Source organism: Dysgonomonas gadei ATCC BAA-286 (assembly GCF_000213555.1).
Lineage (GTDB): Bacteria > Bacteroidota > Bacteroidia > Bacteroidales > Dysgonomonadaceae > Dysgonomonas > Dysgonomonas gadei.
Genome location: NZ_GL891981.1, coordinates 283835 through 399177 on the forward strand (window position 1 = coordinate 283835; position 115343 = coordinate 399177).

The 115343-nt window shown below is 37.7% G+C and carries 87 protein-coding genes and 6 pseudogenes (1 of these 93 cut by a window edge); 72 read left to right on the forward strand and 21 right to left on the reverse strand.

Annotated elements, in window-relative coordinates; genetic code table 11:
• Window positions 1-509, forward strand: the 3' portion of a protein-coding gene (locus HMPREF9455_RS07770) for a transposase (protein WP_006799091.1). 220 nt of this gene lie to the left of the window's left edge; the window shows 509 of its 729 coding nt (coding positions 221-729); its start codon lies off the left edge, out of view; it ends in the stop codon at window positions 507-509.
• A gap of 120 nt (window positions 510-629) precedes the next feature.
• On the opposite strand, the gene HMPREF9455_RS07775 is transcribed toward HMPREF9455_RS07770, so the two are convergent.
• Window positions 630-1628, reverse strand: coding sequence for a LacI family DNA-binding transcriptional regulator (locus tag HMPREF9455_RS07775; protein ID WP_006799092.1), 999 nt, complete (start codon window positions 1626-1628; stop codon window positions 630-632).
• Window positions 1629-2013: 385 nt separating this feature from the next.
• Here HMPREF9455_RS07775 and HMPREF9455_RS07780 point away from each other — a divergent pair, with 385 nt between their 5' ends.
• The 19 genes and pseudogenes from HMPREF9455_RS07780 to HMPREF9455_RS20665 all read left to right on the forward strand — a co-directional run bounded on the left by HMPREF9455_RS07780 (window position 2014) and on the right by HMPREF9455_RS20665 (window position 34467).
• Window positions 2014-4512: a glycoside hydrolase family 2 TIM barrel-domain containing protein gene (locus tag HMPREF9455_RS07780; protein ID WP_006799093.1), complete on the forward strand. Its 2499-nt coding sequence runs from the start codon at window positions 2014-2016 to the stop codon at window positions 4510-4512.
• A 17-nt stretch (window positions 4513-4529) separates the two neighbouring features.
• Entirely contained in the window at window positions 4530-7625 is a 3096-nt protein-coding gene (gene lacZ, locus HMPREF9455_RS07785) for a beta-galactosidase, LacZ type (protein WP_006799094.1), read from the forward strand.
• Window positions 7626-7652: 27 nt separating this feature from the next.
• The gene (locus HMPREF9455_RS07790; protein ID WP_006799095.1) at window positions 7653-8591 is read left to right on the forward strand and encodes a glycoside hydrolase family 43 protein; all 939 of its coding nucleotides are present in this window, start codon (window positions 7653-7655) and stop codon (window positions 8589-8591) included.
• A gap of 1 nt (window position 8592) precedes the next feature.
• Entirely contained in the window at window positions 8593-10920 is a 2328-nt protein-coding gene (locus HMPREF9455_RS07795) for a glycoside hydrolase family 127 protein (RefSeq protein WP_006799096.1), read from the forward strand.
• Between the two features lie 3 nt (window positions 10921-10923).
• Window positions 10924-11991, forward strand: a pseudogene (locus HMPREF9455_RS21940) (glycoside hydrolase family 2 TIM barrel-domain containing protein); the annotation flags it as partial.
• Between the two features lie 1097 nt (window positions 11992-13088).
• Window positions 13089-13466 (forward strand): hypothetical protein, encoded by a 378-nt coding sequence (locus HMPREF9455_RS20650; protein WP_006799098.1) that lies wholly within the window; start codon window positions 13089-13091, stop codon window positions 13464-13466.
• On the forward strand, window positions 13412-13987 hold the full coding sequence (locus tag HMPREF9455_RS20655) for a sialate O-acetylesterase (RefSeq protein WP_006799099.1): 576 nt from the start codon (window positions 13412-13414) through the stop codon (window positions 13985-13987). The genes HMPREF9455_RS20650 and HMPREF9455_RS20655 overlap by 55 nt, the downstream gene beginning before the upstream one ends.
• A 115-nt stretch (window positions 13988-14102) precedes the next feature.
• Window positions 14103-17237 carry a SusC/RagA family TonB-linked outer membrane protein gene (locus HMPREF9455_RS07815; protein WP_006799100.1) on the forward strand — a complete coding sequence of 1045 codons (3135 nt, stop codon included), beginning with the start codon at window positions 14103-14105 and terminating at the stop codon, window positions 17235-17237.
• Window positions 17238-17250: 13 nt separating this feature from the next.
• Window positions 17251-19032, forward strand: a complete 1782-nt coding sequence (locus HMPREF9455_RS07820) for a RagB/SusD family nutrient uptake outer membrane protein (protein WP_006799101.1) — start codon at window positions 17251-17253, stop codon at window positions 19030-19032.
• A 20-nt stretch (window positions 19033-19052) separates the two neighbouring features.
• Entirely contained in the window at window positions 19053-22085 is a 3033-nt protein-coding gene (locus HMPREF9455_RS07825) for a SusC/RagA family TonB-linked outer membrane protein (protein WP_006799102.1), read from the forward strand.
• Between the two features lie 12 nt (window positions 22086-22097).
• Entirely contained in the window at window positions 22098-23774 is a 1677-nt protein-coding gene (locus HMPREF9455_RS07830; RefSeq protein WP_006799103.1) for a RagB/SusD family nutrient uptake outer membrane protein, read from the forward strand.
• A 32-nt stretch (window positions 23775-23806) separates the two neighbouring features.
• Window positions 23807-24355, forward strand: a complete 549-nt coding sequence (locus HMPREF9455_RS07835) for a DUF1735 domain-containing protein (protein ID WP_006799104.1) — start codon at window positions 23807-23809, stop codon at window positions 24353-24355.
• 130 nt (window positions 24356-24485) lie between these two features.
• Window positions 24486-25385, forward strand: a complete 900-nt coding sequence (locus HMPREF9455_RS07840) for a dihydrodipicolinate synthase family protein (protein ID WP_006799105.1) — start codon at window positions 24486-24488, stop codon at window positions 25383-25385.
• Between the two features lie 34 nt (window positions 25386-25419).
• Window positions 25420-26994 carry an MGH1-like glycoside hydrolase domain-containing protein gene (locus tag HMPREF9455_RS07845; protein WP_245532170.1) on the forward strand — a complete coding sequence of 525 codons (1575 nt, stop codon included), beginning with the start codon at window positions 25420-25422 and terminating at the stop codon, window positions 26992-26994.
• Complete coding sequence (locus HMPREF9455_RS07850; RefSeq protein ID WP_006799107.1) at window positions 26995-28779, forward strand: L-fucose isomerase; 1785 nt, start codon at window positions 26995-26997, stop codon at window positions 28777-28779.
• 123 nt (window positions 28780-28902) lie between these two features.
• Window positions 28903-29505: a NanQ anomerase/TabA/YiaL family protein gene (locus HMPREF9455_RS20660; protein ID WP_052303065.1), complete on the forward strand. Its 603-nt coding sequence runs from the start codon at window positions 28903-28905 to the stop codon at window positions 29503-29505.
• 6 nt (window positions 29506-29511) lie between these two features.
• Window positions 29512-30768: an MFS transporter gene (locus HMPREF9455_RS07860; protein WP_006799109.1), complete on the forward strand. Its 1257-nt coding sequence runs from the start codon at window positions 29512-29514 to the stop codon at window positions 30766-30768.
• Window positions 30769-30780: 12 nt separating this feature from the next.
• Window positions 30781-32445 carry a ribulokinase gene (locus HMPREF9455_RS07865; RefSeq protein ID WP_006799110.1) on the forward strand — a complete coding sequence of 555 codons (1665 nt, stop codon included), beginning with the start codon at window positions 30781-30783 and terminating at the stop codon, window positions 32443-32445.
• 54 nt (window positions 32446-32499) lie between these two features.
• A complete protein-coding gene (locus HMPREF9455_RS20665; RefSeq protein WP_006799111.1) occupies window positions 32500-34467 on the forward strand; it encodes an FG-GAP repeat domain-containing protein in 1968 nt (655 codons plus the stop codon).
• Between the two features lie 547 nt (window positions 34468-35014).
• Here the strand turns inward: HMPREF9455_RS20665 and HMPREF9455_RS07875 are convergent.
• The 8 genes and pseudogenes from HMPREF9455_RS07875 to HMPREF9455_RS21575 form a co-directional block, all read right to left on the reverse strand.
• A pseudogene (locus tag HMPREF9455_RS07875) lies at window positions 35015-35904 on the reverse strand (IS256 family transposase); the annotation flags it as partial.
• 169 nt (window positions 35905-36073) lie between these two features.
• On the reverse strand, window positions 36074-36412 hold the full coding sequence (locus HMPREF9455_RS07880; RefSeq protein ID WP_006799113.1) for a hypothetical protein: 339 nt from the start codon (window positions 36410-36412) through the stop codon (window positions 36074-36076).
• 137 nt (window positions 36413-36549) lie between these two features.
• Window positions 36550-37296: an IS21-like element helper ATPase IstB gene (gene istB, locus HMPREF9455_RS07885; protein ID WP_006799114.1), complete on the reverse strand. Its 747-nt coding sequence runs from the start codon at window positions 37294-37296 to the stop codon at window positions 36550-36552.
• A gap of 22 nt (window positions 37297-37318) precedes the next feature.
• A complete protein-coding gene (locus HMPREF9455_RS21750) occupies window positions 37319-37603 on the reverse strand; it encodes a hypothetical protein (RefSeq protein ID WP_245532171.1) in 285 nt (94 codons plus the stop codon).
• Window positions 37604-37638: 35 nt separating this feature from the next.
• Window positions 37639-38424, reverse strand: a complete 786-nt coding sequence (locus HMPREF9455_RS21755; protein WP_006799115.1) for a DDE-type integrase/transposase/recombinase — start codon at window positions 38422-38424, stop codon at window positions 37639-37641.
• 20 nt (window positions 38425-38444) lie between these two features.
• Window positions 38445-38642: a hypothetical protein gene (locus HMPREF9455_RS21760; RefSeq protein ID WP_006799116.1), complete on the reverse strand. Its 198-nt coding sequence runs from the start codon at window positions 38640-38642 to the stop codon at window positions 38445-38447.
• A 75-nt stretch (window positions 38643-38717) separates the two neighbouring features.
• Window positions 38718-38771: pseudogene (locus tag HMPREF9455_RS21900) on the reverse strand (hypothetical protein); the annotation flags it as partial.
• A gap of 170 nt (window positions 38772-38941) precedes the next feature.
• Window positions 38942-39832 carry a site-specific integrase gene (locus HMPREF9455_RS21575; protein ID WP_006799117.1) on the reverse strand — a complete coding sequence of 297 codons (891 nt, stop codon included), beginning with the start codon at window positions 39830-39832 and terminating at the stop codon, window positions 38942-38944.
• Between the two features lie 325 nt (window positions 39833-40157).
• Between HMPREF9455_RS21575 and HMPREF9455_RS07900 the strand changes: the two genes are divergently transcribed.
• The 20 genes and pseudogenes from HMPREF9455_RS07900 (at window position 40158) to HMPREF9455_RS07995 (ending at window position 73174) form a co-directional block, all read left to right on the forward strand.
• On the forward strand, window positions 40158-41477 hold the full coding sequence (locus tag HMPREF9455_RS07900) for a site-specific integrase (RefSeq protein WP_006799118.1): 1320 nt from the start codon (window positions 40158-40160) through the stop codon (window positions 41475-41477).
• Between the two features lie 31 nt (window positions 41478-41508).
• Window positions 41509-42567 (forward strand): site-specific integrase, encoded by a 1059-nt coding sequence (locus HMPREF9455_RS07905; RefSeq protein WP_006799119.1) that lies wholly within the window; start codon window positions 41509-41511, stop codon window positions 42565-42567.
• A 417-nt stretch (window positions 42568-42984) separates the two neighbouring features.
• The gene (locus HMPREF9455_RS07910) at window positions 42985-47040 is read left to right on the forward strand and encodes a hybrid sensor histidine kinase/response regulator transcription factor (protein WP_006799120.1); all 4056 of its coding nucleotides are present in this window, start codon (window positions 42985-42987) and stop codon (window positions 47038-47040) included.
• Window positions 47041-47159: 119 nt separating this feature from the next.
• Window positions 47160-48059, forward strand: a complete 900-nt coding sequence (locus tag HMPREF9455_RS07915; RefSeq protein ID WP_006799121.1) for an AraC family transcriptional regulator — start codon at window positions 47160-47162, stop codon at window positions 48057-48059.
• Window positions 48060-48290: 231 nt separating this feature from the next.
• A complete protein-coding gene (locus HMPREF9455_RS07920) occupies window positions 48291-51326 on the forward strand; it encodes a SusC/RagA family TonB-linked outer membrane protein (protein ID WP_006799122.1) in 3036 nt (1011 codons plus the stop codon).
• A 20-nt stretch (window positions 51327-51346) separates the two neighbouring features.
• Entirely contained in the window at window positions 51347-53011 is a 1665-nt protein-coding gene (locus HMPREF9455_RS07925; protein WP_006799123.1) for a RagB/SusD family nutrient uptake outer membrane protein, read from the forward strand.
• A 22-nt stretch (window positions 53012-53033) separates the two neighbouring features.
• The gene (locus HMPREF9455_RS07930) at window positions 53034-54743 is read left to right on the forward strand and encodes an IPT/TIG domain-containing protein (protein ID WP_006799124.1); all 1710 of its coding nucleotides are present in this window, start codon (window positions 53034-53036) and stop codon (window positions 54741-54743) included.
• 71 nt (window positions 54744-54814) lie between these two features.
• Window positions 54815-57388, forward strand: coding sequence for a beta-mannosidase (locus tag HMPREF9455_RS07935; RefSeq protein ID WP_006799125.1), 2574 nt, complete (start codon window positions 54815-54817; stop codon window positions 57386-57388).
• Window positions 57389-57421: 33 nt separating this feature from the next.
• Window positions 57422-58927, forward strand: a complete 1506-nt coding sequence (locus tag HMPREF9455_RS07940) for a calcineurin-like phosphoesterase C-terminal domain-containing protein (protein WP_245532172.1) — start codon at window positions 57422-57424, stop codon at window positions 58925-58927.
• Window positions 58924-60039 (forward strand): glycoside hydrolase family 26 protein, encoded by a 1116-nt coding sequence (locus tag HMPREF9455_RS07945; RefSeq protein WP_006799127.1) that lies wholly within the window; start codon window positions 58924-58926, stop codon window positions 60037-60039. Before HMPREF9455_RS07940 ends, HMPREF9455_RS07945 begins: the two co-directional genes overlap by 4 nt.
• Before the next feature lie 10 nt (window positions 60040-60049).
• Window positions 60050-61348 (forward strand): family 43 glycosylhydrolase, encoded by a 1299-nt coding sequence (locus tag HMPREF9455_RS07950; RefSeq protein ID WP_006799128.1) that lies wholly within the window; start codon window positions 60050-60052, stop codon window positions 61346-61348.
• A gap of 18 nt (window positions 61349-61366) precedes the next feature.
• Window positions 61367-63064, forward strand: a complete 1698-nt coding sequence (locus HMPREF9455_RS07955) for a glycosyl hydrolase (RefSeq protein WP_006799129.1) — start codon at window positions 61367-61369, stop codon at window positions 63062-63064.
• Between the two features lie 9 nt (window positions 63065-63073).
• On the forward strand, window positions 63074-64867 hold the full coding sequence (locus HMPREF9455_RS07960; RefSeq protein WP_006799130.1) for a glycosyl hydrolase: 1794 nt from the start codon (window positions 63074-63076) through the stop codon (window positions 64865-64867).
• A gap of 126 nt (window positions 64868-64993) precedes the next feature.
• Window positions 64994-66166 (forward strand): glycoside hydrolase family 130 protein, encoded by a 1173-nt coding sequence (locus tag HMPREF9455_RS07965; RefSeq protein ID WP_006799131.1) that lies wholly within the window; start codon window positions 64994-64996, stop codon window positions 66164-66166.
• Between the two features lie 20 nt (window positions 66167-66186).
• Window positions 66187-67590: an MFS transporter gene (locus HMPREF9455_RS07970; protein WP_006799132.1), complete on the forward strand. Its 1404-nt coding sequence runs from the start codon at window positions 66187-66189 to the stop codon at window positions 67588-67590.
• Window positions 67591-67602: 12 nt separating this feature from the next.
• Window positions 67603-68769 (forward strand): AGE family epimerase/isomerase, encoded by a 1167-nt coding sequence (locus HMPREF9455_RS07975; RefSeq protein ID WP_006799133.1) that lies wholly within the window; start codon window positions 67603-67605, stop codon window positions 68767-68769.
• Window positions 68770-68786: 17 nt separating this feature from the next.
• Window positions 68787-69935 (forward strand): sialidase family protein, encoded by a 1149-nt coding sequence (locus HMPREF9455_RS07980; RefSeq protein ID WP_006799134.1) that lies wholly within the window; start codon window positions 68787-68789, stop codon window positions 69933-69935.
• A gap of 45 nt (window positions 69936-69980) precedes the next feature.
• Window positions 69981-70778 (forward strand): annotated as a pseudogene (locus tag HMPREF9455_RS21240) (glycoside hydrolase family 26 protein); the annotation flags it as partial.
• 315 nt (window positions 70779-71093) lie between these two features.
• Complete coding sequence (locus HMPREF9455_RS21580) at window positions 71094-72026, forward strand: glycoside hydrolase family 43 protein (RefSeq protein WP_044215799.1); 933 nt, start codon at window positions 71094-71096, stop codon at window positions 72024-72026.
• Window positions 72027-72034: 8 nt separating this feature from the next.
• Complete coding sequence (locus HMPREF9455_RS07995) at window positions 72035-73174, forward strand: aldose epimerase family protein (protein WP_006799136.1); 1140 nt, start codon at window positions 72035-72037, stop codon at window positions 73172-73174.
• Window positions 73175-73244: 70 nt separating this feature from the next.
• Here HMPREF9455_RS07995 and HMPREF9455_RS20670 read toward each other — a convergent pair whose 3' ends face one another.
• Genes HMPREF9455_RS20670 through HMPREF9455_RS08010 form a run of 3 tightly spaced genes read right to left on the reverse strand, consistent with a single transcriptional unit; the run spans window position 73245 to window position 75337 of the window.
• Window positions 73245-74489: a relaxase/mobilization nuclease domain-containing protein gene (locus HMPREF9455_RS20670; protein ID WP_006799137.1), complete on the reverse strand. Its 1245-nt coding sequence runs from the start codon at window positions 74487-74489 to the stop codon at window positions 73245-73247.
• The gene (locus HMPREF9455_RS08005; protein WP_006799138.1) at window positions 74479-74835 is read right to left on the reverse strand and encodes a MobC family plasmid mobilization relaxosome protein; all 357 of its coding nucleotides are present in this window, start codon (window positions 74833-74835) and stop codon (window positions 74479-74481) included. Before HMPREF9455_RS08005 ends, HMPREF9455_RS20670 begins: the two co-directional genes overlap by 11 nt.
• A gap of 7 nt (window positions 74836-74842) precedes the next feature.
• Complete coding sequence (locus HMPREF9455_RS08010; RefSeq protein ID WP_006799139.1) at window positions 74843-75337, reverse strand: hypothetical protein; 495 nt, start codon at window positions 75335-75337, stop codon at window positions 74843-74845.
• A gap of 688 nt (window positions 75338-76025) precedes the next feature.
• On the opposite strand from HMPREF9455_RS08010, the gene HMPREF9455_RS08015 reads away from it, so the two are divergent.
• The 11 genes from HMPREF9455_RS08015 (at window position 76026) to HMPREF9455_RS08065 (ending at window position 85886) form a co-directional block, all read left to right on the forward strand.
• Window positions 76026-76802 (forward strand): ParA family protein, encoded by a 777-nt coding sequence (locus HMPREF9455_RS08015; protein WP_006799141.1) that lies wholly within the window; start codon window positions 76026-76028, stop codon window positions 76800-76802.
• Window positions 76802-77302 carry a DUF3408 domain-containing protein gene (locus HMPREF9455_RS20675; RefSeq protein WP_006799142.1) on the forward strand — a complete coding sequence of 167 codons (501 nt, stop codon included), beginning with the start codon at window positions 76802-76804 and terminating at the stop codon, window positions 77300-77302. Before HMPREF9455_RS08015 ends, HMPREF9455_RS20675 begins: the two co-directional genes overlap by 1 nt.
• Window positions 77302-77892 carry a hypothetical protein gene (locus tag HMPREF9455_RS08025; RefSeq protein ID WP_006799143.1) on the forward strand — a complete coding sequence of 197 codons (591 nt, stop codon included), beginning with the start codon at window positions 77302-77304 and terminating at the stop codon, window positions 77890-77892. The genes HMPREF9455_RS20675 and HMPREF9455_RS08025 overlap by 1 nt, the downstream gene beginning before the upstream one ends.
• Before the next feature lie 409 nt (window positions 77893-78301).
• Complete coding sequence (locus tag HMPREF9455_RS08030; protein ID WP_006799144.1) at window positions 78302-78580, forward strand: helix-turn-helix domain-containing protein; 279 nt, start codon at window positions 78302-78304, stop codon at window positions 78578-78580.
• A 1-nt stretch (window position 78581) separates the two neighbouring features.
• Window positions 78582-78878, forward strand: a complete 297-nt coding sequence (locus tag HMPREF9455_RS08035) for a helix-turn-helix domain-containing protein (protein ID WP_006799145.1) — start codon at window positions 78582-78584, stop codon at window positions 78876-78878.
• Window positions 78879-79188: 310 nt separating this feature from the next.
• A complete protein-coding gene (locus tag HMPREF9455_RS08040) occupies window positions 79189-79515 on the forward strand; it encodes a DUF6922 domain-containing protein (RefSeq protein WP_006799146.1) in 327 nt (108 codons plus the stop codon).
• 8 nt (window positions 79516-79523) lie between these two features.
• Complete coding sequence (locus HMPREF9455_RS08045; RefSeq protein WP_052303067.1) at window positions 79524-80165, forward strand: nucleotidyl transferase AbiEii/AbiGii toxin family protein; 642 nt, start codon at window positions 79524-79526, stop codon at window positions 80163-80165.
• A 75-nt stretch (window positions 80166-80240) separates the two neighbouring features.
• Window positions 80241-80438 (forward strand): hypothetical protein, encoded by a 198-nt coding sequence (locus HMPREF9455_RS08050; RefSeq protein WP_006799148.1) that lies wholly within the window; start codon window positions 80241-80243, stop codon window positions 80436-80438.
• Window positions 80435-83200, forward strand: a complete 2766-nt coding sequence (locus HMPREF9455_RS08055; RefSeq protein ID WP_006799149.1) for a type I restriction endonuclease subunit R — start codon at window positions 80435-80437, stop codon at window positions 83198-83200. The genes HMPREF9455_RS08050 and HMPREF9455_RS08055 overlap by 4 nt, the downstream gene beginning before the upstream one ends.
• 8 nt (window positions 83201-83208) lie before the next feature.
• Entirely contained in the window at window positions 83209-84750 is a 1542-nt protein-coding gene (locus tag HMPREF9455_RS08060; protein WP_006799150.1) for a type I restriction-modification system subunit M, read from the forward strand.
• Between the two features lie 44 nt (window positions 84751-84794).
• On the forward strand, window positions 84795-85886 hold the full coding sequence (locus HMPREF9455_RS08065) for a restriction endonuclease subunit S (RefSeq protein WP_006799151.1): 1092 nt from the start codon (window positions 84795-84797) through the stop codon (window positions 85884-85886).
• Here HMPREF9455_RS08065 and HMPREF9455_RS08070 read toward each other — a convergent pair.
• A complete protein-coding gene (locus HMPREF9455_RS08070; RefSeq protein WP_044215721.1) occupies window positions 85879-86463 on the reverse strand; it encodes a restriction endonuclease subunit S in 585 nt (194 codons plus the stop codon). The two genes, HMPREF9455_RS08065 and HMPREF9455_RS08070, sit on opposite strands and share 8 nt — an antisense overlap.
• Window positions 86464-86587: 124 nt before the next feature.
• Between HMPREF9455_RS08070 and HMPREF9455_RS08075 the strand changes: the two genes are divergently transcribed.
• On the forward strand, window positions 86588-87142 hold the full coding sequence (locus HMPREF9455_RS08075) for a restriction endonuclease subunit S (RefSeq protein ID WP_052303068.1): 555 nt from the start codon (window positions 86588-86590) through the stop codon (window positions 87140-87142).
• Here the strand turns inward: HMPREF9455_RS08075 and HMPREF9455_RS08080 are convergent.
• The gene (locus HMPREF9455_RS08080) at window positions 87135-88331 is read right to left on the reverse strand and encodes a restriction endonuclease subunit S (protein WP_044215723.1); all 1197 of its coding nucleotides are present in this window, start codon (window positions 88329-88331) and stop codon (window positions 87135-87137) included. The two genes, HMPREF9455_RS08075 and HMPREF9455_RS08080, sit on opposite strands and share 8 nt — an antisense overlap.
• A gap of 83 nt (window positions 88332-88414) precedes the next feature.
• Between HMPREF9455_RS08080 and HMPREF9455_RS08085 the strand changes: the two genes are divergently transcribed.
• Complete coding sequence (locus HMPREF9455_RS08085; RefSeq protein WP_006799155.1) at window positions 88415-89338, forward strand: tyrosine-type recombinase/integrase; 924 nt, start codon at window positions 88415-88417, stop codon at window positions 89336-89338.
• A 558-nt stretch (window positions 89339-89896) separates the two neighbouring features.
• On the opposite strand, the gene HMPREF9455_RS08090 is transcribed toward HMPREF9455_RS08085, so the two are convergent.
• The 3 genes from HMPREF9455_RS08090 to HMPREF9455_RS08100 form a co-directional block, all read right to left on the reverse strand.
• A complete protein-coding gene (locus HMPREF9455_RS08090) occupies window positions 89897-90262 on the reverse strand; it encodes a virulence RhuM family protein (RefSeq protein ID WP_006799156.1) in 366 nt (121 codons plus the stop codon).
• 2 nt (window positions 90263-90264) lie between these two features.
• On the reverse strand, window positions 90265-91488 hold the full coding sequence (locus HMPREF9455_RS08095; RefSeq protein WP_006799157.1) for a site-specific integrase: 1224 nt from the start codon (window positions 91486-91488) through the stop codon (window positions 90265-90267).
• Between the two features lie 123 nt (window positions 91489-91611).
• Window positions 91612-92841, reverse strand: a complete 1230-nt coding sequence (locus HMPREF9455_RS08100; RefSeq protein WP_006799158.1) for a site-specific integrase — start codon at window positions 92839-92841, stop codon at window positions 91612-91614.
• A 298-nt stretch (window positions 92842-93139) separates the two neighbouring features.
• Here HMPREF9455_RS08100 and HMPREF9455_RS21245 point away from each other — a divergent pair.
• From HMPREF9455_RS21245 to HMPREF9455_RS21635, 18 genes and pseudogenes are all read left to right on the forward strand, one after another.
• Window positions 93140-93319, forward strand: a pseudogene (locus HMPREF9455_RS21245) (tyrosine-type recombinase/integrase); the annotation flags it as partial.
• A gap of 298 nt (window positions 93320-93617) precedes the next feature.
• The gene (locus tag HMPREF9455_RS20680) at window positions 93618-94643 is read left to right on the forward strand and encodes a sensor histidine kinase (protein ID WP_006799159.1); all 1026 of its coding nucleotides are present in this window, start codon (window positions 93618-93620) and stop codon (window positions 94641-94643) included.
• Window positions 94640-95332 carry a LytR/AlgR family response regulator transcription factor gene (locus HMPREF9455_RS08110; RefSeq protein ID WP_006799160.1) on the forward strand — a complete coding sequence of 231 codons (693 nt, stop codon included), beginning with the start codon at window positions 94640-94642 and terminating at the stop codon, window positions 95330-95332. The genes HMPREF9455_RS20680 and HMPREF9455_RS08110 overlap by 4 nt, the downstream gene beginning before the upstream one ends.
• Window positions 95333-95742: 410 nt before the next feature.
• Window positions 95743-96618 carry a phospholipase A gene (locus HMPREF9455_RS08115; protein WP_044215808.1) on the forward strand — a complete coding sequence of 292 codons (876 nt, stop codon included), beginning with the start codon at window positions 95743-95745 and terminating at the stop codon, window positions 96616-96618.
• Between the two features lie 69 nt (window positions 96619-96687).
• Window positions 96688-99063: a TonB-dependent receptor gene (locus tag HMPREF9455_RS08120; protein WP_006799163.1), complete on the forward strand. Its 2376-nt coding sequence runs from the start codon at window positions 96688-96690 to the stop codon at window positions 99061-99063.
• 24 nt (window positions 99064-99087) lie between these two features.
• Window positions 99088-99918, forward strand: coding sequence for a DUF4249 domain-containing protein (locus HMPREF9455_RS08125; protein WP_006799164.1), 831 nt, complete (start codon window positions 99088-99090; stop codon window positions 99916-99918).
• Window positions 99919-99921: 3 nt separating this feature from the next.
• Window positions 99922-100263, forward strand: a complete 342-nt coding sequence (locus tag HMPREF9455_RS08130; protein ID WP_006799165.1) for a DUF4405 domain-containing protein — start codon at window positions 99922-99924, stop codon at window positions 100261-100263.
• Window positions 100264-100447: 184 nt separating this feature from the next.
• On the forward strand, window positions 100448-100711 hold the full coding sequence (locus HMPREF9455_RS08135; RefSeq protein ID WP_006799166.1) for a hypothetical protein: 264 nt from the start codon (window positions 100448-100450) through the stop codon (window positions 100709-100711).
• Window positions 100686-101060: a hypothetical protein gene (locus HMPREF9455_RS08140; RefSeq protein ID WP_006799167.1), complete on the forward strand. Its 375-nt coding sequence runs from the start codon at window positions 100686-100688 to the stop codon at window positions 101058-101060. The genes HMPREF9455_RS08135 and HMPREF9455_RS08140 overlap by 26 nt, the downstream gene beginning before the upstream one ends.
• A 158-nt stretch (window positions 101061-101218) precedes the next feature.
• Complete coding sequence (locus HMPREF9455_RS08145; RefSeq protein WP_006799168.1) at window positions 101219-101554, forward strand: helix-turn-helix domain-containing protein; 336 nt, start codon at window positions 101219-101221, stop codon at window positions 101552-101554.
• 304 nt (window positions 101555-101858) lie between these two features.
• The gene (locus tag HMPREF9455_RS08150) at window positions 101859-102443 is read left to right on the forward strand and encodes a BfmA/BtgA family mobilization protein (RefSeq protein WP_006799169.1); all 585 of its coding nucleotides are present in this window, start codon (window positions 101859-101861) and stop codon (window positions 102441-102443) included.
• 31 nt (window positions 102444-102474) lie between these two features.
• Entirely contained in the window at window positions 102475-103362 is an 888-nt protein-coding gene (locus tag HMPREF9455_RS08155; RefSeq protein ID WP_006799170.1) for a DUF5712 family protein, read from the forward strand.
• 231 nt (window positions 103363-103593) lie between these two features.
• Window positions 103594-106251, forward strand: coding sequence for an N-6 DNA methylase (locus tag HMPREF9455_RS08160; RefSeq protein WP_006799171.1), 2658 nt, complete (start codon window positions 103594-103596; stop codon window positions 106249-106251).
• On the forward strand, window positions 106235-106759 hold the full coding sequence (locus HMPREF9455_RS08165; protein ID WP_006799172.1) for a hypothetical protein: 525 nt from the start codon (window positions 106235-106237) through the stop codon (window positions 106757-106759). The genes HMPREF9455_RS08160 and HMPREF9455_RS08165 overlap by 17 nt, the downstream gene beginning before the upstream one ends.
• A 21-nt stretch (window positions 106760-106780) precedes the next feature.
• Complete coding sequence (locus tag HMPREF9455_RS08170) at window positions 106781-107887, forward strand: protein NO VEIN domain-containing protein (RefSeq protein WP_006799173.1); 1107 nt, start codon at window positions 106781-106783, stop codon at window positions 107885-107887.
• 493 nt (window positions 107888-108380) lie between these two features.
• Entirely contained in the window at window positions 108381-109400 is a 1020-nt protein-coding gene (locus HMPREF9455_RS08175) for a site-specific integrase (protein WP_006799174.1), read from the forward strand.
• Window positions 109401-109643: 243 nt separating this feature from the next.
• Window positions 109644-111005, forward strand: coding sequence for a site-specific integrase (locus HMPREF9455_RS08180; protein ID WP_006799175.1), 1362 nt, complete (start codon window positions 109644-109646; stop codon window positions 111003-111005).
• 114 nt (window positions 111006-111119) lie between these two features.
• Window positions 111120-111305 (forward strand): hypothetical protein, encoded by a 186-nt coding sequence (locus tag HMPREF9455_RS21635; RefSeq protein ID WP_148401858.1) that lies wholly within the window; start codon window positions 111120-111122, stop codon window positions 111303-111305.
• 29 nt (window positions 111306-111334) lie between these two features.
• On the opposite strand, the gene HMPREF9455_RS08185 is transcribed toward HMPREF9455_RS21635, so the two are convergent.
• From HMPREF9455_RS08185 to HMPREF9455_RS08200, 4 genes and pseudogenes are all read right to left on the reverse strand, one after another.
• Window positions 111335-111634: a helix-turn-helix domain-containing protein gene (locus tag HMPREF9455_RS08185; RefSeq protein WP_006799176.1), complete on the reverse strand. Its 300-nt coding sequence runs from the start codon at window positions 111632-111634 to the stop codon at window positions 111335-111337.
• 2 nt (window positions 111635-111636) lie between these two features.
• Window positions 111637-111804, reverse strand: coding sequence for a helix-turn-helix domain-containing protein (locus tag HMPREF9455_RS21005; protein ID WP_083820955.1), 168 nt, complete (start codon window positions 111802-111804; stop codon window positions 111637-111639).
• 153 nt (window positions 111805-111957) lie between these two features.
• Window positions 111958-112221 (reverse strand): annotated as a pseudogene (locus HMPREF9455_RS21010) (DUF3408 domain-containing protein); the annotation flags it as partial.
• Between the two features lie 518 nt (window positions 112222-112739).
• Window positions 112740-113675: a hypothetical protein gene (locus tag HMPREF9455_RS08200; RefSeq protein WP_006799179.1), complete on the reverse strand. Its 936-nt coding sequence runs from the start codon at window positions 113673-113675 to the stop codon at window positions 112740-112742.
• A 474-nt stretch (window positions 113676-114149) separates the two neighbouring features.
• Here HMPREF9455_RS08200 and HMPREF9455_RS08205 point away from each other — a divergent pair, with 474 nt between their 5' ends.
• Window positions 114150-115274, forward strand: coding sequence for an IS110 family RNA-guided transposase (locus tag HMPREF9455_RS08205; RefSeq protein ID WP_006799180.1), 1125 nt, complete (start codon window positions 114150-114152; stop codon window positions 115272-115274).
• The last annotated feature ends 69 nt before the right edge of the window (window positions 115275-115343 follow it).

A 115343-nucleotide genomic window follows, 5' to 3' on the forward strand; every position in this document is an offset into this window, starting at 1 on the left:
CCCGATTTATTTATGAAAAAAACATACAGGACGTTCGCCGACTAGAGAAAGAGATAAAGTATGTTGAGCATAAAATGCTTGAATGCATTGAGCAAGGCTTAGCTTTGGCTGAAAGTTACAAGTTATTGACAAGTATAATTGGTATTGCCTTTGTAAATGCTTCGGTAATGATCATTTATACAGGGAATCTCACCCGATTCATAAACACCAGACAATATGCTTGTTATACAGACATGGCTCCTTTTGGGAAGAGTTCAGGCTCTTCTAAAAACTTTCAACCCCAGGTTAGTAAGATAGCAAATAAAGAATTAAAATCATTATTGACTCAAGCTGCAAAATGTGCAGCCAGACATGATCCTGATCTCCGAGAATACTATAACCGAAAAAAGGAAGAGGGAAAACAAGGATGGTTGATTATTAATAATATCAGAAATAAATTAATTCATAGAACTTTCGCCGTCATAGAACGACGAGAACCATATTGCAAAGATTTTTCATTTCTGAACTAAAAAACATAGACTTAATGTTTGGATTTTAACATAGAAATCAATTACTAAGTGGACTACTTTTCGATTATTATTTGCAGCATAGTACTTCATAAGATTTTCTCGAGGTTACTTATAGTGTTCTTAATCCAGCTTTTTTATTTGGGGAGGGTATAGTATGATCCTTTCTATTGTCTGATACTTAGGATCATCAATTTGTTTGAATAAAATCGTCAGGGCTTTTTCACACATAATATCCAACGGCTGTTCAATGGAAAATAAAGTGATGTCGGACAGTTCACATTCCTCGAAGAGGTCTATACTTGCATATTTCAGTTTCTTGAGGTATGATCGCTTTTTGAGGACAAACAGTGATTTTCGTCCCGATTTACTTGTGGTAAATAAGACGGAGTCTATTTTATTCTTCAATAATACATCTACTGCTTTTTCAATATTCTCTTCAAAGTTATCCAAATCTACAAATTGCACGAGCTCAGAGTAAAATTCTAAGTTGTTATCTTCCAAAGCTTTTTTGTAACCTTCTAATCGCGCAATTACATTCGTGAAGTTTTTGTTGTGTCCAATTAATCCTATTTTTTTACAACCATTTTTAATCAGTTGGGAAGTTAATATGTGTGCAGCCTTCGAATTGTCCATTATTACTGTATTTATAGGCGTATTTTCTGCTTCTCTGTCAATAACCACCAGCGGCATTTTGTTTTCTAATAATTTGCTCAACGTTTCGTATCCCCCTAAAGGCGGCACAACTATCATTCCATCTACACCTTTGCCTAGAAACAGATTACAAAGATTTTGAAAATTTACATTAGACTCATCTGAACTGCCGAATATTACTTGATATTTATTTTTAGTAGCTATATTTTCTACAAATCTAGCTAATTTCGAAAAGAACGGATTTGAAATGTCTGCGACAATCAACCCAATCGTTTTAGTCTTTCGGGTTCGCAGACTTCGGGCTGCCATATTTGGCATATAGTTTAATTCTTTTGCTGCCTGTCTTACTTTGCTTGCAAGTTCCTGACTTATACCAACTTCTTTCTCTTTTCCGTTCAATACGAAAGAAACTGTTGATGGAGAAACTTTTAATAGCTCGGCAATATGCTTTATGGAAACCCTGGTCATCTTATTTCTTTATATTTAAAATGATTTTCAGTATATAACAAACAAATGTACACAAAAAAGTTACTCATGAAAACTCTATCAATATAAATTATTTAAATGTTTTTTTATTATATAAAAACTTTGTCTATTTTCTGAGTATATTTTAACTTGGAATTTCTCTTACTTAGCTCTAGATAAGACTTGTCTTGTAAATGCCTGAAAAGCCCCGATCAATACTATATGTTTAAAATTGTTAAATAAATCGAAAGTGTTTACTAAAACGATTTAGTTAATTATATTTGCAATAATTAAATCTGACATTGAAATATTTTTTTGTTAATATTATGCTGTAATAAGTTGTATTTCAATTTTGATAAAGCAATAAATATAATACCATATAAAAATAATGAAGACCTGTAAATTTATCCTGCTCTGTTTAATTAGTTTCGTTTCAACTCATACGTTTGCTCAATTGTCATTCGGATATTCATTAAAATTAAATGACGGATGGAAATTTGTGTTAAAAGATGAAGCTAAAGCCAATGAGTTTACGTATAACGACAGTCGGTGGAGATCGGTTGATCTACCTCATGATTGGAGCGTAAAGGAGCAGTTAAGTCCTACTTTGGCCAGTTGTACAGGATATCTTCCCGGAGGGATAGGTTGGTATCGTAAAACCTTAAATATTCCGGCAGAAAGAAAAGGAGAGAAGGTTTATATATATATTGAGGGTATTTATAATCGTAGCGAAGTATACATCAATGGCTATTTGTTGGGTAAGCGTCCAAACGGATATGTCTCATTTGCTTATGATGCAACTCCTTATATAAAATACGGAGAAGATAATGTTCTTGCAGTACGGGTCGATCACAGCAGGTCTGCCGATTCGCGCTGGTATACAGGATCAGGTATTTATCGTGATGTGTGGTTGGTATATGCTAATTCGGTACATACATCTCAGTGGGGAGTGTATGCGTATCCGACAGTAGAAAAAAATAAAGGATTACTCCATCTGGAATCGGAAATACTGAACGAGAGTACGTCCGATGCGGATATTCAGGTTCAGAGCGAATTATTGGATTTGAACGGAAAAATTGTAGCTAAGACTAACAATAAAATACGAATACAGGCAAATAAAAAAGAGAAATCCCGAATGATATTAAAATTGAACGGCCCTCATTTGTGGAGTATAGATAATCCTTATTTATATACATTGAAAACATCTCTTGTGCAGAACGGAAAAGTTATCGATATATCTTCGACAAAAACAGGTTTTAGAACATATACATTTAGTCCCGATAAGGGATTCGCACTCAACGGGGAATGGCTCAAGGTTAAGGGTGTTTGTTTACATCATGATGCAGGGGTATTAGGTTCTGCTGTTCCTCGTGAGGTGTGGAAAAGAAGATTACAGACGCTTAAGGAAGTAGGTGTTAATGCCATTCGAACCAGCCATAATCCTCAAGCTTCGGATTTGTATGATTTGTGTGATGAGTTGGGGTTGTTAGTTATGAATGAGGCTTTTGACGAATGGGAGTTTCCTAAACGTAAATGGATAGAAGGCTGGAATGTAGGAGCGCCTCAGTTTGATGGGAATTTTGATTTTTTTGAACAGTGGAGAGAGAAAGATTTAGCCGATATGGTTCGTCGCGATCGTAATCATATTTCTATATTTGCATGGAGTATTGGTAATGAGGTTGATTATCCTAACGATCCATATTCTCATCCCGTTTTGGATGGAGATAAAGCAACCGGGTTTACGCAGGCCATGTTCGGAGGATACAAAAAAGATGCACCCGATGCCATGCGTTTAGGTGATATTGCCAAACGCTTGGTGAAAGTTGTAAAGGAGTATGATTCGTCTCGTCCAGTAACAGCCGGACTTGCGGGGGTGGCTATGTCAAACGAAACAGATTATCCTGGTGCTTTGGATATTGCCGGATACAATTATACTGAGGGGATGTATGATTCCGATCACAGAAGATATCCTGAGCGAGTAATATACGGCAGTGAAAATCGTCATGAACTATCGGCGTGGAAAGCCGTGACGGACAGAGAGTTTATTTTTGGACAATTTCTTTGGACAGGAATTGATTACTTGGGAGAGTCGGGACGATGGCCCTCTCGCGGGTTTTATTCAGGTCTGCTCGATTTCGGAGGCTTTATTAAACCCAGAGGTTATTTTCGTCAATCATTATGGTCAGACAAACCGATGGCTTATTTAGGAACGTATCCCACTCCGGGTAAAGGCAGTAAAAGTCAGATGAAAGACGTCTGGTCTCAGTTGGATGCCGAAAACGAAAAGGGAGATTATGAAGAAAAAACACCGTCAATGGACGCTTGGCCTGTTTGGAATTATGAAGAAGGACAAAGTGTTCGTGTTGTTTGCTATACCAATGCGGCTAAAGCAAAACTGATGCTGAACGGGCAGGAAGTGGGTATAACAAAGGATTATGATAATAATACAGGGATTATTTATTGGGATATACCCTATCAAAGCGGTCGCTTAGAGGTAATAGGTCTGGATAAGGAAGGTAAGCAGTTGTCTTCTTATACACTTCGGTCATCCCAACAGCCTTATGCCCTAGAAATAATATCGGGAGAGACGGTGATTTCTAAGGATCGGGGATTGGCTCAAATTGTGGTCCAAGTTGTAGATAAAGACGGAATACCTGTGATGTTGTCCGACAATGAAGTGACCTGCCGATTGCAAGGTCAAGCGAAGTTATTAGGATTAGAAGCGGGTAACAACGAAGATATGAGCGATTATACAGACAATAAACAGCGTGTGTTTCATGGACGTATAATTGCATATATACAAGCAACGGGGAAAGCCGGCAGTTTGAGTATTCAATTTTCTTCCCCATGGCTAAAATCAGTGACTAAAACAATAGAAATAAAATAGATAAATAAAACCTTGTTATGAAAAACATCTTAAGCGTAATGTTATTGTTAACAACACTGGGATTAACAGCACAAAACCGTAAACCTAACTGGGAAAATCCGGAAGTGTTTGCCGTAAATAAAGAAAATACTCGGGCAACATCCATCCCCTATGCTGACGAGCAGTCTGCCGCCAAGGATAGTTATGCCGCGTCTCCTTATTATTCTCTTCTTGACGGACAATGGAAATTCTATTGGGTTCCCAAAGTGTCTGAAATTCCGAATGGATTTTATAACGAAAATTATGATATCAGTAAGTGGACTACAATGCCGGTTCCCGGAAATTGGGAGTTTAATGGCTTTGGTATCCCTATGTACATAAATATTGGATTTGGATTTGAGAAAAATCCGCCTTTTATAAATAAAGAAGATTCTCCTGTGGGCGCGTATCGCCATCAGTTTGATATTCCTGAAAATTGGAACGGCAGACGTGTTTTTCTACATTTTGACGGAGGTACAAATGCCATGTATGTATGGGTTAACGGCAAGGAAGTAGGCTATACCGAAAATACTAAAAGTCCGGCAGAATTTGATATTACACCGTATATTCGAGCAGGTAAAAATACTTTGGCCTGTCAGGTTCATAAATTCAGTGACGGCTCATATCTCGAAGATCAGGATATGTGGCGTCTGGGCGGGATAAACAGGAGTGTGTATCTGTACAGTACAGCTCCGACTCGTATCGAAGATTTTTTTGCTCACCCTGACTTAGATAAAAATTACAAGGACGGGTTATTCTCAATTAACGTAAAATTGAGGAATTATACTTCTTCTTCCGTAAATAGAAAAGTAGAAGTCAGTATTCTGGGTGCTGACAATAAAAAAGTTTTCTCACAAACTAAAAATACAGGAATAGAGGGTAATAACACGATAGACTTGTCTTTGAGCGGAACAGTAAAATCTTCGTTAAAATGGACTGCTGAAACACCTAATCTTTATACGCTTCTTATAACATTAAAAGATGAAAAAAATGCAACAATAGAATCCACTTCACATAAAATCGGGTTCAGAAAAGTGGAGATAAAAGACGGTCAGATATTTATAAATGGTAAAAAGATATATTTCAAAGGGGTAAATCTGCATGAATTTAATACCAATACAGGACAGGTTGTCAACCGTGAAGTGATGATGCGCAATCTGCAACTGATGAAAGAGCTGAATATTAATGCCGTGCGTACATCTCACTATCCACAGCCTCCGCTTTGGTACAAGTTGTGTGATGAATATGGTATTTATCTTGTAGATGAGGCCAACCTTGAATCGCATGGTCTGGGATATGGGCCAGACAATGTATCTAATTTTCCTGAATGGCACGGCGCTCACATGGATCGCATTATTCGTTTGGTAGAACGGGATAAGAATCATCCGTCGGTTATTTTCTGGTCGCTGGGAAATGAAGCCAGTAACGGCAAAGCTTTTTACGATATGTATGATTGGGCTAAAGTCAGAGATAATAGTCGTCCCGTACAGTATGAACAAGCAGGTAGCAACCGAAATACAGATGTGATTTGTCCAATGTATCCGTCGTGGGAAAGGATGAAACGAGAGGCGGCAACAGATCTGGGACGTCCTTACATTATGTGCGAGTATGCTCATGCGATGGGTAACAGTATGGGTAACTTTCAGGAATATTGGGATTTGATACGCTCCAGTAAAAATATGCAGGGCGGATTTATCTGGGAGTGGTACAACCACGGGTTTAAAACCCAGGACGAACAAGAACGCAAATATTGGGCTTACGGCGGTGATCTCAAAGGTTATAATAAGCAAAATGACGGAAATTTCTGTATGGACGGTCTTATTACGCCCGATCAGCAATATATGCCTCATGCACATATTGTAAAAAAGGTGTATCAAAACATTCTGTTTAAAGCCAAAGACCTGGATAAAGGAATTATAACCGTTATAAATGACTATAAGTTCACCGACCTTACCGACAAGAATTACTCTTATAAATGGGTCTTGTTGAAAAACGGGCAAGAGGCAGCACAAGGACAATTCAATGCCTTGGTTCCTGCCGACAGCCGTAAAGACATCACCTTGAATTTACCGAAAACAGAAGCCCGGAAGGGTACTGAATATTTCTTGCAGGTATATGCTTACAATAAGGAAAAAACACCATTCTTAGAAGCCGGATTTGAAGTTGCCAAAGAAGAATTTGCATATGCTTCGAATGATTATTTCACGGATGCAACACACTCGGGTAACCTTATCGTAGACAAGCTTGACGATAAAGTAACGGTGAAGAGCGGGGATATAAGTTATGAGTTTTCCACAAGAGACGGACGCACCCTTATAAACATGACCAATAAAGGAAAAAGAGTCTTTAACGAACTGCCTAGCCTGAATTTCTGGCGGGCACTGACCGATAATGATTTTGGCTCATGGTCCCAATACAGTCTCCGCTTGTGGGAGAGTGCCGGTCATAATGTAATGTACAAATATGTGGGTACACAAGAGATTAACGATGTGCATGCCTTCAATTATGAAGCTAAGTTGAGAGGTATAGAGGCAAAAGTTGATCTGACATATACGGTGAATACCGATGGCAGCTTAAATGTAACGGCTAAATATAAAGCACTGTCTGATGATTTGCCTGAACTGCCGAGATTTGGTATGACCATGATTTTACCGAAAGAATACAATGACTTTACCTGGTATGGCCGCGGCCCATGGGAAAACTATGTCGACCGTAATGCAGATACATTTATAGGAGTCTGGAACGGTAAAGTTGAAGATCAGGCATATCCATACTATCGTCCGCAGGAGACAGGCAACAAAACAGATGTGCGCTGGCTGACACTGAAAGATAAAGACGGAAACGGTATCAAAATATACGGAGCGCAACCTCTGTCGGTAAGTGCAACCAACAACCGTTCAGAAGATCTTGATCCGGGAATGACTAAAAAGCAGCAGCATTGGTCGGATATCATTTCTCGCAAAGAGGTAGTACTGAATGTTGACTTGTTTCAGCGTGGAGTAGCAGGTCTTAATTCTTGGGGGGCTCAGCCTTTAGATGAATATCGTTTCAAGGGAAAAGAATATCATTACAGTTTCACTATTTCTGTATTTTAAGCTGATAGTTAACTACATATACATATTATGAAATATAAATTTATTCTGTTTATTGCATTTATTGTGTATGCTTGCAAACCTGCCGAACAGGCTAAAGAAGAGACGGTCTACATGTTTTCTTACTTTACAGACAACGGCGAAGATGGGTTACATTTAGCTTACAGTCTCGACGGCTTAAAATGGGAGGCGTTAAAAGACGGAAAATCTTTCCTTATGCCTCAGGTGGGTAAAGATAAACTAATGAGAGATCCAAGCATTGTGCAAGATACGGACGGTACTTTCCACATGGTATGGACTTCCGGATGGTGGGATCAGGGTATTGGCTATGCCTCGTCTAAAGATTTGAAAAATTGGACTGAACAAAGGCAGATACCTGTAATGGACAAGTTCGAAGGAACGAGAAATTCTTGGGCGCCGGAATTGTTTTATGACAAAGGGGCTAAGGTGTTCTATATTATTTGGTCTTCAACTATACCGGGAGCTTTTCATGAAACAGAAAATCCTGAAATAGAAAAAGGACTAAATCACAGGTTGTATTACGCAACTACAAAGGATTTTAAAACATTTAGCGATACAAAACTGTATTTCGATCCCGGATTCAATGTCATTGACGGAGCGATATTGCATGACAATGACACGTTCTATCTGTTTGTCAAAAACGAAACTCTCAAGCCGGAAGAAAAGAATATAAGAGTGACGTCAGGGAAAATTCCGTATAATTTTCCGGCAACAGTGTCACCGCCTATAACCGGTAATTACTGGGCTGAAGGCGCATCCCCTTTAAGGATTGGAGAGTATGTGTATGTATATTTCGATAAATATGTTGACAAAAAATACGGTGCAGTAAGATCTAAAGATATGCAAAAGTGGGAGGATGTTTCAGATACCGTCGTTTTTCCTCCTAAAGCTAAACATGGGACAGTATTTGTGGTTTCCAAAAAGTTTTTCAACTCTTTAAATCCATAATATGAGAAAGACTAGAATCGTATCGTGCATAATTCTGTTATTCTATATATCTACCCCATTAACATTGTTGATGGGGCAGGATACTTTCTTCTCTCGCTATCGACTAAAACCTTTTAGTCTTTCCGATGTACGGTTGACAAGCAGTCCTTTCATGTCAGCGATGTCGCTTGACGAAAAGTGGCTTCTATCGTTCGAGCCCGATCGTTTTTTAAGTGGTTTCAGAAGCGAATCAGGATTACAGCCTAAAGCTCCCAAATATGGAGGATGGGAAAGCCAAGGGGTAGCCGGACAAACTTTTGGCCATTACTTGTCGGCACTCTCTATGATGTATGCTTCTACCGGTAATGAACAGCTGAATGACCGTATAAAGTATAGTATAAATGAACTGGATTCATGCCAGCAGGCATTTGGAATGAACGGTATTGTTGCGGCATTTCCTCGAGCTAAAGGGCTTTTCACGGAAATAAGTACCGGAGACATACGTACTGAAGGCTTCGACCTTAATGGTGGATGGGTTCCGTTATATTCAATGCATAAACTTTTTGCCGGGCTTATTGACGTATACGAATATACTGGGAATAAGCAGGCTTATAAAATTTATATAAACTTAGCTGACGGTGTAGACAAAATGCTTTCAGGGCTTTCAGATGAACAGATTCAGAAAATTTTAATTTGCGAGCATGGCGGTATAAATGAATCATTAGCCGAAGTGTATGCACTGACCGGAAATAAAAAATATCTGAATTTAGCTACTCGATTAAATCATAAAGCTGTGCTCGACCCTTTGTCTAAAGGCGTGGATGAGCTTGCCGGAAAACATGCAAATACTCAGATACCGAAAGTAATAGGCGTTATCCGAGAATATGAATTGACAGGAAACGATGATCTCTTCAAAACTGCTGAGTTTTTCTGGAATACAGTGGTTCACAGCCATTCATATGTGATTGGAGGGAACAGTGAGGCTGAACATTTTGGTGTGGCAGGACGTACCTACGACCGTATTACAGATAAAACCTGCGAAAACTGTAATACATATAATATGCTGAAATTGACTAAGCACCTTTTCAGCCTGCAACCTGATATCCAAAAGGCTGATTATTACGAGCGTGCCTTGTATAACCAAATATTGGCATCACAAAATCCCCAAGACGGAATGGTATGCTATATGTCTCCTTTGGCGGCAGGTTCCCGAAGAGGATTTTCTACTCCGTTCGATTCGTTTTGGTGTTGTGTGGGCACAGGGCTGGAAAACCATGCCCGTTATGGAGAATTTATTTATTTTTCAGACAAGGATAAAAATCTTTTTATTAACCTTTTTATTCCGTCAAAGCTTGATTGGAAAGATAGAAATATGGTTATAGAACAAATCACCAATTTCCCTGAATCGGATACGGTGCGATATAAAATAAAAGCAAAAAAAACTCAGGAATTTACTGTAAATATTCGTTATCCATTATGGGCACAAGATGGCTTTTCACTGTTTGTAAACGGTAAAAGAGTTGAGATAAATTCATCGCCGGGTAATTATATCCAACTGACTCGGAAATGGAAAAACAATGATGATATCTGTTATGTGTTGCCTAAACGCCTATTATCGGAAGCGGCATTGGGCGACACCAATCTAAGGGCTTACCTTTATGGACCGATCGTTTTGTCGGCAGTGCTGGACAATGAAAAAGAGTCTTTATTTCCTGTAATTATAACAGATAATTATAATGATGCATCTCTGGTTTTAGAGTTGACCGACACGCCTTTAGAATTTAATTTGAAAGCTTCTCAACCTTACACCGTAAAGATGAAACCATATTACCGGATGGTAAGCGATAAGATGATGGTCTATTTCGAACATTATACACCTGCAGATTGGGCTGAACGGGAAAAGACCATCCTTATGAAACAAGATCATGCCCGTTGGCTTGAAGAGCAAACTGTTTCACATTTCCGACCGGGAGAAATGCAACCTGAAAGAGATCATAATTTTACAGGGGACAAAGTTGAAACAGGAGAAATAAACGGGAAAAAATTCCGTAAAGCTGTTGATGGCGGAACTTTTTCATTTGACATGAATGTATTGCCTGATATACCGCAGGACTTGGCAGCTACTTTTTGGGGTAATTTGGGTGATATTTATAAGTTTGATATAGAGGTGGATGGTACGCCGATTGCCACAGTGATTATTCATTGGTGGGGCAATAAATTTATAGACAAAACCTACCATATACCGACAGAACTTACAAAAGGGAAAAGTAAAGTACGAATAACTTTCAAGGCTATTAACGAGAAGTCGGTAGCCGGACCATTATTCGATTTTAAAATATTAAAGAATTAGAATATGAGAAGATCCATAACGCTTTATCTGACATTGTTTTTTATTATAACGAGCATAACTGTGCAGGCTTTGCAACGTGAAAATCCACGACCGCAAATGTCCGAAAAGCAGGTTAATGAATGGTATAAGCAATGGGGATGGCTCAGAGGGTGTAATTTTCAGCCTAGTACAGCCGTAAACCAATTGGAGATGTGGCAGAAAGAAACTTTCGATGTTGTAACTATCGACCGTGAGTTAAAGTGGGCTTCCGATATGGGGCTGAACTGCATGCGGGTCTATCTTCATCATTTAGTCTGGGTAAACGATAAAGATGGATTTAAAGACAGAATAAGAGAATATTTGTCCATATCTGATAAATATGGAATATCTACCATATTCGTATTTTTTGATGATTGTTGGAATGCCCGATATACAGCCGGGAAACAACCTGAACCTAAGCCCGGAGTGCATAATTCCGGATGGGTACGCGATCCCGGAGATTTATTATTTGAAGACACAACAATGGTTTCTAAAACATTAGAACCTTATGTAAAAGATATTTTGACTTCGTTTAAGGGTGACAAACGCATTGTCTTTTGGGATTTGTACAACGAAGCAGGAAACAGCGGTTATAAAAACAAAAGTTTACCCTTGTTGAAGCAGGTATTCCAATGGGCGCAAACAATAGATCCGAGCCAACCGTTGAGTTCCGGAATATGGGGAGGAAGCACCCCTGAAATGAAGGCCTTTTTGTTAGCTAATTCAGATATTATAACCTATCACAACTATCGGGATTCTATATCTCATCAAAAGGAAATTGATGAGTTGAAAAAATATCACCGTCCGTTGATTTGTACAGAATACATGAACAGACGCGATAAAAGTACTTTTGAAAAGATAATGCCCATGCTCAAAGCGAATAATGTGGGTGCAATCAACTGGGGCTTTGTTGCCGGCAAAACGAATACTATTTTTGCATGGGATCAACCAATAGCGGACGGAAGTGAGCCAGCCCTATGGTTTCACGATATTTTACGCAAAGACGGAACTCCATTCAGGCAAGAAGAAGTAGACCTTATTAAAAAACTAACGGGAAAGACGTTCACTTTACCTCCTGGGACAGTTATACATAACTCGAAAGCTTCAACACATCGCTATGTTGGTTCTCCTAGTATTACAGTACTCGAAGATGGCACTTATATAGCCTCACATGATTATTTTGGCAAAGGACGTATTTCCGACGCTTTCGTTTATCGTTCACTCGATAAGGGGCAAACATGGACACGATGTGCCTCTATCGAACGACTTTGTTGGGCGACTCTATTTACAAGAGGTAAAGAATTATACCTTTTCGGGGTAAGGCCTAAGGGCGGGGGTGGTTTCGGCGATTGTGTTATTATGAAATCTCTTGATGGTGGTTACACTTGGACGCAACCTACCGATAAAAATAATGGATTATTATTTGAAGGCTTTTATCATACAGCACCTGTTCCTGTCGTTTTTCATGGAGGCAGAATTTGGCGGGCTATGGAAGATCGCGTTAAAGTGGATGGTTGGGGAAACTTTCGTGCATTCATGCTGTCTGCAAAAGAAAAATCGGATTTGCTTAAAGCTGAGAACTGGATTATGACCAATAAAATGGATTTCGACGGAAGTTGGCTTGAAGGAGCATCCGCTTGGCTTGAAGGGAATGCTGTCGTAGCCAAAGATAATTCAATGAAAAATATACTTCGCGTACATTATCCGGCTGACGATAAAGCTGCTGTAATGGATGTGTCGAAGGATGGCAAAAAAATATCTTTCGATCCACAAAAAGGATTTGCAGATTTGCCCGGAGCATGTAAAAAGTTTACTGTACGTTATGATGAACTAACTAAAAAATATTGGACTTTAAGTAATTATGTCTTACCCGAAGATAGAGGCGGTAATGTGGAAAGGATACGTAATACAATTGCTCTTTCTTGGTCCGACGATTTAATCAACTGGCATGTAAAAGACATACTGTTACATGATAAAGATATAAATAGACACGGATTCCAATATGTGGATTGGCTGATCGAAGGAAACGATATTATTGCTGTTTCGCGTACGGCATGGGACGATGAAACCGGACAAGCTGATAATCAGCATAACGCCAATTACCTTACTTTTCTCCGATTTATAAATTTCAGAGATAAAAAATGAAGAATATGAGATTGAATTTGAAAACGATACTTTTTTTATTTCTTGCTTTAGGCTTTGTGACACTAGAAGCTCAAGTAAAGCTACCTAATATATTTTCGGATAATATGGTATTGCAACGTGACCAACCCATTCATATTTGGGGTTGGGCTAATGCTGGAGAAAAGATTGAAGTAGAATTTAAAGAACAAAAAGTTAAAGTAAAGGCTTCCAAAGAAGGAACATGGGAAGTCTATTTAAAAGAATCTGTTTACGGAGGCCCGTACTCTTTAACGGTAAAAGGAGATTTTAATTTGACCGTATACAAAAACGTTTTAGTCGGGGTGTTTGGATGTGCAGCGGACAATCAAACATTAAATACTCGAATGATGCACAAAACGAAATAGCTGACTCTAACTATCCGAACATAAGGCTGTTTACTGTTGGGCGTGAAATTAATAATCAACCTCAAGAAAATGTTAAAGGAGAATGGAAGGTTTGTTCTCCTGCATCGGTTGGTGATTTTTCTGCGGTAGGCTACTTTTTTGGACGCGAAATAAGTAAGAATACAAATATTCCGATAGGGCTTGTATCTTCTTCTTGGGGTGGTGCGGTTGCCGAGACATGGACTAGCCCGGAAATGATGAATACAGTGCCTTCATTTAAATCAAAAGTGGACGAGATAAGCAAAATGGATTTGAAAATATATGAAGAAAATAATAAAATACAAAGAGGCAAATATGAACGGGATCTGAAAAATGACAAAGGTTTTTTTCAGAAATGGTATGAAAAATTCCCGACTGAAACACAGAAAATGAAAGTTCCCCGCAGTTGGCAAAGTACAGATTTATCCAATTATATCATTGTTAATTTTAATATTTATCACCATGAAAAATTATTTTACTCAGACCCGTTATCCTTAATTTAATCATTCGTAAAGAAAAGCATATAATGAATTAATTTACTGCTTATTATATGTGTTTTACTCTCATATTTTTTGATGAGTTTTAGGAGTTTTATTCATTTTTTTAACAAGAAAAAGTATGACAAAAAAGAAATTATTCCGTAAAAAACAAAAGAATAGACATTGTCTGCTATATGTCTTCCTCTTATTGATTTGTGGTATTATTTTCCCAATTCAAGCAGAAGCTCAGAGTCAACCGATAAAAGTAAAAAGTACTGTTGTTGACGCAAATGGCGAACCGTTAATTGGTGTTGCTATTGTGGAAAAATCCAATAAATCCAATGGAACAATTAGCGATTTTGATGGGACATTTACATTGCTGGCCTCATCACCTTCATCAATACTCGTTATTACGTATATAGGTTTTAAATCGCAAGAATATCCGGCGAATAAAATGCCGGAAAGAATAATCATGGCTGAAGACTTGCAAAGTCTGGAAGAAGTTGTGGTAATCGGCTATGGAACACAAAAGAAAGAGACTGTTGTAGGGGCAGTTGCATCAGTTTCGGGAAAGGAACTTCTCAAAGCCCCGGTTGCTAATGTCAGCAATGCATTGGCCGGACGTTTACCTGGTGTGACTTTTATCCAACGCGGAGGAGAACCCGGATACGATCAAGCTACCATAAAAATCAGGGGGATGGGTACAATGAATGACAGTAGCCCGCTCATCATTGTTGATGGAGTAGAACGTTCATCAATGGAAGGTATAGACATGAACGAAATAGAAAGTGTCAATGTACTGAAAGATGCAGCCATGACAGCCGTTTATGGTATACGCGGAGCGAATGGAGTTATAATACTTACAACAAAAGTAGGAACAGAAAGTAAGCCCACAGTTAGTTTAAGTATTAATACATCTGTTCAGACTCCGACAGTAATGCCTAAATTCCTAAACTCGTACGACTATGCAGTATTGAAGAATGAAGCCTACCTCAACGATAACCCCGGAGGTAAATCAATATTTAGCGAGACTGACTTGCAGAAGTTTAAGGATGGTTCTGACCCTATTCTTTATCCCAATACGGAAACGTATAAAAACTTGGTTAAAGATATATCGCTTATGCACCAAATTAATGCTAACGTAAGAGGGGGAACGAAGTTAGTCCGGTATTTTGTGTCTTTGGGATATTTAAATCAGGATGGTCAATATGATGTGAGTGATTTGAAATCCCTTAATCTGGGTTTCGATCCGAATCCTAATTACCAACGATATAACTTAAGGTCTAATTTCGATATCCAGATGACAAAAGACCTTTCTGCTTCAATCAAGCTGGGTAATCAAATAGGTAAAGAACATTTTCCGGGAACATCGGCTTACAATGTATTTTTCAACTTACTTAAAAACCCGCCGATGGTAAGTCCCGGTGTTGTAGATGGAAAACTGGTTACAGGATACATTAATGACCCTTTGAGTGCTGTTGTTGGTAGAGGTTTCTCCAGTGCTTCAATTCTGGGAGGAAGCGGCTATGCTGAAAATCTGACTAATACATTCAATATGAATGTCTCTATGAAGTATGATTTGGGTAACCTGATTACAAAAGGATTATCTGTTAGGGCAATGTATGCTTACGACCACTATTATAAAAAGTATGAAACCAGATCTAAAGCTGTTGACACCTATAGTATATTAAAAGATCCTGATACAGGCGAAAATCGTTTTATCCAGACTGCTAATGAAGGAGCATTCGGTTATAGTGGCGGTACGGATGTGAACAGAGCCGAATATTTTGAGTCAGCATTAGAGTATGATCAAACATTCAATAAGGTTCACAGAGTTGGGGGACTGTTCCTGTACAATCAGCGTAAAGTATATAATCCCAGCCTTATTTACAGTGTACCGGCCGGTATGCAAGGTATAGTAGGGCGCGCAACATATTCTTATGCCAATAGGTATCTCGGAGAAGTGAGTATGGGATATAATGGATCTGAAAACTTTCCGGAAAATAAAAGATATGGATTCTTTCCTGCTGTTTCGCTTGGATGGATACTTTCCGAAGAATCGTTCTTTCCTAAAAATGATTATGTGAATTATATAAAATTCAGAGGTTCGTATGGAGAGACTGGTAACGACAAACTTGGAAGCAACCGTTTCTTATATCTGCTTGGAGCTTACGAATACGGAACCGGTTCGTATATGTTCGGTACTACAGGTTTGGACAAACAAAAATATACTTCTGCATGGGAGGGCAAACTGGGAAACTCGGAAGTAACATGGGAGCGAGCCGTGAAATACAATTACGGTATTGATCTTTATTTATTTAAGAACAAACTATCGGTTAACGCAGATTATTTCACCGAAAATCGTGATGATATTCTGATAGACAGGCAAACGGTTCCAGCATTTACCGGTATAACTAGTTTACCTGCCGCCAATATAGGACGGGTTAAAAATCATGGATACGAAATAGATTTAAAATGGCGAGATAAGGTGAATAATATTGAATACTGGTTTGGTGGAAATTTTTCTTACTCAAGAAATAAAATACTACATAAGGAAGAAGCTATGAAAAAATATCCATGGCTGATGCAAACCGGATTTCCGATCGGACAGCAATATGCATATAGATCAGATGGTTTATATAATTATAAGGAAGATGTTTATAATAGACCTTTTTATAGTTTTTACGGTAATAAGGTGCAACAGGGTGATATAAAATATATAGACATTAACGGAGACGGTATTATAGATTCAAATGACGTGGTACCTGTGGGATATTCCGAATATCCAGAAGTCAGTTTTGGTATTAATATGGGATTGACTTGGAAAAATTTTGATCTATCTATTCTTCTCCAAGGAGCTGATAACCTGATGGTATTTCAGACAGGAGAAATCGGCTATGCTTTCTTCAACGACTGGGCTATGACTCTCGAAGAGCATAAAAACAGGTGGACACAAGAACGATTCGACAACGGAGAGATGATAACAATGCCTCGGTTGAGTAATATGGGTAACAGTTCTCCAAATTCGGAGGGTTCGGATTTCTGGCTGCACAATGCCCGTTATTTGAGATTGAAAAATATTGAAATCGGCTATACATTTCCGAAGGCAATGCTGAAAAAGCTTTATCTGAAATCGCTGAGAGTATATGCAAATGGTAATAATCTTTATACTTGGACACCTTTGAAAAATTATGATCCGGAAACTGCAAACGGTAGAGGTTTTATATATCCTCAGATGGCTGTTTTCAACTTAGGGTTAAATCTTACATTCTAATAAAATTGATATTATGAAAAAATTTACAACCAAATATTTAGTATTGCCCCTGATTATCGCTCTTGGCACTATACAAACGGCATGCAACGATTTCTTGGAAATGCCCATGATTTCTTCGGCTGTAAATATAGATACGGTATTTTCGGCACGCGTAAAGGCCGAACCATTTTTATGGGAGACATACAGGCTGATAATTCCTTCGGGTTTTCCCCTGAATGGAAACAGTGAGCCTATGCACCGTTCTATCAGGGCAGCAATAACCGATGAGTGCGATTATTCGATAGGATGGTCATCGTCAACAGAAATAAATATATCCGGATATGTAGCCAATAATTCACGCTTAATGGAAGTTAATTACAGTAATTGTTACGCCGGAATTCGTAAAGCTTTTATTTTCTTGGAGAATATTGACAAAGTATCGGATATTCCCGAAAATGAAAGGACACAAATGAAAATGGAATGCAAGATATTGATAGCTTTGCGTTATCATACACTTATCCGATCTTTTGGCGGAATTCCTTTAATAAAACGTTCAGTTTTGGCAAGTGATGATTTGAGTCAGATCACCCGTTCTTCGTTTGAAGACTGTATAAACTACATTGTAGAATTGTGTGACGAGGCAATAAATAATCCTTTGACTGTCGATCAATATTCCACAGCTTGGCGCGGACGCGTAACTCGTGGAGTAGCACATGCCATTAAGGCAAGAACTTTATTATATGCAGCCAGCCCTTTGTATAATAATACTGTGGCACCTCCTGCTTCTTATGGTGATCAAAACAATCTTCTGATCTCATATATGAATTATGATAAAGAAAGATGGAAAAAAGCCATAGATGCCAATAAAGCGTTGCTTGATTGGGCTAAAGGCGCAGGGAAAGTGTCATTGATAGATACAGGGAACCCATATGAGGATTTTTCTATTGCTACATCAAAAGAAGATAATGCCGAGATTATTTTAGCAAACAAAACCATAGGAAACGGGTCTAATGGCTCGGATGGATTTACCAGATATTACATGTCTGCCAAAAATATCATGGATTTTAACAAGGGAAATGCTATTCTGTATAGTGGACTCACTCAGTTTTATAAGAATGATGGGACAGATCAAACTTGGCCGCAACTGAACGAATCCAAACCTTTTAGTGAATATAAAACTAAAATGCATGAAATGGAGCCGCGTTTGCTGGCTACTGCTTGGATATTCGGAGAAAGCCCGATGATGTGTCCAAATCAATTTACATGGAATTTTAATGCTTTACCGGGGACAAAATCGGGCGAATTGCATGGTTGTGCCGGATTATTAAAATTCTGTTATGATTATCAAGGCGAAAGCTATAAGGAGTTTCCCGTATTCAGACTTGCAGAGTTTTATCTGAATTATGTTGAGGCTTTAAACGAGTATAACTCAGCTCCACCACAAGAGGCTTATGATGCATTGAATACAATACGTACCCGTGGAGGGTTGCCTGCAATTGCAAAATCTGATTCGCGTTACAACACGACAGATAAATTCAGGGAATTGGTTCATCGTGAGCGTTTCGTAGAGCTTTTTGCAGAAGATCATCGCATATATGATTGCCGTAGGTGGCGCATCGCTCATCAGTCGGGAGTTATAGGAGGCCCTATGGTTACCTTCGATCTGGCACAAAATAATACAAGTAACCCTACAGCTTATACGACTTACACACCCAAGGTGTTTGAAGAAAGGCTCTGGATGAATAAGTTGTATTTCCATCCATTCCCTCAAGGTGAAGTAGATAAAGGTAATCTATTGCAAAATCCGGGATATTAACTTAATCTAAAATGAAAGATATGATAACAATACATAATAGTTATACTAGAGTTATGTTGTTCTTGCTTTTGCTGTTTTTGGGGTTTGGAAACATATCGGCTCAAGAAAATATAAGCGGGACAATACGGGGTAAAAATGGAGAACCTTTACCTAATGCGTCAATTGTTGTAAACGGAAAAGTCGTTCAAACTTCAAAAGAGAATGGGGCATTCAATCTTGACAATGCCAACTACAAATCTATAACAGTAGAGCATGCCGGCTATAAAAGTCAAACAGTGATCGTTGGTAAGAAAAAGACCATTGAGGTTATGTTACAACCCGTAGCATACAACGAAAATGTGCAATTGGCATTCGAAACGGTACCATTCAGATCTTATACAGGTGCTGTTTCGTCTACAACAGATAAAGAACTGACAAGCATACCGACTCAAACATTGGGTAATAACTTAGCCGGAAAAGTTGCGGGATTGACAGTTATGCAGTCTTCCGGCGAACCCGGCTCTGACGCCCCCGATCTTTATATAAGAGGTACAAGTACTTATAATAGCAGCAATGTTTTAGTCTTGGTCGATGGGTTCGAAGGAGATTATAACCAATTGTTGCCGGAAGAGATTGAATCAGTGACGATATTAAAAGATGCCGCCGCATTGGCAATATATGGTATCAGAGGAGCTAACGGGGTTATGCTGGTAAAGACAAAAAGAGGCGTAAAAAGTGATAAGATAGATATCAGACTCAATCTTCGCGGAGGAATAACTTCGCCCATAACATTGCCTAAATTTGTTGATGCTTATACATATGCATCTCTGTACAATGAAGCCCTGAGCAACGATAATAACGGTGTGTGGTCTCCTAAATATACAGATGCCGAGCTTCAAGCCTACAAAGACGGATCTGATCCGTATTATTATCCTAATGTGGATTGGTATAAAGAAACATTAAAAGAAAGTGCCCCGTATGCAGACACCAATCTATCGTTCAGAGGCGGAAATGATAATGTAAAATACTATCTGGCTCTGGGTTATATTAATTCTCAAAAGTTTTATATAAGTAATCCGGACAAGAGCTTCGATCAGTTACGCAATTTGGGCAAAACAGACAAGTATAACGCAAGAGCCAATGTAGATGTGAAAATAAATAGTATATTTTCGCTTAATGCAAATATCGGAGCTGTAATATTATCTCGTACCTATCCCAATTCCAGTAATTTCTGGAGTACTTTGGCTACTACTCCGGCAAATGCTTTTCCAATAAAGAATGAAGACGGATCTTGGGCTGCATCATCTGTATATACTAACAATCCATTAGGTACTTTGTCTATGACAGGCAAAAAGAGCACGAATGAACGGACGATTCAAGCCGATGTCGTATTCAAACAGGATTTGGGAAGTGTCTTACCCGGACTGAAATTCTCGGAAGGAGTTTCATTTACCAGCTGGTCACTTAGCAATTATGATATATCGCGCGATTATCAGAGATGGTCTGTAACTAAAAATAATGGAGTGGTAGGTAATCCTATTTTGGTTGTAGGAACAAAAAGTGAATTTTCTATCAATCAAAGTACTCGTTCACAGTGGACTCGCCAGTCGTTTCAGGGAGCAGCCGAATATGAGACGAAATTAAACGATATTCATAGTCTTTATGGCATGTTGGGTGCAATGTATAGCCGTTACTATGTTGACGGGAACAATGTCGCTTATCTGAATGCAGGCTCTTTTGGTCGAGTAGGTTATGGTTACAATAACCGTTATTTTTCTGAATTCGGTTTTTCTTATAGTGGTTCCGAAAATTTGCCCAAAGGACACAAATTCGGATTCTTCCCTAGCATTTCATTTGCGTGGGTACTGTCTAACGAGAAATTCTTAGAAAACAACAGCTTGATTGATTTTCTGAAAATGAGAGCTTCTGCCGGGATGTTAGGTTCGGCCGACTTAGGTTCTACACGTTTCGGATATCAGACGTATTATGTTAATTCTCAGTATTCTTATCAGTTAGGTTCTTCTGGTACGTCTTCAGTTACGGGTATCAAAGAAGGAAGATTAGGCAATTCTAATATTACTTATGAGAAAAACTATAAATACAATTTAGGTTTTGATTTTGGTCTGTTAAATAAGTTGAACGGTAAGCTGGACTTATTTACTGAAAAACGGAAAGGTATTCTTGTTGTACAAACTCCTCAGGTACCATCTGTGATAGGTATGACACTTCCTTACGAAAATCTGGGAGAAGTATCGAATAAGGGCTTTGAATTGGAATTGGTGTATAGTGAAAAGATAAATGGTTTTGAGTTCAGTATCGGTGGTAATATAGCTTATGCTAAAAACAAAATAGATTATCAGGCTGAGGTTTTTCGTAAAAATGATTTTTCAAGAAGAACCGGACATTCTGTAAATGACTTGTTTGGGCTCGAGGCCATAGGCTTTTTCCAGTCGGAAGAAGAAATAAATGATTCGAATACGCCGATACATACATTTGCTCAGGTTCAGCCGGGCGACATCCGATATAAAGATCAAGATAACAACGGTATTATTGACGAGAATGATATAGTGCGTTTAGGACATTCCAGCCTTCCTGAATTAAACTATGGTATTAATTTGACTTTGGCCTATAAAGGGTTCGATTTTAATGTATTCTTGTTTGGACAAGCTATACGTAATATAATGCTCACCAAAGATCAATATGCCTTTGCCTTTTACAATAATGGACAAGCTCCCGAAGCATCTTTAGGGAGATGGGCTTATTATCCGGATAAGGGTATTGATACTCGTAGCAGCGCAACATATCCACGTTTGTCTACATCCGACAATAGTAACAACTATCGTTATTCATCTTTCTGGATGAAAAATGCAAGCTTTCTACGATTGAGGAATATAGAACTTGGGTACTCTTTACCTAAATCTATAACAGATAAGCTTCAATTAAGTGGCGTACGTGTATATGTAAGTGGAACAAATTTATTGACTTTCACACCTCTGGAAGATTACGATCCTCAGGTAATGACCGGATATCCGCTCTCAAAGTCATATAATATGGGTATTAATCTACAATTTTAAATGATTGATAATATGAAAAAAATATTAAAATATGTTGCATTAAGCTTATTCCTTGCCGCTTTCACAGGATGCGAAGATATGCTCGACAACAATGTTGATACAAACCTTAAACCCGAACAGATATATGTTAATTACGACAGAATGAAGTCTGTAGCAATGGGGGCTTACGGTTATGCTTACGAAATATCGGGATTTTATAAATTTGACGGTACACTCAAAGCATGCATGACTGACGAAGCCGAAGAAACAAATTATTCTTCGACAGTGCAGATATTCAACCTCGGGTCGTGGGGGAAAGATGATAATCCTGATGATTTGTATGCTACTTTTTATGAGGGAGTCAGGCATTGTTGTCTGTTTTTGGAGAACAGCGAAAGTTATAAACAAATACTGGCCACAGATACTATAAGTTCTTCCGGAAGAGAAAATTATAAAAAACAATGTGAAGACATTGAGTTTTTCCGTCAGGAAGTACGTTTTCTGAAAGCGTTTTACTATTTCGAACTGGTAAAACGATATGGAGGTGTATCTCTAGTTAAGCATTCTTTGGCTTTTGATGATGATTTGAAAGTACCTCGATCCGATTTTGAGACTTGTGTAAACTACATTGTCGAAGAATGTGATGCCGTGAAAGATAAAGTGACTGTAGATTGGGTCGCTGACGGAAAACCAAATGAACACGGACGTATTACCAAGGGTGTTGTATTGGCACTCAAGAGCAAGGTGCTTCTTTATGCGGCGAGCAAGTATTATAACCCATCTAATGATATCGAGAAATGGAAAAAAGCTGCGTCTGCCGCTAAAGAATTGATAGATATGAATAAATACGGGCTATATAGTAATTATCAGACATTGTTTCAGGCTCCTCAATCGTACAATTCGAACGAAGTAATATTTTATGTTCGCCATTTCAATTCTAATGCACTCGAAAAAAGTTGTTATCCTATTGGTACTCCCGGTGGTAGGTCTGGTGTAACCCCTACCGACAATTTGGTCGAAGCATATGAAAAACTTAGTGGATGGAGTGCAAGTGCTCCATACGACAAAGTCGATCCCCGTATGCAAATGAGCATCGTTGTTAATAATTCGACTTGGAATGGACGTACAATACAAACCTATTTGGGAGGTATTGACGGCATAGATCAGAAGAATGCTTCACGAACAGGGTATTATCTTAAAAAGTTCCTTTCTGCTAATTTACAGTTGCAAGGTTCACCTGAAGGTACTTCTATGAAATCATGGATCGTATTCAGATATGGAGAAATATTACTGAATTATGCCGAAGCAATGAATGAGGCTTATGGACCAGACACTAAACCGGCTGGTTATACAAAATCGGCACGAGAAGCTATCAATCAGGTTCGTAGCAGAACGGGTGTAAATATGCCTTCTGTAACAGCGACAGATTATTCTCAAATGAAAGAGGCTATTGAAAAAGAGCGTCAAGTAGAATTAGCATTCGAAGATCATCGCTATTGGGATTTGAAAAGATGGAAAAAAGGATCAGTGTTAGGTGAACCTATTTATGGAACACGCATAACAAAAGATGCATCGGCTGGTACATTCTCTTATCAGAAAGTGAAAGTTGAAGATCGTGTTTTTGATGAATCAAAAATGTATTTATATCCGATTCCTCAATCTGAAATAAACAAATATCCGGATATATTAACACAGAATCCCGGGTGGTAAAAACAAGAGTTTTATTTTATAAAAAAGAAAATATGAAAACTGTAAAATATTGTATATTAAGTCTTTTTTGCGTGTCTCTTCTGTTAGTTTCTTGTGAAGACAACGCAAAAGATGAAGAGTGGGGGATCTCCTTATTATACATGCCTCAATCGGTACTGGGAGATGGCGGGCAAACAGCCAATCTATCTATTGGAGTGCATACGTCTCAACAGTCTGATACTTCTATCGTAGTAGGCATGTACAGGTCGGGTTTAGCTCCTATCGAGGCTGTTACCGCTAATCTGGTTATTGCATCCGACACGTTGGCCAGTGCTATTAAGCTGGCTGATGCGGGAGACGATACTCATAAAGCATTCAAAAACGCCAAGTTATTACCGAGTGATTATTATGAATTACCGGATAATATTTCGCTTTCTGATGGGCAAAGGGAAAATCATGTATTTATTAAATTAAACAAAAACAAGCTTTTTTCCGATTCTCATACAGGCCCTTTTGTTTTACCAGTTAAACTGGATAAACCGACCCGTTATCAATTGAATGAAGAGCGTTCGCTTACATTCTTTATTTTTTCAAAAAAATGAAAATGTAAAAGATTGTCCCGGAAGTATCCTTATGTGTCGGTTTTTCGCAGGTATAATCTGCAATAAAACTTCCGGGATAGTTTTTTCAGCATTGTTCGAAACAAGAATATTTTAATAAAATAGAAACAGTATGACTACTTTTTATGGAATTGTACCACCTCTGGTGACGCCGCTACTATCGAACGATCGATTAGATATTGACGGATTGGAAAAATTGATCGAGCACGTAATCGAAGGTGGAGTTCATGGCCTTTTTATATTGGGAACAACAGGAGAGGCTCAAAGTCTGAGCTTTGAAATGCGCGTGGAAATGATAAAAAAGACTGCGTGTATTCTAAAGAACAGATTGCCTTTAATGGTTGGTATTTCAGATACATCATTGGCTGATAGTATAAAATTGGCTGAATATGCAAAACAATATCATGCCGATGCCGTAGTTTCAGCTCCACCTTATTATTTTGCAACGGGACAACCAGAGTTGGCCGAATTTTATGGGGAATTGGTGAGACAATCTCCATTACCTCTTTTCTTGTATAATATGCCTGTACATACAAAGATGAATTTTTCTCCTTCCACAATAAGGCAAATTGCACAAAACCCGAAAGTAGTAGGATTTAAAGACAGTTCGGCAAATGGAACATATTTACAATCGGTGATTTATGAGATGCGAGACCATGATGACTTTTCGATTTTTGTAGGCCCCGAAGAAATGACAGCCGAAGCTGTACTATTGGGCGCAAGCGGAGGGGTAAACGGAGGAGCTAATTTATTCCCTAGGTTATACGTAGAGCTCTATAATGCTGCTCACGAAGGAAATCTGGACGAGGTAAGCCGCTTGCAAAAGATAGTTATGCAAATAAGTTCTACTATTTATACGCAAGGCTTGTATGGTTCAAGCTACCTGAAAGGGCTTAAATGTGCATTGGGTATTAAAGGTATTTGTAGTGATCTGCCGGCAGTTCCATTTCAAAAATTTGAAGGAGAATACGTGATAAGAATAAAACAGGCATTGGACGAAATAAATTTTTAAATTAATATTCTAAAATCTTATGATTTTAAATTCTTTGAAACATATAAAAACAGCCTTTTTATTATTCTGCGCTGGTCTGGTTTCTTCTTTTATGTATGGAGAAGAAGTTGGCGGTATCATTAATTCTGAAATAGTAGATCATTATGTGGAAAAATTTAATAAATACGATGAGGAACTATATGTACAATATATTCCTAATACCGAAGCTTCTTCTTTTCTAAAATCGAATATTCCGTTTTTTGAATGTCCTGATACGGAATTGGAAGAAGTATACTATTTCCGATGGTGGACTTACCGAAAAAATATAAAGAAGACGCCTGGAGGGTTTATTATTACCGAATTTTTACCGGATGTGCGTTGGGCTGGAAAATATAATGGAATTGCCTGTTCTGGGGCATTACATTTTTATGAAGGTCGCTGGCTTCGCGACAAGCAATATTTGGATGATTATGCCCATTATTGGTTTAATGGAGGAAGTCCGCGCTCATATAGTTTTCCTTTAGCCGACGCTTTGTATAATTATTATTTGGTAACGGGTAATGATGAAATAGTGAAAACTCTTTTTCCCGATTTGATTTCTAATTTTTCGGAATGGGAAAAAGATCGTTATTCGGATAAGGAAGGGCTATTTTGGCAATACGATGTCAGAGATGGTATGGAACACTCTATCGGAGGACATGGCTTTCGTGCTACTATAAATTCATACATGGCAGCCGATGCTTTAGCTATATCCAAGATAGCGAAAATGTTAAATGATACGAGAGGTTTGGATTATGCTTACCGTTCGGAACAAATAGTGAAAAAGATGTTCGACAGATTGTGGGATAAAGATTCTTCGTTTTTGAAGGTGCTACCATTGAAGTCAGATACATTATGTTCTGCACGCGAATTGCATGGGTATACACCTTGGTATTTCAATCTGGTTGGCGAAAAATATGCGAAAGCATGGTCATTTCTAATGTCGTCCAACCATTTTTATGCACCATACGGTCCTACCACAGCAGAACAATGTCATCCTAAATTCAGGATTACATACAAAAGTCATCCTTGTTTATGGGATGGTCCTTCGTGGCCTTTATCTACATCCATAACTCTGGTAGGATTAGCTAATTTACTCAATAGCCAACGACAGGCATATATATCACAAAAAGATTACCTTGATCTACTGAAAGTATATGCTCACAGCCATACTTTGAAAAAAGAGAATGGGACACAAGTTCGTTGGATTGATGAAAATATTGATCCTTACACCGGAGACTGGATTGTTCGGGAAATAATGAAAGATAAAGAGAATGTACCAAGAGAAAATCCGAAAGAACGGGGTAAAGATTACAACCATTCTTCTTTCTGCGACCTGATAATAAGTGGACTCGTAGGTGTTCGCCCACAAGAAGATAACAGCGTGGTAATAAATCCTTTGCTACCGGATAATACATGGGAGTATTTTTGTCTCGACAGAGTCTCATACAAGGGAAGACAGTTGACTGTCTTGTATGACAAATCGGGAAAGAAATATAACAAAGGAAAAGGTCTGATGTTATACGTAGATGGGAAGAAAGTGGTATCTTCTCCAACCTTATCTAAATTGAACTATAAAATGAAAAAATAAATGATAATTATGAATAAAACTACTTATCCTAAGATCGGTATTCGTCCGATCATAGATGGTCGCCGGAAAGGTATCCGCGAGTCGTTAGAAGAAACGACAATGAATATGGCTAAGAATGTAGCTCGGTTTTATAGTGACAATTTGAAATATCCGGATGGTTCTTCCGTGCAATGTGTTATCTCTGACTCTTGTATCGGAGGTGTCAAAGAGGCTGCCGATTGTGCCGAAAAATTTGGAAGGGAGAATGTCGGATTATCACTATCTGTTACACCATGTTGGTGCTATGGATCCGAAACCATAGATATGAATCCATCAATACCAAAGGCCATTTGGGGCTTCAATGGGACGCAACGTCCCGGAGCGGTCTATTTGGCTGCCGCTTTAGCTGCTCATAACCAGAAAGGTCTGCCTGCATTTGGTATCTATGGTCGCGAAATACAGGATATCGGTGATACCAATATTCCACCCGATGTACAGGAAAAACTGCTTCGCTTCGCTAAAGTCGGTCTGGCCGTTGCTCTAATGCGAGGTAAATCGTATCTGGCTATTGGTACGGTGTCGATGGGTATTGCCGGATCAATGGTCAATGCTGATATGCTTCAAGAATATTTCGGTATGCGTACCGAATATGTAGACTGCTCGGAGATATTGCGCCGTGTACAGCAGGAAATCTATGATAAAGACGAGTATGAAAAAGCTTTGGCTTGGACAAAACAAAATTGTGTACCTAACGAATTACCGGATCACAATCCGAAACATTTGGTGAGTACACGCGAGCAGAAAGATAAAGATTGGGAATTTGTAGTGAAGATGACTCTTATTTTCCGCGATTTAATGATCGGAAACGAAAAGCTAGCAAAAACTGGTTGGGGGGAAGAAGCGATGGGCCATAATGCGATTTGCGGAGGATTTCAAGGTCAACGCCAATGGACAGATTTTATGCCGAATGGGGATTTCTCGGAAGCAATACTTAATTCGTCTTTTGACTGGAATGGAATCCGCGAGCCATTTGCTTTTGCTACCGAAAACGATCATCTGAACGGTATGTCAATGTTGTTGGGTAAATATCTTACCAATACAGCTCAACTGTTTGCTGATGTTCGTACTTACTGGAGTCCTGAATCTATCGAACGGGTTACAGGATGGAAGCCGGAAGGAATACTGAAAGGCGGTGCTATCCATCTTATCAATTCCGGTTCGTGCACCCTTGATGGGACAGGACAACAGGATAAGGACGGAAAACCTGCGATGAAACCATATTGGGAAATACAGGAACAGGAAGTAACCAAAATGCTGAAAGCTACACAATGGGGACCTTCTTCGCGTGAATATTTCCGTGGAGGCGGATATTCTTCCAAATTCCTAACTAAAGAAGGAATGCCTGTTACAATGTGCCGTCTGAACTTCATTAAAGGGCAAGGACTCGTTCTTCAGATAGCTGAAGGCTGGACAGCAACTTTCCCTGAGAAAGTATTTGATATAATTGATCAACGTACTGATAAAACATGGCCGTCTACATTTTTTGTTCCGAAAGTAACAGGGCAGGGTTATTTCAGAGATGTGTACTCTGTGATGAATTACTGGGGTGCCAATCACGGGGCAATCAGTTTCGGGCATATTGGGGCAGACTTGATCGCACTGGCTGCAACATTACGTATACCGGTGAATATGCATAATGTAGAAGAAGATAAAATCTTCCGTCCTAGTTCGTGGAGCGCTTTTGGATCAGATTCGGAGGGATCCGATTATAGAGCTTGCGCCAATTATGGACCTATTTATAAGTAATATTTTACAGAGGTTGTCTGAGAAGTAAAATCAGGTAATATCAATATTAGGTGAAAATATTTTTTGGATAACCTCTGTTTGAAATAAAATTGTTTTATACTTCATGCTCCTTAAATTTAATATATGAGAATAATATTTATAACACTTATGACAGCTTTTTTAGTATCGTCGTGTAACGAAAAAAATGTAAAAGATTGGACTGACAAGGAAGTTGAAGTTTGGCTTGAACAGTCGGAATGGAATAATATAGGTATAAAACCAGATAGCAGTATTGATAAAAGGTTTTTCGTAGAACAAAATATTATAAATCCGAAATCATGGAAAGCGGCTCTTGATTTTCTTGAAAAAGGCGGTTTTAATGAAAAAGAACTCGGACGATACGATTTGGCGGACGATGGAACTTATGTGAATATTGAAGAATATACAACCAAAGACTCCTCTCACTTCGAGGCTCATCGGAAATTCATAGATATTCAATATCTGGCAAAAGGAAAAGAATATATCCGTATATCGTCATTAGACAGTGTAAAGAAAATTGTTACGGAATATAGTCCGGATAAGGATATTGAATTTTTCAATAAAGATGAGTATACCGAGCACTTACTGGATGGTAGCAATTTTATTGTTCTATTTCCTCATCAGCCTCATATGCCATGTATGAAAGCCGATAGCAATGAACATGTAAGAAAGGTAGTCGTAAAAATTCCATTCAAAGAAATTAAGTAAACAAATATGTTACAAAGTAAAAAATCTTATCCATGGTTAGTAGTAGCCATGCTTTGGCTTGTTGCTTTACTTAATTATCTCGACAGGCAAATGTTGTCAACAATGCGTCCGTTCATGATGGAAGACATCTCCGATCTGATTTCAGCTACTAACTTCGGACGTCTCATGGCTATCTTCTTGTGGATATATGCTTTTATGAGTCCACTTTCCGGAATGATTGCGGATAGGCTGAATCGTAAGTGGCTGATTGTTATAAGTCTGTTTGTTTGGTCGGGGGTTACGCTCACAATGGGTTATGCTCAGAATATGGATCAGTTGTATATACTGAGAGCGATAATGGGTATCAGCGAAGCTTTTTATGTGCCGGCTGGATTGTCTCTAATAGCAGATTATCATCAAGGTAAGACCCGCTCACTGGCAATAGGATTCCATACCTCGGGTATTTATCTGGGGCAGGCTTTAGGTGGATTTGGCGCTACTCTTGCCGGATTTACATCATGGCAATCTACTTTTCACATGTTCGGTGTAATAGGGATGTTGTATAGTATTATTCTTATCGCGTTTCTTCGTGAGAAAAAGACATATAATATAGATACAACTAAAAAGACATCCCTTGCCAATGAATTGAAAATGGCAGCGAAGGGGCTGTCTATTCTTTTCAGTAATATTGCGTTCTGGGTAATTTTGTTCTATTTTTCAGCACCTAGTCTACCAGGGTGGGCAACGAAGAACTGGTTACCGACTCTCTTTAGTGACTCTCTCGGTATGGACATGGCGCAGGCAGGCCCTTTATCTACCATGACTATGGCTTTGTCTTCTCTGGTCGGTGTATTGTTCGGCGGGTGGTTGTCCGATAAATGGGTACTTAAAGTTCTGAAAGGACGAATTTATACAGGGGTGATAGGTTTAACTTTAACTATTCCGGCTTTGTTCCTTATAGGATATGTACATGGATTGATTCCGATAGTGGCAGGTGCTGTATTATTCGGATTGGGCTTTGGTATATTCGATGTAAACAATATGCCTATTCTCTGCCAATTTGTACCGTCACGTTACCGGGCTACCGGTTACGGAATAATGAATCTGGCGGGAATATCTGCCGGTGCGGTTATTACCAATGAATTGGGGAAAGCTCTCGATGCAGGATATATGAATACAGTATTTATTGCAATGATTGCTGCTGTCGGTATTGCCATTGTATTGCAACTGACGGTATTGCGTCCTAAAACCGTGGACATGACAGAAAATATGTTGACTAATTAAAACTGTAAACGAATGAATTCTCAGTCAAAATATGTAATTGGAGTTGACTACGGTACAGACTCGTGCCGAGCAATTATAGCAGACGTGAAAACTGGCGAGGAGGTATCTGCTGCAATATCCTATTATCCTAGATGGAAAGAAGGAAAATATTGCGACCCTCTAAAAAATCAATACCGGCAACATCCGCTAGACTATATAGAAACTCTTGAAGCTGTAATAAAAGAAGCTTTATCGGTATTATCTGATGATATAAAGAACAGAATAACAGGAATATCATTTGATATGACCTGTTGTACCCCCGCTTTGACAGACATTAACGGGACACCGCTGGCTCTGTTGGAAGAATACAAGGATAATCCGAATGCAATGTTTATTCTTTGGAAAGATCATACTTCTATAAAAGAGGCTGGGGAAATAAATACTCTTGCAAAAAAATGGCATACAGACTATACCAAATACGAAGGGGGTATCTATTCTTCCGAATGGGTATGGGCAAAAGTGTTGCATGTATTACGAAACGACAGCCGTTTATCGGATAAAGCTTATTCATGGGTAGAACACATAGATTGGATACCCGCTCTGATCACAGGTAATACACTACCGGAGAAAGTGATAAGAAGCCGTTGTGCCGCGGGGCATAAAGCAATGTGGCACGAATCGTGGGGGGGACTGCCCGACGACGAATTTCTTACAACTCTTTCCCCTCTGTTGAAAGGATTCAGAGATCATTTATATACAGAAACATTTACAAGCGATACTTTGGTTGGCTATCTGACAGAGGAATGGGCAAACCGATTGGGATTAACCACCAATGTTGCAGTAGGAGTCGCAGCCATTGACTGTCATGTTGGCGCTGTGGGTGCTGAAATAAAGACCGGTTCTTTTGTTAAAGTTATAGGAACATCCACGTGCGATATAATGGCTGTTCCATACGAGCAGATAGACGGGAAGCTTATATCCGGTATATGCGGACAGGTCGATGGATCAGTTATTTCCGGGGCAATAGGTTTAGAGGCCGGACAGTCGGCTTTCGGAGACTTGTATGCATGGTACAAAGATTTATTGGCTTGGCCGATAAAGAAGCTTATTCCTAAGTCTGATTTGCTCAGCGATGATATTAAAGAGAAATTAATAAGCGAACTCCAAAGTCAGATATTATCTGAATTAACTGTCGAGGCTGAGAAGATTAGTATTGAAGATAGTTCTGTAATTGCTACAGACTGGCTCAACGGACGCAGAACACCCGATGCAAATCAATCGCTGAAAGGTACTTTAACGGGACTTACATTAGGAACTTCGGCTCCTATGATATTCAGAGCGCTGGTCGAAGCTACGGCTTTTGGTTCTAAAGCTATTATCGAACGTTTTATAGAAAACGAAATTGAAATAAAAGAAGTAATCGCCATAGGTGGTATATCTCAAAAGTCTCCGTTTGTAATGCAAATTCTGGCAGACGTGTTGAATATGCCCATTAAGGTTGCAAAAAGTGAACAAACATGTGCTCTTGGTGCTGCGATGAATGCTGCTGTGGTTGCCGGGGAATATAGCAATGTGCGGGATGCTCAAAAAGCTATGGGGAAAGGGTATGTTAGAGAATATTACCCGAATAGAGAGAATCATGACAAATACTCCGATTTATACAATAGATATAAGAAGATAGGAAAAAAAATAATCTAGAATTTATTGATTTTATAAATTGGGAGAGGTTAACAATGTAAAATAATTATGAATATGAAACTCAGAATACAATATAGTTTTCTTCTTTTATTTACAGTCTGTCTTAATTTCTATGCACAAGACAAATCGCCTAGAAGCGGATTGCCTTTGAAGAGCATAACCTTCGATGATATTGGTGTTTTTTCTCCTCCGGGCATACATGCAATTCCGATAGGAACTGTTTATCTAAAAGATAAAGATATGCCTACTCTTTTTCTGGCAGGCGACAGTCGTTATCCGGGAGTTTATCGCTATGATTGTGTAAAGTATAAAGATGGCGTACCCGTTTTGGGCGAGTCTTTAAAAGTTTCTATGCCTCTACGTTTGGGTGATTTATTACCCAGCTCTTTATTCGAATATAATAATAAGGTCTATGCTTATTGGCTTAAGGGGGATACCATATTTGAAACATTATATAATGAAAAAGATAATTCTTTCAATATAGCTCGTCATATTATACTCAAACAGCTTCCTCGTAGAGCGAAAAATATTCAGGTAACATTGGTTGGCAATAAAATCGAAGGTGTAATAGACGTTGGAGATGGGGTATCCTCGAACGGTCCTGTGCATTGGATAAAAGGAAAGAACTTCGCGGCTTACGGTCCGGATGGAATATTTGTAGGTAACCTTACTTATACGGGGCTGTACGGTTTCTCTACCTCCTTTTCTCAGCCTGAACCGGAGGTCAGCACGAAAACCTTGACAGGGATGAAAGAGGTCATGTGGGATTATCTGAAAGTGTCTCGTATCAGTTATAATGACAATCAACAGGGATTGCTTACAGGTTCGGTCAATGGTAATTTTTTATATTACCCTATCGGCGAAGATATATTTGCTTTGGAAGATAAGCGTTTGGCTGTCGATGAAAATAATATTGCAATCAGACATACTACTATCGGAGCCCGTCCGGTTTCTCTTTCGGACAAGCAAGGTAAGCACATAGGATTGATTGTCGGAGGAGAAGGTGGGCTTTTCTTTTATCCGTTTATTCGTATCTCAGAAAAGCAAGTCCCGGTGTATGGCAATGCTTTGGATTTATTAGCCGTTAATCCTGATTTATACGGAGGATCGTTAGTTGTTCCTAATTTAGTTGATTGGAACAATGATGGCAAATTAGATTTGATTGTGGGGAACTCGGCAGGACATATCCTCTATTATGAAAACAGGGGAAGTAAAAGTAATCCGGTTTATGGCGTACCCGAAAAGTTATATGCCGGAGATAAACCGATACATATACAACCCGGTTATAATGACGATATACAAGGACCGTACGAATCACGTTGGGGATATGCTTCACCGGCAGTTGTTGATTGGAATAACGACGGGCTGTTAGATGTATTGACTAATGACAGTAGGGGTAAACATCGGCTGTTCCTTAATATTGGAACAAAAACAGAACCCCGTTTGGCGACAGAAGCACCTATTTATTTAGATGGATTAGAATTGCATGGAACTTGGCGTACCCGTCCCGGTGTGGCCAAAATGGGTGATAGAATGGCTTATATTACGCAGGATGCTCAAGATCAGTTTCATATTTATTGGCAGTTGGATACTTATAATTTAATTGATGGCGGAAAACTCCGGTTAGAGGTTGGTAGCTATATTGATGGCTCTTACTTTCCTAACGGGGGAGGGTCAGGACGAAATAAATTTCTTATAGTAGACTGGGATGGTGACGGAATTAAAGATTTACTGATTGGTACACCTCGACATGGTTCTGTTCCTAAAAGAGGAGCCGGTATGCCATATTATTATGGTGATAAAGGGGCGTCCGTTTTATTTATGAAAAATGTCGGAACAGAAGAATTCCCTGTATTTGCTTACCCTAAGATGATAAAATATAAAGGAGAATCGGTTCATTTTGGGCAACACGAATGCGCACCAGCTGTGGGGAATTTGGGAATATCTAACAGATTAGATCTACTAGTAGGTACAGAAACAGGCAGGTTTATCTTTTTTGAACGCTCCGATTTGACGTGGTAGATATAGCATATTTTGTGCAGTTTAAATAGTAGCATAGAATATTACTTACATTATTTAAGATTATTTATCAATTAAAGTGTGAAGTATTACTTTGTTTTTGGAATTCTTTTTGATAAACAAAAGCGTTTTACCACAAGCCGATTATCTTATATAATTTTTTATTAAAAACGATTGTCTTGTTTTTCAGCTATTGAAAAAAGAATTAAAAAATCTTCCATGAGCAATTTGAAGGTTTAAATAAAATCACTACGTTTGCATCCGCATTCTAAAAGAGATTCGGCTTCAAGTTAAATATTTGATATGTTTAGTGATAATTAAGAAAAAGGGGAAACAAAGATATTATTATCTGGTGTTTTTAGAAAGATTTGAATCCGTTATTCTCTTGAAAAAGAAAATAGAACTACAAGCGGCGTGTAAATTTAACTGTGTCAGCGAATTTTTCTTCTCAATAACTTAGGACCTTTTTATGTCCATTTTTACAATGGGTAATGTAGATCCAGAGCTTTGTTGGTTTTACAAAACTAATAAATTATTAGAGATATTGTTATTAATCAAGTAATTTAAATCTGTCTGGATATATAATAGCCAGTTGTTGAGCCGTTTTACTCCATTCCCAGAGTGGCATCGTCCACTTCTTTTTGATATTACGGTAAGCCAGGAAAATGAGCTTTTCCAAAGCGGTATCATTGATGAAAACACCTTTATTTTTAGTAACCTTCCTGATATCCCTCGACTGTATTGGTAGTGTATATCATCCGTCTGATCCCATCAGGGTATTGGAAGTAAGCCGAGAGCCGGTCCCAGTTATTACGTCATGATTTTATAATGATGGGGTAATCCTCACCCCATTTAAGTTCCAGATTGTCCAGTTCGACTTCCGCCTGTTCTTTGCTGACAGCACGGTAAACTAGCTTAAGATCACGCATAAACTCTTTCTGGTTTTTACTGGCTACATATTTAATAGAGTTCCGTATTTGATAGACAATGCAGGTCTGGACTGTAGTATCAGGGAAAATACTTTTGATGGCATCGGCGAAGCCTGTCAGATTGTCTGTACAGGCAATCAGGATATCTTCCACTCCCCGGCTTTGTAGATCGGATAAACAGAACAGCTAGAAGTTGGCTCCCTCACTTTTAGCAATATACATGCCTAACAGATCTTTATATCCCTCTTTGTTTATACCTATTGTAGATAGCCCTGGTTACCGGCCGGTTCTTATCATCCATAACTTTGTAATGGATGGCATCCATCCAGACAATGGCATAGACATTATTCAGGGGACGGCTACGCCAGGCCTAGATCTCAGGTAGAACCTGATCAGTGATAGCACTGATAGTCTCAGCTGAGACGCGATTACCCAGATTCTCCTCCATCCAGTCACTGATCTGGCGCGTACTGTTGCCCATGGCATATAAACCAATAATGCAGTCGGCAACTACAAGATGATGATAAAAGTCTCTATACTTCAGTAATTATTCTCCATGGGACTCATTATAATGTAAATAGATTCCATATCGGTATGTTTCTGAGGTTCAATTAAATATTTTTACTACCTTTTCATCCTTCTATCTTTCTTTCAAGCAACAGATGGTTTTATTTTTTGTTCTACTTTCGGAGTTTTCGGCAATCTTGGATTGATACATGATTCCTTATACTGAATGTCCGTTTTATTTTCTTTCCACAAGTACGGATATTGATAATTAAACTGCCCCGCCATTTGACTTTGGCTTTGGTAACAAATCCCGTTTCAACCAGTATCTTATCCCGAACACGCATCTCATACTTTCCGTATTTGACCAACTCATCTGGATTTTCAGCAGTAAAAAAGATCTTATTCTTATCATCATTTAAGAATACAAAAGAAGAAAACAATCCGTAGTCATCCTTTTTATTCATATTTCCAAGGAAAATATACTCTCCATCTATTAACGTTTTGTTGTTCATTGGAAATAACAGTAAAAGAGACCCCCATCCGCCAATCTAAATTGACCCCTTGGAAAGTTTTTGTTTAGGAGTAAAAAAAGCAGTCATATTTTGTTTGTAAAAAGCCATCATTTTTGTCGGTTTTCACTAATTAAATTTCACAAATATAAACATTCCTGATTAGATTTTTTACGTCTGAGCGACTCTCCATGTAACTCTACCCTCAGTGATTGATGTACTATCCTGTCCAGAACAGCATCAGCAATAGTTTTCTCCCCGATAATATCATACCATTCCTTGACTGGTATCTGAGATGTAATCAGAGTAGACCTTTTACCATGCCTGTCTTCTATAATATCCAGCAGGGTAACTCTTGCCTGGGAGTCAAAAGGTTGTAAGCCAAAATCATCCAAAATAAGCAGGTCTGTTCTCTCTATTCTTTTGAGTTCTGTCAGGTTAGTACCTTTGGCTTTTGCCAGTTTAAGCTGTCCCATCAACTTGGCTGTTGAAGCATATAGTACTCTGTATCCCATCTGACAGGCATGAAAGCCCAATGCTGATGCCAGATAGCTTTTGCCTGTTCCTGTACTGCCTGTAATAAACAGATCCTTGTGTTCCTTTATAAAATCCAAAGAGGCCAGCCTGTGTACTTCATTCTTATCGAGTCCCCTTTCTACAGAGTAATCCAGTTGTTCGAGCGATGCCTTGTAGCGGAAGTTCGCCAGTTTAATAAGCCTGGATATAGACTTGTTCTTACGGTCGTCCCATTCACTGTTTACCAGCATGGAGATGAACTGGTCGGGTGTTAATGTCTCTTTAATGGAGCCTTCCAGATTGGTCTTAAAAGCTTCATACATGCCAAATAAGCGCATCTGGCGTAACTTGTCCAATGTTTGATTGTTCATAATTTATTTTTGGTTTAAATGTTTACTGATAATAATCTTTACCTCTGATATTTTTATGGTTGGGTATGCGTGCAGCTTCATCCTCAAGCTTTAACCTGTCCAAGCGCTTGTTCAGTATCTCTTCTATTACTCTGTAACCGTATTGCCCGAAGGATTGGGCACAGCGGCAGGCATCTATCAGGCGTTCGTTGCCTACCCGCCGCGAGAAACTTAGTATGCCTGAACAAGACTTATATGCCTGCTCAGGGTATGTTTTTTCCTGTAGTACTTTGGCTATATACTCAGCGACATCCTCATGTATATCCATGGCCTGGGAGATGAACTTCTCGGCAGACCACTCGGTCAGAAACTGGTGCTGGGAGGCAAGATGTTCAGTGTTGGTCGTATATTGATATTTACGCCTGTTGCGTACATGTTGGGCAATGAGTTCATGCCGGTAGTAAACTTCCACTGACTGCGAAGAATATAAGACCTTGACCGTTCGATGTATTTATAGGGCACGCTGTAATAATGGGTATCCACTCCTAAGCGTATATATCCGTTCTTCCAGACGGTAAGCTGAGCCTGTTCCTTTAACTCATAACGTATAGGGTTCAGGTCCTGCAACACATCACGCTCAATCTCTTCGAACTGTTGTCGGCGGCTGTACTCCCGTTTATACATAGGTGTGTTGTTATGTATCTCCAAGGCTACCCTGACAGCCGCATTCAATGAAGAAAGATCATAAAAGATGCGTTTGTCCAGTTTAGTAAAGATTGTTTTATAGACCAGCTTAACAGCCCCTTCTACCAAGGACTTGTCCCGTGGTTTGTAGGCCCTTGTCGGCAGAACAGTCATCGAGTAATGCTCGGCAAAACAGGCGAAGGACTCGTTCAATACTGCTTCGTACTTACTGCCTTTAGTTACAGCAGCTCTCAGGTTATCGGGCACAACCACCAAAGGTACGCCCTCAAAATAGATCAGCGCGTTCTCACAAGCCCGTATCAAGTCTTCTTTCTTCTGGCTGGCGACTGCTCCCACATAAGTGAGTTGACTGCATCCTAGTATAGCAACAAAGACTTCTACCTCTGTCTTGCTCCCATCTCCATTATCCAAATGTAATTTTTGACCTGTAAAGTCGATATACATTTTGTCGCCGGCTTTATGTTCTATATGCAGAAACGGGAGATGCCGTAACCCTCAGGGTACTTCTCTATATACTGCCTGTAAAGCATCTCTTTAGTAACTCCCTTACGCTTGAGTTCCCTGCATATACCCGGAAGCATAGCTTCCAAATCCACTTGGCGCTGACTTTTCTCAGGATGGGCAGCCACCAAAAATGTTTGGGATAACTCCAGGTCGCTCATTGCGGAGAATGCTTTGTAACTAAGACCTGAACTAAGGAAAATGTGCAGGTACTTCTTGATGGTGTTGCGTGAGATAAACAATATACCGGCAATAGCTTTGGTACCTTTGCCCTGATTGTAAAGACGGATTACTTGTCGTAGTTTTACTACATACTAATGGTTTTGTTAGACATTATGATAAATTTTTGTTGCTCAGCTTTTTAAGTAACAAAAATTTTAACACTTTCAAACAAAACTGACAAGCTTCTGTTTTACTCTTCTTTCCCGGGGGCAATTTAAACTGTAAATAGGGGGGCAGTTTAGATTGTTACATGGGGGTCAGTTTGGATTGGCGGGACGGGGTGCATCTCAATTTTCGACATCAATCCCCTTTGATAGAAATATCGGATATTTCGAATGACAGATGAAACGAAATTATTATCGATAATAAATGTGATATGAGATGGAAGTTGCATATTGTAGGAATATGATTTTAAACCGGTTAACAAATTATCAGACATACCAAAATCAGAATAACTATGATATTGTGCTATCTTTTTTGTGTAGTAACTCCATTTATAAAATTGGAATTTACTCAAAGCATTGTATCTGATAAATAAAGCGAAAGGTATAGTATTTCCAGCCCATTTGATTATTGAATTTCGAGAATTATTCAAGTCTTTAATAATTTTGGAATTCCTTTCTATTTTCTTCAAATAAATATCTTCGAGCTTATTTAGATTCATGAAATGCAGTTCCAAAAGAGCCGTCTCTCGCTTTCTTAATCCGATAATATTATCAACAGAGAAACCAAGATTAATGGCTAATAATGAAATTTCCTCGATAGTGAAATTTGTTTCTCCCCGTACTCTGCGGTAAGCATACTCACGTTCAATATTCAATAAGTTTGCAATATAGGTAGTCGGATTTTGTCCTTTGGGAATGTAGTTTTTAATTGTTGTGATGAGTACATCTTTAAGGTATTCATTCATCTTTTGATTGGTATGAATCGGCAAGAGTTTCCCATCCAGATGCTTATACTTATCAAGAATCATTTCAGGTACTTCCAGCAATGGGATATTGGCCTGAACAGAGGACTTCTGTCGATAGAGACGAATCCATTTCTGCCCGAATTCATCCTCCTGAATATTATTTTCTGTAAGATTAGCAGCATCTATGTATGCGAGTCCTGTGAAACGGTAGTCAGGCATGAAAGAATAATAGAGAATGATTCAGAAAAGGAACGCTAAACAATTCAAAAACAGCGGAATCGCAGAAATTCAACCCGTACTAAGAATTGCATTTTGAGACGTTTATTGAGGTTGTTCCACTACCAAATCATTACCTGTTTGTAATACGGAAAAACGCAGTAAACTGCACTCAATCAGCGATTATCGAATGCGAAGATAATGACAGGAAGCCGAACTTCATAGAGGTTTTAGCCAATCATGATTCGTTAGCAATATAATGCGCTGATTTTCATACCGTAAGATAACACAAAAGAATGTATCATTGCAAACTAAAAAAGTTATCGGTATGAAAACTGAAATGAAGGTGCTGCTCTACCTGAAAAAAAATGAGCAGACAGTCGAGGGGCTTTGTCCCCTGATGGGTAAGATTACGGTAAAGGGAGAATTTAATTCTACGGTTCAATTCGCTTGCAAGATTCAAGTGGACGCGGAATTGTGGAACGCCCGCTCCCAAAGGTGTATGGGTAAAAGCCATGTAGCTATTGCCACCAACAGGGAAATCGAATCGCTTTTGGTCTTACTGCGCGTAAGGTTTAACGAGCTGAAAGATGTCCGTAACGTCGTTACGGCTACCGATGTCAAAAATGCCTTTCAGGGTATCGCCGCCGCACAGGAAACCCTACTGAAACTATTCAGGGAGCATAACAACGAATATGCCTTGCGTGTCGGAGTAAACCGCGCCGCAGGCACATATTACCACTACAAGAACGTTTACCGTTTGGTTTCCCAGTTTATCAAATTCAGATACAAAGTGTCCGATGTAACCCTCAAATCATTGGATTGTACTTTTATCGAAAATTTTGATTATTATCTGCGCGTGGATCAACGGCAAAAACCGAATACCATCCGTGGAAATATGAACTGCCTGAAAAGCGTAGTCTATTCGGCTATCCATAAAGGATATATTACCGTACATCCATTTGCGGACTTTAAGGTAGTGAAGCCGGAGAAGAAACAGCTTCACCTGACCTCCGATGAATTTTCCCGCCTGATGAATACCACTTTCGATACGCCGAACCGTAACTTTACACGGGACATGTTTCTCTTTTCAGCGTTCACTGGTATCTGCTACTGCGATATGCGCAATCTCACGGAGACTAACGTAACAAAGGACAGGAACGGCAAGCTGTGGATTGAAACACACCGCCAAAAGACAGGAACACCCGAAAACGTTATGATGTTGGATATTGCAATTAAAATCATGGAAAAGTATAAAGGAATGGCGGAAGGAGGCAAGCTGTTTCCGATGCTTTCCAAAGAGAGCTATAATATGCACTTGAAAATCATGGCGAAACAGTGTGGCATCAAGCGTAATCTCTCCTATCACATGGCCCGCCATACCTTCGCCAGCTTGGTCTGCCTGTCGCAGGGAGTGCCTATTGAAACCCTCAGCCGGGCTATGGGGCATAAGAATATTACGACAACCCAGCGGTATGCCAAAGTTACTACCGAAAAGATTGATAAGGATGTTACCGACCTGCATGGAAATATCGGGGATAAATACAGCCTTGAAGGGATAGATATGCCACCTTCCCGGATTTTAAAAGATATGAGTAAGCGGAAAGTACGTCCAAGCCGCAAACTTCAAATGATGGAGGGCTTGTAATATGCGCAGTACGTTCAAATTATTGTTCTATATGAACAAGCAGAAAATGAAAGCCAACGGTAACTGCCCAATTATGGGCAGGATAACCCTTGACGGTAAAATAAGCCAATACTCCACAGGTGAAGAAGCGCCTCCGGCACTTTGGGATGCCCAAAAGGAACGGGTTATCGTAAAAGGGAAAAAATCGTCCCCTGATACAAAGGAACTCAACGGGATAAATACCCGGCTCGATGAGTTGGAAGAACTGGCAAAAACCGCTTATAAGAACAATATAGAATCAACAGGGCATGTAACCGCCGAAATCATTAAAAATGTAGTGACAGGCCAGGCGCAAGCCAAAGAAACATTGATTACCCTTTTTGACGAACATAATGAGGAATACGCCAAACGGGTAGGTATAGACAGGGTACACCATTCGTATGTGCGTTACCTGACTTCCCGCCAGCACATCTACAACTTTCTGAAATATAAATATGACGTGGAGGATATGCCGTTACGTTCATTGGAAATGCAGTTCATCAATGATTTTCATTTCTACCTGTCAACGGTTCTGAAATTGAAAATAGTATCGTTGAACGATTACCTGATCGCCCTGCGTAAAATCGTCAGGCTGGCAGTTAAACAGCGCACGTTGAAACGCGACCCGTTTTCGGGACACCGGTTGGAGCAGGCTCCCAAACTGCACCGCCACCTGTCGGGCGAACAGCTTGCCAAAATCATGAAGGTCAAATTGCATACCTACCGGCTATGCCATACCCGCGACCTCTTTGTATTTTCTGTTTTCACAGGGCTGGGAAGGGCGGATCTGGCCAACCTCACCACGGATAATATCATAACTAAAGAGGACGGCTCCCAATGGATATACATCGCCCGTCAGAAAACGACTACGGAGTGTTATATCAAACTGTTGGATATACCTGTCCGCATTATGGAAAAATACAAAGGAGAGGGAAAAGATAATAAAATCTTTTATGTTCCAGCTACGAGTAGCCTCTGCCGTAGCCTTAAAATCATTGCGGAAAAGTGCGAATTGGGTTGCCATCTCACCTACTACATGGCAAGACACCGGGTGGCATCTTTTCATTTGTAAATCAGTGAGTTGTATATTGTTTTCTTTCAATAGGTAACGATTTAGTAATGAGCGACCTTCCATACTCTACTTTATTTTGCATAAATACAAAGAGCAACTTTTGATTACAAATCTAGAAAAAATCAGGAAAAAACTATTGATATTTTAAGCTTATTTCTGCACATACGTTCGTATAAGTAAAAAACGAATAGTCTGTATTATAGGAGATAAGTGTTTTTTGCTTCGTTTTCCAACTAGAATCTCTTTAATTTTTTTATAGACAGAAACATTAAGAGATTTTTCATCATATACTTCTGTTATATCTTATTTTTACTTTCTAGGATAAAGGTTAATTAAAGTTTTGGTTAATTTCGATTAGAGTTTACATTAGTATGTATATATTTGGTTGATAATTTTATTGATAAACCTAAACCTACTGTGAAAAAAATAGCACTGATTCATTTTCTAGTTGTTGGATTTATTCAATTAATGGCTCAGACACAATATCAAGAGCCTAAAATTTTTTCTATCCAAGACGGGCTTTCCAGTTCAAAAATAAATAATACAATAGTACAAGATGAAAAAGGATTTATTTGGATCGGATCTGAATATGGTCTCAATAAATTTGATGGCTATCGCTTCGATACATATAAAAATAGAGAAACAGATTCTACATCCATTGCTAATAATATAATTACTGCTTTATTCTATGATTCCTTCAAACGGTTATGGGTTGGGACAATGATGGGGTTACAATACTATAACCCTCAGAAAAACGATTTTAAAACAGCATCCTTTGGTGAACAGAAAGATATAATAGAGAGGAATCCGGTTATATGGATTATGGAAGACTCTCAGAAGAATATTTGGTTCAGTGTCGAAAATAAAGGAGTTATAAAGTACTCATTAAAAACAAATCAGGTTGTTTTATACAAGTCAATATTCAATGGCGGAGAGCTGTGTAGCAATTCTATAAGAAATATTGTGGAAGATGATAATAGGAATATTTGGTTCGGGTCGCTTGATAATGGAATTACAGTTTACCAGCCAGGAACAAATAGTTTTCATCAATATAATACTGTCAACAGTAATTTACGAACCAATTCAGTACTGAGAATGCGACCCTTAAAATCCGGAAAGATGTTAGTGTCAACTCTAGGAGCAGGGGTTTATATTCTCGATAAACTGTCCGGGAAATTCATAGAAACTCCTATCAATGCAACGGCTTTTTCTATGATACAGGACAATGATAATAGTATATTGGTAGGTACAGAGGGGGATGGGCTATGGTGCATTGACGCGGATGGCAAAAATATATATCGTCATCCCGCCATTTCATCGCAAATGAAAGAAATAATTAATAGCAAGATTCATTGCCTGTTTTTTGATAACAATGATGATTTATGGATTGCCATGTATAATGACGGTATCTGCTATCTGCGTAAAGAGCCTCCAGGTTTTGTTAACTATAAGAGAGATTATGATAATTCAAATTCGTTGAGTTATGGACAGGTAACAGGCATTACATCTGATAAAAGAGGTGATATATGGTTTGCTACTGATGGGGGAGGACTCAATAAATATAACAAATCAGCCCAGACTTACACACACTATCGATATGGGCAGGGGAGTAAACATTCATTAACAGATGATGCTGTTGTCAGCGTTTTTTGCGATAGTAAGGGAATAATATGGGGCGGGACCTATACCGGGGGATTGTGCAAATTTGATGGTATATCAGGGCTTTTTGTTTCTTATAAGCATATTAAAGGTCAAAATTCGCCTCCGGGGAACTATATAAAATGTATTGTTGAAGATCAAAAACAAAACCTATGGTTAGGTACAGATGGCTCCGGAATTAGTTACTTCAACCCGGCTAGTGAAAAATTTGTAAATTATTCAAAATTGAGATACCGTGAATTAATATCAGATAATATAACCTACCTATATCTCCAAAATAATACAACACTATGGATCGGTACACATTCAGGAATCTGTAATCTTGATATTCCCACTCAAAAATTCAAAAGTTATGATAATAGTATATTCATTGCCACACCCTCTGTTTATAGTATAGCAGAGGATGCCGGTAAACAATTCTGGATAGGTACCTCGTCAGGACTTTATCTATACGATCCGGACAAAGATACTTTCATAAAAAGGGAGTTACCCAACGAGTTACAGAATTCGATAATCAACGCCATAGTTCCATATGAAAACCGTCTATGGGTGTCTACAAACAAAGGTATTATCAGTTATGACACGAAAGAGAAACAAATAAAAAACTTTATAAGCAATAATGATTTGGGTGGGACAAATTTTATTCGGTCGTCTTCTTATCTAAGCCCTTGGAATGAGATTTTCTTCGGAGGAGGTAAAGGTGCTTATTCATTTTTTCCCAACGAGATCAAAAAAAACGAATCTCTGCCTAAAGTATATATAACAAGCCTGAAAATATTTGATCAACCTGTCTATGTTGGGCAGTCCTATAATGGACGGACAATACTAGAAAAGTCTTTGGACGAAACAGATATGATCGTCTTAAAACACAATGAAAACAGTTTGACCCTTCAGTTCTCCGCCCCAATTATTCAATATCCGGCATCTACATCTTATCTCTGTTTTATGGAGGGAGTCGATAAACAATGGATACGATTAGAACCCGATCAACGAAGTATAACCTATGCAAATTTGTCTCCCGGTACTTATACATTCAATGTGTATGCAAATCGAATTTTGGATACACCTATAAAGAATGTAACAACATTGACTATCGAAATACTTCCACCTGTCTGGTTAACATGGTGGGCAAAAGTTTCTTATATAATATTAGGTATCCTATTGCTGTCTCTTGTCATGTGGGTCATCTATATCCGATTGAAAGATAAAAACGAATTGAATATAGAGCGGCTTAAGGCAAAAAAACAGGAAGAACTCAACCTGACCAAAATGCAGTTTTTTACAAACATATCACATGAGTTTCGCACGCCGCTGACGCTTATCATATCTCCGCTGAAGGAGATAGAGCAAACCGAGCCGAATCAGAAACGAGCACATCTGATGAAGATGATGTTACGCAACGCCGATAGGTTGTTGCGCCTGATAAACCAAATACTGGATTTGAGAAAAATAGAATATGATAAAATACAAGTCCATGCCCGCCCTATTAATCTTGTTTTGTTTGTTCAGGATTTTGTAGGGTTGTTTACCGATATTATCGACCGGAAGCAAATATCCGTATCATTCAATTATGAGGCAAGGGAAATCCCCATTTGGTATGACCCGGATTTGCTCGAAAAATGTTTGTACAACTTATTATTTAACGCATTAAAATATACTCCCGATGGGAACAGTATTTTTTTGAGCATAAAACAGAAAAACGATGGAAGCGTTTTGTTCTCGATTCGTGATACCGGCTGTGGTATTGCCCCCGAAGACTTACCCCATATATTCGACCGTTTCTATCAGGGTAGTTTTTCTCAGAACTCAGGAACAGGGATCGGGCTTCATCTGGTCAAAACAATTGTAGAACTGCATCATGGAAAGGTTTGGGTGGAGAGTGAAGTTGGTGCCGGTTCTAACTTTACTCTATATATACAGGCTGGTAAAAACCATCTGGCCCCTCAGGACTATGACGATACTCCATGGTCATATATAGAAATAGAGCAAGAAACAGTGGTAGCGGATAACTATGTAGAAGATACGGGTAAGGGTGCAGAGCCGGATAGCCCATTGATACTTTTGGTCGAAGATGAATATGATATGCGTATGTATCTGCATCACGAACTATCGGTTTTCTTCAACATCGTAGAAGCAAATAATGGACGGGAAGCCCTTAATAAATTGCAACATTTACAACCTAACATTATTGTAACGGATGTAATGATGCCGGAAATGAGTGGTATTGAATTTACCAAAATTGTAAAAGAAAATATAGAAACCTGCCATATTCCGGTTGTATTGCTAACTGCAAATGAAGGGTTGGAGCAAAAATTGGAAGGTATAGAAACCGGAGCGGATGCTTATATTACGAAGCCTTTTGATGCCAATTATTTACGCATCCGCATAATAAAGTTACTCGAAACACGTGAAAAAATACAAAAGAAGTTTAGCCGTTTATTAAATTTAGAAGCACAGGAAATAGATGTAACTGACCCAGACGAATTATTGCTACAAAATAGTATCAATTATATACGGACTAATATTTCTGAAACAGATTTATCTGTAGAAGATATGGCAAAAAAACTGAATATAAGTAGAACGAATCTTCACCGAAAAATAAAAACATTAACCGGGAGCAGTCCTATCGAACTCATCCGGATAATTCGAATGAAACAAGCTGCATACCTACTTGAAAAAGGATCTTTGACTATTTCGGAGGTTGCGTACGAGGTCGGATATAATTCCCTTTCCTATTTCAGTAGTAGCTTTAATACATATTGGGGTATTTCCCCCAGCGCTTATGTAAAGAGTAGGCAAACAGATGCGGAATAGTATATGAATTTTCCAGACAAGTACATTTCTTAAACAATCAGATACAAATCTGAAACGTTTCTTGTTTACAGGATCGTATTTTTGCCGGTCAAGAAACCAGACATTAATACCCTATTACCATGAAACAAGGCAATCATGATTTTACAACCGTCCAGGAAATAACCCCTTTGTCTGAAAAGGACTGTTTCTACATTGCAGACAGACACAAAACGGAATTTACATACCCTATTCATACTCATAAAGAGTTTGAACTTAATTTTGTAGCCAATGCAGCAGGTGTCAGGCGAATAGTCGGTGATTCTATCGAAACTATCGGGGAATATGATTTGGTCCTGATCACAGCTAAAGATCTGGAGCATGTATGGGAACAACATAGGTGCGAGTCTAAAAAGATAAGAGAAATAACCATACAGTTTTCCCAAAATCTTTTCTTCTCAAGCCTTCTTGATAAAAATCAATTTCATTCTATTAAACAAATGCTGGAGAAGGCACAAAAAGGGCTTAGTTTCCCTATGCAAGCTATTATGACTGTATATAACATGTTGGATAAACTGGCCGGTAAACAAGGTGGCTTTTACTCTGTAGTCAATTTTTTGATTATTCTCTACGAACTTTCTCGTTTTTGCGACAAGGCTACAGTATTGTCAAGTTCATCCTTTGCCAAAATCGGGATCCATTCCGATAGTCGTAGGGTCCAGAATGTGCAACGATATATTAATGACAATTATAGAGATGAAATACGCCTGGAACAATTAGCCGATTTAGTAGGAATGACTCCTACCGCATTCAGCAGATTCTTTAAAGTTCGCTCGGGTAAAGGCTTATCCGATTATATTATTGATATTCGTTTAGGACATGCTACACGCTTATTGATAGATTCCACAAAGTCAGTTTCTGAAATTTGTTACGAGTGTGGATTCAATAATATATCCAATTTCAACAGGATATTCAAAAAAAGAAAGAATTGTTCACCTAAAGAATTTAGAGAAAACTATCGGAAGAAAAAACTCCTAATTTGAAATTTAACATATGTCAAAATAGTACTAAAGTGTTATGTGATAATACTATTTGATATCTAATCACTATACATAACGAATTAATTGTAAGGTATATGCAATGAAAAAGAGTGGGCACAATAAGAGTATTGTCAATTGATAATATTGTACTTGATACCAAGTATTTTCATTAATAGCTTTGTACATGTTCTTAAATATCGTAAAATTAATTGAATCTAATTTTATTTCTAAACCATGAAAAAAATCCTTTATTTATTTTTTTTATGTTGCCTGATACCTTGCACTCTATATGCACAAAGTAGTCAGATAACAGGAACCGTTACGGATGCCAACGATGGATCTCCATTGATAGGCGTTACTGTGGCCAATCAAAATCATGTAGGTACATTAACCGACATTGATGGGAACTACTCTATAGATGCCAAGCAAGGAGATGTCCTTACATTCTCTTTCCTTGGTATGCAAACTCAGACCGTAAAAGTAGGCTCACAACGAGTGATAGACATTGTACTAAAAGAAAATAATCAACTACTGAATGAAGTGGTAGTAGTTGGATATGGTACTATGCGAAAAAGTGACTTGACAGGCTCTCTATCATCATTGAAATCGGATCAATTAACACAGCTTTCAGCAGTAGACGTTACTCAATCTATTCAAGGTCGGGCCTCTGGAGTGAGTGTAATCAATAACTCCGGAGAGCCGGGGGCCGGGACAAAAATACGTATCAGAGGTACTGGTAGTGTCAATAATTCCGATCCTCTTTATGTTGTAGATGGATTCCCTGTTTCCGATATCAGCCATATAGCCCCGCACGATGTGGAATCAATGGAAATATTAAAAGATGCATCTGCTGTAGCGATTTATGGTTCCAGAGGAGCAAACGGTGTTATTTTGGTTAAGACTAAAGGCGGGTCCTTTAATAAAAAGACACAGGTTAATGTCAATATTTTTGCAGGTATGACTGAGGTTGACAAAAAGATAGATATGTTAAATGCCGCAGAATACGCTACATTGAAGTTGGAGGCATATAAGAATGCCGGTATTAATCCGTCATTATCCTCACAATCTATTTTAGATTATGCTATTGCAAATAATAGCCGCGGGACAAACTGGCAAGATGAAATTATGCGGACAGGTTCTACTCAGAACTATAATGTGAATGTTTCAGGTGGTTCGGAGCGTAATAAATATGATTTTGGAGGTACATATTCGACCGAAAAAGGTATCGTGAAAAATACATACATGGATAAATTTATGTTCCACCTAAATAATGAATATAAATTGTTCAACAATGTAACAGTCGGGATAAATGCCTCGTATACAACCTATGAAAAATCAGGAAACGATGGAGATTTCTATTCTGGATCGATAACTCAGGCTTTGAAAGCTGATCCTGTATCTGCAGCATGGGATACATATACTAACGAGTTTGGAGAGATTTATTTTTCCTACGGACGTAACCCTGCACAATCGGCTTATGAAAATAAATATAGAAAAACTAAAGAAGATCGCTTCATTGCGAATGCATATTTACAGATAAATGATATAGGATTAAAAGGGCTCTCATTCAGAGCACAGTTCGGAAAACAATTTGCATATGCCAAATCACGTAACTATTATCCGGTATATTATATAACAGCTGATCAGCAACGAAACAAAAGTTCTCTTACCGAGAACCGTAGTGATAACACATATTGGAATACAAATGAATATTTCAGTTATGTTAATGTTTTTGGAAAACATAGTGTAAATGCGACATTGGGAGTTGAAGCTCAAAAATCGAATTCGAACAATCTATATGTAAAAGTATATGATGTTCCTGAAAATGAAGATTTACGTTATCCGAATATGTCTTCAAACAAAGAAAATCTTGAAGTTTCGGGCGGAGCAGGTCATAGTGCCTTATTATCAGGATTCTTCCGTCTAAACTATAGTTATGCCAGTAAATATCTTTTCACAGGAACATTCAGAGCTGACGGGACATCGCGGTTTAAGAAAAAATGGGGGTATTTTCCATCGTTCTCTTTAGGATGGAATATTATGGAGGAAGAATTTGCCAAAGATTTTAAACAAAATACATCATTCTCTCAACTTAAGCTTCGTGGAGGTTGGGGACATGTAGGAAATCAAGCCAGTGCAGGCGACTTTGATTATCTGGCATTAATGACCAATGGTTATACTGCTGTTTTCGGAGGATCACAGGTAGATGGTGCTATACAACAAAAATTGGCTAATGAAGAGCTCTCTTGGGAAACTTCAGAACAATATAATATCGGATTAGACTATGCTTTACTTAACGGTGCTTTATCCGGAAATATAGATTACTTTATTCGAAATACCAACGATATGATACTTGATACCCCAATTCCAATCTATGCCGGAATGTGGAGGCCTAAGACCAATGCCGGATCGGTACGAAATAGCGGTTTTGAGTTTAGTCTGAATTATGAGAAAAGCATAGGACAGGATTTCACATTCAATGCCGGAGGGAATATTTCATTTATAAAAAATGAAGTCACATCTTTAGGCGGAGGAGAACCTCTGTATGGACAATATTCCAAAACAGAAGTCGGTAGAGAAATCGGTTATTTCTATGGATTACAGTCAATGGGGATTTTCAAAACCGATGATCAGTTAAACTCTTATGTCAATAAAGACGGAAATCCTATTCAACCTAATGCTTCATTGGGAGATGTTCAGTTCAAAGATGTAAATGGTGACGGAATTATTGATGATAACGATAGAGTATATCTGGGAAGCGCAATGCCTGATTTTACTTATGGAATAACGCTTTCAGCAGCCTATAAGGGAATAGACCTGAATCTATTTTTTCAGGGGTCACAAGGTAATAAGATCGCAAACTATATGTATTCGGTACAATATAGCACAAGCATGAGAGAGTGGAGCAATTCAAAAGACATGATGAATCGCTGGACTCCTGAAAACTCAAACTCTGATTTACCACGTGTACACGATGGTGATCCCAATCAGAACGATCGCTTTTCGAGCAGATATGTGGAAGATGGTTCTTATTTTAGATTAAAAACTTTACAGCTTGGATATACCTTACCTAGTGTTATTTCTAAAAAAGCATTCCTATCCAAAGCAAGGATCTATGTGTCGGCCGACAATCTGTTCACAATCACTAATTATTCGGGCTACAATCCTGAAATAAGCGATCTATGGGGTAATCCTCTTAATGCCGGTGTAGATATGGCAACATATCCTACTCCAAGAGTATTCACCATCGGATGTAACCTTAGTTTCTAATCAAAAATTATAGAATAACAATGAAAAAGATATATTACTTGGTATTTGCAGTAGGGCTTATTCTGACCTCTTGTAACGATTTTTTGGAATTAGACCCTCTGGCGCAAGAAAATAGTGGTAATTACATGAACAATGAAGAAAATGCGATTAAAGTAATTAATGGTATATACGACATATTATCACAAACCGAAGGGCGTGGGCCGGATGGTATTTGGATGTCACACCATTATGACTTTCATTTTGCAAGTATAGCTACCGATGATGCCGTGAAAGGAAGTAAATTAAGTGATTCGCCCGAGTTGAGTGACATAGAATCATTTAATGCAAAAGTAGGAAATTCTATTGCTGATGCATTCTGGATTCACGGTTTTTGGGGAGTTTCGCGTTCTAATTATGCAATAAAGAATCTTCCTGAAGCTACTATTGATGAGGGTCTCAAAAGTCGTCTATTAGGAGAGGCTTACTTTCTTAGAGCTTATCATTATACTTATTTACTGCACCACTTTGGAGGAGTACCTCTCTTCACGGCACCTTTAAATCCTTCTGATTTTGGGAACTCCCCAAGAGCATCATTGCATGAAACCTTTGAATTTATAAATACGGATTTGACAAACGCAATTGAACTACTTCCCGAAAAAAGTGGATATGCTGCTACAGACTTAGGAAGGGCAACCAAAGGTGCTGCAAAAGCTTTTCTTGCCAAATCTTTGATTTATCAGATAGGTATAGATAGCGAAAGTACACATACATGGAATGAGGTCTATAAACTAACATCCGAAATTATCAGTTCGGGAGAATATAGCTTAGTAGCAAATTATGCACTCTTGTTCGAGCACGAAAATAAAAATACAAGTGAATCTATATTTGAAATACAGGCCACAGAAGGAACAGCTTCCGACCCTCCGACATCGGTCGGGAATGCATATTCGCTCTACCAAAGCAATCGTGTATCTAACCCCGATGCCAATTCGGGATGGGGCTTCCATAATCCTACGCAAAATCTAGTTAATGCTTTTGATCCTACAGATCCACGCTTATCTTGTACCGTGTATGGCATAGGTTTCAATGGACAGGTACTGTATGGTGTGGAAATGAAATTTGACAGAGCAGAACAAGGCAGTAATTATCTGAACAGAAAAGCGACTCTTCCTTCCAAACCAACACTAGACAAAGCAGCTGACAAAAATATTCTTGTAATGCGCTATGCAGATATTCTCCTAATTCATGCTGAAGCATCTTACTATATAGGCCAAGAAGGTGAAGCACGCCAATACCTGAATATGGTACGAGAAAGAGCCCGTAACAGTTCGTATTGCAAAGGTTATGTTGATGGCAGCAAGGATACTTATGTGATGCCTTCGAGCACGCCCAAATTACCTAATATTACAAGTTCGGGTGAAACACTGCTTGATGCTATTATAAACGAACGAAGATTGGAATTAGCAATGGAATCGAACCGTATGTGGGATTTGATCCGCACCGGAAAGCTGATTGACGTTGTTTCGAAGGCTAAAGATACTGATAATGCAGGTAACGGAGATAATGAAGAGGTAAGGCATGAAAGTATTGGTAACAGAATTAAAAATCATGCACTGGTAGGCAAAGACGGTAAATATATCCCTGTATTACCTATCCCTCTGACTGAAATTCAAAATTGGGGAATAGAACAAAATCCTAATTATTAAATATCAAAATAGATATCTAAAGATGAAAAATGACATATTATATAGATTTATATTCGGAGGAGTAATATTGTTAGTTACGCTATTTACAGGTTGTAAAGAAGATGATTTCTCGAAGGATTATGATATAAACCTACCTGTTTCCGAAATTGTAGACTTCAATCCCAAAACAGAAGTTGTCGATGGCCTAGTAACTTTATATGGAGAAAATATGGATATGGTAACATCTGTCTCCATCGGTAATTCAACTTGTCAGATTATAAGCCAGGAGGAAGGTAATCTTGTGTTCAAGGTTTCGCGTACAGCTGATATAGGGAATATCAGTATCACAAATAAATATAAGAGGGAATCAGTTTCCATAGACAAATTTACACCTAAATATTTGGATGTTAACATAACTTCATGGCCTACCGAAATAGAAAGAGGATTGACCATCAATATTATAGGTGAAAATGTAGATATGATTCAAACCGTTAAGTTCGAAACGATTACACTAGCCAAAGCTTCTGCATCACCTACTACGGCAACTTACTCCACTGCAAATCTGACCTTACCGACAAGCGGGGTGTTTACAGTAACAACCAAAACAGGACAGGTGTTGACCTCTTCTGTGATAAATGTAGTAGAACCTAAAGACACCTATATACCTGCACCAAGTATACTGTTATTCGACTTTGATACAGTAGATCCTACAATTGTAGCAGGTGATGCCAATGGGGCTGGTGCAGCCTTTACTGCAGGTAAAAACCTGAGTGGTATTTCTCCATTCTTTGGGAATTATTATTCGGTAAAAGCTGTGCAAGGTAATGGATGGAACGGTCAGTATCAATACCTGGAAACAACAAATAATGGGGCAGGGTTCAATCTTTCGACTTATACTGATCCTCATATAACTTTCCTTGTAAATACCAATGGAAAGAAAGGATACTTCAATCCAGCCTTAACAATTAGCGGAAGCATCGAGGATAAACATTTTACTGGTCAGGATGGTGAATATACAGACAATTACAGTATTCAGACTGCCGGATGGGAATGGAGGTCATATAGCTTGTCAGGTATGGGCTTTGCAAATGTAAAATCTACAATAGATAAGATTTCACTTTTCATAAGAGGCGGGAATGTAGGCAACGGTAACACCGAAGCTTTTGAACTGAATATAGATCAAGTGATGATTACCGACGGACCATTAAATCCTGTGGTTGTATTCGATATGGAAACAATGCCAGTATTCACAGGAGGAACAGCCAGTCAAAATGGAGGTTCAAGTGTCATAGTTATCCCTCAGGCTCTTAAATATTTGACGGTAAAAGATGGAAACGTATCTTCTTGGGCAGGCAAAGGTTCTATCACAAAGGCCGATAACAATGGTAGCAAATTCGAATTGAACAAAACATTCTACGTCAATTTCTTGGTTAATACAGGCAATGACGGCGCTTCGGGATATTTCCAGATGATATTTGAACAAACCGGAGGAACTAAATTAGGACTTCACTTCAAAGGAGACAATCCATATAAGGATGACTATAAGTTTGTTTCTACAAACGGAAAATGGGAATGGAGATCATATAAGATCGACCCTAAAGGTCTTGAAAATTGGGGCTCTGTACCTGAATTAAGCCTTACTAGTCCATTCAGTCTTACTGTTGATTTCTCTACAGGTAATGTATCCGGAAAATATGAAACTAACTTAGATTATGTAATACTCACAAGTGTACCGTTAGATACTGCGTACTAAGAAAAATGAGATCTTCATGAGAGCATCTCCCATCTTATAAGAGATGCTCTCTTATTTTAATCGGAAATAATATGAACCTTAAGAATATATTTTTAGTGGTAACTTTGATTTTCATTTCTTACAACAGCCTATTTGCATCCCCGATACAAATAGAGTTGAATAAAGAGTGGAAGTTTAAACAAGGCCGTCTCAATAACTGGTATCCAGCAACTGTTCCAGGGGTAGTACATACAGACCTGATAGACAATAAAATTATAGAAGACCCTTTTTTTAGACTCAACGAAAGAGGCCTGCAATGGATAGACAAAGAAGATTGGATTTACGAAACTACTTTCGATTTATCAAAAGATATTCTAAATAAAAATAATATCGAGATCCTTTTTAAAGGCCTAGATACTTATGCCGATATATACCTCAACGATGAAAAAATATTAGCAACAGACAATATGTTTCGTCAATGGGCGGTAGATATAAAAGGAAAAGTAAAAAGCAAGGAGAATATATTAAGAGTATATTTTCATTCACCTATCAAAGTGGATATGCCCAAATGGGATGCACTGCCATTTCAGTATGAAGCAACTAATGATCAGTCTGAAAATGGAGGCTTATTTAATAAAAAATTAAGTGTATTTGCCCGTAAAGCGGGTTATCACTATGGATGGGATTGGGGGCCGCGTCTGGTAACTTCAGGCATCTGGCGTCCTGTTGTGATAAATGCATGGAGCGATGCCCGCATCAATAATGTGCAAGTAATACAAAAGGCTGTAACAGCCAAAGAGGCTAAGATAAAAACCATAATAGAAGTATTCTCTGACAGGGAAATGGCCAATGCAATACTGCAAGTTTCGGATAATGATGCGAAGAAGGTACTAGGTTCGATAAAAGCCGACCTGAACAAAGGATTGAATAAAGTAGAGGTTGATTTTGCTATTTCCAACCCAAAACTGTGGTGGAGCAATAATCTGGGAAAACCTCATATGTATAACTTTAATACTGAGGTAATTTCTGAAAGCAGGGTTGTAGATAATCAGATTGAGAAGATAGGTGTTCGCTCATTAAAGGTTGTGAGCGAGAAAGATAAATACGGAAGGTCATTCTATTTTGAACTTAACGGAGTCCCTGTCTTTGCTAAAGGTGCAAACTATATTCCGTGCGATAATTTCCTTCCGCGTGTAACAAAGGATATTTATAAAAAAACAGTATTGGATGCCGTAAATGCAAATATGAATATGCTTCGTGTTTGGGGTGGAGGTATTTATGAAGATGATTATTTCTACGATTTGTGTGACGAATACGGAATTTTGGTTTGGCAGGATTTTATGTTCGCTTGCAGTATCTATCCGGCAGAAGGAAAATTGTTGGAGAATATACGCCTCGAAGCCATTGATAATGTGCGCCGTTTGCGAAATCATCCATCTATTGCCATCTGGTGTGGAAACAACGAATGTCAGGATGCATGGTTCAATTGGAGATGGAAAGACCGTCACGAAAAAGAAAATCAGGCTCATGCTGACAAAATATGGGAACAGTTTCAAGATCAGTATTATAAAGTTCTGCCCAAAGTTGTCGAAGAACACGGCTCCGGTATAGCTTATACTCCATCATCGCCCTTTGCCGATTATGGTGTTGGAAGCAATGACCATGAGGGTGACCGCCATTATTGGGATGTATGGCATGGGAAAAAGCCTATTGCCGATTATAATAAAGAAAGAAGCCGTTTCTTTAGCGAATATGGCTTCCAATCGTTCCCTGAATTTGAATCAGTAAAGATATATGCCCCTGAAAAAGAAGATTGGAATATAACTTCAGAGGTAATGATGGCACACCAACGGGGAGGCGATCATGCCAATAAACTCATCGAATCTTATCTGCTGAACGAATACTATACACCTAAAGACTTTGAATCGTTTCTCTATATCGGTCAGATATTGCAGGGCGATGCTATTAAAACAGCAATAGAAGCGCATCGTCGCGATATGGGATATTGTATGGGGACGCTCTTCTGGCAACATAACGATTGTTGGCCGGTGGCATCGTGGGCCAGCCGTGATTATTACGGACGTTGGAAGGCACAACATTATTTCACACGAAAGGCATACGAGGATATTCTTGTGTCGCCTATCGAAAAAGACGGTGTGTTGGATGTGGTTATTGTATCCGACAGATTGAAAAATACCAATGGAACATTAACGGTAAAGGTATTTGAATTGGACGGTAAGGAGATAAACTCGCAAACGCAGAAAATAACATTGAAGGCAAACAGCAGCAATAAATCATTCTCTAAAAAATTAGATGAACTGACAAACGGTGCGGACAAAAGTAACATTGTAATACATGCTGAGTTTGTAGCAGACAAAGTTTATAGTAATAATTATTTTCTAGCAAAACAAAAGGATATCAATTTTCCTGAAGTAACTATTTCTTCGAAAGTAGAGTCGGTTGATGGTGGTTTTGCTGTAACTCTCACCGCTAACGAATATGCTCGGGGAGTATTTATGTCTATCGATGGGATAGATAACTTTTTTGAAGACAATTATTTCGATATTTTGCCAGGAAAGAGTGTAACCACCAAAGTCGCAACTGCTTTGTCATTAAGTGACTTTCAAAAACAGTTCAAAATACAATCACTGGCAGATATGCGATAAAAACTGATAGAAATAAATTACAGAAAAATGTTGATGAACTTGAAATATAAGATAGTATTGCTGGCCTTGATTTGCTCGACATCGGTTTCGGCTAAAGACGTGCTGGTAGGTTATGTATTCGAAGACCTCAATGCTAATGGGGTTATGGATGCCGGAGAAAAAGGTATTGGCGGCATATTAGTATCCAATCAGGAGGATATTGTAGTTACCGATATTTCAGGTAAATACGAAATCAGCACAAAAAAGAATCAATACATATATGTCATAAAACCTGCCAATTACGCATTCTCAACCAACGTTGATAATAATTGGAATTTTTATGTCAATGTTGCCCAAACAAACAGAACGCATAATTTCGGGTTGACAAGCAAAGAAGTTACTTCCAACTTCAGCACATTAATGGTTGGTGACCCACAAATGAGAGGAGAAAAGCCTATCAATGCCTTTAAAGAAGACATTGTGACGGAAATGATGCATTATGATGTTGATTTTGCCTGTTTTCTGGGAGATATTGCCGATAATGATCTGTCGATATATGAACAAGAAAAAGATATTGTAAAACAATTACCATATCCTACATTTCACTTGTTTGGCAACCATGACATTAATGAAAGCTCTATGTCTGCGCATGATGCTTCCGATATCTTTAAAGAATCTTATGGCCCCGATTATTATTCATTCAACGAAGGAGATGTTCATTTCATTGCTCTCAATAATGTTCTCTATAATGGATGGAATAAAACAAATAATAAGCGAGGAAATTATTTCGGAGGGTTAACAGATCGACAATTCAACTGGTTAAAATCAGATTTGGAATATGTTTCTAAGGACAAATTGATTGTGATAATGAGTCATATTCCCTTTCTACAAGAATATTGTTATCCTCAAGAGATTCAAAGACTATTTCTACTGTTAGAAGGTAGACCGCACTTATTAGCATTGTCAGGCCACCTGCATTACATCGAAAATTACTTCTTCGACAAAGATACCTCTTGGAACTCTGTAAATCCATTTCAAAATATTACTATCGGAGCTGCCTGTGGCGGTTGGTGGACAGGTCCTATGGATGAACGTAGATTGCCTGTTGCCACCTCAGTCGACGGTTCACCTAATGGTTATTACAAGTTAGATTTTGAAGGAAATAAATATAAATATTCATTTATCCCAGCTAACCATCGTGCCGATTTTCAGATGAGAATAACCGCATCATCTAAAGTTCTCCACTATGGTAAATTACACAATGAGTATCTCTCTATTAATGTATTTACCGCTACATCTGATGCTGCAGTAAAGGTGATTATAGATGGCAGAGGAGAGCAGATGGCGACAAACTATACAGGGAAAGATTTATTTATCAGGAATACATACGATCAACGTTACAATTTCGATAATTGGCAACCCGAAATACAAGAAACAAAACACTTGTGGAAAGTAAGTTTACCTCATGACTTATCCCTCGGAAGTCATCGGATAAAAGTCGTTGCTACGGATATCGATGGTAATGAATATGTAGGATATAAAATAATAGAAATTAAATGAAAGAAAAAGTAAAATATTTTTCAACAGCCTTATTCGTTTTTTGTTGCTTATCGTCAATAACAGCACAAAGTATCGTCGACAGTAAAGCAACACAAGAAACAAAAGCTTTATATAGAAATCTACAACTGCTGCAAGGAAGGAGCATATTATTTGGACATCAGGATGATACAGCTTATGGTATAGCGTGGACAGGTGAAAAGGGGCAATCAGATATAAAGAACGTTACAGGAGAATATCCCGCCGTATACGGATGGGATTTGGGGCATATAGAGACAGGTGATTTATTAAATATTGATAAAGTACCTTTCGACAGAATGCGCCAGCTTATACTTGAGGCATATGAACGAGGCGGAGTCAATACGATTAGCTGGCATTTGCAAAATCCCTATACAGGAGATAGTTCGTGGGATGTTTCATCCGATAAAGCTGTTAGTTCTATATTGCCGGGTGGTCAAAAACACGCAACATATATACAATGGTTAGACAATCTGGCAGAATTTATCGGTTCACTCAAAACAGAAGATGGAATAGCCGTTCCTCTTCTATTTCGTCCTTTTCACGAACATACAGGAAGCTGGTTTTGGTGGGGAAAAGATTTATGTACGAAGGATGAATATATTTTATTATGGCGTTTTACGATAGAATATCTTCGGGATAAAAAACAGTTGCACAATCTGATATATGTTTATTCGCCCGATTTTGTGGCGAACAAAGATGAATACTTCGACCGTTATCCGGGAGATAAATATGTCGATGTATTAGGATTAGACCTCTATCATCGCGAAGGAGAAGCGAAAGCGGAAGAATTCATGGCAAATGTAAAAAACATCATGGGTTTTATGAATGACTACTCCAAAGCTAACAAGAAGCCTTATGTTTTTAGCGAAACTGGTTCTAGTGCTCTGCCTATGCATAGATGGTTTACGGATGTTTTGTACAAATCTTTAGAACCAAACAAGCCTGCATATGTATTGGTGTGGCGTAATGCTTACGATATTCCGGAGCATTATTATGCACCTTATCCGGGGCATCCTGCCGGTAAAAACCTGAAAGAGTTTATGGAATTGCCTGATGTATTGTTTGAGAGTGAGTTACCTGATATGTACAAATAAAAAATTAAATATGAAAAAACTGTTTTTAATCTGTTCTCTCTTAATCTCTGGATTTGTTGTAGCGCAAAATCCGATAATACCGGGTTATTATGCCGATCCAAGTATTCGATATATGGATGGAAAATATTACCTGTCTATCACGAGCGACGGTTATGAAGCCCATAACGGAGAGCCTTTTATTTGGGTATCGGAAGACCTCGTAAACTGGGATGTACATTACTTGGATATTAACAACCGCTTTTTTTGGGCGCCAAGTATGCTCAAAGGGGACAATGGTAAATACTATATGGTTCATCAGCAAGGAGTCGATTATCTGGCTTATATGATGGAAGCCGATTCTCCCTTAGGTCCTTGGAAGCAAACTTTCCAGATACGGGATTTTGATGTCGAATTGTTTCGTGATCCTGTATCCAACAAGATAATGGCAATAGGTTCGTGGAAAAACTTAATAACATTCGATAATGATGTTAATTCACCGACCTATATGCGTAAAGTGGTTAGCAGCGACCCAATAGAGGGAGACTTCACTGACTTTACCGAAGGTCCTTACCTGTTCTTTAAAGACAAAAAATATTACATGATGTGGGCAGGCGGACATTGCTGGCTCGAAACATATAATGTAAGATATGCAATGGCAGAATCTCCGGCAAGAACTTATTGGGAACCGACCAAAGAGCCTATTTTAGATACGAATACCGAAAAGAAAATCTATGGTCCGGGACATACTTCTGTGATTGAGATAAATGGCAGATGGTTTTTGTTTTATCACCGTCAAGATCAAGGACGATACCCTACATGTAATTACCGATTTTCGTGTGCAGCAGAAATGTTTTTCAACGCAAAAGGTGAAATTATAAAAGTCGAACCGATTGATGATCTTTCATCACTTGGGCTGGACAAATCACCATACAAAAATATCGCATTGAATAAGACCGTTACCACTAACTCTTTAGTTGCCAACTATCCTCCTACGCTGGCAGTGGATGGAAAAAACGATTCCCGTTGGGAAGCCGAATTGGGCGAGGACAAGTGGATTACTATCGATTTGGGTAGAATGGAAAATATATCGAAAGTTCAGGTCGATTTCGAGTACATGGATAAGTTTTACCTGTACAAAGTGGAATATTCGGATGATAATGATAGCTGGGAAACTTATGCCGACTACACCAAGCAGGCTAAAAAAGCATATGAGACAAGAACTTCGGAAAAAGACGTAACAGCCCGTTATGTGAGAATAAGTGTGAAACGTGCCGAAGCTAAATCTGCTCATATCTCTATTTGGGAAGTGAAAATTTTATCGAAAAAATAACCTTAAAAAATCGAAGTTATGAGAAAATTATTATTCCTCTTTGTTTCATTAACATGCTTGCTAAGCGCATGCAGTGACGATGACGATAAGAAAGAAGAGATTAATGCCAGATCGCCAAAAGCATTGTTTTCTACACCAGCCCATGAAAGTTTGGATGTACTGTTGGACTCAGAAGTTTCGATAGTATATAATACACCTGTCGTGGTAGACGAAAACAATGGCATCAAGGTTAACGGCGCAGATGCCACAGTAAGCGTAAACGATCGCAAACTGATATTCAATATTTCGTTAGAAAAAAACAAGACTTATGAAATCGTAGTACCCGCAGGCGCAGTAAAAAACACTGTAGGTGAAGCCGCTTCGGAAACGAGATTATCCTTCTCTACCATATCCGACACTAAAAGCATCGAAGCAGAAGATGCAACTTTGTCGGGTGGTGCGGTTGTTGAGAACTCTCTCTCCGGATTTTCGGGAACAGGATATGTAAACCAGAAGGATGGTGATATTACATTCAAAGTGATAATGCCTGAAACCGGAATGTATAAAGTCGATTTTCGTTACTCGAATGGAAATAGCCGCAAAGAAAACGACTTGGTAGTAAATGGCACTCAATTGTCAACAATAAGCTTTGATGCAACAGATGAATGGAAAACACTTGGTATAAATAAAATCAATCTTAAGTCGGGCGAAAACATCATTACTGTAAAGAAAAACTGGGGCTGGATCAATCTTGATTATATTGAAATCTCTCCGGCATCAGATGGTATTCCATTCGATATTGCCGCTAACCTGATAACTCCTAATCCATCTGCCGAGGCTATAAAAGTATACACGTTTCTGAAAGAAAATTTTGAAAAGAAAGTGATCTCCGGTGCTATGGCAAACTACAGTACAGGAATAGAAGAGGCGCAATGGATGTACGATAATACAGGCAAATGGCCTGCACTTACGGGTTTCGATTACATAAACTATACCCGCGACTGGAATACGATAAATTTTACAGAACTGACCGATAATGCAAAAGCATGGTGGAATGAGAACGGCTTGGTGACTATATTGTGGCACTGGCGTGATCCATTGAAAAAATCGGATGGTTTTTATACCAAAGACACTTCATTCGATGTATCTAAAATATCAGACACAAACTCAGATGAATATAAGGCTATGATTGCAGATATAGATGTAATAGCAAGCTATTTGAAACAATTGAAAGATGCAAAAGTACCTGTTATCTGGCGCCCTTTGCACGAAGCCAGTGGCGAATGGTTTTGGTGGGGAGCAAAAGGTGCTGAACCATGCAAAAAGCTGTGGAAGCTAATGTTTGACAGATTGGTAAATCACCACCAATTGAACAATTTGATATGGGTATGGACCAGCGACAGTGCCGGTAGCGCAACCGATTGGTATCCGGGTGAGGAATATGTGGATATCATAGGTATGGATATTTATTCGGATGAAAATCAGCATGGATCGCAATACGTAGCATTCGATAAAGTAAAAGAAATATTTGCAGGGAAAAAGATGTTGACACTTAGCGAGTGCGGATCGATTCCAAACATTGATGCCATGTTTGAATACGGGGACACCTGGTCTTGGTTTATGCCGTGGAATGGAGATTACACACGATCGGACAAACACAATGGAGCTTCATTTTTTACAGATCTTTTTAGTAATGACAGGGTCATTACCAGAGATCAAATGCCAAACTTTAAATAACAATGAAACATGAAAAAAGTAAATTTTATTTTATTATTACTTTCCGCATTATTTATAACGGCCTGTAATAATGATGAAAAAACAGAAGACATATCTTCTGATTCGGTGATGCATCAAAAGTCTGCACAAAGTAATCGCTACGAAGCAGAATATGCATTATTGTCAGCAGATGCTGTTATTGAAAATAGCATAGCAGGCTATTCTGGTTCGGGTTATGTTAATCAAAAATCAGGCAATATTTCTTTCAAGGTAAATGTTCGTGAAGCAGGTGAGTACAGCATTATTTTTCGTTATTCCAGTGGTGGCGAATATAAAGAGAATGACTTACTGGTAAATGGAAACTCTATAGCTACAGTCAAGTTTAATGCAGCCTCCGGCTGGCAAACAATACTACAGTCAGACATAACACTTCAATCGGGTGAAAACACCATAACAATTAAAAAAAACTGGGGCTGGATATATCTGGACTATATAGAAATTGTATCGCAAGGACCTGTGAAATATGAAGCAGAACAGGCTTCGTTAACTGGTGGAGCTCTAGTCGCCAATTCGCTTGGAGGCTATTCGGGTACAGGATATGCAGATCAGCGGGGCGGTGATATTACTTTCGATATCACAGTTCCCTATAATGGACAATACACTCTCGGCTTCCGTTATTCGAACAGTAATGAATATAAAGAAAATGACCTTCTTGTAAACGGGCAGTTCATTCAGATACTAGCATTTAATGGAGCTAGCGACTGGAGCATGCTCCAAGTAGGACCAATCAGTTTAAATGCCGGAACAAACACTGTTACTGTACAAAAAAACTGGGGCTGGATATACTTGGACTATATGGAAGTGTCAGCTTACCAATCAGTCAGTTTTAATATTGATGCAGCTTTGGTTACTAAAAATCCTTCAGCAGAAAGTGTAAACCTTTATAATTTCCTGAAAGATAACTTTGGGAAGAAGACCATATCCGGAGCTATGGCAAATTATAGTACAGGTCTGGAAGAAGCTACATGGATGTATGAGCAGACCGGTAAATGGCCGGCACTAGCAGCCTTCGATTTCATTAATTACACAAGAGATTGGGGAACAATTAACTTTAACGAATTAGTCAATAATTCCAAGGCCTGGTGGGCTAATAATGGTATCGTTTCTCTACTATGGCACTGGCGTGACCCTCTGTGGGTCAATGATGAGTTTTATACGGAGAAAACATCTTTTGATATTAGCAAAATAGATGATACGAACTCTGCCGAATATAAAGCGATGATCAGAGATATAGATATTGTAGCTCAATATTTGAAGCAACTGAAAGAGGCTAAAGTACCTATTCTGTGGAGACCATTGCATGAAGCAAGCGGCAAATGGTTTTGGTGGGGAGCAAAAGGTAGTAACTCATACAAAAAACTATGGGTTATTACATACGACCGTATGGTTAATTACCACGGGCTTAATAATCTGATATGGGTATGGACAAGCGAGGCTGATGATCCAGACTGGTATCCGGGCGATGATTATGTAGATATTGTAGGTATGGATATTTATCCCGGCGAAAACCAGCATGGCTCACAATACGTGAAATTTAATAAGGTTAAAGAATTAGTAAATGGCAAAAAGATTATCGCTTTGAGTGAATGCGGTTCAATTCCTGATATCGATTCCATGTTCAGCAAAGGGGACACCTGGTCTTGGTTTATGCCGTGGAACGGAGATTTTCTTCGTTCCGACAAACACAATGGAGCATCATACATCAAAAATGTATTTAAAGACAGCAGAGTTATTACAAGGGATCAAATGCCTAGTTTGAAGTAAGCTGTCTATTTCGACAAGCTCCATTCATAGTGTAAATAGTGTGTAATCAGATATTTGTATTCTATCCCGTTGTATAAAGGGTAACGGGATAGATTATCTAACGAAATAATTATAAAAAAAGAAGCAATGAACGAACTATTTAACAAACGCTTACAATCTGTTACGGCAGAATACGAAAAATTAATAAGCAGAAAGAACAAGGCTGTATTGCCGGGTAATGGCATTTACGAACGTTATACTTATCCTGTAATCACAGCCGAACACACACCCGTCTGCTGGCGTTACGATATGTCTCCCGAAAGTAATCCTTATTTTATGGAACGTTTCGGGATCAACGGGACATTCAATGCCGGAGCTATTAAATGGAAGGACAGATATCTGCTTGTAGTACGGGTTGAAGGCAACGACCGTAAATCGTTCTTTGCCATAGCTGAAAGTCCTAACGGGATAGATAATTTTCAATTTTGGGATTATCCGATAACGCTTCCTGAAACAGAAGACCCGGATATCAATGTTTACGATATGCGTCTGACGGCTCACGAAGACGGATGGATTTACGGAGTATTCTGTTCCGAACGCAAAGACCCGGATGCTTCGGCGGGAGATTTATCATCGGCTGTTGCGGCTGCGGGTATTGTTCGCACCAAAGATCTCAAAACATGGGAGCGACTTCCCGACCTTAAAACAAAAAGCCAGCAACGCAATGTTGTATTACACCCCGAGTTTGTTAATGGCAAGTATGCTTTATACACCCGTCCTCAGGATGGATTTATCGACACCGGCAGTGGTGGTGGCATCGGTTGGGCATTGATTGATGATATAACAAATGCGGTTGTTAAAGAGGAACGGATAATCAATCACCGTCACTATCATACCATAAAAGAATTGAAAAATGGCGAAGGTCCACACCCGATAAAAACTACTAAAGGCTGGTTGCACCTGGCACACGGTGTTCGCAGTTGCGCTGCCGGATTGCGTTATGTGTTATACCTTTACCTGACTGATCTGGCACAACCTGATAAATTGATTGCCGAGCCGGCAGGGCACTTAATGTCTCCTATGGGTGAAGAACGTATCGGCGATGTATCTAACGTATTGTTTACGAATGGATGGATTGCCGACGAAGATGGCACAGTGTATATCTATTATGCATCGAGTGATACACGTATGCATGTGGCTGTTTCGTCAATAGACCGCCTATTGGATTATTGTTTGAATACACCTGCCGATGGATATCGCTCGGCAACATCAGTGCAAGCTCTAACTAAAATCATAAAGAATAATTTGGAGTCTAAATAACTCCTAACCACAGACAATCCATGATAAATACAGATAAAGTAACACTAAAAGAAAAAATAGGATATGGATTTGGCGATGCAGCCTCATCCATGTTCTGGAAACTATTCGGTATGTACCTGATGTTCTTCTATACCGATGTATTCGGTATGGAAGCTAAGGTTGTAGGAACAATGTTCCTTGTCACCCGCATCTGGGATTCAATTTTCGACCCCATCATCGGCGTCATTGCAGACCGCATAGAAACCAAGTGGGGTAAGTTCCGTCCATTTATCCTTTTTCTGGCTATTCCCTTTGCCATCATCGGGGTATTCACATTCTATACACCCGAATTTGGCACCACCGGTAAGATTGTATATGCTTACGTAACCTATTCGTTGATGATGATGGTTTATTCGGCTATCAATGTGCCTTATGCCTCTTTGCTTGGTGTTATAAGTCCCAACCCCAAAGAAAGGAATGTACTTTCTACTTTCCGTATGGTGTTTGCCTATATCGGTAGCTTTGTTACTTTACTGTTGTTTATGCCGATGGTCAATTATTTCAGTAATGGCAGTAAAATCATTTCAGACCAGCAATATGGCTGGCTGATGGCTGTGGTGATAATCGCAATAGCCTGTGCTATCCTTTTCTTCTTTTGCTTTGCCTTTACAAAAGAAAGAGTAAAACCGATGAAAGAGGAACAAACACCTCTGAAAGATGATTTGCGTGATCTATTCAGGAATAAACCTTGGTGGATATTGTTGGGGGCAGGGGTTTCGGCACTGATATTCAACTCGATCAGGGATGGTGCTACAATCTATTATTTCAAATACTTTATCGACGAAGAAAACTTTGGAACAATCAGTCTTTTAAATATTCCTTTTGTGCTCAGTGGCTTATATCTGGCTTTAGGGCAGGCAGCCAATATAATCGGGGTAATCCTAGCTGCGCCTGTAAGTAACCGTATCGGGAAGAGGTACACCTACATGGGGGCGATGGTAATAGCCACCGTACTTAGTATTGTTTTCTATTGGTTGGGTAAAGATAGTCTGGTTTTGATCTTTACGCTGCAAGTACTTATAAGCATATGTGCAGGAAGTATTTTCCCGCTGTTGTGGTCTATGTATGCCGATTGTGCCGACTATTCGGAACTAAAAACTGGGAACCGGGCCACAGGTCTTATATTTAGTTCATCATCTATGAGCCAGAAACTAGGGTGGGCGGTAGGTACAGCGCTAACCGGATGGCTCTTGGGTTATTTCGGATTTCAGGCAAATCAGGCGCAAAGTGCCGAGACCATAAACGGCATAAAGATGTTTCTCAGCTTTCTGCCTGCGGTAGGTACGGTATTGTCGGTTGTATTCATTTACTTCTATCCACTGACAGAGAAGAAGCTTGAAGAAATAACGACCGAATTGAATAAAAAGAGAGAAGGACAGCTTTAAAAATATTCGAAAATGGAAGCATTCAGAAACGAACTAACAAATAATATACTGTCATTTTGGGTTGATAAGATGCAGGACAACACACATGGTGGATTCTATGGTTGCCTAGATGGGAACGATATTTTACACAAAGATGCAAACAAAGGGGCTATACTGAATTGCCGCATACTGTGGACTTTTTCGGCTGCATACCGTCTTTTCCGTGACCCACAGTATTTGACGATTGCTAAACGAGCTTTCGATTATATACAAACCTATTTCATAGACAAGGAGTATGGCGGAGTATATTGGGAGCTGGACTGTGAGGGTAATCCCATAAATACAAAGAAACAGACTTATGTACAGGGATTTGCATTATATGGCTTCTCTGAATACTATAGGGCTGTTAGCGATGAAAAGGCTTTGGAGTTAGCAAAAGAATTTTTCTACCTGATAGAAAAAACTAAAGACAAAAAACGAGGAGGATATTTCGAGGCTTTCACTCGCGAATGGCAAGCGATCGACGATATGCGTTTGAGCGAAAAAGATGCTAACGAGAAAAAGACAATGAATACCCACCTGCATATATTAGAACCCTATACTAACCTATGCCGTATTTGGCAGAATTCTCAATTGCAAGTTGTTCAACGGGAGTTGATAGAAATATTTAGATGTCAGATACTCGACAGCAATACATATCATCTGAATCTATTCTTTGATGAAGATTGGCAGGTGAAATCTACAGTTATTTCCTACGGACATGATATCGAAGCTGCGTGGTTATTGTACGAAGCCGCAGAGGTGTTAGCGGATAAACCTCTGTTGGATGAAATAAAAATACTTTCGTTGAAGGTGGCAGATGCCGCATCAGAAGGTATACAGGCAGATGGTAGTCTGATTTACGAAAAAAATGGAGATCATCCCGATTATGAGCGTCATTGGTGGGTACAAGCCGAAGCTATTGTAGGCTATATGTATGCTTATAAATTGTCGGGAAATGCTAGTTATAAACAGAAAGCTGTTGATGTCTGGGAATATATAAAAGAAAACCTGATTGATAGAGAAAACGGAGAGTGGTATTGGAGTCGTTTTGGAGATGGGGCAATCAACAGGAAAGATGATAAAGCCGGTTTCTGGAAGTGCCCTTATCATAACGGACGTATGTGCATGGAAATGATAGAAAATTTTAGTTCTAATTAAACCTTATTTTATATATCATGAAAAGGATTTTATTTATCATAGTAGCTCTTGTGCTTACCTCTATGGTGAAGGCTCAGGATTCTGATAACCCTCCCGGAATAGTAATTAAACATGTTTCATCCCAAACGCAAAAATATATAGGCTCACCCAGCATTTGCATTATGCCTGATGGGGATTATATTGTTTCGCATGACGAGTTTGGTCCTAAATCGAGAGAGTTCGAATCGGCTAATACATACATCTATCGATCCCAAGACAAGGGATTGACCTGGGACAGTATTGCCAGGGTGCATGGGCAATTTTGGTCAAACCTCTTTCTGGTGAATAAGGACTTATATATCATGGGAACGAACAAGCATCATGGAAACTTGATTATAAGAAAGTCGGTAGATGGAGGACATACATGGACAATACCTTATGACGGACAGAATGGCTTGATTCTGGAAGGCGAATATCATACTGCCCCTGTGCCGATCGTGTTTCACAAGGGACGTGTATGGAGGGCTGTTGAGTATGCTACTGCCAAAACTACCGAATGGGGCAAACGGTACAGTGCAATGATTGTTTCAGCTCCAATCGACTCGGATTTGCTCAACGCTAAAAATTGGATCAGATCAAACCATTTGGAATATAATGCAGATTATCTCGAAGGGCGCTTTGCTGCTTGGCTTGAGGGTAATGTCGTGGTTAGTCCCGAAAATGAGGTAGTGGATGTTTTGCGGGTGAATCAGCATGAAGCAGGAGAAGAGAAGATTGCAATTGTTAAAGTATCCGACAGTTCGAATGTTTTTTTCAGTCCTCAAGATTTTTATACAATGCCCGGTGGGTCGAAAAAGTTTACAATACGCTACGATGACAAATCGAAAAAATATTGGGCTATAGTGAATGACGTGCTGCCGACATATAAGGATAAAAATCCACATGCTGTGAGAAACCATCTATCTCTGATTTCTTCTCCCGATCTGAAAAATTGGTCTGCCTGCAAATCTATTTTATTCCATCCCGATAGTGATAAGCACGGCTTTCAGTATATCGATTGGGTATTTGACGGAAATGATATTATATTCGTATCTCGCACAGCCTATGATGACAAGGACGGCGGTGCCAATAATTATCATGATGCTAACTTTCTGACTTTCCACAGAATAGAAAATTTTAGGAAATAAGAAGAACCTTGATTAAAAAAAGTCTGAAACCATAAAGTAAGCCTGATGAAGAAAATCTGTCTTTATATTACTCTATCTCTATACACTATTGCAGGGATAGCTCAATCCGACAAGGACATAATAACGGTAGATAAGAAAGCGACTGCCGGGACTAAAGCTCTTTATTTTAATTTGTTGAAAATACAAAATGAAGGGGGAATCATTTTTGGTCAGCAGGATGCCACTCTTTATGGGTGCAGTTGGTCGGGGGAGACTGATCGGAGTGATGTGAAAGATATCACGGGTACACATCCGGCAATAATTGGTTTAGACTTTGAGAGCATTACCCGACAGGACGATAAGGAGCTAAGGACACGACAAACACAGCAGCTCGTAGATGAGGCGAAAAAAACTTACAGAAGAGGCGGGATAATTACTTTTTCGTGGCATATGCGGAACCCGGCCAATGATGGTAGTTTTTATTGGGAAAAGAACCCTGTAAAAGCTGTATCTGATATATTGCCAGGTGGTAGTCTGCATGAAACCTATAAAAGATATCTGAAAACTGTGGCTGAGGTTTCATCTCAGTTTGTGAATGATAACGGAGAGTTGATCCCTATTATTTTTCGCCCTTTTCACGAATTCGACGGTGAGTGGTTTTGGTGGGGAAAGGGACATTGCACCAAGGAAGAATATATCTCTTTGTGGCAATTTACGATTAATTACCTCAAAGATGATTCAGGTGTACATAATTTTCTTTATGCTTTTTCGCCCGATTGCAGATTTGAGACAGCAAATGAGTATTTAAACTACTATCCAGGAGATGAATATGTCGATATTTTAGGGGTAGACGATTATTGGGATTTCAGACCTGATGGAGCTAACGACCCGAGTTTAGCTGAACATAAACTTAGGATTGTCTCAAATATAGCGAGTTCTAAAAATAAGGTAGCTGCATTTACCGAAACAGGATTGGAAGGGGTAAAAGACCCTAAGTGGTACACCACAAAATTATTGCCCATATTACAGAAAGTAAAACTTTCTTATGTAATGGTTTGGCGGAATGCAAATGATATGGAGCATCATTTTTATACTCCGACCAAAGGTCATCCTGCCGAAAAAGATTTTCTCCTGTTTTCTAAGGAACCTAATATATTGTTCGAATCCGATTTGAGCGATATGTACAAAATCAGCTCATCGGATATTACAGGCAATCCTATTTTTAGGGGTTGGTATGCCGATCCCGAAGCCGTGATTTATGCCGACAAGTATTGGGTATATCCAACCTATTCAGGTGCAACCTATACCGATCAGGTATATCTCGATGCTTTTTCATCCCCCGACTTGGTGAACTGGACAAAGCATAGCCAAGTTTTAGACACTATTTCTGTTAAATGGATATGGAGAGCCATGTGGGCTCCTGCGGCATTTGAGAAGGACGGACGTTATTATTTGCTGTTTGGGGGGAATGACATCCAAAACGATAATGAATATGGCGGTATAGGTATTGCCGTAGCCGACAAGCCCGAAGGTCCTTTCAAGGACTATTTAAGTAAACCTCTGATAGATAAGTTTCATAATGGGGCGCAACCCATCGATCAATTCGTATTTAAGGACAGTGATGGGTCGTATTATCTGTATTATGGAGGCTGGAGGCACTGCAATGTGGCAAAGTTTAATGATGACTTTACCGACTTTGTACCCCTATCTGATGGTTCTATATTTAAAGAAGTTACACCTGACGGTTATGTAGAAGGACCGTTTATGTTTATTCGCAATGGTAAGTACTACTTCATGTGGTCAGAGGGTGATTGGGTTGGACCTGACTATTGTGTGGCTTATGCCATTTCCGATAATCCTTTTGGTCCATTTGAAAGAATAGGAAAGATATTACAACAGAATCCAAAGATAGCAACTGGTGCAGGACATCATTCTGTTGTTCATGAACCGAAATCAAATAAATGGTATATCTTTTATCATCGCCACCCTTTGGATAGAGAAGAAGGATATTGCAGAGAGACTTGCATTGAGGAGATGCAGTTTGATAATAAAGGGTTTATAAAGCCTGTAACTATAACCAATGTGGGAGTACATAAAAATGAGTTAAAATAAAGAATGAAATGAAGAAAATAGCTTCTTTTTTTATTATCGCAATATTACTTATAACAGCTTGTGCTAGAAAAGTGAGTCAAAAACAGGATATAACTTTATCAGGTTTAAGCAAAACGAATTTTAGAACAGAGGTCGATGGCAAGCAGACTTACTTATTTGTTTTATCCAATAAAAAAGGGATGGAAGTTTGCATTACCAATTTTCGAGGACGAATTGTCTCTATCATGGTTCCTGATAAAAATGGACAAATGAAAGATGTCGTTTTGGGATTTGATTCGATTCAAGATTACATCAATACACCGAGCGATTTTGGAGCCTCTATCGGACGGTATGCCAACCGTATAAACAAGGGTCTGTTCGAACTTGATAATGTAAAATATCAATTGTCAACTAATAATTTGGGACATTGTTTGCTCGGTGGTAGCAAAGGGTTTCAATATGTAGTATACGATGTAGTCTTGATAGACAATAGAATTCTCAAACTAAGCTATTTGGCTATAGATGGGGAACAAGGTTTTCCCGGAAATATGTCTTGTGATGTTTTATTTACACTAACTGAGGATAATGCTATCGCGATCAAATATAGTGCTGCTGCAGATAAACCTACAATTATTAATATGACAAATCATTCGTATTTTAATTTGGATGGGAATCCTAATATTAAAAATACGGATTGGCTGCTAACTCTCAATGCCGATAACTATACCCCTATTGATTCTACTTTCATAACTACCGGAGAAATCGTTACAGTTGAAGGAACACCTTTCGATTTCAGAAAACCGATGGCTATCGGTAAGAGAATAAATAACGAGAATCAACAATTAAAGAATGGAAATGGATATGACCATAATTGGGTTTTAAATACAGGTGGCGATATTTCAAAAATTGCAGCGACATTAAAATCTAAAGAAACTGGCATTATTTTAGATGTATATACTACAGAACCTGGGATTCAATTGTATACTGGTAATTTTTTAGATAGTACAATCGTAGGTAAAAAAAGAATTATCTATCAACAACGAGCATCTGTTTGTCTTGAGATTCAGAAATATCCAGATTCGCCTAACAAAGAGGATTGGCCCTCCCCAATACTTCGTCCTGAAGAGAAATATGAAAGTGAAACAATTTTTAAATTTTCAGTAGAATAGACTTTTGCTGAGTCTTGTATTTACTGTAGACTATATTATATACTATATCTATTTTGTCTTTTGTATAAACTCATCCTAATTTGGGACCCAGTTTTCTTTTATCCGACTGTTGACTTTGTTTTTGGCTTTTATTTCCCTTATTCACTTTCAATATTCTCGGGTCATTCCATGATTCTATATACTTTTTATCCCTTTTATTCTCTTTCCAGAGATACGGATATGCAAAATCATGGCCTCCCCACCACTTGACTTTAGCTTTAGTGACGTGGCCTGCTTCTATAAGCATTTTATCCCTGATACGCATCTCATACCTGCCATACTTAACAAACCCATCCGGATTCTCCTTAGACGAAAAAGCTTTGTCCTTTTCATCATTGAGGAATACATAGGAAGAAAATGTTCCATCATTATCCTTCTTTTTAAGACCTTCCAGATATATAAAGCCATCCTCTTCCAAGATTTGCCACTGTTCTGGCGTTAATTTAACCCCACCGATAGAACGTACCTTCGGTTTCCTTTCTGCCGGCTGTTCTACTTTCGGTGTCGGCATCTCCTGCTGTAGCTCTCTTGAGGCTTGTTGCTGTAACAATTCGATGTTCTTTTGAAACGCTTTTTTTAGATTCCCGAAGCTAAATTTGCGATCAATCTGCGAGCCTTTGAAAGCTATATTGTTATACCGAAACGATACCCCTTCGATCTGATTGGTACCTCGTTTGAATTTATATTCGAGTTCAATACCGAACTTTTGAAGACTAAATCGTAAATCAGCAGGATTCTTACACTTCGGTAAAACAGCTTTAATAGCATCATGGATATAATATTTTACCTTATCCGGATCATTGAGTTTCTCCCTTTTCACCCGATCTTTTCCCTTGCCATACGTCAGATTGTATTTATCCTTTAGCTTCTTACAGGTCTTGATATTCCGCTTATAATCGTTATTGACAGATATCAGTTTTAAGTCATTGTTAATGCGGTTATAGACAATGTGCAGATGTTCATTGTCGGCATTGTGATGCCTTACAATAATATACTGGGTATTTTTAATCCCCATTTCCAGCATATATTCTCTCGCCAATTGTACCATAAAATCATTGGTCATCCTTGCTTTGTCTTCGGGTGCAAATGATATAGGGATATGCCCGACAGGTTGTTTTATCTCTTTTCTACCTGATCGCTGCATGGCAAAACTGCGGATCATATCTTTGGTATTATCCGCCCATACGCCCTCCGCTTCCAGCAATTCAGCCGTCTCATTCATTACATATTGGACACATCCCTTAAATGACTTCCCTTTTATATTTTTAGCGATCATCTAGCAGCTTTTTGATTTTAGTAGTTATACTTATTACCTCCATCGCCGTATTGGCAAGACCTGATTTATTGGCCTGCCTGGCTATTTGGTTCAGATTATTAGCCATCCCCGAGAGTTTACGCATCAAATCCAAATCTTCCAGAGAGAAACGGAGTTTAACACTTCCCTTAAGTATCATCTCCCGTGCGTACTGTGTAGCTTTCATTCCCAACTTTTCCGCTTTCTCTTTCACGGAATTAAAATCCTTCTCGCTCAGCTTGAGGTTAATCGAACAGGAAAGTTTCTCTTTTTTCTTCCTGGGTCTCCCACGAAGAACCTTTGCTTCCAATTTATTTTCACGTTCCATAGCTTTTCTATTTCATGTTATGGAAAACTATCAGATGCCTTTTAGCATCTGAGCGGGACGTAACGCAAGCGACCACCGGGAGATGAAGTGGAGTCTGCGCCTGCAGCCCGGACTTTTTGCGACCGTCGGGAGCGAAATCCGCAGGCTGCCAAGTGACCTCAGAACAGGCGACCATCGGGAGTGTGTTTTGAAGCAGAAGATAAATCCTAAGGGTACCGGATTTATCTTCCGCGTGGTCACAGCCCCCTGCAAGGGCAAGGTATTTTCGGAAGTAAGTCAAAAAGTCTCGGAGAGCTTTTTGGGTTACCCGAAAGATTACCTTGCTCCTTTGACGACGAGAAAAAAATAAAGAGGTGGTAGTCTCTTTATTTTTTGAATTGGCGGCAACCGTTAAACACCCTCCGGAACATAAAACCATACAGTCCGGACATTTAATTGTTACATCATTTTTAAAAATGCGGCTTGGATAAGAGGCCGCTGATAGTGCTTTTTTACTTTTCATAAGTCTGTTATTTTAATGATACAGACCACGAATTAAATAATAATATTTCTTGAATTACAATGCTTTACCCGGATCGGATTTAGCTGCGGGGACTCGCTGTAAATTACTGTTTCAGGCATAAAAATATCGGTGCGAACTGCTTCGATCTGCTATAGCGGAAAATCAGGAAAGTTTTCCGTATCAGTAAATATTGTTTTTTTACAACACATTCGCCTAAGCCCGGAATAATCCGACTCTTTTCTGGAGCAAAATAAAGTCATTCTATGCAATAGAAACGAGTGTTATGTATTGATAAATAAGTTGTTATATATTCGTGCCTGAAAGTCTGATAAACTTACAATTTGCAGATTTGATAAACAGCAAAACGGATAACTATCGATATGTCGATAGAATTTGAAAGTTTGAAGATCTGCCGTTTTTCAGACTTGAAATTTTTCAAATTATTTTCTGATTTTGAAAAATTGGAAATTATCAAACTTGAAAATTCGGTGATTTGAAAACATGTAAACATGTAAACATGAAAATTTTCAATATCGCATGAAAGGTTGAAAAGTTGCACTTCTTCAAACTTTATTGAAAATAAGACGATTTTAAAATCTGTTAGGTATTCCTAAAACTTTCAATTAAGAAGTAAAAGCTGAAAATTTTCTAATTCATCATATGTCTAATTTTAAAACTATCAATCCGTATGAAACAGAAACCTTTATTTATCGCTTTCTCCACCCAGAAGGGCGGAGTCGGCAAGAGTACATTCACCGTACTGGCAGCAAGCCTGCTACATTATCAGAAAGGATTGAATGTTGCCGTGATAGACTGCGACTATCCGCAGTGCAGCGTCTATGAAATGCGCAAAAGGGAAATACGTCAACTGGAGACCAACCTGCATTACCAATCCAAAGCTATTGAGCTGTTCGAATCACAGGGTAAGCAAACCTATCCGATTGTCTGTGCCAAGCCCGAAGAGGCTATAGCCAGAGCACAAGCGTTTTTATCAGAAGAGGCTGCCGCTTATGATATGGTCTTTTTCGACCTGCCCGGCACCATCAACAACGAGGGTGTGATTACTACTTTTATGGGCATGGATTATGTCTTTGTACCGATGTCCCCTTCCCGGCTCTCGATGGAAAGCACCCTCTCGTTTATTATTCCCGCCAGCGAGTTGATACAGGAACATACGGATATAAAGCTAAAAGCTATCCACCTGTTCTGGAACCGTATCGACGGGCGTATCAAAAAAGAATGGCTCACCCATTACCAAGGCGTTATCCGGGAGTTCGGTTTATCCCTTATGCAGACAGCCATTCCCCAATCCGTCCGCTATGACAGGGAGCAATCTCTGGAGGGCAGCGATGCCGTCTTTCTCTCCACCATATTCCCTGCCGATAAGAACCTGGTCAAAGGCAGCAACCTAGATCTGCTGGTCGATGAAATACTGGAAATTATTCACTTAAGACCTCAGATCTAATGGCAACAGATAAAACAACAAATAGATACGAAGACCTGCTCAAATCGGCACATAAAGGAATCGATCTGGATCAGCCTGTACACAAAACAGGGCAGGAAGAAAAAGTAGCAGAGCCTGTAGATACAATACCTGTCGATGTAGTCGCGGATGGTTCAGATCCTGCGAAGATGGAACCGAATGCAAAACCGGATAATCCACCTGCATCAACAACATCGATATCAACAGAACTGCCTTCATCTAAAACTCCCGGAAAGAAAAAACGTAAAACCCAGGATGACTATCAGGATGTGTTCTTTGTACGGGTGGATTTTACCCATCGTAAACCACTTTATATTACGGCTGCCACCCATCGCAGGCTGATGCGTATTGTCCACCTGATGGATGAATCCAAAGCCACGATCAGCAGCTATGTGGAAAATATCATCCTGAACCACCTGGAAACCTTCAGAGAAGATATAGATACTATTTACCGTACAAACAATCTTAATCCGACAGAATAATGGATACATTTATAAAAATACTTATAGCCATAAACCTGTGGCTATGGACCGGATTGTTTCTGAGCAATCCATCGCTTCGAAAGGCATTCGTGGATATGCATCGCAGCATGGCATCGGATCTATATGAAGCAATGAAGAAACAACTGGTAAAGCTATCTGGGATAGCAGTCGGCTTTATATCACATAAATTAAGAAAAGCTTCACATTACATCGAAGAGAGCAGCTATGAGCTTCGTGTAAGCGTAGCCCGCTCGCTTGTCAGTAAGGAGCTGTTAGAAGAATTAATGCATAAAAACCTTGTCTATGCCATCTCCCGGGCACGGATGATGGATCAGGGAGATTCCGGGGTGATGTGGGATGATCTTGAGACAATGGCAGATCTGGCTACCGGAAAAGAGGTTGGCTACGAAGGTCGGAAAACTTCGGTAGAGACAGCTTTTAAACTATGCAATACGGATTTCTTTGAACAACTGATCACCCGTATTCCCCGTGCCCAGGAACGCATCCTGTTGGCACTGGACCGGATAGAAGATAGTAGTCCTTATGAGTCGGTCAGAAATGAAGCATACCGCAAGTTTATAAGACAGTAAGCATATTCGAGTAAAGAATTAGAAATATATAAGATCGGGATAGACAATTAGAATCAGCCCACGAATTAATTTTCGTGGGCTGATTGTCAATTATATTATATGATCCACATGGTATAGAATAAATACAATGGCAATGCCATCGGCTTCCAAACTGGAGCCACTGGCTACCATCAGACTGTAAACCCGGAAAACACTCCTGAATTAATTCTTTCTTTGTCCGTGTATTGGTTTACATTTTTTTTCGACAACCTATTTCAGGAAAAGATAACCTATTTTGGTATAAGACAGAATGTGCAAAGGTGACAAATGACGACAAATAGCGACAAATGACGTCACATAGGAAAAACTTACCATTTAGTGGTATATATTGCGATTGTAAACGAATTTTATTAATTAAAAAAGAATTTATATGGAAGTAATAAACATTGAAGCCGGAGCTTTTGAAGCGATGATGAACCGTTTCGAAGCTCTTACCCAGAAAGTGGAAAACCTGTGCGGATATCATCAGGATAAGAGTCTGAACCGCTGGCTGGATAATCAGGATGTATGCCAGATACTTAGCATCTCGAAACGTACCCTGCAAACCTACCGGGATAACGGTACGCTGGCTTATACCCAGATCAACCATAAAATATTCTACAAGCCTGAAGATGTGGAATCAGTTATTAACAAATTAAAATCAAAGTAGTATGAGCAATGAAATTATTACAAGAGAAAACGATCGTATAAAAAGATTCTTTAGTTCATTGGATAGGATGCTGGACAAGATCGAAGCCGCGCTGACAGGATGCAAGCCGACACTAAACGGGGAACGTTTTCTGAGCGATCCTGAAGTATCGGACAGGCTAAAGGTCAGTCGCAGAACCTTGCAGGATTACCGCACAACTGGGAAAATACCTTATATCCAGTTAGGAGGTAAGGTACTTTATCGGGAAAGCGATATACAGAAGCTATTGGAGGAAAACTACCGTAAAGGATGGCAGTGAACTTCAGATGTGGACTAAGCTAGCCCAAACCCAACTATTTTTTCTTTTTTATCCGGTAACTTTTACCACACAGCAAGCAATGGTAAATAAGACAAAGCTTTTCCTGTTAAGGAAAACCCATCAGGGCTTCGGCTTTGGCATTTTACCGGCTTGCTGTTCCGTCGTGGACGGATAAATATGAAAATCATTATTTAATCAATTTTGTTTAATCATGGATAGAAGCAGCATGACAATAGCAATTAATTCTTTATAATAGGAACCATTCGGATAGAAATACTTATTTTTGTTTTGATAAATAATAAAATGCAGTATGTGGTCTGACTGGAAAGAACAAATCAAACACCAGCCAAAGGTAAGGCACAGTTTATTGTGGGAATATGACCTTTGCAGTTTTGACTGGCAGTATATGCGGGCTCTGGTAGTAGAGCGTGTCATAGAAAGAGGCTGGGATGAGGATTATTATGCCCTGTTCGCTCTTTACGGGGGAATGGATGGTGTCAGACGAATCATACGGGATGAAGTATTGATCCTTTCCGATAAAGATATTGCTTTTGTTTGTACTGCTTTTAACTTAAAAAAGGAGGATCTCAAATGTTACATACGCAAACAGTCGAGACAGGCACTTATGAACTCTTAAAATCTATTATGAGTGACACCGTATTCGATCAATTCTCATTGGCCGGAGGTACTGCTTTGTCATTGCTTATCGGACATAGGAAAAGCATTGATCTGGATTTATTTACTGTAGACGAATTCAACCCTTCATGGATTGAAAAATACTTGCAGGATAAATATGCTTTCAGAGGTGATTTCAGGGAAGGTTTCAGCCTGAAAGGTGAAGTGAACGGTGTGAAACTGGATTTCATACGCCATGACTATCCGGATGTAGAAGCTAGAATACAGGATGATGGCATACGCTTATACAGTCTGAAGGATATTGCAGCAATGAAACTATCGGCTATTGCCGACAATGGTACCCGGTTGAAAGACTTTATCGATGTGGCTTATTTATCGGGATATTTATCCCTGAAAGAAATGCTGACGGCATTTGGAACAAAATATCCACAGACAAACCCCTATCGGGCAGCCAAAGGGCTTAGTTATTATGATGATATCCGTTTTACGGAAAAGATAGACCTTTTGGGTAAAGACTTCAGATGGGAGGATATTACTGCCCGTCTGTCAGCCATGACCAAGGAAGAAAACAAACGTTTTGGTCTGTTGGATAAAGTTCAAAAAGAAGAACGGGTTCAAATTCCAAGAAGAAAAAGTAGGGGGATAAGGTGAGTTGCTCGCTTAAATAAAACCATGCTTCCTTTTTCTTTTTGATACCCTGTATTTTCATATACCAATTCATCGATTATGAATAAATTAAATATATTAAAAGTAATCCTCGTCGAGAAAAAGAAAATAGAAAAATGGCTCTCTGAACAGTTAGGGAAAGACCTCTTGACTGTATCAAAATGGTGTTCTAATAAGATTCAGCCTTTCGGAGAGATGGTAGACGAAATAGCAGTTTTTTTCCAAGAATTACCAAACAAGAGCAAATCGAAAATATGACAACACAATCAGAACAAGCATTAGAGCAAGGGTTGATTAAGACACTCGTCTCTATGAATTATCAGAAGATTGAAATAGTAGATGAAAATGCTATGGTTGCCAATTTTCGGAATCAACTTAATAAACATAATAATACTGAGTTTACAGATGATGAGTTTAATCGTATAATGATCCATCTAGAAAATGGTTCAATATTCACAAAAGCAGAAAAACTTCGCAATCGCTTTTCTCTGACTCGCGACGATGATTCTGTAAAGTGGGTTGAGTTTCTAAATACTCAGGAATGGTGTAAGAATGAATTTCAGGTCTCCAATCAGATTACTGATGAGGGGCGGCGTAAATGCAGATATGATGTTACTATTTTGGTGAATGGATTACCTTTGGTACAAGTTGAACTGAAAAAGCGTGGTATAGAGCTTAAACAAGCATATAGCCAAGTTCAACGTTACCACAAAACAGCCTTCAAGGGGCTATTTACCTATATCCAAATATTTGTCATTTCAAATGGGGTAAATACTCGTTATTTTGCTAATAACCCCAATCAAGGCTATAAGTTTACATTTCCATGGGCTGACTTCAAGAACAATCACATTGACCGCTTAGACACCTTTGCTGTAATGTTTTTTGAACAATGTACTTTGGGGAAAATGCTTGCTAAATATGTAGTATTGCATCAATCGGATAAGTGCCTAATGGTTCTTAGACCATATCAGTTCTATGCTGTTGAAGCACTACTTGATAAAGTTGCTAATTCAGTAAAGAATGGGTATATTTGGCATACTACGGGTAGCGGAAAGACCCTGACTTCGTTTAAGGCTGCTCAGCTAATAGCGGAGATGAGTGATATTGACAAGGTGCTCTTTGTTGTTGACCGGCACGATTTAGATACCCAAACAAAAAAAGAGTATGACGCTTTTTCTCCAGGGGCAGTGGATAGTACCGATAATACAAACGAGTTAGTCAAAGCATTGCAGAGTAAGAAGAAGTTAATGATAACTACAATTCAAAAGCTGAATCACGCAGTCCAAAAAGATAGATACAATAAGAGTTTACAGGAGGTAAAAGATAAAAATATCGTAATGATATTTGATGAGTGTCATAGAAGCCAATTCGGAGATATGCACTCGAATATAACAGGTTTCTTTAGTAAAATTCGTTACTTTGGGTTTACCGGAACCCCAATTTTTGCCGACAATGCAAATAATGGTCGTACCACGAAAGATATTTTTGGCGAAAGGCTTCACGAATATCTAATTAAAGATGCTATAGGAGATGAAAATGTACTTGGTTTCTTGGTGGAGTATCATGGCAAATGGAAACGAAAAAGCGAAAACGACAAACAGGTTAGATCTATTGATACTGCAGAAGTTTTATTGAAGGATGAGAGAATAGCCTCAATAACTGATTTTATACTCTCCAACTACAACCCCTCTACATACGAAAGGGATTTCAATGCTATGTTTGCGGTTGGTGGCGTAAAAATGCTTATCAAATACTATGATATGTTTAAGAGTCGTAGTCATGACTTAAAGATTGCTGCGATTTTTACATACACAGAAAACGAAGAATCAGATGATGAGTTTACAGGTTTGGGACATGGTTTTGTCTCTACTCAAAACACCAGAGATATTTTAGAGAAATACATCAGGGATTACAACGAAACATTTGGAACAGACTTCGATACAGACCATTTTGGGCTGTACTACGATGATATCAATAAGCGAATGAAAAATCGCCAAATCGACCTCTTGATAGTATCGGATATGTTTCTTACCGGATTTGACGCAAAGAAACTCAATACACTTTATGTAGACAAAAATCTTAACTATCACGGTCTATTGCAAGCCTTCTCTCGAACTAATCGTGTGTTGAACGAGAAGAAAAAGTTCGGCAAAATCACTTGTTTTAGAGACCTTAAGCAGCAGACGGATAAAGCAATAAAACTTTACTCCAATAATAAATCTTCAGAGGTAGTCTTGATGAAACCTTACGAAAAACTTGTTGAGCGATTCAACGAGACGGCAACTGAATTTTTATCCCACTTCCCTACTGTAAAGAGTGTCGGTAATCTGGAGTCAGAGTTAGATAAGCGTCGTTTTGTAATCCTATTTAGAACAATGCTCAGACTACGGAATGAGGTTAAGGGCTATAACGAATTTGATGCTGAAGACCTTGCTATCGAAGAGCAACGATTTGCAGATTATCAAAGCAAATATCTCGATATGTCCAATGAGTTTGCTATCACTTCTGAAAAGGAAGATGCCGAAAGTATCCTGCAAGATATAGATTTCGAATTAGAGTTAGTACATCGAGATATTATCAATGTAATGTATATACTTGCTCTACTTCAAGATCTTAAGCCAGAATCATCATCTTATCCGAAAGATAGGAAAACTATTCTTGATACTATGGATTCTGATCCGGATCTGCGTTCAAAGATTGCTTTGATTGACAACTTTATCAAACTGTATATCGACGGACGACAGAGTGATGATTTACCTATGGATATGGAGAGCGATTTGGATAAATACATCGATAACCAAAAGTCGATCGCTATTGAGCAGATTGCTATCGAGGAAGGTATTGATAGCTCTTTGCTGCACGAATATGTTTCAGAGTATGAATATTTAGGAAAGCCGAAAAATGAGATAATTAAACGAGCTATTGACCCGCTTAAATTATCATTTATGGATGCTCAAACAAAAAAGAAGGGTCTAATCGACAAGATGAAAGATATTATTAAACTATTTAGCTGGAATTAATTGAACTCATGAGTGAAGAACAACAAAGAATATTGAAAGCACAGCTATGGAAAATGGCATGTGAAATGCGTGGCAATATGAATGCCAGTGACTTTATGAATTTTGGACTTGGTTTAATCTTTTATAAATATCTTTCTGAGAGAATTGAGATGTTTATCAACGATCAACTCCAAAATGACAACACGGACTTTAGAACAATCTGGACTGAAGGCGATGAAGATATAAAACAAGAATTGCGCAATGTAGCGATTGAAGATATTGGCTATTTCTTGGAACCTAAATATCTATTTTCAACACTCTCGGCAGATGCAAAAGACGGAAAATTTATTCTTGAGGCGTTGGGGCAATCATTCAAACATATTGAAGATAGCACCTTGAGTGCTGATTCTGAAGATGATTTTCAAAATTTGTTTGACGATGTAGATTTAACTTCTGCAAAATTGGGAAAGACGGCGGATGACAAAAATAAGTTAATCAGTAACCTATTGTTGGCTCTTGATGAGATTGACTTTTGCCTTAAAGATACTGAAATAGATATTTTGGGTGATGCTTACGAGTATATGATTGGTGAGTTTGCAGCAGGAGCAGGACAAAAAGCAGGTGAGTTTTACACCCCACAACAAGTATCAAAGGTTTTAGCACAAATTGTAACAGCTGATAAAGAACGTGTTCGCAATGTATATGACCCTACGTGTGGGTCAGGTTCGTTGCTTCTGAGTGTTGCAAAGGAGGGCTTTGCTGAGTTTATATACGGACAGGAAAAGAACCCAACGACCTACAATCTTGCCCGAATGAATATGCTGTTACACAACAAGCGTTATGATAAATTTGAAATACGAAGCGGCGACACTTTGGAGGACGACCAATTTGAAAGTGAGGTTTTTGATGCAATCGTTGCAAATCCACCATTTTCAGCTCAATGGAGTGCAGATCGTAAATTCAATACTGATGACCGCTTTAGCCGTGCAGGAGCATTAGCCCCTAAAAGTAAAGCCGATTATGCCTTTATTTTACATATGATTCATCATTTGCACGATGGAGGCACGATGGCCTGTGTTGCTCCTCACGGTGTTTTATTTCGTGGAGCTTCAGAAGGTAAAATCCGTAGATATTTGGTTGAAACAAAGAATTATATTGATGCAATCATTGGACTTCCTGCAAATTTGTTTTATGGAACATCTATTCCGACCTGTATTTTGGTGCTAAAAAAGTGTCGCAAGGAGGGAGACGATGTTTTGTTTATTGATGCTTCAAAAGGGTTTGAAAAGGTTAAGACCCAAAACAAACTCTTACCAGAACACATTAATAAGATTGTTGAAACCTATAAACGTCGTGCCGAAATTGAGAAATATTCTCACAAAGCGACTATCGAAGAGATTGCCGAAAATGATTTCAATTTGAACATTCCTCGCTATGTAGATACGTTTGAAGAGGAGGAAGATATTGATATTAAGGCTGTAATGGCTGAGATAAAAACACTCGAAGCACAGAGAGGAGAATTGGATAAACAGATAGATGTTTACCTAAAAGAGTTGGGATTAGTTTTTTAATGTAAATCCTCAATGCGATTACAGAACGAAATACAACAATCGAGATGAAGAACAATAAAAATAATAATTGCAATTTTCCAAATTTGAGATTCCCGGAGTTTCAAGAGGAGTGGTCTGAAACAGAAATTAAAAATATTTTAAAAATAGGAAGTGGTAGAGATTATAAACATTTAGAGACGGGAAATATTCCAGTGTTTGGAACAGGAGGATATATGACTTCTATAAATGATTTTCTGTACGATGGAGAAAGTGTTTGTATTGGAAGAAAAGGTACTATTAATAAACCATTTTATCTTAAAGGTAAATTTTGGACAGTAGACACTTTATTTTATACATATTCGTACAAAAATATACAACCTAAGTTTCTGTTTTACATTTTTGAACAAATTAATTGGCTTAAGTACAATGAGGCGTCTGGAGTACCAAGTCTTTCCAAAAGTACAATAGAAAAAATTCTAATAGCTATTCCTAAAAAAGAAGAGCAAGATAAGATTGCTACTTTTCTATCTCTAATAGATGAACGTATCGAAACCCAAAACAAAATAATTGAGGAATATAAAAAATTAAAGAACGCACTTGCGGTATTCTTTTTTGGAACATCTGTGAAATATACATCAGTAGGTGAAATATGTGATGTTATTATGGGGCAATCCCCATCTTCAGCAGCATATAATTATGTAAATAATGGGCTTCCATTGATTCAAGGAAACTTAGATATTTCCGAAGGTACTACTTCTCCAAGAATGTGGACTAGTGAAATAACTAAACAATGTGAGATAGGCGATATTATACTTACAGTACGAGCTCCCGTTGGGGTTGTTGCCAAATCTAATATGATTGCTTGTGTAGGTAGAGGTATTTGCGCCATTAAGGTTAAAGAATCTAAATGTAGTGAATATGTATATCAATATTTACAATACTTTAAAAATAAATGGATTTCTATTGAACAAGGAAGTACATTTTCGGCGATAAGTCGTGATAATATTCTTAGTATTAGTATTCCTTCCATTACGAAAAGGTTAACTGTAGCAAGCCATATTTTAGCTTTGTTTGATAATAAAATCAATGCAGAGATATCATTCCTAAAGATGTATAGAAGTCAGAAGCAGTTTTTACTGAGCAGGATGTTCATATGAACATCCTGCTCAGTAAAAATGATTTTTGAGTATTTAACTTATTAAGCATCAAGCTTTCTATCGATATTTTTTGATCTATAGTTGATATTATTATAGCTATTCTTTCTTGTTCTTCGAGAGGTGGTACATTGATCTTAATTCGTCCAAAATTTGGAAAAAATAGATATATTCTTACTCCGCCTTCGCCAAACAGATTGTAATTGTATATCATCCTTTTAGACTTGAGCACATGCTTAAGCCATTCAGAAGACATGTTGGGTTTGGGTCTAAAGCAAACATATAGAGAGCTAATCATGCATGGATTATCACCCTCATATTTAGCTATTGATCCAACATTTATTCTAGCAGGGTTGTAGGCAAAATCTCCCTTATTGATAATTTTATAAGAAGATATGTCTTCGTATATCATATTTCTTTCTTCAAATCTTTCCGATTGAGGTATAAAGCCCAAGTCGTTTGTTATGGAATACTTCGGGTATTGTTCTTGTGATTTATTCCTGAAGCTGAAATTAATAACTACATCTTTCAAAAAGTATTGTTCCATTTTCTTATTAAATCCTTTGAGACTTAACGTCATTCTTCTTTTGTTTGGATAAAACAGGCTTTCCGCAAGTGCGTTCAAACCAGAAATCAAATCCTTAATTAAAGGGCTTAGTAATCGTTTATTCTCCGAATGTTTTGCTAATGAAAAACTTATTACTTTGAAGAGTATTTCGTCAGCAATAAACAGAAGAAATGATGAAAAAGAAGATTATCCTATCATGATGATTGCGGCTGAACATGGCTTCATTAATCAAAGTGAAAAATACAGTAACGACAATGCTGGTAACAGCTTGTCAAAATACACGTTACTGAAGCAAGGGGAACTAGCTTACAATAGAGGTAGTTCAAGAAATAAGAAATATGGTTCAGTCTTTTTCTTAAACTATCCGAATGCTTTAGTTCCTTATGTATATCATTCATTTAGGATGAATAGCCAGATTTGTGATGTTATATTCTATGCTTACTTATTAAATTCTAAATTGTTAAATAAAGAACTTAGAAAGATCATTTCATCTACAGCTCGAATGGACGGCTTACTGAATATTTCTAGAGAAGATTTTTTTTCTATTAAAGTGCCCCTTCCTAAATTAGAAAAACAGCAACTAATTTCTACTTCATTAAATAAATTAATGCAAAAAACTAAGCTGGAAAAAGATGTAGTTACTAGATATCACAAGCAAAAACAATATATCCTACAGCAAATGTTTATATAAACATTTGCTGTAATAAAAATACTTTTTGAATCTGCATTTTCTTTAGTACCTCTTTTTCAAAACCTATTTTCTTGTTTATAGTAGTAAGCAATAAAGAAATTGTCTGTATTTCTGATTTATCCACAGGCAATAAAATAGCTTTCTCTAAAAAATGCTGAGATGTGATGTTTATGGTATTCTTAGCTCCTTTCTGGATTAAACTATGGAGGTAATTGTTGGCTTTTATAGGGCTTAAGAAATAGTGATGAAGAATATTACTCAAATGAAGATTCTTAGACTTGTAAACTCCATATAAGGGAGATACGGCAACAGGGATATTTGTAAAACTTTGTTTTACTATTCCATAAGGAAAATTCCCTGTTGGACTTTTTGTATAAACAATATCGCCATATTTAACGACATTGTAATGTCGTGTATCTTTTGCGGCAAAAGAACGTCCCATGTGTTCAATCTGATTTATCAAACCTTCCTTAACTGCAACTGAAAAAACAAAGTAATTTTGTGTATTAAACTCCTTCCGTTGTTCCAATATGTCTCGAAGATATTGCATTCTCCAATGATCTCGCTTTGTTGCAGAATAAAGCCCTTTAATTAAGGATTCTAGTTTCTCTATTATTTTGTTTTGGGTTGCGATGCGTTCGTCAAGGAGGATTAGCAAGTGAGCTATTTTTGCCTGTTCTTCTTTAGAAGGGATACCAATATAAAGTTCATCAAAGTTTTTAGAATTTATCGAATAAATTTTAGTCCCCTGTGCCAATCGTCTTACTTGATTACGAAAAGGAATTGAAGAAAAAGCATAGCCTTTAAACCCTTTTATGGTTAAGTGTTTCTTATCTCTACCATGAATAGTATGTAAGCCACATACTATACTCTTATTATTGCAATTTAAAAACTCAACTACTTTAGCAACATCGTTAGTATCTTCAGATGCATCAGCAAAGGCTATATCTCCTTCCTTGCAAATTGTATATTTATTCGGAATAAATTCATCTTTGATATTTGGTAAGGTACATTTACCTAATTCTATTTGAGTTGGAAGCCCCTTATGTATTAGTCCATAGTGGAGATTATGAATATTATCAGTCTCAAATTCTAACTGTTCCCATGACAAAGAATTAGTTGGGAAGAATTCTAATATATCTGAGACTTTATATTCTTTCCATTCTCCATGAAACTCTGGAAATCTCAAATTTGGAAAATTGACAATTTTAAATCTCTAATCTTAGTTCGTTTTTTGTATATTATAAGTTGAACATTCTAAATTAAAAGATTATGACACAATTACCAATTAAAGAAATTATACGCTTATGGCGTGAAGACAAAAAACAGTACGTGAAAACATCTACAATCTCGGCCTACACACTACTAATTGAGAACCATATTCTACCAACCTTTGGAGGGGCAGATAGAATCAATGAATCAGATGTGCAGGAATTTGTTTTCGAAAAACTAAAATCCGGATTGAGCCACAAATCAATCAAAGATATACTTATCGTTCTGAAGATGATATTAAAATTCGGAGTTAAAAATGGATATTTTGAATATACTCAAATAGACATAAAGTTCCCTACACAGCGAGAAAAACACGATATAGAGGTTTTAAGTAGGAGCAATCACCGAAAGATAATATCACACATTCAAGAAAATTTTACATTTCGGAATCTCGGCATTTATATCTGTCTTTGTGCTGGAATGAGAATAGGTGAGATATGTGCGCTAAAATGGGAGGATATTGATACCGAAAATGGTATTATAAGCGTAAAGAAGACTATTCAACGTGTATATATGATTGAGGGAAAAGAACGATACACGGAACTTATTTTAGACTCTCCAAAGACAAAAAACTCTATCAGAGACATTCCAATGACAAGAGATCTATTAAAGTTACTTAAACCGCTAAAGCGCATTATGAATCACAATTATTTTGTCCTTACCAACGAATCTAAACCTACCGAGCCACGTACTTATCGAAACTACTATAAGCAATTTATGCAAGAGATAAATGTACCTGTGTTGAAATTTCATGGGCTTAGACATAGTTTCGCAACTCGTTGTATAGAAAGCAAATGTGACTACAAGACTGTTAGCGTTATATTAGGTCACTCAAACATTAGTACGACGCTAAATCTGTATGTTCATCCTAATATGGAACAAAAAAGAAAATGTATAGACCAAATGGTTAAAACGTTGAGATGATGTAAATGGTATATTGCGGCGATGTGAGCATATATGTGTCGCTGTGTTTAAGTGAAATAGTGAAATAGTCATTTCACCTTTTTTGAATCTAGGCTCTAGGACTCTTAGTCACTCCAAAAATTGTGGACTATCGGGTGTAACTGAAAAGAAAAACACCCAACTTTACTTTTATGTGTAAAATCGGGCGATTTCGTTTTAACAACCTTATTTACGGCATGTTACTTAAGAAAGCCTATTCAATACAGCTGCACTTCTAATTTCCTTGAGTTTTGGGGAATTAAAGTGCAGATTGTACTCTGATCTTCTCATATATTAATGAATTCTATTGTTTTTTATATCGTAACCGTTTATCTATAAGAGCAAATCTATTATAATTATTTCTTACCACATCGGTCATGGGAATTTAATCATTTTCTTTTTCCTCAATAATAGATACTTCTTTTTCCTCTATCATTTTTTGCCATATTTAGTTCTGTTCTTAGTTGTGGCGAGTTATCCGCGTTTGATATATTTGGCAACATTACTTTATCGCGTTTGATTGGATTAATTAGTAATACCTCAATTAAGCAGAACATTCTGCAAAGGCAATACAAGCCTTGTCATTATATCACTCTTAAGCATTCTTTTTACTAACCACTTTCGAAACATCTCTACATTTCTTGACTGAATCCGGAAAGCAAGAGCAATAATCATCTCCAATCCATAATACTCCGGAAAGGTATTTCTACCTTCAACTACACAGTCCATCGAATCATCCCCTCGGACAATACCCGCTTTTTCAATAGCACGAATGTGTCGTTTCGCTGTCCGGTAGTAAATGCCGAACAGATCTGCAATCTCAGCAATACTCATTTTTGTTTCACCCGGAACGATAACTGTTCCATTATCTGTCATTATAATTACTTCTCTTTTTTCTTCTTTCATGGTTATATCGTTATTGCGGTTTGATTTGCTGTGTTTTGCATCGTTTTTCTCCGTTCGATTAGTTTATCCATATCTTGCGATATTTTCTGCTCTGTGATTTGCGCATATACCTGTGTTGTATTGATATTGGCATGCCCCATCATTTTGGCAACGCTTTCTATCGAGACACCTGCCGAAAGCAATAATGTTCCGAAACTGTGTCGGCTTTGGTGGTAGGAGAGATTCTCTTTCAGATTTATCAACGTTCCTATCTGGTTTATCTCGTACCAGATTTTATCACGGACAGGCAAAGGGAACACGGGAAAGCTGTCATCAGTGGTATTGTATAACATAAGAATTTGCTCCGCTATCGGATGCAGGGGTATAAATGCTTCGACATTGGTCTTTACCCTGCGTTTTCGGATATACAATCTACCTTCGGATGTTTTTTGGATATGGTGCGGATACAATCCGTATATATCGACATAAGCCAACCCGGTCAATGTTGAGAAGATAAAAGCCCTGCGGACCAGCTCCAACCGTTCTTCTGGCATGGGTGTTTCCAGCAGCCGTTTAAAATCATCTTTGCTTATGTGTTTGTGCTTGGGTGGTTCTTTCTTTTCATACCTCACCTCTTCCAACGGATTACTTCTTAATACTTCCTGATCGATGGCAATATAAATAAGCCTGTTGAGCCAGGTGATACATTTATTGATATAACCCGATTTGCGTTCTCCTATGGTTTTCAAATAGAGTTTGAATGATTCGCCAAACTCTTCGGTAATATCAGAGAAGGCAATATCCTTCATCCCTCTGGAGCATAGGAACTCTTTCAGGTTCCGTTGTGATATTCCCGATTGTCGGTAGCTGGTTGTGGAGTTTATTTCGATGGAGCGAAGTCGCAGGCGTTCACGTTCCACGTCTCCTGCCTGTAAGAGCATGGTTGGGATAGAGTTAACCCCAATGATAGTGTTTTTTAATAGCTCTGCGCTGATAACTCCCTGTTCTCTCAATATATGATTGTAGGTGTTCTCGATACGGTTACGATAGGTTATAAGCTTATTATTTTCCCTTTCTATTTTAATGGTTCCTTTCCTTGTATTCCAATCTTTAGGACTGCAATAGATACCTGTGGTTATGACTGTTTGTTTGCCGTCTATACTGATCCGGCACAGAATAGCTGTTGTGCCATCTGCCTTAATTTTGTTTTTATTGATGTAAAACAATATTTTGAATGTTGATCTCATAATTATATATTTTTGAATGATTTTGTTTTGATACAAGTAAGAAAAGCATTTAATGATATGTATTCAAACAGATCTATCAATAAATAAAATCCTTAACCGATAATAAAAAGAGCGACCTTGACTTTATAGAACTAATTGTAAATCTCTGGTTACTTCAATAAATTTATCCATATCCTCGAAAAGCTTTTTAGGAGTAACACGGGCATAGACCTGAGTCGTTTTGATGTTGCTGTGCCCGAGCATCCTACTGATCGTTTCTATCGGGACTCCCTCTTCGAGCGTAATTAAACTGGCAAAGCTATGTCTTCCTGAATGATAGGAGATTGGCTGCTTTATATCTGCCATAACACGTAATCCCCGCATATTTAATTGTACCACTTCTGCTGATTGTATCGGGAACAATGTTTCTCTGTCCTCGTCTTTATATTTTTCAAGCAGAGTGATGGCTTCGGGCAATAATTTGACACGAGCCTGAAAGTCTGTTTTCTTTCTGCGGTATTTAAGCCAAAGGTTATTTTCTTCGTCGGTGAACAGATTTTCTTCTGTTATGCGGACTATATCCGCATAAGAAGTACCGGTATAGCAAGCGAAGAGAAATAAATCACGGGTAAGCAGATGCGAATGACGGTTGGGAGCAATCTCCAAGTCACGGATTTTTTCAAAACTTTCCCTGCTTAATGCTTTGGGAGTGGCTTCTTTTTGTTTGGGTAGTTTGTAATGGGCAAAATGCAGTTTCTCGGAAATGCCTTCTTTGAAAGCAATCTTACACATCTTTTTCAGGATAGCCAGATAGTGGCGAACGGTATCCATTGAATAGCCCTGTTCCAGAAGAACGAAGTCCTGATACTCCCGGATGAACAGCTCGTTCAACTGCCCGAAAGCGATATCTTTGGTCTTGAACTTCTTTTTGATGAATTTGCCTAATGAACGGTGGGTGTACACATAACCGCTTAAGGTGGTCGGGGCAACATCTATTCCGATACGTGCTCGTAGCCCTTGCATATGCCTGTCAAGAAGTGCAAGCAGGGTTGTTTGTGCTCCCATACTTCCCTGAAACAGATTTTTGACTGATTCGGCATCGAAAGATTGGTTACGTTCTATGAGTGTATCATAAGCCGAATGCACAGCAAGCAATAGTTTCTCTATTTTTGCATTGGTTACTACTGCTTCACGGCTTTTACCATCCAGACGACTTTCGCGGGGATTCCACAACCCAGGAGTACAGGAAAGTTTCAGGCTGAATTGGGACATGGACCTTCCGATAGTGATTCTTCCCATGATGGGAGTTTTGCCTGATTTATCAGGACTGCTTTTTTTCAGGTAAAGTAAAACCTTGAATTTTTCTTGTTTCATACACTTATAATTTTGTGGGCTTTGCCGGAAGGCAAAGTTACCGATTACATAAGTGCTCTTTGTTATGCAAAATGCTGTGAATCAGAACATACGAACCCTAACTATATTTCTCCAATCAACTACGAGTTACCTATTCCGATTCGGTAATTATTGAGGTAACGGATTGGTAATTCAAATACTGCTGTATTTGGCAATATCCTGCTTTTTAACAAAACAGCAAATTAGAGCAATTCATTTAATTATAAACGAGTTACGTTTTATTCGCTGTGTTTCGCTAGTTACCGTTTCTCTTGTTATTACTCATTGTGGCCGACATACAGCGGCTACGATTGTATTTTTAGCGAATAAAGTATCGTTGGAAAATGTAGCTAAAATATTGGGGCATTCAAATGTTCGCACAACTCAGCATTATGCAAAAGTCTTAGATAGTTCTATTATGAGGGATATTCAAGAAGTAGATAAGAAATTCTCGCTTTAAGTTTCTTTTCTTTCATCTGAACACGAAGATATATCAAGAGAATAATTAAGCAAGGTCACTCCCTTCGGGTTTACACAAAGAATCTTCCTTTTTTCAAAAGAGTATTCTTTGGTAAAACCTTGCTTTTATTATTCTCTTTTTAAATGGGGTGTTTATCAGTTGAAAAGAAAAATAATATTCAATATAATCGAAAAAGCATAATTGTTCCTCATACTTCTCTAAACTATCTACGTTCTTCTCATTTCTTTTGGAGGAAAACAAACAAACCTTTAATTTGCAATTTATTTCAGATATAATTATGAAAACTAAACGACTTACCATTGCCATACATACCTTAGTTTGGTTGTTGTTGCTGGTTGTTCCATATATTTCAACCGATCAGGTATTCAACTCATTAGATCCGGCTTCTGACGTCAAGTATCTTTTACTATGCTTTACGATTAGCGGTGTACTATTAATTACATTTTATTTCAATTATTTTTTTCTCATCCCTAAGTTTTTGTTTTCAAAAAAGAACTGGCTCTATTTTCTATTCTTATTATTGATAATAGTAATAGTATTATTTACTCTTGGTATAATATTTTATTTCTCTGATTTTAACCCTGAAAGGTTAACAGAATCCGAGCCAATAGTTGAAAAGATTATTCCGGTTATTATGATCAATGCTATTGTATTATGGCTCTTATCAATCGGTTCTTCTATTTTATGGGCATTTTACACGAGACTAAAGCAAGCAGAACACGAGAAACTTTCAGCACAAATAGCATCCCTGAAATCACAAATTAATCCTCATTTCTTATTTAATACGCTGAACAATATATATGCGACAGTTATCGATACTTCCCCCAAAGCTGCGGATATGATAGATAAACTTTCAGAGATGATGCGCTACACAATGAGGGATACTCAGCAAGATTTTGTCTTACTGGAAGATGAAATAAATTATATTAGTAATTATATTGAACTACAACGACTCCGCTTAGACAGGAGTGTGAAACTGGAATATGACTGCATGGAAAATATCCCGGACTTGCAAATAGCCCCTATGTTACTCATCCCTTTTGTTGAGAATGCTTTTAAGCATGGAGTAAATTCTGAGCAAAAAAGCCATATAAAAATCGAAATAACGATGAATAAGCAAGAGCTTCAGTTGAGTGTGGCAAATAATAAAGTAAGTATTCAGCAGAATATTTATGAAAAAAGTGGATTAGGTATTGAAAACACAAAGCATCGGTTAAGTTTAATTTACCCTTCAAAGCATTTGTTAGTTATCAATAATACAGAAAAGCAGTTTCTCGTTTCTTTATATATCGATTTACAATGATGAATGCAATTGCCATAGATGATGAACCGTTAGCTCTTACAGTGATTAAATCATTGTGCGACAAAAATGATAGCATCAATCTTCAAAGAACATTTACTCAACCGAGTGAAGCACTCAGATATTTACATAAATATCCGGTCGATCTGATTTTTTGCGATATACAAATGCCAGCGATGACAGGAATTAACTTAGTAAAAGCATTGCGGCAAAAAACAATGGTGATTTTCACTACTGCTTTTAGTGAATATGCCGTTGTCAGCTATGAATTAAATGCTATTGACTATTTACTTAAGCCTATTAATCTGAAACGATTTACACAAGCTATATCCAAAGCTCAGGAGTATTTTGACTATATCAATAAGCAAGATCAAAGTGCAGATAAGAATATCTTTGTTCGTGCCGATTTTAATCTGGTAAAAATTCCTTTAGCGGACATTCTATACATTGAAGGCTTAGCCGATTATCTTAAAATTCATATCAAAGACCGCAAAACGATTGTAGCCCGAATGTCTATGAAAGATATGATAGAAAAGCTAAATTCTATCGATTTTATTCGTGTGCATCGTAGCTATATTTTACCATTCAATAAAATTGAAGCAGTAAGAGGAACTACCATATTCATTGGAGATAAAGAGTTCCCCATCGGAAGAACATATGCCGATGACTTTTTTAATCGCTACTCACCCTAACCACTGTTGTTTACAATGAGGAAGTCAACAAATAAACATCTGTCTTAGATGCAATCACTTATTATTGTAGCATTCGTTATGCTTATTATAGGTATTGTAATAGCTGCTTTCAGCGATGATAATTCCTTTTTTCAAAAAATCGGAAGTGCTTTGATTATTTTTTCTTTCATCATGATACTAATATTATCGTTATTTCTATAATAAAATAGCTCTTACTATAAAACCTCATTTGTACTGACACCTTACATTTATCGCATAAATCCCTCCCTTCTTCTCAAAAATTTTCACAACCTTATTATTGACTTCATATTTGTATAGTAATCATAAAAATGATTCACAATGCAAATATGATCTTCAAGAATATTACCTCCCAATTATTTAGTCAAAAGGCGTTTAGAGTATATATACTCATGTCATTTAGTATAGTTTACGCTTCGGTATCTGCTCAGGATTATATGATATTCACAAATGACAGTCTTCGACAAGGGTATGAAAAGTCGATGAAGAATCCTTATATCCTTAAACCAAAACAATTGAACATATCTAAGGATGAAGCCATCGGGATAGCTGACAGGTCGCCTGCATTTGCTGTATATCGTGATAATTATTTTGTTACGGGAATTCCTCTAAATAAAAGAGTAACAAACGAAACTGCTGATGCTGCCTTTCAGATAAGTATAAGGCATCGATTAACAAAGAGTATATTACCCTTCAATACGTTTGCATATTTAACATATACACAAAAATCTTTTTGGAATATCTATGCTGAATCCAGCCCATTCAGAGATACTAATTATAATCCGGGACTTGGTTTAGGTAAATATTTATTTCACAATAATAAATTGGCAGGAGCAGCCTTTTTGCAACTTATGCATGAATCGAACGGTCGTGATGGAGATGAATCACGAAGTTGGAACTATTTAAGCCTGTCAATGAAATACTATCTCAATGCACGCTTAAGTCTCTTCGGGGAATTCTGGTTACCGTATGTTGATGGTGATAACAATAAGGATCTGACCGATTACAGAGGACTTGGCTATCTATCTGTCAATTATATAAGCAACAAACATCGGTGGTGGCTATCAGCAGATATCAACCCTCGAGATGGCGTAGAGAATATTAACACAACTCTTACTGCTGCTTTCAGAATATCGGAAAGAGCAAACCAGTATTTATTTGCCCGTTTTTTTCAAGGATATGGAGAAAGTCAAAGAGATTATAACAAATATGTCATCAATATTCGTGTAGGGATATGTATCAAACCTGATTTTTACAGCATGTTCTAATTATAAAATATAAACCAGATAATCAGCAATATAGATATTTATTAAAATGAACTCTAAAAGATAAACAGGATGAAAGTAAAGATTTTTTGTATGCTATTTCTTTTAATAACTGCATCCAATGCTTTCTCGCAAGAGAAATTTACATTGAGCGGCACTATTGCCGATCACTCCAATAATGAGACAATGATTGGTGCAAGTATTATCATTTCAGAAGCAAAAAGTGCTTCCACCGTTACCAACTCTTATGGCTTTTACTCCATCACACTACCCAAAGGAGATTATACTGTTATCATCAGCTATATGGGTTTTGAAAGTATTCAAGAGAGTATTTCCCTAACTGCAAACACAACTAAGAATTTCTCAATGTTTGAGAAAAGTTCAACATTAGGAGAGGTTGTGGTTACTGTCAATGAAAACAAGACCAGAATTTTCAAGCCTGAGATGAGTGTAAACAAACTTCCTATAAGCACAATAAAGAAAATGCCGGCAGTTATGGGCGAAGTTGATGTATTGAAATCATTATTGCAACTTCCCGGAGTAACCAATGCACAGGAAGGCGCATCAGGATTTAATGTAAGAGGAGGCTCTGTAGATGGAAATCTCGTTTTACTGGATGAAGCGGCAGTTTATAACACTTCACACCTGTTCGGGTTTTTCTCTGTTTTCAACTCCGATGTCATCAAAGACCTGAAATTATATAAAGGAGGTATTCCTTCTAATTTCGGAGGTCGGGCATCCTCTGTATTAGATATTTATCAGAAAGAGGGAAATAATAAAGAATATCATGTAAATGGAGGAATCGGTTTAATCTCCAGTCGCTTATTAGTCGAAGGCCCGATAGTAAAAGAAAAAAGTTCGTTCGTTGTAGCAGGAAGAGGGACATACGCACACCTCTTACTGAAGTTGGCAGACGAGCCAAACTCGGCATACTTCTATGATTTGAATGCTAAACTTAATTATAGATTCAACGATAAGAATAACCTTTTTGTATCAGGCTATTTGGGTAATGATGTTTTTGATATGAATAAATCTCTAGTAAACAATTATGGAAATATCCTAACCAATGTAAGATGGAATCACATCTTTACCGATAAGATATTCTCTAATATGTCAGCTATTTATAGCGATTATAAGTATGGATTAAAGATAAAGTTTGCAGGTATAGACTGGAAGTCAAATATTAGAAACTATAACTTCAAATATGATTTTAAACATTATCTATCCAATAACTTGATCCTGAATTATGGAGTAAATTCTATTTATTATCAGTTTAATCCCGGAACAATCAGGCCTTTCGATGAAACGTCAGGAGTTATTCCGGATCAGATTGCTAAAAAGAATGCTTTTGAGAATGCCCTGTACCTTAGTGCAGAACAAAAGTTAACGGATAAGTTATCTGTCAGCTACGGACTCCGTTACAGTAACTTCCAACGGCTCGGCAAAGAAGAAATAAATATATATGAAAACAATGAAGCGGTAGTCTTCAATCCTGAATTTCAGATTTATGAAGAAGGAACCCCTATAGGAACAAAATATTACGGTACAAATAAATCTATCGTAAGTTTTGGCAACCTTGAACCACGATTGGCAATAGCTTATGCTTTAAATGAAGATAAATCTGTAAAGTTAAGTTATAACCGAATGAGTCAGTATATCCATCTGATATCGAATACGGCATCTGCAACCCCTCTTGATATTTGGGCTCCCAGTGACAAATTTCTGAAGCCTGAGATTGCCGATCAGGTGGCATTAGGTTATTTACAGAACTTTGGCGGTGATAATTACTCACTAGAAGTTGAAACATTCTACAAAACGATAAAAAATAAAGCGGATTACATTGATGGGGCAAATTTAATTGCACATAAAGCAATAGAAAGGGTACTGCTAAATGGTAAGGCACGCTCATATGGGTTAGAATTGATGGCAAGAAAGAATACAGGACGATTAACAGGTTGGCTTTCTTATACCCTTTCTAAAGCAGAACAACAGACTCCGGGGAGAAATGCCAATGAACCGGGAATAAATAACGGAAAATGGTATCGGGCTAATTATGATAAATTGCATAACCTATCAGTTACAGGTGCTTATCAACTAAGTAAAAAATGGTCTTTAGGAGGCACTTTTACTTTTCAATCGGGTAAAGCCGCAACATTTCCGAATGGAAAATACGAGTATCAGGGAATAACTATTGCGAATTATGGTACACGAAACGCAAATTCATTAGCAGCATATCACCATTTAGATTTATCGGCAACTTACACGCCAAATCCGAATAAGAAAAAAGGATGGCAAGGCGAATGGGTATTTAGTATCTACAATGTTTACAACAGGCACAATGCAGCTTCTTACAATTTCGGACAAAATGCAACGACAGGATTGAGTGAAGTTAAGAAAATGTCCATATTCGGTATTATCCCCGGAATCACTTACAATTTCAAGTTTTAAAATAAACATTCAAAAAATCATAAGATGAAATCATTAAATATAATTCTAATCGTAATAATAGCTTTGTCCTTTACTGCGTGCTATGAAGATGTTATCAAAGTCGATTTAGAGACAGCCGAGCCAAGACTGGTAATAGATGCATCCATTGACTGGATAAAGGGTACAACAGGCAACGAACAAAAAATTAAATTGACGACCACAACAGGCTACTACGAGGATAAATTTCCGACCGTTTCAGGAGCAACCATTTCTGTAGCCAATACAGAGAATATCGTTTTTGATTTTATTGAGACTACCAGTAAAGGTGAATATATCTGCACCAATTTTGAACCTGTTATTGGAGAAACATATACATTGACAGTTAACCTGAATGGAGAAACATATACCGCTACGGAAACTTTAATCGGGACACCAAAAATCGAAGATACAATCCAACAGAACAATAAAGGAGGTATGGCAGGTGACGAAATTGAAATTACATACTACTATCAGGACAATGGTGCTGAGTATAATTACTATCTGTATAGCGTTAAGATGAGGCATATAATATTCCCACAATATAGTGTCGAAAATAACGAAATGAATCAGGGCGCCTTAACAGCTGTTTATTATTCACATGAGGATTTGGAAGTGGGGGACGTTCTAAACCTCAAATTATACGGAATCTCTAAAAGATATTATGACTATATGGCAAAACTATTGCTGGCATCAGGTAATGATGATGGACCTATGTTTTCGCCAACACCAGCTGCCGTTCGGGGTAATATTGTAAATCAGACCAATAGTGAAAATTTTGCTTATGGATATTTCAGATTATCGGAAGTAGATGTTAAAGATTATACTATTAAAGAATAAATTATGAAAGTATCATATAAAAGAGGATTTAATTATCGGGCGTTCATATCCATCGGACTATTTTTTGCTCTGATAATTTTGTTTATTACAGCTATATTAATTCAGTTCTTTGAAGATGAACCTGATAGCCTTGAAAAACATATTAGCGTATCATGTCATGCTTTAGCCGGAATCGCTTTTATAATCTTAAATATATTTCATCTAAAATTAAACTGGCAGTCCTTTAAGTCTTATCCTAAGAATAAGGAGGGTGGCATTAGCAAGGAAATTATTATAGCAGTTCTATCAATAATTTTATTTCTAATCATAGGAACTTTTATTGTATACCTTCTTTTAGGAGGATAACAGATAAAGGAATCTTATATTCTGAATTCAAAAACAGTCAGCAGACAAGAATATGTTTTATTAAAAGTTTCTTTATTCTGTTTTTGCGATGTCTGAAAAATATATCTATAACGTACAACTTGTTATTCAACCCAATTAATTCTTTTTCGTATGACATGTTTACTCTAATGTAAATTAAACATATATGAAAAGATTAGTAAAAGCAGAGTTCTTCAATCTACTGATTGATAACTCATCAGTGACAAACCTAAAAATGCAACACGCCTATGAAATTTTTGTAATAGACGTATTAACCCTAAATCAAACCGAAACAGATTATAGAACTATCTTTCGGTCATTAAACCTGACTCGTATAGAGTTCCAATCATTGCAAGCACAAATTTTATACGAGCAGGGGGAAAAATGCCCTAAAATATCTCTACTTGCAGAAAGCAATTTCAGTGATTGATTCTGAGTTGGTATTATTAGAAACAAGATTCACCCATCCTGAACGATTCGCTAACGAGCAGACATTTCAATCCGATCTGCATATAATCCCTAAGTCAAAAGACTTGGGGATTGTTGCATTAGCAGAGATTGTCGAAAGCCTCTATCTAAGTCAGGAAGTATTAAACAATGAAGGTAAGCCAGCAAGTAGGACTCAGATTGGAGATAAATTTGAATTGGTATTTAATGTTTCTTTTGGTGATATCTCAGATAAGACCTGTGAAATATATAAACGAAAACCATTCAATCGAACAAAAGCTCTTGATTTCCTTCGTAATATGATAATTCGTAAGGATAAAGAAACAAGATGAAAAATAATGTATTTATAACATGTTGTGTATAAGTAGATTGTAGGTTATTGTTAGAGGGGTAGTTAACTATCCCTCTATTTTTCTGTCTCCAATTGTCAGTTCTTTGCTTTACCAATCGATTGGAATTAATCAATTATTAATTTCAAAAACAACGTATTATGTATTTAGACAATGAAGACTTCCTATCATGGATGGAGAAACTATTCAAGAAGCTTACAATTATAGGTAGCGACCTAAAAGCAATGATGGCTACAGGAGAAGCATTTAACAATGAAGATAAATTGTTAGATAATCAAGATCTCGCGTTTCTTCTCAAAGTGAGTTATCGGACTTTGCAACGTTATCGGGATAGCGGACAACTTCGATATTTCCTAGTTAGGCGAAAGACCTTCTATCGTATGGCTGATGTAAAAGAATTTATTCAATCCTATGCCTCAAAGAAAGAGATTGTGATGTTCAACAAAGGCATAGAAGATGGTAAAACCTTGAAATGATTCTGCATCTACTCATCTAAGCAGAATGAAGCAAAAAGGTGAGGGCTGTGTCTAGTCCATCACCCTCTCTACAGGCTCCGCATTTAGCAGAAACACCCTCGCTCAACCGCTTCGGATTGTTTAGCTAAATTGAGCAAGAGGGAACTGGACTATCGTCCTGTTCTCCTCTTGCCCTTCGGGGCAAAGCCTTCGGCTTTAGTGCTTTATAAAAAAGCACTGTTATAACACTTGCTATAACTGGAATTGATATACAATTCTGTTTAAGCAAGTTAGATATATGAATAACTATAAAATAGTTATAACTATGGAAAAACAGAATAGAAAAACCATATTTACCACCATAGCCATAGACAAAGAAACAGATAGACTAATTGAGAAACTCAGTAAACGCTATTCACTGAAAAAAGGAGAAATTACAAAGCTTGCTTTTCTGTATTTAGATAAGGCAAATATCAATCCAAGCGAAGCACCCGAATCGACAAAAGCCGAATTAAGAAAGATCAATAAACGACAAGATGATATTATCCGTTTTATTCGCCACTACGAAGAAGAACAACTCAATCCGATGATACGCACAAGTAATTCAATCGCCACAAGATTTGATCAGATTGTCAAATCAATGGAAGATATTATTCTCTCCCATCTTAAAGCCAATCAGGAAGGACAGAGCAATCTGTTAAGGATGTTAAGCGAGAAATTTATAGGACACGCCGATGTGATTAACAATCAAGGGAAACAGCTATCAGCAATCTATAAGACTCAACAAAAAGATAATAAGAAACTACTGCAACTTATCAGCTTGTATTCAGAACTAGCCACAACAGGATTAATGGATGGAAAACGAAAAGAGAATCTAAAAACAGAAATTATCAATCTGATTAATGAGTAATAACATCACACACACACAAATAATAAACAAAATGAATATAGATTTTCCACCACCATCCAAAGGGACATATAACAATGCAGGGAGCTGTAAACGGCTAGCCCAATACCTAGAGCATGAGGATTTGGAACGGATGGAGAAAGGCATTTATATCGAAGGCTTTTTCAATCTGACAGAAGAAAATCTATATAAATCGCAAGTTGTGAAAGATATAGACAATAACAGAGCTCAGTTGTTGAAAACTGATGCCAAGTTTTACGCTATCCATATCAGTCCATCGGCTAAAGAACTACAAGCAATGGGAAGCACAGAGCAGGAGCAAGCCGAAGCGATGCGAAAATATATTCGGGAAGTATTTATTCCTGAATATGCCAAGAACTTCAATAAAGGTCTATCAGCAGATGATATTAAGTTTTATGGGAAGATTCACTTTGATAGAAGTCGTTCGAATAACCAAAACAATATACACTGTCATATTATTGTCAGTAGAAAAGACCAAGCCAATAAAATTAAACTCTCACCATTAACAAATCATCGCAACACCAACAAAGGAGTAATTAAAGGAGGTTTTGATAGAACCAATCTTTTTCAACAGGTAGAACAGCGATTTGATATACTGTTCAACTATAATCGAGCATTGGATGAATCCTTTGAATATTATAATACTATGAAGAATGGTTCTATCCAAGATCAATTGAGAATGGAAGAACGTATAGATGAATTCACTAATTCAGTAAGTCATGCAGTCAAGCAATCAGTAAGTCAGCAAACAAGAGAGTCGGTTAGTCAATCAGTCATTATTCCTGATTTGGGATTATCTTCTGCTTTAGGTATTTTTTCTACTGAAGTTTATGGTGAGGATATGCAGGAATTGAAAAAAATGGAAGAGCGGAAAAAGAGGAGTAACGGACAGAAAATGTAGCACCTTGGGTTAATAAATCAGATATACTTGTCTTAACTTTTTTGAGATATATCAGGAATTAATATAAGATGATTTAGGGAATAATTAAAGACTTTGTGGAAAAATTATCTATATGATAAATACGATTATAGCCTATATATTTTATTATTAAAATGTGTAACAAACGTCATTAAGTTTAATTTATTATCTTTGTAACTACCTATATAAACAACAATTAACTAGTTGATTATTATGAATTTGAATTTAAATTTGATACAAGACCTATTGATGCCATGGAATGGAGATCATTCATTTGTGGATTTAGCTGAAAATTTGGCAGAACAACTGGGCTGGTATCCTAGTGATATTATAGAAAATAAAAATAATAGAAGCATTGCAACTGGGCATTTATTTGTTGAACATGGATTAGATAATCCTGCGGTTATTTCTTTTATCAATAATAGTCACACAAATGCTCTATTGGAGTACAAAAATCAAACTAATATACTTGGAATCTCATATAATAATCTTATTGATTATCATATAACAATTGATAATGGGGCAATTAGAGCTTTTCACAATCGATTAGCGATTGATAATAATATTATATATACTCAAAGACTAGATAGCTTTAGAGATACTTTAAGCAGTGATTACTTCTTTAAATATATTGATAGTCAGTCGATAAGAGCAAATCTACCTGCATTAGATGACGAATTAATAAACACTATATCTAGGTATAAAAGGTTTATTTATTCTGAATTAAATGGACGTATCTCTAATGAAGAAATTTCAAATTTTTTTAATGCAATAATATTTACTAGAGCATTCGAAGATAGTCGGGAAATAGATGGATCAGAACAAGTTCTACTAAAAAGTTTATGGTCTGAAAAAATACAATTCAGTGATATTCTATCATTATCTTTCGATAACTTAGATATCAAGTCATATCCTGATCAAATTATAAATAAGGATTTGTTTTCGAATATAAACAAGTTAGATAAAAATACATTAAATAACATATTTACTGATTTTTATAAATCAAATAGAACTCCTTACAAGTATGACTTTTCAATAATCTCAAAGCATGCTTTAAGTCGAATATATGAAAAATATGTATCTATTCTCAATATTAAAGAGACCGAAATCGTTCAGTATAATCTCTTTAATAATACACCAAATCCATACGAAGAAGTTAATAAATCAAGTGGTAGTTATTATACTCCTCAATTTATAGCTCGTTTTTTCAGCAGATATATAGAAAAGGTCAATCCTAATATATTAAATGGAGATTTGAAAATTCTAGAACCTGCTGTTGGATCTGGAATTTTCCTAAGGACTTTGGTTGAAAATATTACGGATAAGAGATCTATCCAAAAAGCATTTTCTAATTTAACTGGAATAGACAAAAATAGTACAGCTTGTGATGCTGCAAAGCTATCCCTAACATTATTACATTTAGTAATTACAGGAGAACTACCTAAAGAAAATTTGAATATAATTAATCAAGATTCTATTAATTATTTTACGAACAATAAAAACTTCAAATGTGATGTTGTAATTTCAAATCCGCCTTTTATTAGTTATGGATTAATGTCTAACGAAGATCGGAATAAGGTTAAATCTTTTCTAGCAGAATACTCATATAATAAATATGATCTTTATCTATCTTTTGTAAAAATAGGAATTGATTCTCTTAATGAAGGAGGAATTGGTCTATTCGTTTTACCTAACACATTTTTAGTTACTGATAGTGCAAAATTAATTAGGAAACATCTAGCGAATGAATGTAATATACTCTGTTTAGTTGACCTGTCATCTGTTGATTACAAAATATTCGAGGATGCAGGAGTATACCCTATATTATTAATATTTCAGAAAAAAAAGAAAAGAGAAAAGATCACTCCAAGCGCTATAATAGCTACAATTAAAGATTATGTGGGAAAAGCCTTGACAGATATTCTTGCTGAGAAAATGTCTAATAATATGTCATATAATATATTTGGCATTTCTCAGGAATTTTTTAATAAAGAGAAATGGCATTTATTAACTCCTGCCGAATCTAATCTAGAGATTAAACTATCTAAATATAAGAAGTTAGAAGACTTCTTAGAGACTAGAACTGGATTTGCTTCAGGCTTAATTGAAGCCTTTATTATTCCCAAAAGTAAGATCCCTAAAAAAGAAGAAGAAATATATATACCTTATCTGGGTGATCGTGAAATGATGAAATTTTCTATTATTGAAGATTCTCAAGAATATTTCTTTTATCCATATCTAAAAAATGGTTCAAAAATCGATGAAGTGACCTTAAAACATAGATTTCCTTTCACATATAAAAGATTGTATCAATTTTATAATACGTTATCTGAACGAAGTGAAGTGAAAAAAGGAAATATGCAATGGTGGGAACCTAATCGCCCTCGTAAACCTGAATTTATGATGGTTCCGAAAATTTTAACCCCACATTTAGTATTTTCTCCTAAGTTTTCTATAGATATATCAGGTAAATATGCTGTTTCTAGATCTCCATTCTTAGTATTAAAGAAAGACAGTATTTTAGCCTCTATCGATATAGATTTGATGTTTTTCATGCTTGGAATACTCAATTCCTCTGTTTGTACTTGGTATTTATTGAATCACACATCTCGCTATCAGAATGGCTTTATGATGATTGAGCCTAATAGTCTTAAAGAAATCCCTGTAATAGATCCAATTTCGATATCTAGACCAGCTTTTCTTAAGTATATTTCATTAGTAAAAGAACGATTTTCATATAATGAAGAAAGAATACCATTCCATAAGATAATTGATTTAGAAAAAGAAATTGATCATATGACATTAGATTTTTACAATCTTAGTAAAGAGGAAAATGATATAATCTTAGGAAATTATGGCAATTTTAATTGAAGAAAAAGCTCTTTATGGAAGGACTAATCAGATTAGAAAGATTTTACTATCTATTAATTCTCGAATTGCAGCAGAAAGCAAGCCTCAGCAGAATAATTCTGTTATAATTTATGCAAAAGATTCTATAGGCAATGACCCTAAAGCTCTTTTTAAAACAAGTAATCAAAATATAAAGGCTAAGTATTTTGAAATCTGGATGCGCAATTCAGCAAAAACGTGGATCTTACAAAAGTTATATTTTCAGCTTAAAATGAAAAAAGACATTAATGATTATGCTGAGATTTTAGCCTTTCATATTGATCTTGATATTCTTGAGGAGAGTTATAAAAAATACCCTCATATACATATTAAACATCCTGAATTTGAATGTATCTCTAATGCTCATATATCTCTAAATTTAAACGATTATTTAGAAATAACAAGCTCTATTGAAAAATTCGATAAGAATTTTTCTAAAATATTGAGCATGATAGAAAAGGAATTTATATCGAAATTTCGTCCTAATTAAAACAGATTAAATCATTATCAAATGACTGATTTTAGAAAAGAAGAACTTGAATTCATAAACAACTTGTCCAGTAGATCTTATAGCAATAATACTATGGAATCTAATTCCATCTATAGTGAACGAGAAAAATTTAAGGCTTTTAAATATAAACTTAAGCTATTAGCTGAGCAGTTTAAGATCCAATTTGACTCTGATTTCGGGGAATTTATATCTGGAGCTTCTTCTGGTAATCCAATTAAATTTGGAGGGACTAAATTGAATAGAATTTGGTCTGGTATTTTTAAAGGAGCAGGGAACAAGCAATATGCAGCACAAATTAGTTTTGTTGTAGATTCAGAATCAAATGCGTTAGATATAGGATTTTACTTTGGAAGAGCTGCTTCTAGAGGAAAATCTGCAGATATGGATCGGCTCTTATTCCTTGGGAAAACTCTATCTCAAACAATAAGCTCAAGTATATACCTAAAAAAACAATATGAAGAATTAATCGATTTTGGTTTTAAACCAATATCTGACAGTAAGGAAATAAGCTCAGAAGACTGGTTAAATATTATAACCGAAACACCGCAAAACAGCCAATTAGTTTATAAATTAAAAGTTAATGAAAAAGGAATAATTGAGACTTCAACAATCGCGTTATATGTAAAGATGTTATTGTTTCTAATGGCTATTATACCTACAGAAGGCTCTGATAAATCTGATATAAAACAATCTTATCTAACACCTGAGCAAAGAGCTGAACAAGCAAAAAGAAAAGCCTTAATTGGTTTAAAAGGAGAAAAGTTTATATTTGGAAAAGAGCAGGAAAGATTAATAAAACTGAATATAAATCATAAATTTTATTTGGAGCACGTATCCTTAATCTCAGATATATTTGGTTACGATATAAAGTCTTGTGATGATAAAAAAAATGAAATATTCATTGAAGTAAAAACTACGACAAGAAAGAAACAAGACTATTTAGCTAATCAGTTTTTCTTGTCTGATTTAGAATATAAATTTTATCAAAATAATAAATCAAAATATAAGCTAATTCGGGTTTACGATATTGAGGGTATTCCTGAATTTGAGGAAGTAAATCTTAATGATGTGCATTTACACATCGATTCCTATCGAGTTGAGATATAGTTTCATAATACTAAACAGGATATAGTCTCTTCTATTGTTTTGTTCTTCAATTTTGAATTCCTATCTTTGTAGTACTGCCACAAGAAGTTGTGAAGTAGGCAGAAAAATAGTGAAATACAATCGTAGCCTCGGTCAAGGACTACTTTTTAGACATCATGCAAACAGGCTTGTATAGCCAAGTTTAAAATATACGACCCGTCCCAGCGGGATCACAGAAAGATCAGAAAATCAAAGACTCATTTCTGACAAAACAAGACAAAACTCTCTAAGATAGATTCTTAGGGAGTTTTTTTATTCCCTCCCTCAGACATAATCAGTCATTAAAATACCAATATTGGACATACATTCGTTACGGAATCGTTACGGATTGAGCAAAAGACAAAGTCCGTAACGAATTAGACTGTAACTCGTTTATTTGTCGAAATTTGGCAGTGTTTTGTCCGCCTGACTTCTAACAATTAACAATAGTTTTGAACACTAAAATTTACGTGTTATGAATCTTATGAAGTCAACTTTTCGTGTATTGTTTTACCTCCGAAAAAATGAAGTGAACAAAAATGGTAATTCTTCTATTATGGTTAGGATTACTATAAATGGAGAACAAGTTCAGTTTAGCTCCAAGTTGCAAATCAAGCCTGAACTATGGGATACTAAGAATGGAAAGGCAGTCGGCAAAAGCGCAGAGTCAATGAACACCAATCGCCTGCTAGAATCTATTAGCGCAAAAGTAAACGAATTGTATTATAAACAGCTAAGTGACTATGGTTATGTTTCTCCAGAGAAAATAAAGAATATCATATTAGGTGTAGATACCGATCGGAAAAAGATGTTATTGGAATATTTTTCTGAACACAATGAGTTCTATTTATCGAAGATTGGAAAAGGTACTTCGCTCACAACTGCTAATCGTTACAAACTGACAAGACTTCGTTTAGAAGAGTTCCTAAAAACAGAATACAATCTTTCAGATATTCCTGTTTTTGAGCTGACTCCTGTTTTTGTTGAAAAATTCTCACTCTTTCTCATGAATACACATAAGTGTAATAACAATACAGCATTGAAGTTTATCCAACGATTTAGAACAGTCTTTCATTATATAAAGAATACTGGAGCAGATATAAAGATTAATCCTTTTGGCGGTTTAAAACTCCGCACAACCAAGGTTGTTAGAGAGATATTGACTCAGGAAGAAATTGATACCATCTATGAAAAGGAATTCTTAACCGAAAGACTAGGTCAAGTAAGAGATATCTTCATTTTTATGTGCTATACAGGTCTTAGCTATATTGATGCAGCACAACTAACAGAAGATAATATCAAAACCGCATTTGATGGACATCAATGGGTAATGACCAAACGTCAAAAGACGAGCGTACCCTCTAATATTCGACTTCTCGAAGTTCCACTAGCTATAATTGAAAAGTACAGAGACAAACAAAAAGATGGGAAACTATTTCCCATATGCTCTAACCAGAAGATGAACGAATACTTTAAGGAAACAGCAGCCATTTAGAAAAGGGAGAGCAAACGAAGGTAATTAAAACTTAATCAAAGGATTAAGTAAAACGGCTCTTTTAGCCAAAGGAGAATAAACGCACGAAAAAGCAAAGATGACAGCGAGTTCAGTTACCAAATCATTACCTGAGTAACTTTACGAAACTGGAGTCTATTCGACACTTATTCAATGGTTTGCGTAATTTTGCATAGCACCGGATAACTCTAAGTAAACTAAATTTGTAATTAAAAAATTAGAGTTATGGCAAGAAGTACATTCAAGGTTTTGTTTTACCTGAAGAAAAACAATCTGAAAGCAGGAAAAGCCCCCATTATGGGAAGGATAACTGTAAATAGCACTATCTCCCAGTTTAGCTGTAAGCTAAACATCAAACCCGAACTTTGGGACACCAAAGCCAACCGTGCAGCAGGCAAAAGCCTCGAAGCACAGAAAATCAACCAGCAGTTGGATAACATCAAAACCCAGATCGGCAAGCAGTACCAAAGTATCTGCGACAAAGATAACTTTGTCTCTGCCGAGAAAGTCAAAAATGGGTATCTTGGTTTTGGCGATGAGTTCCGCACTTTCTTTTCTATTGCTGACGAGTTTTACGAAAGTTATGCCAGGCGTGTCGGTAAAGACCGTACCGAAGGCTCTTACGAACAATTGCTAATCAATCGCAAACGGGTAGAGATGTTTCTTCGGGACAGATATAATTTGTCCGATATTCCCATTAAAGAAATTGAACCCCTGTTTATCGAAGATTATTATGCTTACCTACTCGAAGAACGCAAGCTGGCAGGCAGTACCCTGCTTACTGCCGTAACTAAGCTCAAACAGGTTATGCTGATTGCCCAACGTAAAGGCTATATACACGTCAACCCTTTTGCCGGTTTCCGGTTCAAGGCCAAGACCCGTGACAGAGGGTATCTAACAGAAGATGAACTCAAGCGTTTCATGGCAGTAGAGCTCCGCCGATACAAGCAACGCCAGATTCGGGATATTTTCGTCTTTCAAGCATTTACGGGTTTGGCTTATGCGGATGTCAAGAAATTGACTTTCGATGATATTCAAACTTCTTTTGATGGCGAATTATGGCTAATAGCCAAACGTAAAAAGACCAATGCAACATTTTATGTCAAATTATTGCCGATAGCAAAGCAACTGATTGAACAATATCGCCTTGTAGCTAAAAATAATTTTGTTTTTCCTGTACCAAGCCACAGCGATAATATGAACCGTTGCTTGCAACGTATAGCCAAGTTATGCGGTGTGAATAAGCGGGTTACCTCGCATATGGGGCGCCATACAATGGCAACGACAGTGTGCCTCTCACAAGGTGTACCCATCGAAACAGTCTCTCAGATGCTCGGGCACAGCTGCATAACCACGACTCAAATCTACGCTAAAATCACGAATGACAAGATAAGTAAAGATATGGCGGTATTGACGGATAAAATCGGGGATAAATATAAATTGGAGACAGACCGCTCTCAATCCGATTTCAGAAACATCAAACGAATCACCAAAAAGCAAAAAGAAATGTTGCCCCGCAAAAAGAGAGAAAACAACCCCGTTAATCCATCGACCTATATCATCCCCAAATGGGCTAAGGTGGAATAGAATAAGAACAATAAGGATCGAGTCAGCCCTTTTATTGCAGGAGAAAGTCACTTCTTACAAGGCAAACCAGTCAAGCCCGAAGCCCTACGGGTCGGAAACGAAAATCTCCATCCTATGGATAGTATTTTCGCTCCGAGGCTTGCCTGTTTCCCTGCTCGAAATGTAAAGAGGTATCCTGCAACGAAAACGACCGACCCGACGATGACGCATATCTTCAAAAGTAAACAAGCATCCCTGATTAACATCAAGAATGCTTGTTTTCATTTTATGCGTGGGGCAACTTCAACTCCCTCTCCTTAGAATCTGCATATCTATTATTCTATTTTTCATTAGAAAGGAAGCTCGGGCGATCGGTAGTTATTATGCAATACCTCTTGAAGTTCTTTCTCGGGATAAAGTATTTTGCCTCCGATAGCTGTATAACAGATCATCCGCTTATCTCGCAAAGTCTGAAGCGTGCGAGGTGAGATATGGAGATACTCCATCACTTCCTCTCCACTCAGATAACGTTCCTCTGCCAATGTTGGGCGATGCTTATCACGAACATCCTGTACATCGTTCAAGGCTTGCTCTATTTGCCCTTCGAGTTCCTTGAACTCTTCGGACTCATAATTGATAAATTTGTCCATCGCTATTTGTTTGTATACTTCATATCGGTTTTTAGCAATTCAGAAATATCCTCTTCCTTGTAGTAGACCTTACCACCCAGCATTGCAAATGGTATCTTGCCATTATTCCGCCAAGTCTGCCAAGTGCGTTTCGAGATTCCCAAAGCACGGCAGACATCTGCCGAATCCATTCATCCGTCTCTGGGATTGATACAATATAAAGCTTTCAATGCAGCCATATCAGAAGTTAATCTACTGATCTGTTGTTTCAACAGTTCCCATGTATGTAAGTCTATACAAACAATTTCCATAGTCATTCAGTTTAGTTGTTATTATTTTTCGTTTTACTCTTTATCGCTATTAAATGTACTTGCCAGGGAACGTTTTAGCCCTTCGTTGGCAGCACGGGTTATCAGCTCTCTGTTTACCGACAGATGGTCGGCTAGGATATTCGACAACAAAATAGTGGGAGTGATCTCCGGCACAATATGTTGCAATGAGGCAACAAGCATTTGCAGCTTTTCTTTCATCCGAACATCGATATAGACTGGAGTATAATCCTTGATTTTTCGTGTTGCCCAAAATCGATTGGTATACTCTTCTTCGTCTTTCTTGCGAGAAAGCTTGCCTCTGGCTGAATTAGCTACTCATGTGCTATTATCAAACATATCAGATACATCTGGTTGCTGATCTGCTGTTTTATCTTTTTTGATATCTTCACTCATAAAAATCTGTTTTAAATGTTTATAAAATAAGACTTGTTAAAATAGAATTAAGACAGACCCACTCAAGTATCTCTGATCCGATTGGTTTTACCCATAATCTTACATCTTTCGAAAGGATAAGCGGTATACGGCTGTGTATATCGCTGTTTCCGAAATCAAGTGCAAGTATAATCCATTCTCAATCCCTGCCCTGTGAGCATAACAGCTTTACCTAACAGGTTAGGATTGTATACTATTGATTATTAAATTGTTTCAATTGGGATATATACTCAGTAAGGGGTAATTGGGGAATAATGGCTATACGACAAGTATAATGTAATATGCTGGATAACAGCAGATAATGCAAATTCAATAAAGGATAGAAATATTTATAGAAAATATAGGCGAATAAGTTTTTTTAACTACTCAAGTTTATATTTGTTTAGCTCTTCGATCAGGTCTTCTATATTTTCCAATCCGACAATACTTTCCCGCTTGTTGCGGTTACGGCAGTTGAGTAGTTGTTGCATACCGATATAGTGTGCACTATCTCCGTATCGCTCTTTGTTACCCTCTGTGCGAAAGGATATAAAGTCTTTATTGCCATCGGCAACCGATACCCATTGGGCTTTGATGTATTTGTGTTCGCTCAGTTGGTCAAGGAGATAGACCAATGTCTTTTGGTTAGTTACCTGTAGTGGTTCGGAGAGTTTTCCTGAAAGTAGTTTCTTTAGTTCAGATACTTTTATTTTTGAGCGAAACAATTTGATAGATTCTATGCAGTCTGCTAATAGTGCATATTGCTCTTTGCCTAGTTTGGGTAAATAAGAACGTTTGGTAGATTTGGGTTTAGCATTCTTAATAACAACTGTTTTCTTTACTTGTGGTTCTTCCTGATGAATATCTAATTTAGGCTTTGGAAGAAGTTTCTCATATTTTGTACATAAGCGTTCGAGACTAACCAAATCTACCAATTCTCTAAAGTAAGGCAAATCGATTTTATTTAACTCTGTAGTATAGTTGCTTGGAGTTATTGTAGCTATTGGTTTTATAAATGTATGATACTGATGATAAACATCTTTACTTATCTCATCATAAAAATCACTGTACCAAAGATAGTCTTCTCTTCCGTCACGAAGGTATTTGGGCAAGCTTGCCAGAGGAGGATTGTTGCGGATGATATCCAACACTTTACTTTTATAGTGGAGCATTTCTGCCTCGGTCAATTGTGGTTGTGAGACCAGAGCAAGTGCCGTTTCATAGTTGATTGCCGCAAAATCATTGAGACTCTGCTGTACAGCCCGAAATACTTCGGGAACATTACTGTCATGATCTATGTCTTGCTCACCATTATACATGTACTAAAGATAGTAATATTACCAATAGGAGCAATAAGAGTGACTCTATTTTGTCAGGCAGTATAGCAAATAAATGCATCTCCAAGCAAAGCTATACACATCATATTGTCAATGATATAACTATCGATTTAACGATCTATATTTGTCGAAGTATCCATGTCGGATATAGCTAATTTATACAATGATATGAGAAATTTAATCCACTTTCTACCATTCATTTGCTCCGGCTATCCTTGAAGAGCAATAGGCAATACACCAACCGTATTGCTAAATCGGAAGTATCCGATAATGCACTCCCTTCGGAGTGAAAACGTTGCCACCAATTCAAAAAACAAAGAGACTCCCGCCTCTTTATTTTTTTCTCGTCGTCAAAGTAGACCCTATGTTTGTAATGTGATTAGCAAAAGTATTCTTATTGGGTTAAATTCTAAATTTACAGCCAATAAGCTTGTTAAACTAATCATAATACATACCATGAAAACAACAAAGCAAATATCCTTAGATTTCACTGAACAACAAATTTACATTGGTCTGGATGTTCATCTCAGTTCCTGGTCTGTGACCATCGCCACCGACTATATTATCGGGCGTACATTTTCGATAAGCAATACCTCCACTGTACTAAGATCAACTAAAGGGAATGATACCTATGGTTCCCTGCTACAAAAGTATCTGCATACGAATTATCCGGGAGGCAATTATCTTTCTGCTTATGAAGCCGGCTTTTGCGGATTCTCTGTTCACAATGAATTAATCAGGTTGGGTATAGAAAATATTGTCGTCAATCCGGCTGATATTCCGACCTCACAAAAGCAAGAAGTGCAGAAGAATGACCGTGTTGACAGCCTCAAAATAGTATTGGCTCTGAGGGCTGGTCAGCTAAGGGGAATCCATGTACCGGATATATCTACATTGAACGATCGTATGTTGCTGCGTGTAAGAGCTGGGATAGTGCATGATATCAAACGTTACAAGAATCAAGCAAAATCTATGCTCAACTTCTATGGTATAAAATACAAGACAGATTTTGACGGAGCCAATCTCTCTTTTTCCCGCAGATTTGTAGACTGGATTCGCAATATTGATCTGGGTAGCTCTTCGGGAATGGAGGCTAAGGAAGTTATGTTGGATAAAATATCGACCCATAGAGAGAAGTTGTTGCGTGTCACACGAAAAATTAGAGAATTATCGCAGAATAACAGATATAGCTCTGATTATTATAATTTGATTACTATTCCAGGGATCAGCCTGATTACGTCTATGGCAATCCTTACTGAAGTAGAAGATATAAAGAGATTTAGCAACACCAAGAAATTTATTGGTTATCTGGGATTGCATCCTACATACAGGGCGAGTGGCGAAACACAACAAAACGGGGAAATTACCTTTCGTCACAACAAGTATCTGCGGGTGTTACTCGTTGAGAGTTCTCATATTGCTGTCCAGAAAGATCCGGCAATGATGCAAAGCTTTATACAGTACAGGAAAGAGGGCAAAGAATATAACGTGGCCATCATTAAGATAGCACGAAAACTGGCTTGTAGGATTTATTATATCCTTCGCGATAAACATCAGTACCAAACAGGAGTAGTAATATGAAAACCTCCTTTAATTATAAAATCCATATATCAACTTCTTTTACCTGCAATAGACCACTATACCTTGCTT

What these genes read in the sequence shown, in the direction of transcription:
- HMPREF9455_RS07775 (WP_006799092.1), bottom strand. Translation starts at nt 1,628, where the DNA reads ATGACCAGGGTTTCCATAAAGCATATTGCCGAGCTATTAAAAGTTTCT.
- HMPREF9455_RS07780 (WP_006799093.1), top strand. Translation starts at nt 2,014, where the DNA reads ATGAAGACCTGTAAATTTATCCTGCTCTGTTTAATTAGTTTCGTTTCA.
- lacZ (WP_006799094.1), top strand. Translation starts at nt 4,530, where the DNA reads ATGAAAAACATCTTAAGCGTAATGTTATTGTTAACAACACTGGGATTA.
- HMPREF9455_RS07790 (WP_006799095.1), top strand. Translation starts at nt 7,653, where the DNA reads ATGAAATATAAATTTATTCTGTTTATTGCATTTATTGTGTATGCTTGC.
- HMPREF9455_RS07795 (WP_006799096.1), top strand. Translation starts at nt 8,593, where the DNA reads ATGAGAAAGACTAGAATCGTATCGTGCATAATTCTGTTATTCTATATA.
- HMPREF9455_RS20650 (WP_006799098.1), top strand. Translation starts at nt 13,089, where the DNA reads ATGAGATTGAATTTGAAAACGATACTTTTTTTATTTCTTGCTTTAGGC.
- HMPREF9455_RS20655 (WP_006799099.1), top strand. Translation starts at nt 13,412, where the DNA reads ATGTGCAGCGGACAATCAAACATTAAATACTCGAATGATGCACAAAAC.
- HMPREF9455_RS07815 (WP_006799100.1), top strand. Translation starts at nt 14,103, where the DNA reads ATGACAAAAAAGAAATTATTCCGTAAAAAACAAAAGAATAGACATTGT.
- HMPREF9455_RS07820 (WP_006799101.1), top strand. Translation starts at nt 17,251, where the DNA reads ATGAAAAAATTTACAACCAAATATTTAGTATTGCCCCTGATTATCGCT.
- HMPREF9455_RS07825 (WP_006799102.1), top strand. Translation starts at nt 19,053, where the DNA reads ATGATAACAATACATAATAGTTATACTAGAGTTATGTTGTTCTTGCTT.
- HMPREF9455_RS07830 (WP_006799103.1), top strand. Translation starts at nt 22,098, where the DNA reads ATGAAAAAAATATTAAAATATGTTGCATTAAGCTTATTCCTTGCCGCT.
- HMPREF9455_RS07835 (WP_006799104.1), top strand. Translation starts at nt 23,807, where the DNA reads ATGAAAACTGTAAAATATTGTATATTAAGTCTTTTTTGCGTGTCTCTT.
- HMPREF9455_RS07840 (WP_006799105.1), top strand. Translation starts at nt 24,486, where the DNA reads ATGACTACTTTTTATGGAATTGTACCACCTCTGGTGACGCCGCTACTA.
- HMPREF9455_RS07850 (WP_006799107.1), top strand. Translation starts at nt 26,995, where the DNA reads ATGATAATTATGAATAAAACTACTTATCCTAAGATCGGTATTCGTCCG.
- HMPREF9455_RS20660 (WP_052303065.1), top strand. Translation starts at nt 28,903, where the DNA reads ATGAGAATAATATTTATAACACTTATGACAGCTTTTTTAGTATCGTCG.
- HMPREF9455_RS07860 (WP_006799109.1), top strand. Translation starts at nt 29,512, where the DNA reads ATGTTACAAAGTAAAAAATCTTATCCATGGTTAGTAGTAGCCATGCTT.
- HMPREF9455_RS07865 (WP_006799110.1), top strand. Translation starts at nt 30,781, where the DNA reads ATGAATTCTCAGTCAAAATATGTAATTGGAGTTGACTACGGTACAGAC.
- HMPREF9455_RS20665 (WP_006799111.1), top strand. Translation starts at nt 32,500, where the DNA reads ATGAAACTCAGAATACAATATAGTTTTCTTCTTTTATTTACAGTCTGT.
- HMPREF9455_RS07880 (WP_006799113.1), bottom strand. Translation starts at nt 36,412, where the DNA reads ATGAACAACAAAACGTTAATAGATGGAGAGTATATTTTCCTTGGAAAT.
- istB (WP_006799114.1), bottom strand. Translation starts at nt 37,296, where the DNA reads ATGAACAATCAAACATTGGACAAGTTACGCCAGATGCGCTTATTTGGC.
- HMPREF9455_RS21750 (WP_245532171.1), bottom strand. Translation starts at nt 37,603, where the DNA reads ATGGATATACATGAGGATGTCGCTGAGTATATAGCCAAAGTACTACAG.
- HMPREF9455_RS21755 (WP_006799115.1), bottom strand. Translation starts at nt 38,424, where the DNA reads ATGTATATCGACTTTACAGGTCAAAAATTACATTTGGATAATGGAGAT.
- HMPREF9455_RS21760 (WP_006799116.1), bottom strand. Translation starts at nt 38,642, where the DNA reads ATGAGCGACCTGGAGTTATCCCAAACATTTTTGGTGGCTGCCCATCCT.
- HMPREF9455_RS21575 (WP_006799117.1), bottom strand. Translation starts at nt 39,832, where the DNA reads ATGCCTGACTACCGTTTCACAGGACTCGCATACATAGATGCTGCTAAT.
- HMPREF9455_RS07900 (WP_006799118.1), top strand. Translation starts at nt 40,158, where the DNA reads ATGAAAACTGAAATGAAGGTGCTGCTCTACCTGAAAAAAAATGAGCAG.
- HMPREF9455_RS07905 (WP_006799119.1), top strand. Translation starts at nt 41,509, where the DNA reads ATGAACAAGCAGAAAATGAAAGCCAACGGTAACTGCCCAATTATGGGC.
- HMPREF9455_RS07915 (WP_006799121.1), top strand. Translation starts at nt 47,160, where the DNA reads ATGAAACAAGGCAATCATGATTTTACAACCGTCCAGGAAATAACCCCT.
- HMPREF9455_RS07920 (WP_006799122.1), top strand. Translation starts at nt 48,291, where the DNA reads ATGAAAAAAATCCTTTATTTATTTTTTTTATGTTGCCTGATACCTTGC.
- HMPREF9455_RS07925 (WP_006799123.1), top strand. Translation starts at nt 51,347, where the DNA reads ATGAAAAAGATATATTACTTGGTATTTGCAGTAGGGCTTATTCTGACC.
- HMPREF9455_RS07930 (WP_006799124.1), top strand. Translation starts at nt 53,034, where the DNA reads ATGAAAAATGACATATTATATAGATTTATATTCGGAGGAGTAATATTG.
- HMPREF9455_RS07935 (WP_006799125.1), top strand. Translation starts at nt 54,815, where the DNA reads ATGAACCTTAAGAATATATTTTTAGTGGTAACTTTGATTTTCATTTCT.
- HMPREF9455_RS07940 (WP_245532172.1), top strand. Translation starts at nt 57,422, where the DNA reads ATGAACTTGAAATATAAGATAGTATTGCTGGCCTTGATTTGCTCGACA.
- HMPREF9455_RS07945 (WP_006799127.1), top strand. Translation starts at nt 58,924, where the DNA reads ATGAAAGAAAAAGTAAAATATTTTTCAACAGCCTTATTCGTTTTTTGT.
- HMPREF9455_RS07950 (WP_006799128.1), top strand. Translation starts at nt 60,050, where the DNA reads ATGAAAAAACTGTTTTTAATCTGTTCTCTCTTAATCTCTGGATTTGTT.
- HMPREF9455_RS07955 (WP_006799129.1), top strand. Translation starts at nt 61,367, where the DNA reads ATGAGAAAATTATTATTCCTCTTTGTTTCATTAACATGCTTGCTAAGC.
- HMPREF9455_RS07960 (WP_006799130.1), top strand. Translation starts at nt 63,074, where the DNA reads ATGAAAAAAGTAAATTTTATTTTATTATTACTTTCCGCATTATTTATA.
- HMPREF9455_RS07965 (WP_006799131.1), top strand. Translation starts at nt 64,994, where the DNA reads ATGAACGAACTATTTAACAAACGCTTACAATCTGTTACGGCAGAATAC.
- HMPREF9455_RS07970 (WP_006799132.1), top strand. Translation starts at nt 66,187, where the DNA reads ATGATAAATACAGATAAAGTAACACTAAAAGAAAAAATAGGATATGGA.
- HMPREF9455_RS07975 (WP_006799133.1), top strand. Translation starts at nt 67,603, where the DNA reads ATGGAAGCATTCAGAAACGAACTAACAAATAATATACTGTCATTTTGG.
- HMPREF9455_RS07980 (WP_006799134.1), top strand. Translation starts at nt 68,787, where the DNA reads ATGAAAAGGATTTTATTTATCATAGTAGCTCTTGTGCTTACCTCTATG.
- HMPREF9455_RS21580 (WP_044215799.1), top strand. Translation starts at nt 71,094, where the DNA reads ATGTACAAAATCAGCTCATCGGATATTACAGGCAATCCTATTTTTAGG.
- HMPREF9455_RS07995 (WP_006799136.1), top strand. Translation starts at nt 72,035, where the DNA reads ATGAAGAAAATAGCTTCTTTTTTTATTATCGCAATATTACTTATAACA.
- HMPREF9455_RS20670 (WP_006799137.1), bottom strand. Translation starts at nt 74,489, where the DNA reads ATGATCGCTAAAAATATAAAAGGGAAGTCATTTAAGGGATGTGTCCAA.
- HMPREF9455_RS08005 (WP_006799138.1), bottom strand. Translation starts at nt 74,835, where the DNA reads ATGGAACGTGAAAATAAATTGGAAGCAAAGGTTCTTCGTGGGAGACCC.
- HMPREF9455_RS08010 (WP_006799139.1), bottom strand. Translation starts at nt 75,337, where the DNA reads ATGAAAAGTAAAAAAGCACTATCAGCGGCCTCTTATCCAAGCCGCATT.
- HMPREF9455_RS08015 (WP_006799141.1), top strand. Translation starts at nt 76,026, where the DNA reads ATGAAACAGAAACCTTTATTTATCGCTTTCTCCACCCAGAAGGGCGGA.
- HMPREF9455_RS20675 (WP_006799142.1), top strand. Translation starts at nt 76,802, where the DNA reads ATGGCAACAGATAAAACAACAAATAGATACGAAGACCTGCTCAAATCG.
- HMPREF9455_RS08025 (WP_006799143.1), top strand. Translation starts at nt 77,302, where the DNA reads ATGGATACATTTATAAAAATACTTATAGCCATAAACCTGTGGCTATGG.
- HMPREF9455_RS08030 (WP_006799144.1), top strand. Translation starts at nt 78,302, where the DNA reads ATGGAAGTAATAAACATTGAAGCCGGAGCTTTTGAAGCGATGATGAAC.
- HMPREF9455_RS08035 (WP_006799145.1), top strand. Translation starts at nt 78,582, where the DNA reads ATGAGCAATGAAATTATTACAAGAGAAAACGATCGTATAAAAAGATTC.
- HMPREF9455_RS08040 (WP_006799146.1), top strand. Translation starts at nt 79,189, where the DNA reads ATGTGGTCTGACTGGAAAGAACAAATCAAACACCAGCCAAAGGTAAGG.
- HMPREF9455_RS08045 (WP_052303067.1), top strand. Translation starts at nt 79,524, where the DNA reads ATGAGTGACACCGTATTCGATCAATTCTCATTGGCCGGAGGTACTGCT.
- HMPREF9455_RS08050 (WP_006799148.1), top strand. Translation starts at nt 80,241, where the DNA reads ATGAATAAATTAAATATATTAAAAGTAATCCTCGTCGAGAAAAAGAAA.
- HMPREF9455_RS08055 (WP_006799149.1), top strand. Translation starts at nt 80,435, where the DNA reads ATGACAACACAATCAGAACAAGCATTAGAGCAAGGGTTGATTAAGACA.
- HMPREF9455_RS08060 (WP_006799150.1), top strand. Translation starts at nt 83,209, where the DNA reads ATGAGTGAAGAACAACAAAGAATATTGAAAGCACAGCTATGGAAAATG.
- HMPREF9455_RS08065 (WP_006799151.1), top strand. Translation starts at nt 84,795, where the DNA reads ATGAAGAACAATAAAAATAATAATTGCAATTTTCCAAATTTGAGATTC.
- HMPREF9455_RS08070 (WP_044215721.1), bottom strand. Translation starts at nt 86,463, where the DNA reads ATGACGTTAAGTCTCAAAGGATTTAATAAGAAAATGGAACAATACTTT.
- HMPREF9455_RS08085 (WP_006799155.1), top strand. Translation starts at nt 88,415, where the DNA reads ATGACACAATTACCAATTAAAGAAATTATACGCTTATGGCGTGAAGAC.
- HMPREF9455_RS08090 (WP_006799156.1), bottom strand. Translation starts at nt 90,262, where the DNA reads ATGAAAGAAGAAAAAAGAGAAGTAATTATAATGACAGATAATGGAACA.
- HMPREF9455_RS08095 (WP_006799157.1), bottom strand. Translation starts at nt 91,488, where the DNA reads ATGAGATCAACATTCAAAATATTGTTTTACATCAATAAAAACAAAATT.
- HMPREF9455_RS08100 (WP_006799158.1), bottom strand. Translation starts at nt 92,841, where the DNA reads ATGAAACAAGAAAAATTCAAGGTTTTACTTTACCTGAAAAAAAGCAGT.
- HMPREF9455_RS20680 (WP_006799159.1), top strand. Translation starts at nt 93,618, where the DNA reads ATGAAAACTAAACGACTTACCATTGCCATACATACCTTAGTTTGGTTG.
- HMPREF9455_RS08110 (WP_006799160.1), top strand. Translation starts at nt 94,640, where the DNA reads ATGATGAATGCAATTGCCATAGATGATGAACCGTTAGCTCTTACAGTG.
- HMPREF9455_RS08115 (WP_044215808.1), top strand. Translation starts at nt 95,743, where the DNA reads ATGTCATTTAGTATAGTTTACGCTTCGGTATCTGCTCAGGATTATATG.
- HMPREF9455_RS08120 (WP_006799163.1), top strand. Translation starts at nt 96,688, where the DNA reads ATGAAAGTAAAGATTTTTTGTATGCTATTTCTTTTAATAACTGCATCC.
- HMPREF9455_RS08125 (WP_006799164.1), top strand. Translation starts at nt 99,088, where the DNA reads ATGAAATCATTAAATATAATTCTAATCGTAATAATAGCTTTGTCCTTT.
- HMPREF9455_RS08130 (WP_006799165.1), top strand. Translation starts at nt 99,922, where the DNA reads ATGAAAGTATCATATAAAAGAGGATTTAATTATCGGGCGTTCATATCC.
- HMPREF9455_RS08135 (WP_006799166.1), top strand. Translation starts at nt 100,448, where the DNA reads ATGAAAAGATTAGTAAAAGCAGAGTTCTTCAATCTACTGATTGATAAC.
- HMPREF9455_RS08145 (WP_006799168.1), top strand. Translation starts at nt 101,219, where the DNA reads ATGTATTTAGACAATGAAGACTTCCTATCATGGATGGAGAAACTATTC.
- HMPREF9455_RS08150 (WP_006799169.1), top strand. Translation starts at nt 101,859, where the DNA reads ATGGAAAAACAGAATAGAAAAACCATATTTACCACCATAGCCATAGAC.
- HMPREF9455_RS08155 (WP_006799170.1), top strand. Translation starts at nt 102,475, where the DNA reads ATGAATATAGATTTTCCACCACCATCCAAAGGGACATATAACAATGCA.
- HMPREF9455_RS08160 (WP_006799171.1), top strand. Translation starts at nt 103,594, where the DNA reads ATGAATTTGAATTTAAATTTGATACAAGACCTATTGATGCCATGGAAT.
- HMPREF9455_RS08165 (WP_006799172.1), top strand. Translation starts at nt 106,235, where the DNA reads ATGGCAATTTTAATTGAAGAAAAAGCTCTTTATGGAAGGACTAATCAG.
- HMPREF9455_RS08170 (WP_006799173.1), top strand. Translation starts at nt 106,781, where the DNA reads ATGACTGATTTTAGAAAAGAAGAACTTGAATTCATAAACAACTTGTCC.
- HMPREF9455_RS08175 (WP_006799174.1), top strand. Translation starts at nt 108,381, where the DNA reads ATGAATCTTATGAAGTCAACTTTTCGTGTATTGTTTTACCTCCGAAAA.
- HMPREF9455_RS08180 (WP_006799175.1), top strand. Translation starts at nt 109,644, where the DNA reads ATGGCAAGAAGTACATTCAAGGTTTTGTTTTACCTGAAGAAAAACAAT.
- HMPREF9455_RS21635 (WP_148401858.1), top strand. Translation starts at nt 111,120, where the DNA reads ATGGATAGTATTTTCGCTCCGAGGCTTGCCTGTTTCCCTGCTCGAAAT.
- HMPREF9455_RS08185 (WP_006799176.1), bottom strand. Translation starts at nt 111,634, where the DNA reads ATGGACAAATTTATCAATTATGAGTCCGAAGAGTTCAAGGAACTCGAA.
- HMPREF9455_RS21005 (WP_083820955.1), bottom strand. Translation starts at nt 111,804, where the DNA reads ATGGATTCGGCAGATGTCTGCCGTGCTTTGGGAATCTCGAAACGCACT.
- HMPREF9455_RS08200 (WP_006799179.1), bottom strand. Translation starts at nt 113,675, where the DNA reads ATGTATAATGGTGAGCAAGACATAGATCATGACAGTAATGTTCCCGAA.
- HMPREF9455_RS08205 (WP_006799180.1), top strand. Translation starts at nt 114,150, where the DNA reads ATGAAAACAACAAAGCAAATATCCTTAGATTTCACTGAACAACAAATT.